The following is a 115,343-nucleotide window of genomic DNA, read 5'->3' as shown; positions in this document are numbered from 1 at the left end:
GCTTATGTTTTAGGAGCTACTTTAGGGAGTGCATTGGTTTATGTTTTATACGCTTTTCTCTTTAAAAAATGGGAAAATAGGATTTCATTTTTTACAAAAAATGTCAATTTTATTATCGCTACAGTTACTGGAATGATTGCTATTTTTACATTATATAAATGGTAGTAATAGTAACTAAAACCTCTCATGAAAATTTCTTTGAACGAGTTTATGAAATAGCACGGCAAATACCTTATGGTAGAGTAACGTCGTATGGAGCTATAGCCAAAGCTCTTGGAGCTAGTAGGTCTGCTAGAATGGTAGGTTGGGCAATGAACGCTTGTCATGGCATGAATGATGTACCAGCACATCGAGTAGTAAACAGAAACGGAGTCTTAACAGGTAAACATCATTTTGATGGGTCTAACGTAATGCAGCAATTGTTAGAAAACGAAGGAGTTGAAGTAGTAGATAACCAAATCCTTGATTTCAAAAAATATTTTTGGGATCCTCAATTAAGTTCTCATTCCATCTAAATTTATTCAAACGCATTCCCTCATTGTTTTCATTTATCATAACATAAAAACTTTTAAACCTCTAAAGTTTCAAACTCCTAAACTTCTCATTATCTTTGCAATCTAAAGTCAGTTTAAATAAAGATAAAGAGGTTAGATAGACTGTTAATAGTTATTAAAATGAAACTAGATAGAAGAGAAATATTAAAAGCGCTTGAGAACATATCTATTGCAGGTGAAGGCAAAAATATGATTGAAAGTGGTGCTGTTACCAATGTATTGACTTTTGGAGATGAAGTCATAGTAGATCTTACTTTAGCAACCCCTGCTATGCACATTAAAAAACGAGCAGAAGATGATATTCGTAAATTAATCCATGAAACATTCTCTCCAGAAATTACGGTAAAAGTAAACATAAAAGTAGAAGTGCCAGAAAAGAATGAAATAAAAGGAAAAACAATTCCTGGAATTTCTAATATTATTGCAGTTGCTTCTGGTAAAGGAGGTGTTGGTAAGTCAACAGTTACAGCAAATTTGGCAGTTACTTTAGGAAAAATGGGATTTAAAGTAGGGGTTTTAGACGCTGATATTTACGGTCCTTCAATGCCTATCATGTTTGATGTTGAAAACGCAAAACCAATATCCGTAGAAATAGAGGGCAAATCAAAAATGAAACCAATAGAAAGCTATGAAATTAAATTACTTTCTATTGGATTTTTTACAGCACCTAGTCAGGCGGTAATATGGCGCGGTCCCATGGCAGCAAAAGCCTTAAATCAAATGGTTTTTGATGCAGCTTGGGGTGAGTTAGATTTTTTGCTTATAGATCTGCCCCCAGGAACAGGAGATATTCATTTATCCATCATGCAGTCCTTGCCTATCACAGGAGCAGTCGTAGTAAGTACCCCACAAGCTGTAGCACTAGCAGATGCTAAAAAAGGAGTGTCTATGTTTTTGTCCGAAAGTATAAATGTACCCGTATTAGGAATTATTGAAAATATGGCATACTTTACACCAGAAGAATTACCAAATAATAAATACCATATTTTTGGTAAAGAAGGAGCTAAAAACTTAGCTGAAGATTTACAAGTTCCTTTCTTAGGAGAAGTGCCAATCGTACAAAGTATTCGCGAAGCAGGAGATTATGGTAGACCCGCAGCTTTACAAACAGGTTCGCCTCTAGAAAAAGTATTTGAAGAAATTGCTCGAAAGGTTGTAGAAGAAACCGTTAAAAGAAATGAAGATCTTCCTCCTACAGAAGCTATTAAGATAACAACAATGGCTGGCTGTTCAGCCATAAAAAAATAGTTTTCAGAAATTATTAGCCACAATAATCCAATATTGTGGCTGTAAGCTGTAAATGCAAATCAAAAAAAAGATGACAAATCAAGAATTAGAACAAAACGTTATAAAGGCTTTAGACGAAATACGTCCTTTTCTTAAGTCCGATGGAGGGGATATTACACTCATTAGTATTGAAGAAAATAAGCTAGTTAAAGTTCGTTTAGAAGGAGCTTGTACAAATTGTAATTTAAATATTAGTACACTAAAAGCAGGCGTAGAGACAACCATTAAAAAATATGCTCCACAAATTGAAAGTGTAATCAATGTTAGTTAACAAGACTAAACAATCGTTAGGAAAATTCTCATTGATAAATATCATGATTTTTATCTGATATTTAGTAGAACTTTAAAATCTTAAATTCCGTTTTAAAATTTAAATGAAATGATAGAAACAGATATACTTATTATAGGTGCAGGACCTACAGGGCTTTTTGCTGTTTTTGAAGCCGGTTTATTAAAACTAAAATGTCACTTAATAGATGGTTTGCCTCAACCAGGAGGTCAATTAACCGAGTTATATCCTAAAAAACCTATTTTTGATATTCCAGGTTTCCCCTCTGTAAATGCAGGTGATTTAGTGGATAACCTAATGGAACAAATCAAACAATTTCAACCTGGTTTTACACTCAATGAAGTAGCTGAAAAAATTCAAAAGCTAGAAGATGGTACCTTTATAGTAACGACTAATAAAGGAACAGAACATCGTGCTAAAGCAGTAGCTATTGCAGGGGGATTAGGTATTTTTGAGCCTAGAAAACCAGTTTTAAAAGATTTAGAATTTTATGAACAAGAAGATAAAGGAGTTGAGTACTTTGTAAAAGATCCTGAAAAATTCCGTAATAAAAAAATTGTAATTTCAGGAGGAGGTGATTCAGCTCTTGACTGGACTGTTTTCTTGTCAAATGTAGCTTCTGAAGTAACATTAGTACATCGTCGTAACGAATTTCGCGGGGCTTTAGACTCTGTTGAAAAAGTACAAGAACTAAAACAACAAGGAAAAATTAAATTAATTACAGAAGCAGAAGTATGCGGTTTCAAAGGTTCTGAACGAATTGAATCCGTAGATATTCAAGTAGGGACAGCAAGAATGAACGTGGTTTGTGATTATTTTATTCCTCTTTTTGGTTTAACACCTAAGTTAGGACCTATTGCTAATTGGGGACTTGAAATTGAAAAAAATGCAATTAAAGTAAATAATGCACTGGATTACCAAACTAATATAGAGGGTATTTACGCTATAGGTGATGTAAATACATATCCAGGTAAATTAAAACTTATTTTATGCGGCTTTCACGAGGCAACTCTTATGTGTCAGAGTGTTTACAACAAATTAAATCCAGGTAAAAAATACGTTTTAAAATATACAACAGTTTCAGGAATTGATGGTTTTGACGGATCCAGAAAAGAAGCTGAAAAAGCAGTTGTAAAAGCAATTCAGTGAAAATATAATATAAATAAAAAAGCTGTCTCAAAAGTAGCCTAATTTGCTGCTTATTTCATTCAGCCGTTTTCTTCTAATCCATCCAAGAAAAATCTAATGACTGAATCAAATAGGTAGGTGGTAACCATATAAGATTAATTATAAAAGAGCCTCCTTGCTTTTGGTATAATAAATTCAAATACTGATTTTTGACTTTTGAGACACCTTTATTTTTTACTCGCCAAATACACGCCACTTAATATAATTCCCGCACCAACTAATTGCATGACATTTAAAGTTTCACCGTCCAATAATCCCCAACTTAAGGCTATAATTGGTATAAAGTATGTAACAGATGAAGCAAATAAAGGAGACGAAATCTGTATAAGTTGATAATATAAGATATTAGCAATACCCGTTCCTACGATCCCTAGGATTAATACAAAAAGAGTTGATCGTATCGTTTTAGTTTGTGTAATAATTTCTCCATATCCATTATAAAATAAAAGGAAAAGAGCAGGAATTAACATTATAGCAAAGTTTCCAGTAGAAATACTCAGCGGGCTAACATCAGGTAAATAATTTTTTATCAAATTTACATTTAAAGCATAACAAACAGTGGCAATAACTACTAATAATGCGTGAAAATAATGTGTTTCTCCATTAGTTTCTTTTCCAAAATAAACTAAAAACAGACACCCTACAAGGCCTAGTACTATACCCATAACCTGATTTCTAACAAAACTCAACCCAAAAGCTAACGCACCAATTAATAACGTGTAAAGAGGAGTTAGTGAATTAAGAACTCCACTTACAGAACTTTTCATTCCAGTTTGTGCATAAGCAAATAGAAAAACAGGCAATCCATTTCCAAATAAAGAAGTTAAAGCAACATATTTCCATTTGTATGAAGGGATTTTAAATAACGATTTAAAACCAATAATTATTAAAAAACTAAAACCAAAAATTAATCGTAACGAACCTAATTGAAAAGGAGTAAGACCAACTAATCCTCTCTTCATCAAAATAAATGAACTACCCCAAATCAGAGACAGTAAAAACAAAAGAAACCATTTGTTGTTTTTGCTCAGCATAATGTATGTTTTTAAAGCCAAAATTCTATTAATTTTTTTTAATTACACTATCGAAATATATATTTTTGTTGTTAATAAATTTAAAATATTGATTATGAATAAATTAATTTGTGCGATAACTATAATAGTTATGATGGTCAGTTGTAAAAATGAGAATGAATCAGTTGATTCAAACATTAAAAAAGAACGGGCTAAAATGGAAAAAATGACAGTAAAAATTAAAGGAATGACTTGTGCTATTGGATGTGCTAAAACAATTGAAAATAAGTTAAATGAGTTAGAAGGAGTTCAAAAAGCAAAAGTTGATTTCAATTCAAAATTAGCTACTATTGAATATGATGGATCTATACATTCGAAAGAATCATTAGTTAAATTTATTCAAGGGATTGCTGATGGTAAAACGTATAAGGTTGAGTAAAATAATAAATAAGTATCTTAAAAAGAAATAAAAGAAAAACATATTTATAATTGATTTTTTTTTATTTCTTTTTGTTTATTTTTGTTAAATTCACTTGTTTTTAGCTTTGTAATTTGTTATTTTATTGTTTTTTGATAGATTTGCAAAAATAATAATAAAATGAAGAGAAAATTACTAAGCTTTAGTTTCTTAGCATTTTCATTTTTTAGTTTTGCCCAAGATGGTAATTTTATAACCGTTAATGGTAATAGAGTAAATTCGACCGATGATTTTAAAAGTTTAAAGTCAATTTATTCAAAAGAAAGAATGATTTCTGCAAAGAAAAAAAGCACAGAAGACCCAATTCTGATCGTACAATTTAAAAAACCTTTGAGTCAAAAGGATCAAAAAAAATTATCTCAAAAAGGAATTAATTTACTAAGTTATTTTTCGGATAACGCCTACTATGCTAGATTAACACCTGGTTTTTATGAGAAGAATGCTAACAATTCTGATATTAAAACAGTTTTTGTGCTCAAACCAGAACACAAAATCGCATCTGAAATTGTTAAAAATAATATTCCAACTTACGCTAAAGAAGGCGAATTAATTGATGTAGTAGTTACTTACCATAAAGGCACTGCAAAAGACCGTCTTGAAGAAGACTTACGGAATGTGGGCGTTAAAACCTTTAGAATAAGTGAAGACTTTAATCAAGTTTTTTGTAAAATATCAAAAGAAAAAATTTTAGAACTAGTAGAGCTAGAAGTTGTTCAAAATGTTGAATTAGCTCCTGCACCTGTAGTTTTAGAAAATAACCCAGGAAGAACTTCCCATAAGGTAAATGTGTTATCATCTAACTTGAGCGAATTAGGATACGGATTAACTGGGAATGGTGTGAAAATTGGTATTTGGGATGGCAATGTTGAGCCCCATAAAGATGCAACCAATAGACTTTTTACCAGAGAATATGAATCTCCAAGTACGCACGGTAGTCACGTTTTTGGTACTATGGCAGGTGCCGGAATTATGGATCCTCTTGCAAAAGGAATGGCACCTAAAGCCACCGTATACGCTTGGAATTTTAATGTTCAATCGAATGGGCTAAAAGTTTATGAAGAACGATTGTTATCCGCTAATAATGATGGAATTGAGCTAACACAAAACTCTTATGGTACTCTTCTTGAAAAAGGGTATAGTACTACTAGATATGATGCTTCTGATAGAGGAGATGACGAGGTAATGGTTAAGAAAAATTATTTATTAACCATGTATTCAAACGGAAATGCGCAAGCTGCAAACCTTGCAGATGGTGGGTTTTATACCTCTACTAAAAATTCTAAAAACGCATTACACGTAGGAGCAAATGATCCGAATGAAACTATGAGTGATTATAGTAGTTTTGGTCCTACAGCTGATGGGCGTTTAGTTCCTCAAATTTCAGGTATAGGTTCAGATGTGTATTCTATGAGTTATAATAATTCATACGAAGTAATGAGTGGTACTTCTATGGCAACCCCAGGAGTTACAGGAACTGTAGCATTATTGTATGAACGTTACAAAAATAAGTTCGGACAAAGACCTTTAGGATCTTTAATGAAAGCCATTGTGTGTAACACAGCAGATGAGTTAGGTAATGTAGGTCCAGATTATAAATATGGATACGGAAAAATCAATGGATTACGGGCTGTTCAAACAATTGATGAAAATAGATTTTATACAGAATCCATCACTAATGGAGTTGATAATCAAAAAGTAATTACGGTTCCAGCGGGTACAAAACAATTAAAAGTAATGCTTTGTTACTCTGATTTACCAGGTGTACCCGGGATAAATACAGTATTAGTCAATGACTTAGATCTTAAAGTATTACGTAATGGTCAGATCTATCTTCCTTGGGTATTAAATCCTATAAAAGCGAATGCTCCAGCAACTAAGGGTATTGATGACCTAAATAACATAGAGCAAGTTACAATTGATAATCCTGAACCAGGGGATTATACAATTGTTGTTAATGGTAAAAATATTCCATTAAATTCGCAAGAATTTTCAGTAGCGTATGATTATATAAAACCTGAGTTTAAATTAACGTATCCTATAGGAAATGAAAAATTAATTCCAGGAACAAAAGAATTTATTCGTTGGGACTATGTAGGAGAGGCAAAGCCTTTTGTTTTAGAATATTCAAATGATGGAGGAAATAGCTATAAACAAATAGCAGAATTGCCTGCAGAAGCAAGAACTTATCTCTGGACAGTACCCAATGAAGTTGGAACTAATTTTAAGATAAGAATTTTAAACGCATTCAAAACAGCTACTTCAAAACAAGTATTTACGTTGATGCCTAGACCCGTAAATTTGAAATCAGAAACAGTTGAAGCTTGTGGTGTTACTAATTTTAAATTAATTTGGGATGCCATTCCTAATGCAAAATATGAAGTTTTAAAATTGAGTGCCAATGGTGAAGATTTTGAAGTTATAGCAGAAACACCTACAAATGAATATACTATAAATACTACAAATAAGAATGTTTATACAGTAAGAGCAATCAGTTTAACAACTAATGCTGTTTCTGAAAGGGCAATTGCAATAATATTAAATCCTTTAAACTCAAAAGACTTAACAGTTAATAGTTTACCATACAAAGAAGACTTTGAAACATTAAGTGCTGCTAACATTGTCTTAACAAGTAATCCAACAGCCAAAGCGTCTATTACTTATTCAACGCCAAAAGACAGAAATGCAGTTGTGTTTTTAAGTAATGGGATAGCAGGAACAACACCATGGGTTGCATCTTCTGTATCAGGATTTGGTAGTACATCAACTACAAATGCTTTTAAAGATAATCCAACGTATATCAAAAAAGCTACATTTTGTGAATTTGATGCCACTGCTCTTGCAGGAAAAAAAGTACGCTTAAAATATGATGTACGTTACGAAAACCCTAATTTCTTGTTAGATAAAATTTTCTTAAGAGTTCTTGTTAATGGTACAGAATTAGTAAGTGACCAAGGATATAAATTTATTACTGGAATATCTGGTTCTGGAACGCCTATTTATGATTTAAGTGCTTATGCAGGGGGTAAGATAAATCTTGTTTTTGAAACGGTTATGGATGACAAGGATCTCAAGATTACATCCTCAAATAAAAGACTGACCAATGTATTAAGTATAGATAACGTAATGTTATATGAGGCAACAGATGATCTAGGGATTAATTTTGCTTCTACTAGTGATTCAAAACTTTCAAGTACTTCAACAGCTGTAAAGGTTTCTGTTAGTTTGCTTAATTATAGTGCTAATGAAATTTCGAATATACCAGTATCTTATACAATAAATGGAGGAGCGCCTATTAATGAAGTTATACCAGGGCCTATTGCCCCTATGGCACGTTTCAGCTACGATTTTACAAAAACTCAAGATATGAGTACATTAGGAAGATATACTGTAGTAGTAAAAGCTAATATGATTGGAGACACGAATCCAGCAAATAACACATATAGTTTTAATCGTACCAATAATGGTTCAGATATTACAATCAGTTCTCCTACAATTGTACATACTAAATGTGATGTTGTTTTTACTGATGATGGAGGACGTTTTGCCAATTACGGAAGTATACCAAGTCCAACAGCAGCAAAAATAGCTACTTTTAGATCCTCAGTTGCTGGTAAAAAAGTAAGAGTAGATTTTACAAGTTTTGATTTAGAAGACCGTTGGGATTATCTAAATATATACAATGGTCCAGATAACAAATCGCCATTAATTGCGTCTTATACAGGAAGCACTATTCCAGCCTCTATAACTTCATCAGCTACTAATGGAGAATTAACATTTGAATTTGTACCCGATGATGCAGTAGCAAAAAGTGGGTGGGTAGCAAACATTACATGTGTTGACTATGTACCTTTTGTAGATGCGGGAATAATATCTATAACAAAACCTGAAACATTAGGAAAAAAAACTACAGAAACAGCTGTAACAGTTGTAGTTAAAAATTACTCTTCTGATGCCAGATCTAATTTACCTGTATTTTATCAGATTAATGGAGGACCAAAAGTAGAGGAAGTAATTGCTTCTATTAATGGTTTAGAACAAAAAGAATATACGTTTACTACAAAAGTAGATTTGACGACTAATCCTGATGAAAATTTTGCATATATAGTTAATGCTGGTATCAATGAAGTTGATACGAACCTAACTAATAATACGAAAGAGAAAAAAGTATACAATAAATATAAATTACCAGAAAATGTTAATACAGACGGATATGCAATTACTAACTTAAATTGGAATACATTCTCTAATGCAAGTGGAGTAACAGGGTATTCAAATTTTAAAAATCTATCTATCCCAGTATTTAAAACAAAAGTTTATTCGCCTAATATTGTTATTTCTAAGAGTGATTTGCCTTTAACTAGATCTTTAACACTAAGTACAGGAGTGTTTACCATTATGGTTATAGATCTAAATAATGATGGTAATTTTAGTGATGAATATTATGAGGGTAAATATTGGGTAAATACAGAAGCAAACGAAGCGAGTTTTGCATCTACTCGAAATACACACTATTTTAAAAATGTTCAAAACAATACAGTAGGAGTTTCTATTCCTTCTGATGTACCAACAGGAAATCATGCAGTTCGTTTTATACACATGTTTAGAGATCAAGCAGAATCTTTTAATGTAGTGTTAGGTCCAACAAAGGACGGATTAACAACTTCAAGAAATGATTTTGAAATTGAAGAATACACCTTAAATGTTCAAGAACCTCCAGTTGCAGATGTTGAAATGGTTGAAATCCTTGATTTACGTCCAAGACTTAACAATACAAGTGTTGTAACTGTTAAAATTAAAAATAATTCATTAGTTCCTTTAAAGAACTTTGATATTGCTTATAAAATAAATAGCGGTGCAGAAGTTAAACAAACAGTAACAACAGATGTTAATCCTGCAAGCGAAGCTATTGTTTCGTTTACAACAGAAGCCGATTTAAGAGCGATTCAAGAATATACAATAGAAGCATATACCCAATTAGTTGGTGATGAAAATATTAGTAATAACAAGAAAGTTCTAACAATTAAGCACGTAGCACAAAATATACCAAACAAAGTAGCTAATTTTGATGGTAATGATGATCTATTGATTACTAAAACAAATCAGTTGTTTGAATTAACCAATGGATTTACTTTCGAAACATGGATTAATCAAAAAGCGCCAGCTCCTGTTTTTGGTAGATTTTTTGATAAAGGAAATATCACTGCATTTATAAATAATAATGAAGGACATTCACTATATAAAGAAAATAGTTTAATTATAAGTGTAACTAAAAATTCCGAAACATTTGCTTTAAATACAGCAGCAAATACCATAAGGTTAAATGAATGGACGCACATTGCGGTAACAGTAAGTAAAACCAATCAATATAAAGTGTACATCAACGGCGTTGAAGTCCCTACAAGATTGGTTTCTGGAACAGTTGGGGCTGTAAAAGCTAATAATACTTCTCCCTTACTAATCGGTAATAATGCAACTCTAACCAGAGGATTTAATGGGTATATTGACGAAATCAGAGTTTGGAATACTGAAAGATCAGCAGTAGATATTGCTAATAATCAGAATACTAAATTTTTAGGAAATGAAGAAAATTTACTGTTTTATCTTCCAATAGCTGAAGCAGAAGAAGTTTTTGTATATGATAAGTCTGCTTTAGACAATACTGCCAAGGCTACTAATACAGGCGTAAATTTCCTTCAAACGCCTAAGTTATTAAATAGTTTAGATATGATAGGGCAGTCAGAAAAAGTTTATGATGAAGCTACTAAGACCTATACGTTTTATGTGCCTGATACATTTGACTTAACAAAAACTATTTTTAATTTTACTACTAATATAGTTTCTAGTGCAACGATTAATAATGTTGTACAACTTTCAGGTGTAACAGAAAACAACGTTCCAACAGACTTTGGATTTACAATTCTCGGGTCAGGATTGAATTTAAATGTGTTTGAACACTATATCATAAGAATTAAAAAAGGGTTAAATACAGAATCAAAATTAATTAGCTATAAGTTTTTGAGTGCAGATAATAACGCTTTAGGTAAAAATATAGAAACCGTTATTAATGGAGTAAATGTGGTTGGAAATGCAGGAAATGCCAATCTCTCTAATTTAATTGCAACTTTTGAAACCTCTCCAAATGCTACTGTTTTTGTAGATGGAGTAAAACAATTAAATAATAAAACAGTTGCATTAAACTATGATGGACAGCCCGTTATTATTTGTGTAGTGGCAGAAAATACACTATCAAAAACCTATTATGAAGTAAATTTAGAATCCGCTCTTTCTAATGATAGTTTTGAAAATGAAATAATTTCTGTTTATCCGAATCCAGTAGAGGAAGGACAAACGATATTATTAAACAAAGAAGGAGAAGTAGTTATATACGATTTAGTAGGGAAAAAAGTTTTAGAATCTAAAGAGAAAATTAGAACAGTTGATTTATCAGGATTAAAACCAAGTACTTATTTGTTAGAGCTAACTACCGAGAATAAAAATAAAATTCGTAAAAAAATTGTTATTAAGTAATATTTTCCTAATTTTTTATTAAAAAGACCGTCATTAGACGGTCTTTTTTGTTATAAATGATTCGCCCTTTTAATATACTTTTTATCTTTGTTCCGATGAAGCAGAATTACCCTACCTATGAAAAGTTAAAAAGCAGAACACTGATTGACTATTTGTTTACAAATGGAAAATCCGTTTCAAAATATCCTTTGCGTCTAGTTTTTGCTGAGGTATCGGAGTTAAAAAACACCAATACAAACCTACAAATAGGAGTATCCGTTTCTAAAAAATACTTTAAGAAGGCGGTAGATAGAAACTATTACAAACGTGTATTAAGAGAGGTATATCGTTTGAATAAGGAAGGTTTTACGGAGTCTATTTTAGAAAAAAAATATATAATGATGCTAATGTATCAAACAAAAGACCGTTTAGATTTTCATGAAATTAATGATAAAATAAAAAGTTTATTAATCAAGTTTAATGAACAATTAAGCAAACAGGAGTTTAAATAACTCCTGCCTTTTTTGCTGCTCTTACGATATCTTCGTCACTTCCGATTTCAATGTCTAAGAATTTCTTAATATTTGCTTTTCTTTTTTCAATAGAGCTCATAGAAAGATTTAGATAATTCGGAATATTTTTGGTTTTTATCCCTTTAGAAAGTAAAGAAATGATCTGACGATTCGTTTCATCCAAATAAGCCTTATTAGATAATAATTCTTTTACATTATGATCCACTGTAAGACTTCGGTAATTTTGTCCTTTCACGATTTTGTCGAAAGCTATTAATAATTCATCTGCGGTAAAATCACTTTTTACTAATATCCCATCTGGATTTACACGTTTTATCATATCTAATAAAATAATAGATTCAGAATGAGACGTAAGAAAAACAATTTTTGTGTTAGGTCTGTTTTTCCTCATTATTTTAGCTAGATCAATGCCATTTTCTATACTGCCCTCTTTGTATGGAGGTAAGTTATGATCTAAAAAAGCCACATCAAAATGAGCGTTTGATTCTATCAGTTTTAAAGCACTTTCACAATTATAAGCAACCGTAGTATCGATGTTGTATCCAAAATCGTTGTATGAAAGAATTACTTTATAACCTTCAATCATAGAAGGGTGATCATCTACTATAAGTATTCTAATGTCCATGGTATATTTAAAGTTAATTTTGTTAGTATGGCAATGATAAATTTATATGAGTCCCTTTGTTAATAGTTGAGTAAAATTTTACCTCTCCATTCATAGACTTAGCTCTTGAATTTATATTCTTGATACCTATTCCTTCTTTTACTTTATTTATATCAAAACCAACTCCGTTGTCTTCTATGTCTATAATTAAACGATCAAGTACTCTTTTTATTGATAAAATTACTAATGTTGCATGAGAGTATTTATACGTATTTTGAAGGGATTCTTGTAAAATTCTATAGATGTCTATTTTTGTTGAAGTTTCAATAGCTTCCCAAATAATATTCGGATCCATTTCTAGTATGTATTCTATATTAATTGCGTTGCAATAGTCTTCAAATAGATTTTGAATGATCAACTTAAAGCTTTCTTTTTCTAAGAAAGTGTCTTGATTCAAATCATGCGAAATGTTACGTAATTCTTTTTCTATATTTTGAATATTTTCTATATGTTTTAAACACTTCTGAATGGTTTCTGGGTCTTGTCTTTTTGATAATATAAACAAATTCAATCGAGTACTGGTTAGTTTGCTCATAACTCCGTCATGTAACTCTTGAGATATCCTCTTTTTTTCTTGTTGTCTGGTATCATTTATCAAATGTTGTTGTTGGAGCATTAATTTATAAATTTGCTCATTACTTTCTTGTTGTTCTCTTTCAAACTGAAGTTGTTTGTTTTTACTACTTTGACTTTTATTGTTATATAATAAGATTAATAGGATAATCATTCCAGAACTTCCAAATAAAATAAGCCACCTTTGCGAAGAAATCTCATCTTTTTCCTCTTGGATGATCTTTTTTTCGGTTAGAATTTCATCTGTTTCATACTCAATTCTAGCAAAACTATTGCGCTTGTTAAATTCAACGGTTTGTATACTATCGCTTAAATTAATGTATTCTTCGTATAAATTATATTGATTCTTTTTATCTATTTTTGATAATAATCTTAATGCTCTTAATTCATCTTCAAGAATTTTATTCTTAGATGCAATTTGTTTAGCATTTCTTAGAAAATAGATGGCTTTTGTAGTGTTTTTTTTATACAAATAAAGTTCGCCTAAATAAATATTTGACAGAACAATGCCAGGTATGTTGTTTTCTTTTTTCCTAATTTCCAATGACTCATAAAGCTTTTCTTCTGCTATTTCTAAATTATCTAACTGCATTTCGGCATAAGCCTTATTACTAATGAGTGATGAGTAGGTGTAAGAACCAATTTTTTCAGGACTGGTAAAGAATAGACCTTCCTCATATTGGGCAATTGCTTCATGATAGGCTTTTTTCTTTGTATAAGCTTTTCCTAAAAAATTATAAATTTGTGCTTTTAGTGCTTCATACTGCGGATCTTTTATTAATAAACTTACAATAGATAAGGCTTTGTTATAATATATAATAGCTTCGTCAGGACTATTTAAACCTACAAGCACATTACCAAGATTTAAATAACAATCATATATAAGTCTTGTGTCATTAAGGATTTTTGCAATTTTTAAAACTTTTATGAATTCAACCTCTGCACCCGAAAAATCTTTTTCATATAATAAAATCTCTGCTTTAGAAAACTTTACACGAGTTAATTCTTCGGTTTTTTTTAAAGACTCGTAGTTTTTTTCAGATTTAGTATAGTAATAGTAGGCGCTATCGTTTTTGAAGTTTAAATAATAATAATCTCCAATATAATGATAGCCTCTTGCTATATTTGCAGAATCTTTAGCTTTTTTTGAAAGTTGAAAGGCTAATCTTGAAACGCGAAGATAATTTTCTGAATCACCTAGATTATAATACTTTCCAGCCAGTTTGAAATAATTTTCTCTAAGGCTGGAAGTATTATGTATGCTTTTTTGTAACTCATTTTCAATTATATGAATATCTTTTTCTTTATCTTTTTTTGACGAATTTGGGGTGTTAGAGCTGTCTAAATATTTTTTAATTTTTAGATCATGATCCATCTCTGCCTCGTTTTTACAAGAAAACAGAAAAAGGGTTAAAAAGAGTATTAGTAAGTATTTGTATTTATTCAAGTTTTTTTTACCAAATTTAATAAAAACTTTATTGATATGTTTTTTAAATGAAGGCAAAACTCTTGATGTATTACTATTAATAAAAAGATTCTAAATTGTGATAAACTAATTCAAATGAGTTTTGTGGTGGTTGTTTAGATTTGTAGAAAGATAATTCAATTTTGTATGATACTATTCTGGTTTCTTAGGTCTAAGAATAGGTTCTCCATCTGTGTCGTACTCTAAGGAGTAATTGGATTGATTTAGAAGAGAATTTTGTTCTTCAGACATTCTAGCAGTAGGGTCTATAGAATAAGATCCATCTCCGTTTTCTGTACAAGTTATAGGAGAAATAAATAGTAAAAACATACCCGAAAATAAATAGATTTTTTTCATAATTTGTTGATTTTTATTTGTGTTATAAAATTGATTTTTAAAGTCTATAAATGTTTTATATTTATAAAATGGTAATTAAATTTTTATAGAATAGACTATTCAGGTTTTTTAGGTCTAATTATTGGTTCTCCATCTGCGGTGTACTCTAAGGTATAATTGGATTCATTCAGAAGAGTTTTTTGCTCTTCAGACATCCTAACAGTAGGGTCTATAGAATAAGATCCACCTCCGTTTTCAGTACAAGTTATAGGAGAAATAAACAGTAAAAACATACCTGAAAATAAATAGATTTCCTTCATAATTTATTGATTTTAAATCAGTTACTTAGGATGTGAAATTAATTGTTTTTTTTTTGAATACGTTACGGTTTTTCCGTACATTTTGTTAAATATTTTTAACATTTATGGCAGTTTATATAATAGGAGACATTCATGGGGCATACAAAGGACTGCTACAAGTAATCCGTTTAACTCCTTTGAAACTAGGAGATACACTTATTTTTTTAGGAGACTATGTAGATGGTTGGAGCGAAAGTCCTCTGGTTTTAGATTTTTTAATAGATTTAAAAAAGTATTACAATTGTATTTATATAAGAGGAAATCATGATGAGTTACTTTTAGATTGGCTAAAAAATCAGAATGAAAACCTGTTGTGGTATAACAGTGGGGGAAGATCAACGATTGAAGCTTATGAAAATATAAGCATAGAAATTAGAAATAAGCATATTCATTTTTTATCTAGTTTAAAAGATTATTACTTAGATAATAAAAATAGACTTTTTGTGCATGCAGGATTTACTAACTTAAAGGGAGTAGAATACGAATATTATCCAAGATTGCTTTATTGGGACAGAACACTATGGGAAATGGCATTGTGTTTAGATCCTGATATAAGTTCTGAAAGTGCATTTTTTCCTAAACGCTTACAAGTATATAAAGAAATTTTTATAGGCCATACTCCCGTTACAAATTTAGATATTACAACTCCTTTAAAAAAAGCTAATGTTTGGAACCTAGATACAGGAGCTGCCTTTAAAGGGTGTATTACAATCTTAAATCTTGAAAAAAAAGAATTTTGGCAAAGTGATCCTATCTATACACTCTACCCAAATGAAAAAGGTAGAAATTAAATACAAGTTTATATATTTGCTAAAAAAAATAGTTATGAAAAAAGTTTTTATTTTAGTAGCAACTCTAATAGGATTCATGTCACAGGCTCAAGAAGCTTATAAGGGTAAAGGAGATACAAAGTTTCATGTAGGTGCTAATTTGCAATCAGGAGGAACGGGTCTAAATGTAGGAACAGATTTTGGATTGGGAGAAAATATTTCGGTAGGAGTTGTAGCAAATTACTTATTAGGTGTTAAATCAATTGAAGGGGATGATTATGACTTTTTAGACAGAGCAGATCTTAAAGCTCGATTTAATGCCAATATTGGTAAAGTTTTAACATTGCCAGAGCAGATAGATGTGTATCCAGGTTTAGATTTAGGATTAAGAAACTTTGGAGGACATTTAGGAGCTCGTTATTTCTTTTCAGAAGGATTTGGCTTACAAGTAGAAACAGGAGTGCCTTTTGCCAAATACAAAAAAGACCCAGTTGGATTTGATCGTTTAAATAATCAGTTTTATGTTAATCTAAGTGCTGTTTTTAATCTGTAATGAGTGTTGTTGAAAAAAAGTTAAAGGATCGTAGTAATTCAAAATGCGAACTTTGCGGAACTGAACACGATTTACAAGTTTATACAGTAGCTCCCAAAACAACTGAAAGTTTAGAAGATTCTATATTGGCCTGTAAAACCTGTGTAGATCAAATTAACAATCCAGAATTAACAGACGCGAATCATTGGCATTGTTTGTCTGATTCTATGTGGAATGAACATTTACCAGTACAAATAGTGTCTTGGCGTATGCTTACCCGACTAAACAAAACGGATTTAGTTGATATGATGTACTTAGACGATGAATCATTGGAATGGGCAAAAGCAACTGGAGAAGGGGTACAGGAGGATACAATTGTACACAAAGATTCCAACGGAAATGTGCTTCAGGATGGTGATTCTGTTGTTTTAATTAAAGACCTTGATGTAAAAGGAGCTAATTTTACAGCTAAAAGAGGAGCGGCTGTACATAACATAAAGTTGGTTTGGGATAATCCTGAACAAATTGAAGGAAGAGTTGAAGGACAATACATTGTTATTTTAACTCAATATGTAAAAAAAACAAAATAAGACTGTTTAAAAGTTTATGATTTTGTCATCCTTAACGAGTGAACCTGATCGTTTTATTTAAATACTAAAATTAATTAATCCTATTAGGTGCAATAGTAAGACTAGTTCTTGTGTTGGGATGCTAAAATAGACATTTATTTTAAAAAGTTTAAAAATTTATTTTGTTGTATTTTTTTGATTGCTAGTCATTTGAAAAATAAAGTATATTTTTTTTAAAAATAAAGTCATTTAAGATTTGGAAATATAAAGAAAATCTGCTTATATTTGCACCAGCAATGCGGAAGTAGCTCAGTTGGTAGAGCTCCAGCCTTCCAAGCTGGTTGTCGCGAGTTCGAGCCTCGTCTTCCGCTCAAAGCCTTGAAGAAATTCAAGGCTTTTTTATTTTCCGGTTTAATAGTCAAAAATAGTTGGTAAAAACGGATCAAGAACAAAAGTGGGGATTATGCAAAAAGATTGGATAATCTGAATAAGAAGAAATCTATCTTTCTTACCCCCCTAAAGTGACTTCTAAAGGCTTTTATTTTAGCATTAAAAGATTCAGCAGCTGCATTAGTACTTCTATTATCAAAGTAGTTTAGTATTGATTGATAATTGAGTGTTATTGTATTTAGAACAATGTTGAAGTTTTTAAATCCTGATTCTTTTACTGTTCTATATCAATGGGCTAATTTTAACATTGCAACATTTTTATCGTTATTGGTGTTGTAGATATTTCTTAATTGTTGAGATAAATGGTATGCTGTTTTTATCTCTGGATATAGTTCAAATAGAATTTCAGCTCTTTCTTGTTGGTTTATCGTCCATTTTTGGCGAGATTTATAGAGTAAATACCTGTGTCTAGCTAATAATTGCTTTGGGGAATCACCATTGGGTAAAATTTGTGGAATATGTGTTTTGTTTTCTGATTTTGCTTTTATTATGGCTTGATTTTCCATATCTATAGCTTTTCATCGGTATTTGATTCTGATTTCTTGTAAGGCTTCTAAGGCTCGTTTTTGGACATGGAATCTATCGGTTACTTGTATTGCTTTTGGAAAACATTTTTTAGCTATCAATTTCATAGTATTGGCCATATCTAATGTTGTTTCTTTGACACAATTTCTTTTTTCAGGATCAATTTTACGGATATGTTCTATGACTTGATCATCCTTTGTTTCAGCAATAATAGCTACTAAGGAACTTTTTTTACCTTTGAATTTTTTGTTGGTTACAATAGTGTAAAGTTCCCCCTGATACAAAGCTACTTCATCAATTGATAGATGTGTCCCCATATTTTGGGGATAAATAATCCATTGATGCGCGTGTTCTCTTGGTTCCCAAGAACTAAAGGAGCTTAGATGCTTTTTATACTGTCTTTGTAGTTTTTTACCCTTAACTCCAAAGAAACTACCAATAGTTTGAGATTCTATAGCTGTGTTATCGATTGATTTCTTTTAAAAAAGATGCAAATTCTTGCGTCATACGTGTTTCTTTAGCTACTAAATTCCAATCTCTTTTAACTATCTCACCTGTGTTTTTATTAGTCCAACGACGACGTTTTATGTGTAAATACACAAACTTTCCTCTTAGTGGGAAATCTTGAATTGTTATTTCGTCTGTCAAGCCTTTGGAGGCTAACTCTATGTTGTCAAACTCTTTTCGAGGTTTTGCTTTTTCTTCAAAATAAAGATGTAGGTTTTCTTCTGAATTATCAACTGAAATTATTTCAAAATAATCAACTAGAAAATCAGGAAGCATCAATTTTAAAAGAGTTATAGGGTCCATAATAGTGTTTAGATTTGATAAAGATCTCCTTTTTTAATTAAATTCTCCCCAACTTTTGTTCTTGATCCGATTTATCTTTACCTTTCTTTTATAAATATAATATTTGAGAACAACTAAAAACATACTTGTAGCCCCCCTTAATTGGGGTTTAGGTCACGCCACGCGTTGTATTCCTATTATAAGAGCCCTCTTAGATCATGGCATGAATCCTATCATAGCCTCAGATGGTGAGGCTCTTGAATTATTAAAATTTGAATTTCCTTCTTTAACTTTTATCTCAATTCCTTCGTATAAAATAAAATATGCAAAAAAGGGTCGTTTTTTTAAATGGAAATTAATGCAAAATAGTCATACGGTTTTAAGAGCCATTTTTTTAGAACGATTAGCAACAAAAAAGATTATTGCGGTTTATAATATACAAGGTATTATTTCTGACAATCGGTTGGGTATTTATTCAAAAAAAATACCTTGTGTTTATATTACTCATCAATTAAATGTTTTAACTGGTAATACGACTTTGATTACTTCTTGGTTACACCAACTAGTGATTAAACAATACACATCTTGTTGGGTACCTGATTTTGAAGGAGATAGAAATTTAACAGGTGATTTAGGTCATCTAAAAAAGCCTTTAACAAATGTTCTTTATTTAGGTCCTATCAGTCGTTTTAAAAACCAAAAATTAAATATTCAGTATGATCTTATGGTTGTTTTATCAGGTCCTGAACCACAAAGAAGTCTTCTTGAAAAAAAATTAATATTAGAACTAAAAGACTATAACGGGTCTGTTTTATTTGTAAAAGGAAACATTGATAAAGAGCAAAAAATCAGCAATGAGGGCGTTTTTACTTTTTATAATTTTATGAATTCTGAACAATTAGAAATCGCTTTTAACACGAGTGAATACATCATTTGTCGTTCTGGTTATACCACCGTTATGGACTTAGCTTATCTAGGTAAAAAAGCTTTTTTTATTCCTACTCCTGGACAATACGAACAGATATATTTAGCACATAAACTAAGTCATGAACAAATAATACCGTATTGTCTACAAGATGAATTTAGTCTTAAAAAATTGGAACAAATAGTTAATTTTAAAGGATTTATTCCATTTCAGAATAAAATTAACTGGAAAAAATATTTCGAAGTTTTTAATTTAGAAGACAAATAGTGATTTTTAAACGTACTCTACTTGTCTTCTTTTAAGGTAAGATATTAATATTTATAGTGAGACTGTCCAAAAAGTTCGCAATCTTTCATTTAGACCAAAGGGAGAAATCACACAATGTTGACTATGAGACTCCTCATTCGGAGTGACAAACTGCATGTTGATTTATTACTTTTTGGACCGCCTCATTTATTTCAAACAGTTATCATTTTTTAAAGTTAACTAAACGATTATCATTATAGTTTACTTGAGCTATGACCCCGTTTTCTTTAAAAATCCAAGTTCCTACTTTTTGTCCCGATTCATATTGTCCTGTAGCTAACTCGTTTCCTTCTTTCGTATAGGAAACCCATTTCCCATGAACTTTCCCGTCTTTATAAAAACCTTCTTGCATTATTTTACCATTGTCATAATAGTAAGTGGCTTTTATTAAATTATTTTGAATCTCATATTTAGGCTCTATTAACTGAGCAAAACTGGCTACTGTAAATAATAAAGTAATGATTGATATACGTTTTTTCATAATTCAAAATTTTATGGGTTCTACAAATAGTCTCCATCAAATTTAAAAAAAACTTACATAATTAACAATTAAAAAACATTTACTTTACAATTTATTAACATTAAAAATAACAAAACAATGTTTTAAGCAGTAAATTGATTAGCACTCTGGAGTGTAAATAAAAATTCAGAACCTTTATTAAATGTACTTTTTACATATATTTTTTCATGATGGGCTTCAATAATATGTTTTACTATAGACAACCCTAAACCAGAGCCTCCTTCCATACGGGATCCGCTTTTATCTACTCTAAAAAAACGTTCAAATAATCTAGGAATATGTTTTCGTTCAATTCCTTCACCATTATCCATAACGCGTACTAATACCTTGTTATTTTCTAATTCATCTATACAAATTTCGGTTGATCCTTTTTCTTTACCATACTTAATAGAATTCACAACCAAGTTAATCAAGACTTGCTGAATCTTTTCTTTATCGGCTATTACGTGAATAGGTTTAACATATTTTTCATCAAAACTTAAGGTAATTTCTTTTGTATTAGCTTTAATTTCTAATAAATCCATTACTTCTTGTGCTAATGCAACAATATCAAATGATTGAATATTTAGCGTTTCATCTCCTAATTCTAATTTAGCTATCATATCTAAATCATTAACGATATAAACCAATCTTTCGACTCCTTTTTCGGCACGTTCTAGATATTTTTTTCGGAGTATTTTATCTTTATGCGCGCCCTCTAATAAAGTAGAAATATAACCTTGAACCGTAAAAAGAGGTGTTTTAAGTTCATGTGAAACATTTCCTAGAAATTCTCTTCTATATTCTTCACGATCTTTGAGCATTTCAATTTCTAACTTTTTATCCGTTGCAAATTTTTTAACCTGTTTGGTCAATGTAGCCATATCGGTAGTTATAGCTTGGTTTTTAAAATCTACAGCATCTAAAAAAGAAATTTCATCATAAATTTTCTTTACTCGTTTGTAAATAAATTTTTCTACTCGATATTGCAAGACGAAAAATGAAAAAGACATGGTTAAGAAAGCAAAAACACTTATAAATAACCAATTAATCAAAAAGAATAAATAGGTTAATAAAAGCACTAACCCTGTTGAAAACAGGGTAATATATGTAGAAGATCGAAACGCAAACGTATATGATTTCTTAAGCATTAACCCCATTAGTATTCAAACTTATACCCAACTCCTTTTATTGTTTTAAATAGTTCTTCCCCAATTTTTTCTCTTAATTTTCGGATATGAACATCTATGGTTCTTCCTCCTACTACCACTTCGTTCCCCCAAACTTTATCTAAAATTTCCTCTCTCTTAAATACTTTTCCTGGCTTAGATGCTAGTAAATAAAAAAGTTCAAATTCTTTTCTTGGAAGAATAATTTCCTTATTGTCTTTGTATATTTTGTATTCTTCACGGTTTATTTCAATACCTCCCAAATTTAGTTTTTCAGCGGACACTTCTACCTCTTTAAACCTTCTTAATAAAGCTTTTACTTTACTAACTAATACTTTAGGTTTAATGGGTTTTGCTATATAATCATCAGCGCCAGCATCAAAACCTGCAACTTGCGAATAATCTTCGTTTCTAGCGGTTAAAAATGCAATAATCGTATTTTGTAATTCTGGCGTATTACGAATAATTTCACATGCTTCCATTCCATCCATTTCAGGCATCATAACATCCATTAAGATTAAATGAGGTAAATACTTTTTTGCTTTTTCTACCGCTTTTTTACCATTTTCAGCGGTAAAAATTTGATACCCTTCTTGTGAAAGATTATAGCCAACAATTTCTAAAATATCAATTTCGTCGTCTACTAAAAGAATTCTAATATCCTTCTTTTTCATCACTATGTTTTGTGTTTGTTCGAGTGTAAAATTAGCTATTATTCGAAACAAAAACTTAACCTTACACAAATTTAATATGTTAACGATTAGGTAACGTTTATTAAACCTATTTATAATATCCAAATAACCTCCTTTTTACATAGCCCAAATTACTTTGCATTCGAATTAAACACACAACAAAATGAAATTTAAATTTTCTCTATTGTTCCTTTTTTTTACAATGATTACATTGGCTCAAAAAGCAACTATTACTGGAACAGTATCAGATAAAGATCTTAACAATGAAGCCTTACCCTTTGCTAATGTTCTTCTAAAAGGCACATCTACAGGAACCACTACTGATCTACAAGGGAGGTACAACTTAATTGTTCCTTCCGGTATGCACACGTTAGTCTTTAGTTTTTTAGGATATGAAACTAAAGAAGTTAAAATTACTGTTAATACTGGAGAAGTAAAAGAAATTAATCAGATTCTTGGTTCTGGTAGTGTAACCATGGAAGACGTCGTAGTAAAAGCAACTGTAAGTCGGGAAAAAGAAACTGCTTTATTATTAGAACAGAAGAATGCCGTTGAAATGAAGCAAATAATTGGTGCTCAAGAAATGGGTAGAAAGGGAATAAGTGATGCACAGGCTGCTGTTACTAAAATTGCAGGGATTTCTAAACAGGAAGGAGTAAAAAATGTTTTCGTAAGAGGTTTAGGAGACCGCTATAATTCAACTACATTAAATGGCTTTCCAATTCCTTCCGAAGATCCTGAATACAAAAATATTTCCTTGGATTTTTTTGGCACAGATATTATCAAAAATATTTCTGTTAATAAGGTTTTTAATTCCACTAAAATTAGTGATGTAGGCGGAGCTAATATAGACATTTCATCCAAAGAGCTAAACACATCATCTGTTGTATCCCTAGACCTTTCAACAGGTAGTAATACAAGAGTATTCAATACTGATTTCAAACAACAATCAGGAGTAGATTACTGGGGGATATCTAACATCACTAACCCTGGATTAACTAGTCAAAAATACAATTTTCCTAATAAGCTTAATCCTACTACAAATCATTTGCCTTATAACCATTCTTTGGGACTAACAATAGGTAAAAAGATTAGATTTGGCGAAAATAGCTTTTCTGCATTTTTAGTAGGATCACATGCAACGGATTTTAGTTACACCAAACAATTTGTAAAAAACACAACTACCACAGGAGTAATCTTCAGAGATCAAGTAGGCGACAAGTTTAATCGCGGCATTAATCAATTAGGACTATTGAATTTATCTCTAAAACTAAATAAGTTCCGATTTGATTATAACGGTATGGCAATTCACAATAATAATCAATATTATTCTAAATTTTACGGTTTAGACAATGATAAATTTCAGGGAGGTTTTGATGATAAAGGACTAATGATTAGACAACAAAATAATGATAATTTATTAATTGTAAATCAATTATTAGCTCAATTTCAATTAAACAAAAACACAAACTTCAATGCTGGTGTATCATATAATATTACTTCTGGCAAAGAGCCTGATAGAAGAGTAAACAATCTCACTCAAAGAAACGAAAAAGATTTTATTTTTACAGGGGGAGATGGTAGGCAAACAAGAACTTTCTTGAATTTAGATGAAACTGATTTGAATACGAAACTAGAAGTTTCACACAAACTAAATAATCAAAACGCAAATGATAAAACGTCTTTTATCAAGTTTGGCTACAATGGAAGACAAGTTGAAGATAAATTTTCAGCTACACTATACAATTTTAGAGCCTTTTCGGGAATATATAATGAAAATATAAACTTAGACGATTCTTATAACAAACAAAATTTTATTGATGGAAAAGTAACATTTGATGCCAATAAAGATCAATACAATGCACAAAAAAACATACATTCTGGATACGGTGATCTAACCTATTTAGTTACCCCTAAACTAACCATAAATATGGGAGCAAGCATAGACTACGTAAATCTGGCTGTGCAATACAATGTAAACGAAGGTAGTACTATTGGAAAATCAACTATTAAAAATACATTCGTATTACCCAACGCTAGTTTAAAATGGGACGCATCAGAAAAAAACTCGTTCCGTTTAGCCAGTAGCAAAACCTATACCCTTCCTCAAGCTAAAGAAATTTCACCATATATTTACATAGACGTAAATTTTAATAGTCAAGGAAATAAAGACCTAAAGTATTCTGAAAATTACAACCTAGATGCTAAATGGGATTTTTATATAAGCAAATCAGAACTATTTTCATTAACGGGTTTTTATAAACACATTCAAAATCCAATAGCTCGTGTAGAAGAAGGAGGATCAGGAGGTTATTTAACATATAAAAACATAGCTAATGTAGCTAAAGTCTTAGGAGCAGAAGTTGAACTAAGAAAAAACATTCTAGAATCACAATTTCATTCTTATGATGCTAAATTAGCATTAGGACTTAATGCTTCTTATATCTACTCTAAATTAACATTAGATGTTTTGAACACACCTAAAAAAGAAACTCAACTAGAAGGTTCTTCCCCTTTCTTAGTTAATTTTGACCTATCCAGTACTTTATCTAAAGATGACAAAAACTTTACCAATACTTTCGTATTAAACTATTTTAGTGATCGTATTTATACTATTGGAACCCTAACTTACGAAGATATTATAGAAAAAGGAGTACTAGGATTGGATTTTATTTCTACTTCTAAAATCAACAAACATCTCGCTATCAAAATAAAAACTAGAAACTTATTAGATCCTACTTATTCACTAAGCAGAAGAGGCATTAATGGAGGCGAAAATATTGTCCTTAAATCATTCCAAAAAGGAATCCATTTTAGCCTAGGTTTAACGTATGATTTTTAAAATTATATAATTGCTAATTAAAACAACTAACCAAAATGAAAAAATCAGTTTTAAGTTTATTAACATTGCTAACCGTTTCTGGAACAGCTATAATATCTTGTACAAAAACAACAGATGATGAAGCAATTGCAACTATCAGTGCGCCAGCAGGAACAGAAAACCTATCAGGCACTATTACAAACAATATAACTCTTGATCCTTCTAAAACATACTATTTGAACAGCTCTCTAATTATAGATAATGGAGGAACTCTAAACATTCCCGCAGGTACCATAATCAAATCTAAAAAAGGGTTTAGTAATTACATTTTAGCCTTACAAGGAGGTAAAATAAACATAAACGGTACGGCTGATAAACCTGTAATCATGCAAGCTGACATAGAAACAACAGAATCAGGATACTGGGGCGGTTTAATCATTAATGGCAAAGCTAAATTATCGGATGCTACCCCAACCGGTTCAACCGAAATTAACTCAGCTTATACTTATGGTGGTAATGACGACACTGATAACTCAGGCATTATTCGTTATTTGATACTCAATAATACAGGAGCTAAATCCTCTGCCAATATTGAACACAACGGTCTAACCCTAAATGGTGTTGGAAATAGTACCATTATTGAAAATATACTTGTAAAAAATTGCGCTGATGATGGTGTTGAACTCTTTGGTGGAACTGTCAACCTAAAAAATATCTTATGTATTAACACAGATGACGATATGTTTGACTATACACAAGGATGGAGAGGCACTTTAGACAATGCTTATGGAATTTGGGAAAAAGGTTTTACAAGTACAGAAGCCGACCCAAGAGGTCTAGAAGGAGATGGTAATTTAGATGGTAACACTCCTACTTGTAACTTACAATCTGATAACACCATCAAGAATTTAACTATTGACCTTAAAATAGACCCTGTAACCACTAATGACATAACAAAACAAATGATGGATGTCTTTATGGTTCGTCGTGGTGCAAAATCTACAATAACAAATGCTGTCGTAAAGGGAACAGGATACGCAGTAACCTTAATTAACATGAACGATAAAAAAGGAGCTGGCAATCCTACCACAACAATTAGTGTTAACCTTAAAGATTTAACAACATCTCCAGCTAAAGAAATCAATGGAGCAGGGCTATTAAACAAAAACGAAACCAATACAGGAGCTGACAAAACTGCTTTTAATTGGACAAAATACGCTTTTTAATTTTTTAGTATTTTTTAACAAAACAAAAGCCTCTATTTTTGAGGCTTTTGTTTTATCTATATATATTTTTTTTAACTTTGTAGAAATCCGTATTGAATGAAGAAAAACTACTTGTACAGTATCCTTATTTCCACATTATTTACGTTGGTCTTTCAAGCTCAGGAGGCTAGAGACTCCTATAGTGGAAAATATCAAGAACAGCCTTTGGACAACCTTACAATATATCCTAACCCCGCCAGTAGTGGAAGAATCTACATTACATCTAGATCAACCTCTTCAAAAGAGATTGAAATCTATGATGTCCTTGGAAAATTAGTACTTCAAACATTATTAACAGCAAAGGAGTTAAACATAACCAGCCTAAACGAAGGCGTTTACATAATAAAAATTAAAGAAGGAGAACAAAGAATAACTAGAAAACTTATTGTAAAGTAACCTGCCCAAAACATTTCCCCCTTAAATCTACCTTTCATTTTTTAAAATATTAAAGAATGGAAATCTGTTATGAAAACTTACCCCTTTTCTCATCAAAACATACAAATAATAGATCTTTTTCAAACCAATTTTAAGAGCACCCTCTTTTGCCTAACATCAGTACCTGAATCCCCTCACAAAAATAAACATCTTTCAACTCAATCAATCAATCATAGATTATTCTTACAAAATAATCAAAAAAACAATCAAAAAAATAAATTTAATATATTTTTTATTAAATTTAAAACCAAATTACACACAACAACACATGAAAAAAATTTACGTATTAGGAACATTCTTGTTAGCAAATTTAGGGTTTTGCCAAGTTCCAATTTCAGCATTAAACACACCCTACAATCAGGATTTCAACTCAATGACTACTGGAACAACAGCCCCTGCTCTACCCGCCAATTGGTTTATGGCAAGACTTTCAGGTACATCTACTACAGCTCTAACACTAACAAATAATGACGGGTCTACCAACAGCGGAGGAGTTTACGCAGCAGGAACTAACTCAACTAATGAAAGATGCCTTGCGGTACTAGCCTCTTCAGGCACAATTCCTGGAATAGGTCTAAACCTTATCAATAATCTGACACAAAACATTACCCAAATACAGATTAGTGGAAAAACCGAACAATGGAGATTAGCCACCAGTTCTATGATTGAAAAAATAGCATTTGCCTATAGTTATGATGCTACCTCTTTATCAACAGGTACTTGGACAACAGTAACTAACTGCGATTTAGTAGAACAAAACGCTACTACCAGTACAACTACTCCTACAACAGCTAACATAGATGGCAACGCTTTAGGAAACAATAGTAATTTTACTTTTACCTTTGGATTAACAGGAAATGGCTGGCCGGCCAATGGGGGAACACTCTGGATCAGATGGACTGACACAAACGACCTAGGAAATGACGCTATGATAGGTTTAGATGACTTTAGCATTCAAGCAACATCAACAGATCCACAATTTTTATCTAATGAAAAATTAGATGAAATTTCTGGACTACAAATATTCCCCAATCCAACCAAATCAATTCTAAACATAACATCAAACAAGTATTCAGAAAAACAAATTGAAGTATATGACTCTTTAGGAAAAATAATTTTATCCACTAGAACAACCAATGAAAATATAAACATTACTTCTTTAACCAAGGGAGTTTACACAGCTAAAATCACCGAAGAAGGCAAAATAGCCATCAGAAAAATCGTAATTGAGTAAACTCTATTTGAATAAAAAAAGCTATCCTCTCTAAGCAAACACCCAAAGAGGTTTTTTTATACTTTTGCAAACAAAACAAAACAAAACTATTAAAATGAAAAAAAAATCATTATTTTCCCTATTCAGCTTATTCCTTTTTATTTCAAACAGCTTTGCACAGACCACATTAACCTCTTGGAGTTTTGATGGACAAACAACCAATCCAAACCTAGGAACAGGAACATTAAGTCTAATTGGAGGGGTCAACCCAAACACTTACCAAAGCGGCAATGGTGCAGGGTTTGCACATAGTATAAAAAATTTTCCACTTCAAGGAACGGCTTCTGGAACAGCTGGCTATCAATTTATGGTAAGTACTAATGGCTACTCAGGAATTATCATAAAATTTGACCCAAGAGGACAGGATGCTTCTTCTAAATGGCAACAATACGAATATACTATTGATGGCGGAAATTCTTGGGAAATCTTAGCTAATAACAATGGAGATCTGACAAATGGTTTTACAGCTTCTCCAATGAAATCTTTATTAATCAATGATCCCAGATGCAATAACAATCCTAATTTTGGTTTCCGAATTGTCTCTATTGTTAATCCAAACAACAATACCTACGAACCTATTTTAGGAGTTTACGACCCTGCTGCTAATTGGAGAATAGACAATGTAAAAATTGAAGCTAGTTCTGTTTTAAACAATGAAAAAAACAATGAAATAGAAGGCTTATCAGTCCATCCAAATCCTGCAAATTCAGTTTTAAATATTACTTCTAGTAATTTTGAAGAAAAACAAATTGAAGTATATGATACTTTAGGACAAAAAACTTTATCATCTAAAGTAACTGATCAAATTGTTAATATCTCATCTTTAACTAAAGGAATTTATTTTGCTAAAATCACCGAAAAAGGTAAAACAGCAACTAGAAAAATTATAATCGAATAAGGCTCAATCTAATTCAAAAACACAAAAGGCTGCAGTGCAAAATAGTTTAAGGCAGCCTTTTTTATAATAAAGATATTCAGACTTCTTTAAACCCAAATATGCGTTAGCCTTTCGGATCAAGATGAAAAATACAAAGAAGTTAAGAATAAACAGCTTTTTTACCAAAACGGTAGTTTTATTACATTGAGGACAAAAAAGGGAGTACTTTTTAGATTCAAAGTCCTTTTTATCTGTAATACATTTCTAATACGCAATCTGGATTAAAACCCACTTTTTTATATGTTATCATCTAAGAAGTAAAGTCTTTTTTAGATTCTCATATTTAAAAAACACAAAAAATGATTAAATTCAAATCTTATTCATTCAGTATTCTTATTTTTACCTCCAAAATATTAAAATTCAAAAACGATATGTTTAAAATTAGAAAAAACATTGCTCTAACAGCTTCGTTTATTATAACTATCAGTGCTTTTGCACAAGATAATTTGGTCAATTCACTAAAAATAAATGCAAGTGAAAAAAGTAAAGAATCTTTCAAATTTACTGACGTTATAAATATTGAAAATACTCCTATAAAGAACCAAGGCTCTTCAGGGACTTGTTGGAGTTATTCTGCTAATTCATTTTTAGAATCAGAAATGATACGCATGGGTAAAAAACCAGTAGAATTAGCACAAATTTATTCTGCTCGTAATGCGTATATCGAAAAAGGAAGAAACTATGTCCGTATGCATGGTTCAGTTGCTCTAGGCGATGGCGGAGCTTTTCATGATGTGATTAATATGTATCGCAAATATGGAACCGTTCCTCAATCTGTTTATACAGGCTTGAATTATGGAACTGATAAAAATAAATTTGCTGAAATGAGTTCTCTAATTGAAGCTTTCTTAAAGGCTGTTGTTACCAATCCTAATGGAGAACTAACTCCTAATTGGGAAAAAGCCTATACTGCAATGATTGATAGTTATCTTGGACAAGTACCTAAAACTTTTCAATTTGAAGGTAAAACCTATACCCCTGAAACCTTTGCTAAAGAAGTAGTAGGCGTTAATGCCGATGATTATGTAGAAATTTCTTCCTTACAAGAACATCCCTACTATACTAAATTCGTATTAATGGTTCCAGATAATTGGAATTTTGATCAAGTATATAATGTAAAAATGAATGAATTAACTGATATTATTGACAACGCAATTAAAAATGGTTATTCAGTAGCTTGGGCTGGGGATGTTAGCGAAAAAAGTTTTTCTTGGAAAAACGGTGTAGCTTATGTCCCTGAGAAAAAATTTGAGGAGATGACTGCTGATGAAAAATCAGATATGTTTAATGGCCCTAAAAAAGAAATGACAGTAACTGAGGAAATGCGTCAAAAGGCATTTGATAATTACACAACTACTGATGATCACGGTATGCATATTGTTGGAATTTCTAAAGATCAAAACGGTAAAGAATATTATATCGTTAAAAACTCTTGGGGTACGACAAATGACTACAAAGGATATTTGTATATGACGAAAGAATTTGCAAAATATAAAGCAACCGCCATTATGTTGCATAAAAAAGCGGTACCTACAGGCATTGCATCTAAATTAAAACTATAAAAAACCTCTATATAAAACAACAAACCCGAATTAAAATTTTTCGGGTTTGTTGTTTTATATTTAATCGTAAAAAACGATTAATCAAAGTAGAAAACAAAAATTATCTTCGATATAAGTTTTAAAATAATGGGCAGCAAAATTAAAACTCTAAGAAATTCAAGAATACATTAAATATTACAATAACGAAAAATCAAGTCTAATCTAAACAAAAATGAGTCCGATAAAATATCGAACTCATTATTATCAAAATTAAGTTTAAATTTGTCTAAACTTTTGGGTGCAGTACAAATTTTTTATTTAATTTTTAGGCTCTTTCATTTTGAAAGTTTCCATAAACTTAGTTGTATAATTTCCTGCCACATAATCAGGCTCGTCCATTAACTGTCTATGGAAAGGAATAGTTGTTTTTATTCCTTCTATTACGAATTCATCTAAAGCACGTTTCATTTTAGCAATTGCTTCTTCACGAGTTTGTGCCGTAGTAATTAACTTAGCAATCATTGAGTCGTAATTAGGCGGTATTGTATACCCAGCGTACACATGTGTATCTAAACGCACTCCATGACCTCCTGGCGCATGTAAAACAGTGATTTTACCCGGAGAAGGACGAAAATCATTATAAGGATCCTCTGCATTAATACGACATTCTATAGAATGTAACTGCGGTAAGTAATTTTTACCCGAAATAGGCACACCTGCTGCTACTAAAATTTGCTCACGAATTAAATCATAGTCAATAACTTGCTCTGTAATTGGATGTTCTACCTGAATACGAGTATTCATTTCCATAAAGTAGAAATTACGGTGTTTATCTACTAGAAACTCTACTGTTCCTGCTCCTTCGTAACTAATATACTCAGCAGCTTTCACAGCAGCCTCTCCCATTTTATGGCGTAATTCATCCGTCATAAATGGAGAAGGTGTCTCTTCGGTTAGTTTTTGATGGCGACGTTGTACAGAACAATCTCTTTCTGATAAATGACAAGCTTTACCAAAAGAATCACCTACAATTTGGATTTCGATATGACGAGGCTCCTCAATAAGTTTCTCCATATACATGCCATCATTACCGAAAGCAGCAGCAGCTTCCATACGAGCCCCTTCCCAAGCTTTATCAAGCTCTTCTTCTTTCCAAATAGCACGCATCCCTTTACCGCCACCACCAGCTGTAGCTTTCATCATTACTGGATAACCAATTTCTTTGGCCACTTTTTTAGCTTCTTCTAATGACTCTAAAATTCCATCAGAACCAGGAACACAAGGCACTCCTGCTTCTTTCATAGTGGCTTTGGCCGTTGCTTTATCTCCCATTTTCTCAATCATTTCAGGAGAAGCTCCAATAAATTTGATTCCGTGTTCTTGACAAATTTTGGAGAATTTAGCATTCTCTGAAAGGAATCCATATCCTGGGTGAATTGCATCAGCATTGGTAATTTCAGCAGCTGCAATAATATTGGACATTTTTAAATAAGACTGATTGCTAGGAGCAGGTCCTATACATACAGCCTCATCAGCAAATTTCACATGTAAACTATCTGCATCAACTGTAGAATAAACGGCAACTGTTTTAATTCCCATTTCACGACAAGTTCTAATTACACGAAGTGCAATTTCTCCCCTGTTAGCGATTAGTATTTTTTTAAACATTTTAATGAAATTTTAAATGTTGAATGATAAATTTTAAATTATTTGAATGATAAACGACTGACATTCATCATTCAAAATTTAGCATTTAAAATAACTTATGATGGATCTACTAAGAATAATGGTTGATCAAACTCAACAGGTGAAGCATCATCTACTAGAATTTTAACAATTTTACCAGATACTTCACTTTCAATTTCATTAAACAACTTCATTGCTTCAATAACACATAAAGTATCCCCTTTAGAAATTAAAGAACCCACTTCTACAAACATTGGTTTATCCGGAGCTGGTTTACGGTAAAATGTACCAATGATAGGCGATTTTACAGTAACATATTTAGAAGTCTCTTCAGCAACTGATTCTGTTACAACTGGCGTAGCTGGGACAGCAGCAACTGGTGCTGGAGCAGCAGCAACTGGTACTTGCGGAATAGCTGTCTGCATTGGTACCTGTTGTACAAACGTAGCGGTTTCAGTACCTTCAGGTGTAGTTTTGATAGTGATTTTAAAATCGTCCATCTCTAGTTTTACCTCGGTAGCACCTGATTTAGCTACAAACTTAATTAGGTTTTGAATTTCTCTAATATCCATGATATTTCGATTTTGGTTTATTATGTTTTTATGAATTATATGCCCATTTTAAATAAATAGCTCCCCATGTGAAGCCTCCACCAAATGCAGCAAAAACGATATTATCTCCTTTTTTTAATTGTTTTTCAAAGTCACACAATACAAGTGGCAAAGTAGCCGATGTGGTATTTCCATAACGATGAATATTGATCAAAACTTTCGATTCATCAAGTCCCATACGTTCAGCGGTAGCATCTATTATACGTTTATTAGCTTGGTGAGCCACTAACCAATTCACATCATCATGTGATAATTTATTTCGTTGCATTATTTTTTCACTCACATCAGCCATACCAGAAACAGCATACTTAAACACTGTTTTTCCATCTTGGAAAACTGTATGCATTCCTTTTTCGACCGTTTCTTTAGAGGCAGGCAGAATAGATCCCCCTGCATCTATTTTAAGATATTCTCTACCAATTCCATCACTTCTTAACACTTCGTCTTGCAATCCTAACCCTTCTTCATTAGGTTCAAAAAGAACAGCACCTGCACCATCTCCAAAGATAATACAGGTAGCTCTATCTGTGTAATCTATAATTGAAGACATTTTATCTGCTCCAATTAGTAATACTTTTTTATATCTTCCCGATTGTATATAGGCCGCAGCAGTAGACATTCCGTATAAAAAGCTAGAACAAGCAGCCTGAAGGTCATAAGCAAACGCATTAACAGCCCCTATTTGCGATGCAACATATACACCTGTAGATGCAACAGGCATATCAGGAGTGGCTGTTGCCAGAATAATCATATCAATATCCTTGGGATCAATTCCTGATTTTTCAATTAGGTTTTTAGCAGCTTGAATAGCCAAATAGGAAGTACCTGCTCCTTTTTCTTTTAAGATTCTTCGTTCTTTGATCCCCGTACGTGTGGTGATCCATTCATCTGTGGTATCGATCATTGTTTCCAAAACCTGATTAGATAAAACAAAGTCTGGAACATAAGAACCTATAGCAGTAATTGCGGCAGTAATCTTATTCATAAAGTCTTATTTTGAACCTTTAAAAGGTCAATTCTAAAAGTTGATGAAATTACAAAATTTCTATAAAAAAGACACAAAAATGGTTCATTTTTTTCAAAAATGAATCATTTTCAACAAAAAAACTCTCACAATGTGAGAGTTATTCATGTGTCTTTAAAAAAACATATTAAGCAACAGCTACTGATTTATCAATAACTACTTGACCTCTATAATACATTTTTCCTTCGTGCCAGTAAGCTCTGTGGTACAAATGTGCTTCACCCGTTACTGGGCAAGTAGCAATTTGAGCAACAGTTGCTTTATAATGAGTTCTTCTCTTGTCTCTTCTTGTCGACGATTGTCTTCTCTTAGGATGTGCCATTTTACAAAATTATTTATCCGTTAATAGTTTCTTTAATGCTGCCCAACGTGGGTCAATTTCTTCTTCTTTTATATGTTGCTCTTCTGCAATTTCTGTTTCTTCAAAGGCTTCCTCTTCTTCTAAAGCTTGAGGACTTACTCTTTTAAAAGGTATTGAAAGAACAATCATCTCATATATATACTGTGCTACGTCTACTTGATGTTCACCAAACGGAAGAATTAACAATTCTTCATTTTCGTCATTATACGCTTCTCCAAAACGTACAATCAACCGTAAATCCCCTTTAATTGGTAAATCAAAAGGTTCTCCTGTTACATCACATAACACATTTACAGTTCCATTATGCTTAAAGTTCAGTTCAAGCATACTACTTTGTTTTTCTAATACCAAACTTACTTTTATATTAGCCGAATCAAATTCGTCATATTCAAAGCAATCAAAGAACGCCTTACTAATTAGGTATTCAAACTGGTGTTTTCCTATCTTCAATCCCACATAGGGGATTAAATATTCATTCGTAACTTTCATCAGATAAATCTACATTTTTAATAGGTTCAGACGGAACGTTATTCTTTAAAACCTCTTAATCAAAGACTTAAACCCAATTCCGTTTCATTCTGACAACAACTTGCTCCTTAATTAGGGTGTGCAAAGATATAAATTATTTATAAAATCAAAAGGGTTATGAACATTTTTTTGTTTATAACTCATTTTATTTTGTTTTTAATGGATTTGTAGCTATTTCTTCATAAATATTTCTGGCTTTAAAAATATCTAAAGCGGCATAAATAGCCTCTGTAAAGGAAACTGGATTTGCAATTCCTTTTCCTGCAATATCAAAACCAGTTCCATGATCTGGGGAGGTACGAATTTTATTTAATCCCGCAGTATAATTAACTCCTTTACCAAAAGATAACGTTTTAAAAGGAATTAATCCTTGATCATGATAAGCAGCCACTACTGCATCATATTTTTCGTACTGTCCACTTCCAAAAAAGCCATCAGCTGAAAAAGGACCGAAAACCATTACACCTTCTTCAAATAACTTTTTTAATGTTGGCTTTAAAATCAACTCTTCCTCTTGTCCGATGACACCGTGATCTCCTGAATGAGGGTTCAAACCTAATACTGCTATTCTAGGTCTATTAATCTGAAAATCTTGGATTAAAGAATGATTAATTGTTTTTATTTTTTTTAATATCAACTCTTCGGTAAGATGAGATGCTACTTCATTAATAGGCACATGATCCGTCAACAAACCTACCCTTAATGAATCTTGAATCATCAACATTAAGGCATCTCCGTCTAATTCTTGGTTTAAATAATTTGTATGCCCTGGAAAAGAAAAATCTTCGCTTTGAATATTAACCTTGCTAATAGGAGCTGTAACCAACACATCTATCTTGCCTTCTTTCAGAGCTTGTGTGGCTGCCACAAAAGACTTTACAGCGTATTTTCCTACGTGTTGTTCTTCTACTCCCCATTCTAAATTCACTCCTTCTCTCCAAACATTCAGAACATTTACCTTGCCTACTACAACTTGATCAATCTTGTCAATACCATGTAAATTAACATTTAAATTAAGTTGTTTTTTTAAATACGAAACAATCTTAACATTAGCAAAAATAATAGGCGTACACAATTCAAGCATACGAGTATCTTCGAATGATTTCAACACAACCTCACTACCAATACCATTTAGATCTCCTATTGAAATACCGACCATTATATTTTCAGGCTTTTTTGTCATCGCTTTAATATTTGTACTAATTTTGAGTACAAATTTACTAAAATTAATCAGTTAATGTTTACAGGAATTATAGAAACTCTAGGTAAGATTGTTGCTCTTGAAAAAGAGGGCGAAAACATTCATGTTTCAGTACAATCTTCTATAACAAAAGAACTCAAAATAGATCAAAGCGTAGCTCATAACGGAATATGCCTTACAGTCGTTGATATTAATGAGGATGTATATACTGTTACCGCAATAAAAGAAACGATTGACAAAACAAATCTAAGTAAGTGGAAAACAGGAGATCTCATTAATTTGGAGCGTGCTATGAAATTAGGAGACAGACTGGATGGTCATATCGTACAAGGACACGTAGATCAAACAGCCGTTTGTAAATATATAGAAGAAGCAAATGGCAGCTGGTACTTTACATTTGAATACGATAAGGTTCTTAAAAACATTACAATAGAAAAAGGTTCCGTAACAGTTAATGGAACCAGTTTGACTGTAGTCAATTCAAAGCTCAATGAATTTAGTGTAGCAATTATTCCTTACACTTATGAACACACGAATTTTCATGCTTTTGAAGTAGGTAGTACAGTAAATCTTGAATTTGATGTATTAGGCAAATATGTTGCTAGATTAAAATCTTTAAATCTTTAAAAAGAAAAAAAGTCCCACTAATCAGAGTGGGACTTTTTTATATGAATAATTAGATGATATTATCCATTTAAGGCTTCAGCTCCACCTACTATTTCTAGGATTTCTCCTGTAATTGCAGCTTGACGTGCCTTATTATAGGTTAATTTCAACTGATTTCTTAATTCTGTAGCATTATCAGTTGCTTTGTGCATTGCTGTCATACGTGCTCCATGCTCAGCAGCAAATGAATCACGAATGGCTTTATACAATTGTGTTTTTAATGACTTAGGAATTAAAGTCATAATAATTTCTTCTTTAGAGGGCTCAAAAATATAATCACCTGACACAGCATTCCCTTTAGCAATAGGAGCTAGAGGCAAGAACTGTTCTGATTTTACTACTTGAGTAGCAGCATTTTTAAACTGATTGTATACTAATTCAATTGTATCGTATTCACCAGCGATAAACTTATCAGTCAATTTAGAAGCGATAGTGGCAGCATTATCAAAAGTTAAATTATCAAAAATTGTACTTTCGTTAGCAATTACATTATGTGTTTTACGCAATGTATCGTTTCCTTTTTTACCAATAGCCAACACATCAAGTTGAGCACCTTGATATTTATCCGTAAGGATTTTTACTTCCTTAACCACGTTAGAGTTAAAAGCTCCACACAAACCACGATTAGAAGTAATAACTACTAAAAGTACTTTCTTTACTTCACGTTGCGTCGTATAAGCTCCACCTACTTCACCTTCAAGAGTAGCCGATAGATTTTGCAATAACTCCGTTAATTTTTCAGCGTAAGGACGCATAGCTGTAATGGCATCTTGCGCCTTTTTTAGCTTTGCTGCCGAAACCATTTTCATTGCGGATGTAATTTGCATCGTTGATGAAACGGATGTAATTCTATTACGGATTTCCTTTAAATTCGCCATTTTTTTATAGTAATTAGTGACTAGCAAATAGTGATTAGCTAATTACTAATCACTACTCACTATTTACTTTATTAGTTATACTTTGCAGATACTTCTTTTGCTACTTTCTCTAAAACATCAGTGATGTTGTCATCAAACTTACCTGCTTTAAGAGCATCTAGAGTATCTCTGTGTTTGTTGTTTAAGAATTCTAAATAATCTTTTTCGAATTCTTTTACTTTAGCTACTGGTACGTTTCTTAATAAGTTTTTAGTACCCGCATAGATAATTGCAACTTGGTCTTCTACCGTAAAAGGAGAATTTAAACCTTGCTTTAAGATTTCTACGTTACGTTTACCTTTTTCAATTACATTTAATGTAGCTGCATCTAAGTCAGAACCGAATTTAGCGAATGCTTCTAATTCGCGGAACTGAGCTTGGTCCAATTTTAAAGTACCAGATACTTTTTTCATAGACTTGATTTGGGCATTACCTCCTACACGAGATACAGAGATCCCTACGTTAATTGCTGGACGTACCCCAGAGTTGAATAAATCAGACTCTAAGAATATCTGTCCGTCAGTAATCGAGATTACGTTCGTTGGGATATACGCAGAAACGTCACCCGCTTGTGTTTCGATAATAGGCAAAGCCGTTAATGACCCTCCCCCTTTAACGATTGGTTTTAGTGAGTCAGGTAAGTCATTCATATTTTTAGCGATATCGTCATCAGCGATAACTTTCGCAGCTCTTTCTAATAAACGAGAGTGTAAGTAGAATACGTCTCCAGGGTAAGCCTCACGTCCTGGTGGTCTTCTTAACAATAAAGACACCTCACGGTAAGCAACAGCTTGTTTCGACAAATCATCATAAACAATTAAAGCTGGACGGCCTGTATCACGGAAATACTCACCAATAGCAGCACCTGCCATAGGAGCATACACTTGCATTGGAGCTGGGTCAGAAGCATTAGCAGCAACGATAACTGTATAAGCCATAGCTCCTTTTTCTTCTAACGTTTTAGCAATTGAAGCTACTGTAGAGGCTTTTTGGCCAATTGCTACATAGATACAGAAAACGGGTTTACCTGCATCAAAAAACTCTTTTTGGTTGATAATCGTATCCAAACAAACTGTTGATTTACCCGTTTGACGGTCACCAATTACTAACTCACGCTGACCACGACCTACTGGAATCATAGCATCTACCGCTTTGATACCTGTTTGCATTGGTTCAGTTACTGGTTGACGGAAAATTACCCCTGGTGCTTTACGCTCTAAAGGCATTTCGTATAAGTCACCACCAATAGGACCTTTACCATCAATAGGTTGACCTAAAGTGTTTACTACACGACCTACCATTTGCTCACCAACTTTTAAAGAAGCAATACGTTGTGTTCTTTTAGCAGTTGACCCTTCTTTGATACCTGTAGATGGTCCTAATAAAACCACCCCTACGTTATCTTCTTCAAGGTTCAATACGATACCTTCCATACCGTTTTCAAAAACCACTAACTCACCATATTGTACATTAGAAAGCCCATAAATACGAGCAATACCGTCACCTACTTGAAGTACAGTACCTACTTCTTCTAAAGTAGCACCAGATTCAAAACCTGATAATTGTTGCTTTAATATTGCTGAAATTTCAGCTGGTTTGATTTCCGCCATTGTTTTATAATTTTTACACTTTCGTGTTATAATTAATTACTCAATTCTCTTTTTAATGTTAATAAACTATTAGCTACTGAAGCATTATACTGCTTATCACCAATTTTCAGTACAAATCCTCCTATAATAGTTGGATCTACAATATTTTTTAAAGTAACTTTTTTAGTTGTTAAAGTACCTGCTTTAACTAATACTTTTGCTTCTAACTCAGGAGTCATAGCAAAAGCGGTAGTTACCGTTGCTAATTGCACTCCATTAGCCTCATCATATAGTTTTGTATACTGTGTAGCTACTTTTTCTAAAAGTTCAAAACGTTTGTTTGCTAATAACAACTGGAATAAAGACTTCGTTACAGCCGTAGCCTCTTTAAAAACTTCCAATAAAGCATTATATTTTATTTGAAGTTTCAAAGTTGGATTCGTTATAAACAAGGCTAATTCAGCATTATTTTGAATAGTTTTAGCAATTAAAGTCATATCATTATTTACTTCAAGAGCGGAACTCTTAGAAGTAGCAACATCTAAAATTGCTTTTGCATATCGTACTGCGGCTCTGTTACCTGACATATACTTCTATTATTAGTTTAATTTTACTTCATCTAACATTTTCTCAACTAACTTAACTTGAGAATCATTGCTTGATAATTGGTCTTTTAAGATTTTTTCTGCAATTTGTAAAGATAAAGTAGATACTTGCATTTTTAATTCTGCCATTGCAGCATTTTTCTCACTTTCTATAGACGCCTTAGCTTGTTCGATTAAGCGAGATCCTTGTGCTTGAGCATCTTCTTTAGCATCTGCAATCATTTTTTCTCTAATTTCACGTGCCTCTTTTATCATAGTATCACGCTCTGCACGTGCTTCGTTTAGGATACGCTCGTTGTTAGCTTGTAATTCTTGCATTTCTTTTTTAGCATTTTCAGCGGCTTGTAATGCACTACGAATACCTTCTTCACGAGTTTCTATAGACTCCATGATGGGTTTCCAAGCAAATTTAGCTAATAAAACAATTAGAATCGTTAAAATTACAATTAGCCAAAAGAATAGTCCGTATCCAAAATCATTAAATATTTTTTCCATTATTGCTGTTTCTGTTTAATTAATAAAAATAGGTTAAATAAAACTACACTTTGCAACCAACCGTTGCAAAGCGTAATTTAAACTGATTAAGCACCTAAGATTAAGGCACCGAATGCTAAACCTTCTAATAAGGCACCGATGATGATCATCGCTGTTTGGATTTTACCAGCAGCTTCAGGTTGACGAGCAATAGCATCCATTGCAGATCCACCAATTTTACCTAAACCTAAACCAGCTCCGATTACGATTAAACCAGCACCTACTAAATTTGGAATTGTCATAATAAAAGATTTATATAATAATTAAACAATTTTTTAAAAAAATTCTACTTTTTTATTCTATTAATGATGGTCATCATGATGGTGGTCTTGAACCGCCATACCAATGAACAATGATGATAACATAGTAAAGATGAATGCTTGTAAGAATGCTACTAACAATTCAATTACTGAGATGAATAAGGTTAATGCTAACGATACGCCCACAGCTCCACCAGCGGTTAACTGTTGTTTGAATAAGAATATAATCGCGATTAATCCCATTACTACTGAGTGACCTGCTGTGATGTTTGCAAACAAACGAATCATTAACGAGAAAGGCTTTGTGAAGATCCCTAAAACTTCAATAGGTGCTAAAACTATTTTCATAGGCACGGGTACACCTGGCATCCAGAAAATGTGTTTCCAGTAATCGGCATTAGCACTTACGTTTGTAATCACTAAAGTACATAAAGCTAAACATAAAGTTACGGCAATATTACCTGTTACGTTAATTCCTAACGGGGTTAAACCAATTAAGTTCAAGGTCCAGATTAAGAAGAATACCGTTAATAAATACGGCATGAATTTTTTGTATTTTTTCTCACCGATGTTTGGACGAGCAATTTCATCACGTACATAGATTACTAGTGGTTCTAACACACGACCAAAACCTGTTGGTAGTGCATTTCCTTTTTTATAGGTTTTTGCTAACGATGTGAAAGCAAAGAAAATTAAGATTGCCGTTACCAATAACGAAAATACGTTTTTAGTGATTGAAAAATCTAAAGGTTTTGCATTTGTTGGATGACCGTGCGGATCATTTGTAATTGTCCCTTCGACATCTGATTTATAGATTACCCCATGAACCATTTTATAGAAGTTACCATCTACTTCTGCCAATTCTTTCTCATTGTGAAAAGCTGACGACATGAACACATGAAGACCATTATCAACTAAAATAACGGGTAATGGAAAACCTACATGGTGTCCCGTTTCTCCATCGACATACAAGTTGAAATCATGCGAATCCAACAAGTGATGCTTGATAAATGCTTGAACTTCTGGTTTCTCATCAACAGGACCGCCGTGACTAGCTTCATGAGCAGCCGTTGCGTGTGCACCTTCAGCATGAGCCGTGTCGTGTACCACAGCATGCGCCTCATGAGCTGGCTTTGAAGTTCCGTGAGTTGAATCCGTCATTGGGTTAGCCATTGCTACCCAAGAGAATAAGCCTATAAAGGCTGACATTAGTAATGATACAGGTTTTCTTGTAATCATCATAGGAAATAAAATTTCTATGTTCGTAAATTTCGGTGCAAAGGTACATTTTTTATTTATATGAAAAACGATTGCTGAAAAAAAAATATATGAATCTGTATTCAAATTCAAACACAACAATTGTACAAACCTATTAAGTCCCTTTAAACACAGCCAATCAAATAGTTAAAATTTAATCTGATTTAATTTTTTACCTACTAAAAAAGTCATTGCAATTAAATATCCAATAAATAAAATAAAGAAATTCCATTTAGAAAACATTAAATTCTTTTGCAACAACCATCTATTAAGAATGTATGTGAAAATAAAAATATTTGTAATAACGACTAAAAAGCCTACTCCTACCAAATCTTTTTTATTTTCTAATAGGAATGCCATAATCATAGTTCCTAATAGATAAAAAAACAAAAAGAAACCATGTATTAGATAAAAAACTGGTGGAATTAGCTGATCGGATAAAATTAAATATCCAAAATTAAGTACACAAAAAGCCATCCCTATTAGGAATAGCTTTTTTAAAAATTCTTTAATAAGCATTATTTATTAATTTCATTTACTTGTTTGATAACATTATATAAAGCTATGAAGACTCCGAACAATGTTAAGATTTTATTATAATAGAAATAAGAACTGGGATATGTTATATCTATCCATTCTCCCAATTTATAAAACAAATAAATAGTAACTCCCATTTGTGACGGAATGGTAACAAGGGAGAGCCATTTGTTTCCATTAAACCTACCTTTTTCTTCCTTATTATTGCTCTCCATTTACAACATTCAATGAAGGAGCAATTGTTTTCATCACACAGGTTGCTGTGAATTTAGCACCAGGTTCGACAGCTAATTTACCACAACTTACATCTCCATTTATAGTAGCTGTAGCTTTTACATTTAGGATTTCTTCTACAATTATTTTTCCTTCGGCTTTCCCTTCTATATCCACATTTTGGGCATTTATATCTCCTAAAACACTTCCTGCAGGCCCCACTACTAATTTAGCTTTCGAGTTAAAATTTCCGATCAAGTGACCATCTAATCTAAAATCTGCAATTGATTCGATGTCCCCTTTGATTGTAGTTCCTTCAACAATACGATTTGTTTTTCCTAGTAGGTCTGTGTAATTTTTGGGCTTTTTGTCAAACATAAATTAAAGTTTTAGTTGTAGATATTCATTTAAATTTTTCTTCATTTGAATAACAGAATAATTTTGACTTGAAATAACAATGGCGTTTTCCTTTACTTCGTAACCTTTTGTTTTAGCTAGTAATTCTACTAGAAAACGTGCGTATTCACGAGAAGATATGCCATGAATTACGACAAAATTATCGGTTTGGTTATAAATATCGTAAGATACAAAAAACTTATAATATTGTTTCTCTTTTATATATTTTTCTAACTTATCTATTAAAATTTTAGTGTTTTTATCCTCTTTTGCACCTACTTTATACAACACTTTCCATTTAACAGAGGTTGTATCTGCCGACAGAACCATTTGTTCCATTTTTGGAATATCTATACGTAAAATTTCTTCTGCTTTTGTAGCTTCATCGGTATCAGGATATGTATTAATTACTTTTTGAACGCCTTCACGATAGGCATTCAAACCAAGTATTTTCCCATTCAATAAAGCTTTTAATAATTCAAACTTAGGCAATAAGGGGTCTCCAGAAAACAATGTCATGGACTTATCTATCTTATCTAATGCGACTTTATATTCTTGGTTTTCAAACATAACATGGCAGTTTTGATACACTTGAAGCGGAGCTTCTGGATCCTTATTTTCAGATATTTGTCCGTTCACTAATTGAGCATATCGGGTATTCGGATAATTTGCTATGATGTCTGCCTTTAACTTTTGTGCTTTTTCTGAATCAGAAATTTCATACAAGCGAAATAAGTTATATTTGGCTGGAAGTATAAAGCGTTCTTCTGGCTTATTTGCCAATAATTGTTCAAAACGTTCTTCAGCTACTTTATTTTCAAAGAATTTTTCTTTGTAGATCACCCCCAAGTTGTAGTACGCATTATTTCTTTCTTTTGTTAAACTATCAATTACTGTTTTTGATGTGGGTAGCTTAACTAAATAAAACTCTGGGGTATATTTTTCGTTAATAGTTACTGTTTCTGATTGATTTTTACTAACTTCTAAATTAACTGGATTTACCTCTTCATTTTTTTGATTTTGAATTTCCGCTGACCATTTCCAATTATCAACTAAAGCGCGTTTACCCCATTTTTTTGTAAATTCTACTTTTCCATAAGCTACCGTTGAGGGGTTATAAAAATAAAATGAATTTTTGGATTCATCCAATCCTAATGGTGTAATACCTCTTTTTCCACCTGGAGTTGGTACAATATTGGGATCAAAAAATACATTATCATTTTGTTGGTTATTTTGCTCACGATTTTGTTCTATAACTTGTTTTTTTTGATCTAATGCGACTTGTAATGAATCTTTTTTCTTTAATTCTTTTATAAATTTTTGAAAATAAAAAATACGTTCTTGATCTGACATCGTAATCAGATTTATAATGCTATCGTTATGTTTGGCTATTTTTTCGTACTTTATGACTTCGTCTAAATTTTTTCTTTTCTTTTCGATTATAAAGTATTCTCTATTCTTTTTAGTAAATTTGGTTAGAGTGCTATCGTAGTATTTACCCGCTATTTCGTATTTTGTTTGATCAAAATAAATTTTAGCTAAATTTCTATAATTAGAAGCCATTAAATAGCTGTCACTTGAGGTAGATTTTAGTGATTTCTTATAATAATTTTTAGCTTTTTCTTGTAATTTGAGTTGATCATAAAAAAGTGCTACTTGATGATTTAAGACATCTAGATATGAACGATTTTCTCTATCTTTCAATAATTTAGCATATTTTTTTGTAAAGATTAGTGTGTCTTTTGTAACGTCTATTAAACCTGCTTGTTTGGCATGTGCTTGAATAACATATATACGGGGCGATTGTCTTTTCATATTTATGACTTCTTGAAAAGCTATAGAAGCACTATCCTTATATTTTAATTGTTCGTATAGTTGCCCTAAAATAAATCTATAGCGGGCTTTTTCTTCTTTATTAGAAGTATATTCAATAGATTTCTTTATGGAATTTACGGCCTTTTGTTTTTCTTCAAGATTGATATATGCTTGTGTTAAAAGCGCATTGCCATCTGCTTTTATATGAGGTGGTAAATCGTGTCTTTTTAAAAGTAACGTTAGATTCTTAACTGCTAGTGCATCATTTTCTAATCGTACATTTGTCTTTTCTCTCCAAACTTTAGCTTCATAAATTTTGTCTGAATTAGAATATTTGTATAAGATATAATTGAACGCTTCTAATGCGGGTACAAACCTTTTATCATAATAACGGGCTTTTCCTAATAGTAGATGGGCTTCATCCATTTGTGAATTTCGCTCTCTCCCCTCAATATTCATAGAGTGCTTTTGAATCGCTTTTATGGCTTTATCTTCTGCACGGCTAAAATTAACATTTTTCCCTTTTTGCCCTGGTAAAAAGGATTCTTCTTCAATTTGCATACGTTCAACGGGCAATATTTCCCAAAAATCATCAACATAAGCATTTTTTAGTCCGTCTATACCTGATTGCAAAGCGACCTCACCATTGTATACCGTGTTATACTTAGAGTTTAAAGCATGCCAATTTCTAGAAATTAATGTATCCTTTTTAGTTGAACAGGCAATGACAAATGCGCATAGTCCAAAAGATGCTATATATATTAGGTAATTTTTCAAACGATTGTAATTTTTAAATATAAACTCTAAAAATATTTTTTTAGTATTTTGACTGGTAAAAGTACACTTCTTTTAAAAAGTAATGAAGTAAAAATAAAAAAAATCCCAAAAGCGGAATAACTTTTGGGACTTTTAAGATTATAATTTTTCTACTCAATAGCAAGTTTACTTTTCGAATTATTACTATCTAAAATATATGTACCTTTGGTTAACATATCAGTATCAATAGTTATTGAATTATCTTTGCTTTTTTTATTGAAAACCTTTTTCCCTGTTAAATCAAAAATTTGAACCTCATTATCTTCTAATTTTTCAAAATTTATAGTTAATTGTTCACCTTTTTTTATTGGATTTTTAAAACTAAATTTAACATTTTTATTTACAGATCTTACCTTAGTATTTACTAAATCTCCATGAGCAATAAATTCTGATATATGAACACCTTGGTTTACGGAATTAAAACTCATATCTACCTTGAAATATCTAGCTTGAACTGGTTTATCAAAGGTAAATGTATTTCCAGCTTTTGTAGCATTAGAAGTATCAGATTTGTCAGCTACCTGAGTCCAACTTACTCCATCAATAGATGAAAAAACAGTATATTTATAATATCTAGTATCTTTAAAATAGTTAACTACAGTTATATCATTAACATTATAGTTAGCACCTAAATCCACTTTCCACCACTGTGGATAAGCTGTATTCCCCCAATAAGTATCAATATTTCCATCATTCGCTTTCGGACCATCTGTTGATGGTATATCTGAACCACTAACTGTTGTTGTTTTGTTTAATGCAATATTATTAGTGGCGGCATATGGATTCCCACCTAAATCTGAGCTAAGATTTACTAATTGTGCATGAATATCTGCTACATCTCTTATACTTTCTGTTAAGAACCATTTCTCATAATTTGTTCCAAAGTGTCTATTAGGTCTATATCCTTTGGCTACAATTCCAGATATCATCGCTCCAAATGTAGACACTTTCTTTATAATTTCAGCATTTGAAAGTAAAGGGATGTCTAAATTTGATAATTGATAGTCTGTGTGTAATTTCGAATTAAAACCAGTTATACCATCCATAGCTTCTAGTGCTAAAACTGACGTAATATAATGATCCGCATGATCACCAGGATTAATTGTCATATCTACATCTGTAGAATAAACATTTGATGTGGTACTCTTTTCTGTATTAAAAATAGCTTTTATTGTCTCTTTTAATTCTGACCAAGTATAAGTTGCTGTACCCGTAACATTTGTGATAGTCGATATACTTCCTTTTTTTAATTTTTCAATACTTTGATAATTATTTGCAGAATAACCATTCATATTCAAACTACAACAATCTCCGTTTGGTAAATCCAGAAAATACATAGTAATATTATTTCCATAAGTCCATTTGCGTACTTTTTTACCAGCCATTAACACTTCTGTAGTCGTTTCATTGAAATTTAAAGGCAAGTTTCCATTCGTATAACAATATTCTAAGGCTTTTTTGTAACCGTTATCACGAGCTTCATAAAAAGGTGTTTTAATACCTACCCCAGCATCAGGGGTATAAACACCATCATGTGCTCCTTGATCTGAAGCACTCGTTACAATTGCAACTGTCTTAACACCTGAGCTTACTTTATCAAATAGTGGTACACCACAAAAATAAACCGCATCATCTTGATGGGCATGTACAAAAAAGGTTGTTTCTTGTGCCTTTATTGATAAGCTTGTAAAAAAAGCAGCACATAATAAGTAAATTTTTTTCATAGATATTTATTTTTTTCAAATATAAAACAAAAATCCTTTTTAAATTTTATTCTAAAAGTCCAAAAAAAAGAGCAAAAAGGACTTTTAAAGTAATATTATTAAATTATTACATTTATAAATTACAATTTATAAAAGTTAATATTTTTTTACCTTTGTAGTATAAAACAAAACTTATGTCAATATTCTATAAACTATCTATAAAAGAAGTAAAAAGAGAAACTCCTAATGCTATTTCAATAGCTTTTAATGTTCCTTTAGAATTTAAAGATTTTTATCAATTTAAAGCAGGACAATACGTTACAATTAAATTAACTTTAGACGGTCATGAAATAAGAAGGGCATATTCTTTATGTACCGCTCCTTCTTCTGGAGAATTTTGTGTAACAATTAAAGCTATAAAAAACGGAACCTTTTCAAAATTTGCAAATGAACAATTAAAAGAAGGACACATACTAGATGTTGGTTTGCCTGAAGGACGTTTTTGTTTTGAACCACAAGTGGATCGTCAACGAAACTACATGGGGTTTGCGGCTGGTAGTGGTATCACTCCTGTAATGTCTATTTTGCAAACCGTTTTATTAGAAGAACCTAAAAGTTCTTTCGTGTTAGTTTATGGAAATAAGACATCTAATGAAACCATTTTTCACAATCAATTAGCTGAATTGCAAAAACAATTTCTTGGCAGGTTAACGGTACACTATGTGTACAGTCAAGAAGAAATAGAAGGACAATTAGCAGGTAGAATTAATAAATCAGTCGTTCATACAATTCATGAAAAACATATTGGTCAAGAGTTTGATAAATATTTTTTATGTGGTCCAGAGGAAATGATCAATGATGTTAATAGTACTCTAAAAGAAAAAGGTATAGCAGAAAAAAATATAAAATTTGAATTATTTTCAACTTCACCAACAATTGAAAATAATTCATCTTCTTCTGACACTTTTGAACACACAAAGATTACAGTAACACTAGATGGTGATGAAGAATCTTTTGAAATGTCTACAAAACAAACATTGTTAGAAGCTATCTTAAAACAAGGTATGGACGCTCCTTATTCATGTCAAGGTGGTGTTTGTAGTAGTTGTATCGCGCGAGTTACCTCAGGAAGCGCTATTATGAAGAAAAATTCTATCCTAAGTGATAAAGAGATTTCAGATGGTTTAATTTTAACTTGCCAAGCGCACCCAACATCTGCTGAAATCAGTATTGATTTTGATGATGTATAAAAAATAATTTTGAAAAAGGATTTGGGTTGTTTATAAATCTAAATCCTTTTTAATTTTATTAATTATTATTTCTGGTTCTATAGTACGCATTACGTCTTCATACCCCTCTACTTCTTTATTGCCATAAACGGAAGTTGGCAACATTGGATATTTTTCTCTATCAGCTGTGAGACAATTTTCTAAAGGTTGATTAAAAGGACTAAAGCCTGAATAAGGATGAGTTGCTCCCCAAAGTGTTATAACATTAACTCCCAACATAGAGGCGATATGTCCATTCCCTGAATCCATAGAAAGCATCAAATCTAAATTAGAAATTAAATTTAATTCTTCTTGAAGCTTAATTTTACCTGCAACTACCTGAACGTTGGGATAATCTCTCTTAAGTTGATATAATTTTTCTATTTCTTTTTTTCCTCCTCCAAATAGGAATATTTTAATCGTTTCTTTTGCTAAGCCGTCTACAACTTTTTGCATCAAATCTAATGGATATATTTTAGACTCATACTGAGCAAATGGTGCTATTCCTATCCATTTATTCATTTTATTTCCTGTTATACCAAGAATTTGATCCGATAATAAGGCTTTATCTGGAAACTGAGGATTTAATAGATCAAAAGAAAATCCTAAACGAACAAGCGTATCTTTATGTCTTTCAAACATGGATTTTACAGGAGCAAAAACTTTATTTTTAGGTCGAGTTAATGCCTTGTTATCCTTACGTTCTTTATCTGTAAATGCTACTTTTTTTCCATTGACTGCAAATAAACCTCTAATAACTTTTGAACGAAGTACATTATGAAAATCAGCAACAGCATCAATATTTAATTTTTTCAAATCATTGTATAATCGGACAAGTCCAATCATTCCTTTATGTTTTTTATTCAGATCTACTGGAAAAAAACTAACATTTTCTAAACCGTTGAAAAAAGGCTGAAAGAAGGGACGTGAAACTACTGTAATTTTCAACTCGGGATGTTTTAAGGATAAAGCCCTTAAAACAGGAACTGTCATAGCAACATCTCCCATAGCTGATAAACGAATAATCAATAGATGCTTCATAATATTTTTTTAAAACCCAAAAACATTGATAATGTAAAGAACTTATCTTATCAATGTTTTTCTGAAATTAAATTAGAATCATTATTTATTTTGATACAAAACAGGGTTTAATTCTTCATCGTTGTACATCTTCATTTGTTTATAAACCTTCATGTACTTATCTCCTTTTTCAATATCTTCGATCAATTGACTTATTGAAATAAACATATCTTTCTTTTGCTCTAAAAGAATACTTAATTTTTCTTGACATTTTGCCCTATGCTCTTTTGTAGCTGTTAATCGAGTAGCCTCTTCATTCATGTGATAAATCTTAAGAGCCAAAATAGATAATCTATCAATAGCCCAAGCTGGACTTTCTGTATTAATACGGGCATCTGCTTTTACCTGAACAGTCTCATATTTTTTAAGAAAATAACTATCTATGTATTCTACCATATCTGTACGCACTTGATTTGAAGCATCAATTTTACGTTTTAAATCTAAAGCTGCTATGGGATCAATTTGAGGATCACGAATAATATCCTCATAATGCCATTGAACGGTGTCCACCCAATTTTTTGCATACAACAAATGTTCTATAGAACCTTTCTCATAAGGATTTGTAATTTCTTGATAAACATCGTCTTTTATATGATACTCTTGAATACTTCTTTCGAATATAGGAAAAGTAAATTCTGCGAACATAGGTACGTTATTAAAATGTTCCACAAAATTATGTATTTTTACGAAATTAATTCATCTTATATGAACCTTAATTTTTTATTTAATAGTGGAAAAAATCCTAAATGGAAATACTACCTAGACAATATTCTTTTAAATATCGTGCCAAAATTTATATTTAGGAGTCAATATCCAAAATTAATTATAGATTTTAATACAAGACCAGACAAAGATTATATACTTGAAAGGGTAAATTATTACAACAAATTAAATAAAAACAACAGCTTACCTCCAAACGCTAAGCGACTAAAAGATAACAAAATAGAAAAAGCTGGATCTGTATACTATTACGATACAGAATTTATAACAAGATATTTCAATCCTAGTCTTAAGTTTTTTAGTTGTTATGGAGATATAACTCACATCCCTAATGAACCTTCTATATTAAAAAGTAGACCTATTTTGGGAAATAATCAAAATAGTATATTATTAAATCTTGATAAGGTAAGACATTTTATTTTTTTAAAAGATGGTAAGACATTTGATAAAAAAATCAATAAAATAATATTTAGAGGCAAAATAATAGGTAAGCAACAAAGAATAGATTTTATGAACAAATTCTTTGGAAATCCTTTGTTTGATCTTGGAGATGTTTCAAAAAGCGTAACAAAGAAAGAATGGAAAGTTCCTAAAAAAACATTATGGGAACATCTAGACTACAAATTTATTATGGCATTAGAAGGCAATGATGTGGCTAGTAATTTAAAATGGGTTATGTCATCTAATTCAATTGCTGTAATGCCCAAACCTACATACGAAACATGGTTTATGGAAGGAAAATTAATTCCTGATTTTCACTATATAGAAGTTAATGCTGATTTTTCTAATTTGGAAGAAAAAATAAATTATTATATAGAAAATCCTTCGGAAGCAAATCAAATTATTAAAAATGCAAACACATACTGCAAGCAATTCTATGATTCAAAAAGAGAAAAAATAATAGGCTTACTTGTCATGAAAAAATATTTTGAAAAAACCAATCAAATTTAATCTATGAAAATACATCATATCTCTGAACAAAATAGCGTTTTAAATCATTTCTTAGCCGAAATAAGAGATACAAACATACAAAAGGATCGTATGCGTTTTAGAAGAAACATAGAACGCATTGGTGAAATCATGTCCTACGAAATAAGTAAAACATTCCATTATGAAAACATTGAGGTAAAAACACCCCTTGGAATAAAACATACTACAAAATTAGCTAACGCTATCGTTTTATGCTCTATCTTGCGTGCAGGACTTGCCCTACATCAAGGTTTTATGAACTACTTTGATGAGGCTGAAAACGGCTTTATATCCGCTTATAGGCATCATTATAATCATGATGACCACTTTGAAATATTAGTAGAATACCAAGCGACTCCTTCTTTTGAAGGCAAAAGCCTTATTCTTATAGATCCCATGTTAGCAACAGGACAATCTATAGTTGCGGTGCTGAACAAATTATATTCAGAACACCAACCTAAAGAAATTCATATAGCAGTAGTCATTGCAGCTCCAGAAGGTATAGAGTACTTAGAAAAAAACTTACCTAAAAACACGCATTTATGGATTGCCTCTATAGATGAAAAATTAAACGAAAAAAACTATATAGTTCCAGGCCTTGGCGATGCTGGCGATTTAGCATACGGTGAAAAACTATAATATTTGTAACAAATAAGTCACCAAACTAGCTAATGCTAACAAAAGGACTATTCCCTCTTTTAACCAAATTTTCTTGATTTTTTCTAGATAATTGGTCAACATGATAGCTACGGGTACAAAAGTATATATCAAGTAGCTATTATGTTTTTCAGGCATTACAAAATAAATTGCTAACCCTATTATAAAAGCAAATATAACTTTACGGTAAGAAGATATTAGATGAGACATCTTACTCTGTAAAATGAACAACATACTTACAAAGGCAATTAAAGAAGCTACTACATAAATTGCTACCGCTATATTTTGAAAAACATTGGTTAAATCTTTTACGGTAAAATCAACATAAATCTGTTGAGGGTATAATGTTAAAAATTCAGGATAAAAGGCTAAAGAAAACATCAATCCAATAACTAAAACAGTAAAAAAAGCTATAAAAGGAATAAGCCAATTACGATAATCTCTTGACACATGGAGTATAATAGAGGAAAAAACGAGTAACAAAAACAATATACACCAAAAATTAATTAATGAAGCCAAAAAAACCCACAAGGAAGCGTCAAAAATCTTCTCTTTAGGTGTAATCATAGAATGCATAGAAATTAACCTTCGTAAAGCCAATAGTATAAAAGCATTGGAGAGAATTAATTTAAGATCCGATAATGTATCTGGAAATAAAATTAAAAAAATAAAAAACAATAAAAAGGTATAACTGTTATCTTTACTTAATCCGTTTTTCTTTGTAATGAAATTAGTAATTAACAAAGACCCCACCAATAATACTAATAATACCAATTTTTGTCCAATCTGTATTGCTGTTAGATCTGACGTACTGATATTGAATTGGTAAAACAAAAAACTAACTACCAATAAAATTATAACTATTACATAATTTATTGGTCGAGATTTACTAAAAACACTTGTAATCATAAGTATATTTTATATTTTTGCTGTGTAAATATAATACATTCGTCATGATGAAATCAATTTTTGAAGCAATTCAATGGTTATTTGAAGCTATTTTACTTGCTCCACACGACTTAATGCGCTCCGCGGAGTTAGAAAACTGGTGGGTTGCAAACCTTATTAACTGGGTATTATGGGCTATTATTTGTTATTATATTTGGTATTGGATTAAACAATTAAAAATATTCAAAGATAGTAACGAAGACCAACAAGATACGACCGCTCATTCGTTCTTAAAATAATAAAAAATGCCACGATCTGATTGTGGCATTTTTTATTATATTCAGCTATACAAAACTGTCGATTTTTGTATTTATTATAGTGTATTTAGATCCTTTCCTATATCTTTTCGAAAATACATTTTTTCAAAAGAAATCTTGGCAATACTATCGTATGACTTGGTCAAAGCTTCGGTAAAAGTTGTCCCGTAAGAAGAAATTGCCAGTACGCGTCCTCCAGTTGTTACTACAGTTTTTTGTTCTTTTTTAGTTCCTGCGTGAAAAACAATAGAATCCGTTACATTTTCGATTCCGGATATTACTTTTCCTTTTTCATACTCTTCTGGATACCCTCCTGAAGCTAGAATTACGGTAGTTGCTGCTCTTTCATCTGTTTCTAAAATAACTGAATCCAACTCTTCTTTTGCTATTCCTTGAAATAATTCTACTAAATCTGATTTAATACGAAGCATTACTACTTCTGTTTCTGGATCTCCCATACGTACGTTATACTCTATAACCATAGGCTCTCCTTTTACATTGATTAATCCAATGAAAATAAATCCTTTGTAATCAATCCCTTCTCTTTGCAAACCTTCAACCGTTGGTTTCACAATACGGGTTTCTACCTTTTCCATAAAAACGGCATCAGCAAATGGCACTGGCGAAACGGCTCCCATACCTCCAGTATTTAGACCTTTATCTCCTTCGCCTATGCGTTTGTAGTCCTTAGCTGTGGGTAAAATTTTATATGATTTTCCATCGGTTAAAACGAAACAGCTTAACTCGATACCGTCTAAAAATTCTTCAACCACTACTTTTGAAGAAGCGTCTCCAAATTTAGCATCAACTAACATATTTCGTAATTCTTGTTGTGCCTCTACCAAATCATTCAGTATTAAAACTCCTTTGCCTGCTGCTAAACCATCGGCTTTCAATACATAAGGCGCTTCTAAAGTGGTTAAGAATTTACATCCTTGTTCAACCGTATCTTTAGTAAAACTTTCGTAACGAGCCGTTGGGATATTATTTTTTACTAAAAATTGTTTTGCAAATTCTTTACTCCCTTCTAATTGAGCCCCTATTTTTGAGGGGCCTATAACAGGAATATTTTGTAATTCTAAATCGTTTTTAAAATAATCATAAATACCATTTACTAATGGGTCTTCTGGACCTACTACGATCATTTCAACTTTGTTTTCAATTACAAAATTCTTTACCTCATTAAAATCCAATGGATTAACAGAAATATTGGTTGCTATTTGCGCCGTTCCAGCATTTCCTGGTGCCACAAATAATTTTGTACATTTTGAACTTTGGAGCATTTTCCAAGCCAAAGCGTGCTCTCTTCCGCCTGAACCTAAAAGTAAAATTATCATCGTGTTGTGTTGTTGTTTTAAGTTGTAAAAATAGTCCGTTTAAAATTATTATGAAAACACTTGTTTTCTTATTTTTGGAAAAAAAGAAATATGTTTCGTTTTTTCGATTGGAGTTTAAAATTGAATGGTTTTCCTATAAAAGAAGCACAAGCGGAATTTGACGCTATCCTTGCTCTTTCTAAAAAATCACCTGTTGAATTTATCGAAAAAAGAAAAAAAGAAATTCTAGAATATCACTTACGTAATAATAGTTATTACAAAAACTTCATAGGCAATACACATATTGAGCATTGGGAAGATATTCCTCTAATGACCAAAAAAGATCTACAAAAACCGCTAAAAGAAAGACTCTCTAAAGGTTTTACTGAGAAAAATGTTTTCAAAAATAAAACTTCTGGTTCTAGTGGAGATCCTTTTGTTTTTGCAAAGGACAAATACGCTCATGCTCTTACTTGGGCATCTATAATTTACCGATTTAGCTGGCATGGGATTAATTTTAATACAAGTTATCAAGCGCGATTTTATGGCATTCCTTTAGATTTTTCAGGATATGTTAAGGAGCGAATCAAAGATTTTTTAAGCAATCGGTATCGATTCCCAATTTTTGATTTATCAGATGCTGTATTAGAAAATATTTTACAAAAATTTAAAAAAAAGAAATTTGATTATATCAATGGTTATACGAGTTCAATAGTTCTTTTTGGTAAATTTTTACAACGAAAAAATATAATTTTAAAAGAGGTATGTCCTACTTTAACTGTTTGTATTGTAACTTCAGAAATGCTATTTGATGAGGATAAAAATTTAATAGAAAAACAATTTGGTATTCCTGTAATTAATGAATATGGTGCTTCGGAATTAGATTTAATTGCTTTTCAGGACACAAATAACACTTGGCAACTTAATAATGAGACATTATTTGTAGAAATAGTAAATGAAAAGGGGCAAACATTACCTTTTGGTCAAGAAGGACGTATCGTCATTACCTCTCTCTATAACAAAGCACATCCTTTTATACGGTATGATATAGGAGATATAGGGATTATTGATGAAAAAAGTTCTCCTACAAGACCTTTACTAAAAAAATTAGTAGGACGAACTAATGATATAGCCATTTTACCTAGTGGTAAAAAATCACCTGGTCTTACTTTTTATTATGTCACAAAAAGCATCATAGAAGATGACGGAAATGTAAAAGAATTTATTATTAAACAAACCAAACTCAATACGTTTGAAATTGATTACGTAAGTGAAAAAGAATTAAGTTTAGAACAAATTCACAAAATAAATCAGGCGATCAATTTATATTTAGAACCTGATTTAAATTTTATTTATAATCGAAAAAGTGTATTGTTAAGAAATAAGAGAGGGAAATTAAAACAATTTCAAAGTCAACTTTAATTTCTATATTTTAAAAAACCTCTAATAGTCCATTGAATCATATAATAAGCAGATTCTAAAAAAGATAATCTTTCAACCTCTCTATAAAATTGCCATTGATATTTTACCAGTGCTTTTTTATTTCGAGATAGAGAATTTTGTCTGATTCTATAAATTGCTTGTGGTTCTTGAATACCATAAGCATAGGGTATTTCTTTTAAATATTTCAACCACAATCCCATATCTTGTCTTTTCAAAATATTAGGCATTTGTTTTACGCCTAATACTTTTACATTTAAGAAAGCAGTCAAACAACTGATTGAATTTGTTTTTAATATATCTGTATAAGTAACTTTTTGTGGAACTATAAAATCAGAATAAACAAATTCTAAATTTTCATTTGCTCTCTTGTATGACGAAAAAACAAAATTAATCCCAGTTTCTTGTATTGTTTTAACACTTGTTTCAATAAAAGAAGAAAACCAAATATCATCTGCATCCAAAAAGGTCATATAATCTCCTTTTACCAATTTGATTACTTCATTCCTTGCTTTTGATGCACCTGAATTTTTAGCTAATCTGGTTAAACTAATACGATTATCTTTATCCATAAAATTAAGAATGGTTTCGACTGTTTTATCCGAAGAACCATCATCTACAATCAACATTTCCCAATTTGTGTAAGTTTGAGATTGAACCGATCGTATGGTTTCTGCTATATATCGTTCAGAATTATACGTTGGCGTTATAATAGAAACTAATTTATCCATTTAGTACGCTTTTTCATCTCCTAAAATGAATTTTTTAAGAGTCACTAAAATAATTTTTATATCTAGTAAAAGGGTCCAGTTTTCAATATAAAACAAATCAAATTTTAATCGGTCTTCTACGTCTTGATCCGTAAGAATTTCCCCTCGACATCCTTTAATTTGAGCAAGGCCTGTAACTCCTGGTTTGATATAATGGCGCTCCATAAATTTATCAAAACGCTTAGCATAATCCTCATTAACACTCAACATTTGAGGGCGAGGACCAACCACTGACATATCTCCTAATAAGACATTAATAAACTGAGGCATTTCATCTATACTTGATTTTCTTAAAAATTTACCGAGTGGGGTAACACGCTCATCTCCCTTAGATGCTAATTGTATATTTGCCAATTTATTAATTTTCATTGAACGAAATTTAAAACAATAAAAACTCTCATTATTAATTCCGTGTCTTTCTTGTTTAAAAAAAACAGGTCCTTTAGAATCTAATTTAATTAAAAGTGCAATCAAAGGAATAAGCCAAGAAAGCACGAAAAGGATAACTAAAAATGAAAAAAGGATATCAAACAAACGCTTTATCCAATGATTAAACCATAATTCCAAAGGTGTTTTTCTAATTGAAATCAAAGGAATATATCCATAATAATCTAAAGACATATTATGAGAAAGTGCGGAATTATCGGGTATTAATTTTATGGTCTTAAAGTGGTTGTGCGCATAGGCAATGACATCATCTGAATACTCTTTTGAAATACTATTCAAATCGCAATAAATTTCATCTATTGACTGTTCTTTAATTATTTTTTTTAGTTCTAAAAAAGAAGTGTTCTCAGAAATCATTGAGTATAATCTATACCCCAAGTCTTTATTTTCTTTAAAAAAATCAGCTAATTCTATTGCTTTTTCTTTTTTACCTATAATAATTACTCTTCTGTAATTACCTCCTAAAAGCTGACGATATTTCCTTAAAGAATAATATATCCCGAATTTAAAAAAAGTAACAAAAAGGGTTAAACAAAAAAGGTATTTAAAAACTAATTGATGAGTAACTCCTTTTTCTAAAATAAAAATAAGTGTAATAAATACGAAAGAAAATATTGATAAATGTCTAATAATCTTAAAAAATATTTTAACAGGAGCTGTAAAACGAAATACTTCGTAAAACTCTGTAAAATTAGATGTAATCGTCCAAACAACAAGTAAAGAGATGATTTCTTTTAGATTAAATGTAAGAACAGGAAATAACAACAGCAGCCAAACAATCAAAAGAAAGTCGACTAAATAAGAAATAGGTCTAATATATTTTGAATATCTACCTACTGCCATTGATTAACGGATATACTCTTTAAAATCTTTATGTTCTTCTTTTAACAATTCTTCTTTAGGAAGTGATTTAAAATATTCATACGTCAATTTCATACCTTGACTACGAGATACCTTAGCTTCCCATCCTAAAATTTCTTTTGCTTTCGTTGTATCGGGCTGACGTTGTAAAGGATCATTTTCTGGAAGCGGTTGGTATACGATTTTCTGATCTGTTCCTGTCAGCTTAATAATTTCTTCTGCAAAATCTTTAATTGTAATTTCATCAGAATTACCAATATTTACAGGATAAGGATAGTCTGACAGCAATAAACGGTAAATTCCTTCTATTTGATCATCTACGTAGCAAAAAGAACGTGTTTGACTACCATCTCCAAAAATAGTTAAATCCTCACCTCTCAACGCTTGACCAATAAAAGCGGGAATTACACGACCATCATTTAAACGCATTCTAGGTCCATAGGTATTAAAAATTCGTACAATCCGGGTTTCTAATCCATGAAAACGATGATATGCCATGGTAATAGATTCTTGAAAACGTTTCGCTTCATCATACACCCCTCGAGGTCCTATGGTGTTTACATTCCCAAAATAATCTTCCGTTTGAGGATGAACCAACGGATCGCCATATACCTCGGAAGTGGAAGCAATCAAGATACGTGCCTTTTTTACTCGAGCTAATCCTAATAAATTATGAGTTCCTAAAGAACCTACTTTTAAGGTTTGAATAGGAATTTTTAAATAATCAATTGGCGATGCTGGAGAGGCAAAATGAAGAATGTAATCTAATTCTCCTGGAACATGTACAAACTTTGAAACGTCGTGATGGTAAAAGTCAAAATTTTCAAGTTTAAATAAATGCTGGATGTTTTTTAAATCTCCTGTAATCAGATTATCCATACCAATAACATAGTAACCTTCTTTGATAAAACGATCACATAAATGAGATCCTAAAAATCCTGCAGCTCCGGTTATAAGAATTCTTTTCATTGTAATTTTGTTTGCGATAATGCTTCTTTCCAATCTTTAATACTAATTTTAAAATTAGTATTAATTTTTGTTTTATCCAACACACTATATTTAGGCCTTTTAGCGGGCGTTGGGTAAGCTTCTGTTGGTATTGGATTTACTTTTATAGATATTGAATTTTGTTTAAAAATTTCTACTGCAAAATCAAACCAAGAACAGACCCCTTCATTACTAAAATTATAGATACCAAATGAATTATGGGTGGTCGATTGTTGTTCTAAAATTTTTAGAATTGCATCCGCTAAATCCACAGCATTCGTTGGTGTTCCTATTTGATCTGCCACTACATTTAGTTCCTCACGACCTTGAGCCAATCGAAGCATTGTTTTCATAAAATTATTTCCGAACTGAGAATATACCCAAGAAGTTCTAATAATAAAATACTTAGTACAATTAACTATTACCTCTTTTTCTCCTTCTAACTTGGTTTGTCCGTACACTCCTAAGGGATTGGTCTGATCTGTTTCAAAATAAGGTTCTTTATTTGAACCATTAAAAACAAAGTCAGTTGACACGTGAACTAATGTTGCATTTACTTTTTCACAAGCAATTGCTAGGTTTTTAGGACCAATGACATTAACTAAATATGCTTTTTCTTGATCTGATTCTGCTTTATCTACAGCTGTATAAGCAGCTGTGTTTATACAGAAATCTATTTTATTATTATCAAAAAAAGTATCTACTTGATCTTGATTTGTAATATCTAAATCTTGTGAGCTAGCAAAAATAAATTGCATCTCAGCGTACTGAGATGCAATAAATTGTAATGACTGGCCTAGTTGTCCTGAAGCTCCTGTTACTAAAACTACCATACTTTTCGAGCATTTTCTAGAGTTGGTAATATTTTATCTTTTCCAGATATAATCAACTCTGATTCAGGTATACCCCAATCAATTGCTACAGTTGGATCGTTATAAATGAGTCCTCCTTCACTTTCTTTGTTATAAAAATTATCACATTTATAAAAAAAGGAGGCCTTATTACTCAATACAATAAACCCGTGAGCAAATCCTCTTGGAATATAAAACTGTTTTTTATTTTCAGCCGTTAATAAGATACTATAAGATTGACCATACGTATCGGAATCGGGACGTAAATCTACAGCTACATCTAATACTTCACCTTCTAGTACTCGTACTAATTTAGCTTGAGCATATTCGCCACATTGGTAATGTAAACCTCTCAAAACTCCTTTTGAAGAATATGATTGATTGTCTTGTACAAATTTTACTTCTTTCCCTATTCCTTCATTAAAAGTGTTTTGATTAAAACTTTCCATGAAATAACCTCGTTCATCATGAATAACTTTAGGTTCTAATACAAAACAACCTCTTAGTTTGGTCTCTATAAAATTCATTATTAGAATATCTTTATTGTTTTATTTTCGTTAATTTTTAATATAAGAATTCCTTCTTTACCAGCTACGTCTATAACTAATTCATTTGCATTCATATTGGATTTAGAAAATATTAATTTACCATTAATAGTATATAATTCCACATTTCGCATATCTTTTGATTCGATCTTTAATTTTCCTTCTGATCTAACAATATTAGTATTCTCTTCTGAAGAGAAACCATTATTTAATCTTGCTGTTATAGGACCTGGACTTGAATAAGCGTATTCAAATGTTTTACCACTTTCATTTGTTTTTATGATTTGAATATTATTATCAAACAAAGATCTTGAATTTTTAGTAATAGACAATTTTATATTTTGGAAAGTTGCGTTTTCACCGTATGGATTTGAAACATAAAATTTACCAGCATTATTATTGATTATTATCATACATGGATTATCTACTTTAACAACTAATCCACCTGACAAATTTAAGGTATATGGTTTAAAAAAAGCAATATAATATTGAGAAGTAGCAGAATCATATACGGCATGACAAGATTCATTTTGAGATTCAATTTTTAAATTGTTTTTTGCTTTTGCTGCTTCACTTACAATATTAGAATCAGTTACATTCGGCATTAATAAATACGCATAGTTTATTTTACTAGGATTAACACCATGATTTATATACATTTTAAAAAGATCATTTTCAGTAGAAACGGTATATCTATTACTATCAAAAGGTACGTAACCAATACCAGAAGATAAGACAAATGTATTGGCATTATTTGTCATGTTAGCATTAGCATTTAGCTGAAAACGAGTACCATTTTGAAAATATGACAATTTAGAAGCGTCTAAATTTGTTTGGTTAAGCGTTGTATACACATCCGAAGTTCCATTCGTTTGAGATATTTCTGAACCTAATGCAAGTACTAGATTTCCTATAAAAAACCATGATTTATTAGCGGTTATGCCTTGTTTATCATAGATCATAGCTGATGCTCCATTTTTCCCATCAGATACTCCTCCTGCAAAATCATTGTTGTTTTTACCCTCTTTTCCCCAATTAGGTACAGGTAATGTTATTGTGTTTTGTTCAACAGTTGTTCCTGGAAATTGTCTTGGATTAAATTTAGAAAAATATGTTCCATTGTATTCATTTCCTGTATGAATTGTGTAATTCACTCCTGCCCCTGCATAATAGTTATAATTCCCTGAATTATTACCTGCTTCAGCACCTACTGTTCTAGTTGAAGTCATTCGAACTGTAGATAAGAAATTTGATCTTTTATGTGCCATATAATCTCCTCTCCAAAACATTTTATTTCCTTCTAAATCCTTTTTTTGTCCTGACATTCTATCATGGGCATCTTGTAATGCGGATTTATTAGCTGTATTTAAGGCAACCATTTTAGTTACAATATTTTTTAGATCATCCATGTACTCGAAAGTATTATTATATCTTCCTGTTGGGTTAGGATCGTAATTTCCTGCATGAAAAAGGTATTGAACATGATCAATTACCATTTTTTCTAAATTAACTAACGTTTGAACATTGTATTGTGTTCCTTTTGTAAATACGAAGTAATCAAGTACTGACTTTAAATATTCTTTTCCATATCCAAAAGTGTATATCTGTCTACCGTTACCACTGTGGCTATAAAATCCATAATCTTTTTCAATACCTTCTCCTCCTTCTTGAATAGATGTTAATCTCTTCATCAAATCACTAAATTGTTTTAGTAAATTTGCATCTTTTTCTGCTACTGCTGCAACAAATGCCCCTATGGTTTTATCTGCACCATTAGCTCCTTCCATGTGGTCTTGTTGTAAATAAGCCCATTCTTGATAATCAATAATTTTTCTATAAAGAGTTGGATTTTTGGTTTTGATTTCTTCAATTACAAAAACAAGTCCTTTATTCATCTCTTTAGGATATGCAATATGTCTATACCACCAGTTTGAAGGTGTATGATTTGTGGTAATCCAAAATTCTATAGATTTAACATAATCGTTATAAACGGATTGATCTTGATAATATGTATTACTTGAATTTGAATACGCTTGGGCTAAACGAGATATTCTACTAAGATGACTTCTTAAATCTTTGTCTTTTTTTGTATAATCAATATCACTAAAAGAACCATCCGTCTTTAAAAGTATCCTAAAAGCATCAATATTCTTTTTAGTTGGATTTTGAGTGTATTCGCTTTTAATATTGTCTAGCATTTTATCAAAATCATTGTTCTGTGCATTAATTCCTAATGCAAACAGAAAAAATAGAAAAATTGTTTGTCTCATAATTTTTGTGAATTACAAAAACAGCCCTATATAAGTGCTTGTTTTTAATTTATTATTATTTGATTTATTTGTGTACTACAATATGTACAATAAGGAATACATATTGTAGTACTTTTATTTTTTTAAAGTTTTTTAACGGAAATCATTCATTTAAAATAAGAGATCATTTTAAATTTTTATGAATGATTTTTGATTCCATTAATCATTGTTTAGTATACAGTTTAAGTAAAAGCAAAGGTGTATTTTAACTGAATATTTGCTCTAAGATTTTTATTGTAATTAAATAGGTGGGTTTTACACCTGTGGTTCCTAATCCTCCTGAAGCCAGTGTGCTTCCTGTTTCTAACGGATTATCTGATGCGTAGTACGCATAACGTACTTTTACATCAGGATTGATGCTTTTACGTATTTTGGAAGCTGATTGAATAGCTTTTTGATAATACGCTCCTTCCATTTCTAAACCTATGGCTGCCCAAGTAGATTCATGGAAAAATTTAAGCAAATCTCTATTTTGTAAAGAAGTTCCTAAAACGGTTATCATAGGACCTTCGTAAACTGGGATATCGTTTCCTTCAAATAGTTCTTTTGTTAGTTCATTTTCAAAAGGATAATTATCTGCTGTACCTTCATTAACGTGCGAGTTAGGAATCATAATATCACCTTTACCTCCTTCAAGAATCCCCGCTTTACCCATAATAGAAACAGATTCTACGTTCAGAAATATTTTTCCTTTTTCTGTTTTATAAGGTTTTAATAATTCATCAATTGTTTCAAAGGCTTGTTCTCCAAAAGCATAATCCATTACAATTAGAACAGGAGCTTGAGCCGTGCTATTTGTTAGAGGGAAAGCTGTTTTTTTCCAATCAAACTTAGCTGTATCAAAAATCTGAACATCAATATTAGTTCCTGAGGTATCGGGTATTGAAATCATACCATTTTGCAAAGCAAAGTCTTCTACTTTTTTACGCAGTTCTTTATTACCAGATGCCGATAAGTCTTCATAAATTTGGTATTCTCCTTTTCCTTTGTATTTAGAAGCTAAAACATAAGGTGCAAATACCGAATTCATTACGCTGTGCATATTAGCACTAATAATATGAATAGGTCTTTCTAATAATGTATTATCTGCTAAGGTTTTTTTGATATTAGTTGCCCATATATCTCCATAAATATGGTGTCCTAAACGTTCTCTTAAAATTGGACTGAAAGTAATTGTACGTTTGTTATTATCAACTACTTCTTCTATTGCTAATTTTCCTAACCAATAAATTACATGTAAGAAACGATCTGGTTGTGATGCGTTTCCAAAAGAATCATAAATGCTATTTACTTCAGCAAAAGTTCTTCCTAACACATTAGCTGCGTGCGAAATAGCTTTTTCACGTTCTATTAATGTTAATTTTTTTGTTTGTAATGCCGCTTGTTCTAATTTTTGCCAATCCCTTGAAACTCTTCCTTCATCATCAATTAATACACGATCTTTAATTTTGTGTGATTCGATAAAAATAAAAGTCAAGTGTGTTAAAATATCATAGATATCCGAACGTCCTCTTGTAATTTCTACATTCATTTGTTCATCGTCTATTCGATAGCAATTTCTACGACGTTTAGGAGGAACAATTGGTTGAAAATGCGAATTAGAATACCCTTCATCGGAAGTTAGGTTGATATAACGACATTCTTCAATTCCTACTGGCAAACGTTCAATTACATACAACAAGCCGTTTAATTCTACTTTTTCTTCTGCAATGGAACCATAAATTTCTGGACGAAGTTCTAATAAAGCTTCGCGTAAAGTATCCCCTGAAACGCCCATTGGTTTGTAAAAACCTCTGTTAAACAAATGTCTCATGGTAATGTACAGTCGTTCGATAGCCGCCGACGACTCTTGCGCTCTAGAGCGCGAAATGTTCTTGATTTCTATCATCATTTATATTTTTCTAACCTGCGAATGTACGATTTTATTTGGGCAATTTATAATAAAAATAAATAAGAATCAAAGTACTTCCCAATATTGTATTTATTTTAACACTTTGAGAAAATAAAAAAACCCTTGAATAACATAATAATTACTTCAAGGGCTTATGATATTATTCAAATGGTTTAAACTACCAAATTTTTATTCTATTTTCAGGTTTAACAAAGAGTTTGTCTCCTTCTTTAATATTAAAAGCTTGGTAAAAAGCGTCTACGTTTGTAAGTGGTATATAAGCGCGATACATTCCTGGAGAGTGAGGATCTGTTTTTACTTGATTTTTAATTGCTTCATCTCTCATTTTAGAACGCCATATAGTTGCCCATGAAATAAAGAAACGTTGTTCTGGCGTAAAACCATCAATTGTAGCAGGTCTACCTTTTTTACTTAAGAATAATTGCAATCCATCATAAGCAGCATTAACCCCTCCTAGATCGCCAATGTTTTCACCTAGAGTAAATTTTCCATCAACAAAAATACCTGGTAGTGGTTGTAAAGCGCTGTATTGCGATGCTAAGGCATTTCCTAAGCCTGTAAATTGTTTTAAATCTTCATCTGTCCACCAGTTTTTTAAATTTCCATCAGCGTCATAACGAGAACCTGAATCGTCAAAACCATGTGAAATTTCATGTCCTATTACGGCTCCAATTCCACCGTAATTTACTGCTTCATCTGCTTTATAGTCATAAAATGGCGGTTGTAAGATAGCCGCTGGAAATACAATTTCATTATAGGTAGGGTTAAAATACGCATTAACTGTTTGCGGAGACATACCCCATTCTGTTTTATCAACAGGTTTATTTAATTTTTCTATATCCTCTTGATAGGCCCATTTTGCAACATTTTTCATGTTTTCAAAATAATTTCCACCAGCTTCCTTGGCTACAATTTCTAGTTTAGAATAATCTTTCCACTTATCAGGGTATCCAATTTTAATGGTTGACTTACGTAATTTATCAATCGCTCCTTTACGTGTTTCTGGAGTCATCCAAGGAAGTTTATTTATACGATTTTCAAAAGCTAGAAATACATTTTCAATCATTGCTTTTGCTTTTGCTTTTGCTTCTGCTGGGAATTTTTTTTCAACATATAATTTTCCCAATGCCTCACCTACAGTGGCATTTACAACTTGTAAAGCTCTTTCTTCACGGGGTCTTTGTTTTAAAGCACCTTGTAAGGTTTTGCTGTAAAAATCCCAGTTTGCTTTTTCTATTTCAGTAGTTAATTCGTTTGATGATTCATCTAATAAAATCCAACGTAAATAGGCCTTCCAATCTTCTATTTTATTAGCTTTAAAAATAGTTTCTAAAGCTTCCATGTATTTAGGTTGTGAAACAATAACTTGTTCTATTTTACCAAGTCCTATTCCTTGTAAATAAGCATCCCAATTTACTGATGGTGTTAATTTTTGTAAATCAGCAACGCTCATTGGGTTGTATGTATTCCTTCTATCACGACGTTGTACTCTATCTAGTCTAGGTCTAGCCATTTCTATTTCTAGAGCTAAAATTTTCTCTGCGTTTTGTTTTGCTAATTCTGGTTTTTCACCTAAAAATTGCAACATACGTGTTACGTGTAAAACATATTTTTCGCGTTTTTCTTTAGAATCTTTATCATCTGAAATATAATAATCACGATCTGGCAAACCTAAACTACCTAAACTAATGTAAACTACGTTTTTATTAGAATCCTTAGCATCAGGACCAATACCTGCACTATAAAATCCTATACCTCCTTCTGGTGTTAGTTCGGTAATTAATTTATTGAGATCTTGTACATTTCTAATAGCATTAATTTTTGCTAAGTAAGGCTGTAAAGGTTTGATTCCTCTTTTGTTTCTTGTAATGGTATCCATATAGGTTTTATAGACATTTACTGCCTTTCCTTGATCTGATTTTGCCTCTAGATTTTTAGATACCGCTTCCTTAAGGATTGCTAAAACGTCTTTATCTGTGTTAAAACGTAACTCATCAAAACTTCCCCAACGTGTTTTATCTGCGGGAATTTCTGTTTTATCATACCAAGCTCCGTTTACATAACGAAAGAAATCATCTCCTGGTTTTACATTCTTATCCATGTAATTCAGGTTAATCCCCGGTTTTTCTTGCGCGATAGCACTTACCGAAGTCAACGATAATAGTGTCATAACGCTCCATACAGTTCTTCTCATATTTCTGGTTTCTTCTATATTATTTAATAATGATTAGTATACTTTGTAGAAAAAAGTTACAAAGTATACTCAAAAATATCACTTGATTGTGTTCTAAAAAACTAATTTAAGAACAAATTAGTATTTGCTCCTTAATTAGGATTTATACCTTTGTATAAAGTTAAGTTATGATTGATAGAATAAAAAAGTACCGTATTTTTTTAATTACATTAGGTGTAATTTCTGTATTATGTATTTCCCTTTTTTATATGGTTTTAAAACCTAAGAAAACATTGCCTATTTATACCCCCTCAATGGTTAATCCTGAACTAGTAGATACAACAGTACAACACATTGCTAATAAGCATTTAATTCCCCCTTTTTCTTTTACCAATCAAGATGGAAAAACGGTAACTCAAAAAGATTATGAAGGCAAAATTTATGTAGCAGATTTCTTCTTTACGAGTTGTCAAACTATCTGTCCTTTAATGACTAATAATATGTCTTGGTTACAAGATAAAATTAAAAACAACCCAAAAGTTATGTTACTTTCTCATTCTGTAACACCTGATATAGATAGTGTTCCTGTTTTAAAAAAATACGCATTGGAAAAAGGTGCAATTAGCGGCAAATGGAATTTGGTAACAGGTAATAAAAAAGATATTTATTATATCGCTAGAAAATCCTATTTAGCAGTTAAAACAGGTAAACCAGAAGAGCTTTATGATATGGTACACACAGAAAACTTTGTTTTAATAGATCAAAAAAAACGAGTACGAGGTTTTTATGATGGCACCAAAAGAGAAGAAGTAGAAAAATTATTAATAGATATAGAATTTTTATGTACTGAAGAAAAAAAATAGTAATTTAAACAGCCCCCAAATTATAAACTATGACCAAAACATTACATGGAGTAATAAGCTTACTCCTACTTTTTAGCTTTTTAACAAAAGCACAAAGTAATCAACGTGTAGAAAATGATTTATTTTGTGAAAACCCTGCTACTGTTAAAATATTAGATTTATCTAATAAACAAATGACCAAAATCCCACCCGAAATTGGCAATTTCGTGAATGTAGAAAAATTATATTTAAAAAACAATACCATTGTTTCTCTACCAATTGAAATAGCCAATTTAACTAAATTAAAAGAGCTTTATCTAACCAATAACCTTATTCAACGTTTTCCTATTGAAATATGCAAATTAACTTGTTTGGAAAAGCTAGAATTGAATAAAAATAAAATGGAATATATTTCACCATCCGTTGCTAAGCTAAGCAAGCTAAAAAAATTAGATATTAGTTGTAATAAAATTTCTGATTTACCTGCAGAAATGGCAGGTATGATTAATCTTACAGAATTAAATTTTTCTAATAATACTGTTAAAACTTTTTTCCCAGGCATTGAAAATTTGAGAAATTTAAAAATCCTAAACGCAGAAAAAAATAAAATAGAAGTATGTCCCGTGGAAATAGGTCTGCTTATGAACCTCACAACACTCAATCTAAATCAAAACAAAATAACTGTATTACCTGAAGAAATAGGCAACCTATCTAAATTAAGTTATTTGAATTTAGAAAAAAATATGATAAAAAAAATACCCACTTCAATGGGTAAATGTCTTATGATATCCTATTTAGATTTAGATGAAAATCAATTACGTACGCTGCCTGAAGAATTAAATCAATTATCCTTATTAAAGGAACTTTATTTAGGCACTAATCCGTGGTTTTCTTTTCCTGAATCATTAAAACCTTTACTAGAAAAAATGCTTTATGGACAATCCGATGAAGTAAAAAAAATAGTAACTCAAAAAAAACCTACAGCCGACTAAATATCGTCTATTTTTATAGAAATTAGTATATTTACCCTTCAAAAACATATATAATGGACTTTTTATACCAAGATCCGTATCCTATTTTAAAGGATGATACGCAATATAAAAAACTGACTTCTGATTACGTAAAAGTAGAACAATTAGGAGATCGTGAAATCCTTAGTATAGATCCTAAAGGTCTAGAATTATTAGCTGAAGAAGCAATGAAAGATGTTTCCTTTATGTTACGTTCTTCTCATTTAGAAAAACTTCGTAGAATAATTGACGATCCTGAAGCAACAGACAATGATCGTTTTGTTGCTTACAATTTATTACAAAACGCTGTTGTTGCAGTGGAGGGTGAATTACCTTCTTGCCAAGATACAGGAACTGCTATTATAATGGCTAAAAAAGGGGAAAATATCTTTACAGGTGCTGATGATGCTAAATGGTTATCAAAAGGTATTTTTAACACTTACCAAAATAAAAATTTACGTTATTCACAAATTGTGCCCATATCAATGTTTGAGGAAAAAAACTCAGGTTCTAACCTGCCCGCTCAAATCGATATTTATGCCAAAAAAGGAAACTCGTATGAGTTTTTATTTTTAGCTAAAGGTGGTGGTTCCGCAAACAAAACCTTCCTATACCAAAAAACAAAATCGCTCTTAAATGAAAAATCAATGGATGAGTTCATTCGAGAAAAAATAATGGATTTAGGAACAGCTGCTTGTCCTCCCTATCATCTAGCCATTGTAATTGGAGGAACTTCGGCAGAAGCTAATTTAGCAGCTGTTAAAAAGGCATCAGCAGGTTATTATGACAACTTACCTACTTCGGGTAATATGTCAGGTCAAGCTTTTCGCGACTTAGAATGGGAAGCAAAGATTCTTAAAATTTGTCAGGAAAGCGCTATTGGTGCACAATTTGGGGGGAAATATCTAGCACATGATGTGCGCGTAATTCGTTTGCCTCGTCACGCAGCTTCTTGTCCTGTTGGTATGGGCGTTTCTTGTTCGGCTGATCGAAACATTAAAGGAAAAATAACAAAAGAAGGGATTTTCTTAGAACAATTAGAAACCAATCCAAAACGCTTCTTGCCCGAAACAGCTCCTCATTTAGAAGACCCTATAACAATAGATTTAAATCGCCCAATGAAAGAAGTTTTGGCCGAATTATCTAAATACCCTATAAAAACTCGTCTAAAATTAAATGGTACTCTAATTGTAGCGCGCGATATTGCACATGCTAAGATCAAAGAATTATTAGATGCAGGCAAACCAATGCCTGAATATTTCAAAAACCATCCGATATATTATGCAGGCCCTGCTAAAACTCCACAAGGAATGCCTTCTGGTAGTTTTGGTCCTACTACTGCAGGTCGTATGGATGTATATGTAGATGAATTTCAAGCAGCAGGCGGTAGTATGATTATGTTAGCTAAAGGTAATCGTAGCAAAGATGTAATGAATGCTTGTCATAAATATGGAGGCTTTTATTTAGGTTCAATAGGTGGTCCTGCTGCTATTTTAGCCAAAGAAAATATCCTTTCTGTAGAAATAGTTGATTTTGAAGAATTAGGAATGGAAGCTGTTAGAAAAATTGAAATAAAAGATTTCCCAGCTTTTATTATTACAGATGATAAAGGAAATGATTTTTTTACAAATTTGTAAGAAATAAGCTTTATTAGCGTTTTTATCATTTATATTTAGCGGACTAATTTTTGCCTAAATTTGTCCGCTAAACCTTTAATAAATGAAAAAAGCAACCTACTTGTTTTTACTATTATCTGCTCTAGGTTTTTCTCAAAATTATGAGGAACATAAAACAGAACAAATAGCTGCATCTGAAATGAAAGCAGCAACAAAAAAAATGAATCTAAAGATAAATCCTAATACTCAAAATTATGATTTAATCTATGGAAAATTGGAGTTTAATATTAATCCTAGTATTTATAATATTACCGGTAAAGTTACTTTAACATTTAAAGCGTTAGAGAACCTTAATACTGTTACTTTAGAACTTTCTAAACCTTTGGTTGTATCCTCTGTAAAAAAAGGAAATACTGATTTGCCATTTATTCATAACATAAATGGTGAACTCATAATTACACTTCCCTCAATTATTACTATTGGAAATGACGAAACAATTGAAATAAATTATTCGGGCCTTCCTTCTTCTCAAAACAATGCTTTTACAGCGTCTACACACAATGGCGTCCCTATTATATATACGCTTTCGGAACCTTACGGATCAGCTGATTGGTGGCCATGCAAACAGGATTTAAATGATAAATTAGAACGTATTGATGTATACATAACAGCACCATTACAATATACTAGTGTTTCAAACGGCATTCAAATATCTAGAACCATTAACGGTCCAAATGCTACCACTCATTTCCATCATAATTACCCTATTGCTGCTTATTTAGTTGCCCTTGCGGTAACCAATTATTCTATTAAAAATACAGGAACAGCAGGAGGTAATAACATTCCTCCTACCCCTACTTTTCCAATAATAGATTACATATATCCTGAATTTGATAATATAAATACAACTCATTCATTAGCAAACACAATACCTATTATAAATTTCCTGGAAACAAAGTTAGGAGCCTATCCCTTTCATACTGAAAAATATGGTCACGCACAATTTAGTTGGGCAGGAGGAATGGAACATACGACTGTTTCATTCATGGGGAATTTTGACAGAAATTTAATCGCTCACGAAATGGCACATCAATGGTTTGGTGACAAAGTAACCTGTGGCTCTTGGAAAGATATATGGTTAAATGAAGGACTAACCGAATATATGTCAGGTTGTGTAGTAGAAAATTTAGATGGTACCGCAAATTTCGATGCCTGGAAATCTTCAAAAATTAATAGCATCACTTCCAATACAAAAGGTAATTTATATTTATACGACTACCAATTAAGTGATGTAAACAGAATATTTAGCTACCAAATTACCTATAACAAAGGTTCTATGGTTTCTCATATGCTGCGTTATATAATGGGAGACACGAATTTCTTTCAAGCATTACGTAATTATTTAAATGATCCTATATTAGCTTATAAATATGCACTCACCCCTCAATTCCAAGCTCATTTAGAAGCAATTCACGGTAGTAGTTTACAAGAATTTTTTGATGATTGGGTATATAAGGAAGGGTATCCTATTTACACCATAGAAGCTTATAATTCAGGAACAAATCAAGCTACAATAAAAATTAATCAAATACAATCTATCACTAATATTTCTCAAATTGGGTATGTTTCTTATTTTGAAATGCCTGTACCCATAAGATTAATACTAAATAATGGTACGCATTTAGATTTAAAATTAAACAATATTTTCAATGGTCAGTTCTATACCGTAGATTTGCCAATAGGAACTTCTGTAACCAACATAATTTTTGATCCAAATAATGATATTATTTCCAAAGGGAGCACTGCTACTTTATCAAATGAAAATTTTGAATTATCCACAAGCATAAATTTATTTCCAAATCCAAGTTATGATCAAGTACAAATTGAAATACCCAATACAATTCAATTGCAAAAAATTAGATTTTTAAATCATTTAGGACAAGAAGTACTTAAAACACAAGAAAAAGAAATTAATATTCATCATCTAAACAACGGAGTTTACCAAGTGTTAATAGAAACAACAGAAGGTAGAGCTCATAAAAAATTCTTAAAAAAATAATACTCAATTAGATATTTTTAAAAAAGTAAGACGAAAGTCTTACTTTTGCTTTTATAGAAACACTAAAAAGTAAAAATGGATACACTTATTCAAATCGCACAAATTCTATTTATTCTTTCCGTTCTCGTTATTTTACATGAGTTTGGACATTATCTACCTGCTAAATTATTTAAAATACGAGTTGAAAAATTCTATCTATTTATGGATCCTTGGTTCTCCTTATTAAAAAAGAAAATAGGTGATACTGAATGGGGAATTGGATGGTTGCCAATTGGAGGCTATGTAAAACTTGCTGGAATGATGGACGAAAGTATGGATAAAGAACAAATGGCTCAACCCGCTCAACCTTGGGAATTTCGTTCAAAACCCGCTTGGCAACGCTTAATTGTTATGCTTGGAGGAGTAACTGTTAATGTCGTATTAGCTTGGTTCATTTATATCATGCTCTTTACCAATTATGGTCAAAAATATATTGCAACAAATAAAATACAACAAAGTGGATTGGCATTTAGCGAAGTTGGTAAACAAATTGGTTTCAAAAATGGTGATAAAATCATAGCTATTGATGGAGAACCAGTAAATGAAAACCTTAGAAAAGCAGGTATTGATGTATTATTTGCAAATAAAGTAACAGTAGAAAGAGCTAATACCAAATTAGATTTACCTATAAATGATACACATAGAAGAGAAATCATTTCTTCAGAAGGTAAAAACTTTATTTCTCCTAGATTAGAATCCGTTGTCGTAGATTCTATCATTCCTGGATTACCAGCAGAAAAAGCCAAATTGCAAAAAGCAGACCAAATTGTATCTATTAATAACCATACAATTAAATATTTTGATGAGTTAAAAGATGCTTTACAAAGTTATAAAAATCAAAAAATACAGTTAGGTATACTACGTAGTGGCAATATCCTTACTTTAGAAGCTCAAGTTAGTCTGGAAGGAAATTTAGGTTTTACTAATAAAATGCCATCAGAAGAAGAAATGAAAGCAAAATACTTAGTAACAAATCAGGTTAATTTTTTACAGGCTATTCCAGAAGCAATCAAAGAATCATATAGCCAGATTAAATATAAAATAAAAGAATTCAAGTTATTATTATCTCCTAAAACAGGTGCTTACAAAAAAGTAAAAAGTCCAATTGGCATTACTAAAATGCTGCCAACTGTATGGGATTGGGAATTTATATGGAATTTTACCGCTATGTTTTCAATTGGGTTAGCTTTTATGAACTTGCTTCCTATACCAGGTCTAGATGGGGGACATGCCCTTTTTACCTTAGCAGAAATGATTACTGGAAAAAAACTAAATGATAAAGCCGCAGAAGTTGTTCAAACCATCGGAATGGTTATATTATTGAGTTTGATGGCATTAACATTTGGAAAGGATATCTTTGAAATAATTGCTCAAAAATTTTTCTAATTTTTTTTCAAAAAGTGCTTGTATAATCAAAAATCTGTCTTATATTTGCACTCGCTAAACGGTAACAATCTTCCTCCTTAGCTCAGTTGGTTAGAGCATCTGACTGTTAATCAGAGGGTCCTTGGTTCGAGCCCAAGAGGGGGAGCAAGTTTTAGCGAAAAATACATAACCCATGAGGTGATTCCTCCTTAGCTCAGTTGGTTAGAGCATCTGACTGTTAATCAGAGGGTCCTTGGTTCGAGCCCAAGAGGGGGAGCAAAAGTCGGTACAAAAGTATCGACTTTTTCATTTATACCTATCACAAATTAAAACAAAATCGGATCAAGAACAAAAGTTGGATCAAGTCTAAAACCTGTGGATTTGATAAATTAGGCATATAAATTTGTAAGTCTAAAAAGAAAGAATTCTATGTTTCTTACGCCTCTAAATTTACTTCTAAAAGCCTTTATTTTTGCATTAAAAGATTCGGCTGAAGCATTGGTACTTCTGTTGTCAAAGTAATTTAGTATTGTTTTATAATGATTTGTTATTGTTCTTGATATTGTATTAAATGTTTTGAATCCAGATTGATTTACTTTTTCATGCCATTTAGCCAATTTGGTATAACCATAAATTTTATCTTTTGTTTCTTTAAAGATATCTGATAATTCCATTGATAGTTGGTAAGCTGTTTTTAAATCCGGATAGTTTTTAAATAAAACTTTAGCTCTTTCTTTTTGATTTTCTGTCCATTTATTTTCCCTTTTATACAACAAGTATCTACTTCTGGCTAGAAGTTGTTTTTTAGTTTCACCATTTTCAAGAATTATGGGGTTGAATTTTTTCTTATTTCGTTTGGCTTTTTCAATGGCTTCGTTTTCATCATCTATTGCTTGCCATCGATGTTTAATTCTAATTTCCTGTAAGGCTTCAATGGCTAATTTTTGCACGTGGAATCTATCAGTTACCAGAGTAGCGTTAGGGAAAGATTTTTTCACAATTAGTTCCATATTGGGAGCCATATCCAAAGTCATCTCTTTAACTTTATTTCTTATTTTTAAGGGTATTTTATTTAATACTTCAATAACATTATCTGCTTTAGTCCCTTTGATGATAGCTACAATGCTTCCAGCTTTGCCTTTAGCTTTCTTGTTAGTGATTATGGTGTAAAGTTCATCATAAGAAAGAGCTGTTTCATCAATAGATAAATTCTGCCCTATGTTTTGAGGATATAATAACCATTCTTTAGCATGAGCTTTTTGATTCCAGTTAGAATAATCGCTTAAAAAATCTTTATACTGATTTTGAAGTATTTTGCCTTTAACACCATAAAATTTGGCAATACTTTTAGTATCATGAGCATTAGTATCTATTGACTTCTTTTAAAAAAGAGGCGAACTCTTGTGTTAAGCGAGTGCCTTTTGCTACTATATTCCAATCTCTAAAAACAACTTTATCGGTAGACAAATTAAGCCATCTTCTTCTTTTTATATGTAAATAAACTACGTGACCTCTTATTGGAAAATCTTGAACGGTAATAGATTCAAAAAAACCTTTTGATTGTAATTTATCTTTTGAATATTCTATAGGAATTTCATTTAATTCTTCTAAATATAAATGTAAAACTTCTTCTTCTTTATCAATTGAAGTTAGTTCAAAATAATGGGTTAGATATTCAGGTAATAAAAGTGTTATTAACGTATTAAAAGAACAGTCCTTTTCTATAATTTAATCAATACAAAGTAAACTATTTTAAAATTTCTCCACAACTTTTTGACTTGAGCCCAAAAGTTGGGGATTATGCAAAAAGATTGGATAATCTGAATAAGAAGAAATCTATCTTTCTTACCCCTCTAAAGTGACTTCTAAAGGCTTTTATTTTAGCATTAAAAGATTCCAGCAGCTGCATTAGTACTTCTATTATCAAAGTAGTTTAGTATTGATTGATAATTAAGTGTTATTGTATTTAGAACAATGTTGAAGTTTTTAAATCCTGATTCTTCTACTGTTCTATACCAATGGGCTAATTTTAACATTGCAACATTTTTATCGTTATTGGTGTTGTAGATATTTCTTAATTGTTGAGATAAATGGTATGCTGTTTTTATCTCTGGATATAGTTCAAATAGAATTTCAGCTCTTTCTTGTTGATTAGCTATCCACTTAGAGCCTTTATTTATAAAACAACAAAATTATGAATAAAACAAAACAATAACAATCAGCAATTTACATTTTCCAGGTTTAGTTTTTTTAAAAAAATATCTTTTTTTGCTTGCAGATCTAAAAAACAGTCGTATATTTGCACTCACAAAACAGAAACACTGTTACTGTTACAAAAGGTTTGGTAGTTCAGTTGGTTAGAATACATGCCTGTCACGCATGGGGTCGCGGGTTCGAGTCCCGTCCAGACCGCAAAAGCCCTTCTTTAGAAGGGCTTTTCTTTTTTTAAATACTTTACACTACTCATTTAGTGGATCAAGTCAAAAACTTGTGGGATTAAGCAAATTAATTCCCGTTGATTATCCCCCTTGCCGCCTGAATCCTTCTTATCAGAATAATTATTTGAATACAAAATTTATGATTCTTTAGAATAAAAACAACTAACATGAGTAAAACTTTTTTATTATTACTACTTACACCCTATTTATATTTAGCTCAAGCAAGAGAAAATACCGAAATCAATACTTTTCTAAACAATTGGCATAAAGCTGCCTCAGAAGCAAAATTTGACCTCTATTTCAAGGATCTGTCAGACCAATCCGTTTTTATTGGTACTGATGCCACAGAAAATTGGAATAAAAAAGCTTTTATGAATTTTGCTAAACCTTATTTTGACAAAGGAAAAGCATGGAGTTTTTCAACCTTAAAAAGAACCATTTATTTGTCTTCCGATAAAAAAACAGCTTGGTTTGACGAACTACTAGAAACTCAAATGAAAATTTGCAGAGGTAGCGGTGTCCTTATTAAAGAGGGTAAAAATTGGAAAATCAAACACTATGTATTATCTATGACAATACCAAATGATAATACTTCTGAAGTAATCAAAATTAAAGCGCCTATAGAAGACGCTTTAATTGAAAAGTTAAAAAAATAATTACCAAAAACTATTTGTAAATATTTTCTTTTAATTGTTTGATCATTTCAACTGTCATTGATTCTAAATCGAAATCATTTTGCCAATTCCAATCTTTTCTTGCGCAAGAATCATCAATACTCGCAGGCCAGCTATCTGCTATTTGTTGACGAAAATCAGGAGCATAATCAATCGTAAAATCAGGATAGTGCTTTTTTATTTCCTCTGCTATTTCTGCTGGGGTAAAACTCATAGCGGCTAAATTATAAGACGATCTGATTTTTATATCTTCAGCAGGTGCTTCCATAATACCTATAGTAGCTTTTATAGCATCATCCATATACATCATAGGTAACCCTGAATTTTCAGATAAAAACGAGGTAAATTTACCTTCTGTAATTGCCTTATGATAAATATCTACTGCATAGTCAGTAGTTCCTCCTCCTGGAGGTGTACTCCACGAAATGAGTCCTGGATAACGCAAACTACGTACATCAACTCCGTATTGTTTGTGGTAATACTCACACCATCTTTCTCCTGTTTGCTTACTAATTCCGTAAACTGTTGAAGGCTCCATAATGGTGTATTGAGGAGTGTTTTCTCTTGGAGTTGTAGGACCAAAGACTGCTATACTGGATGGCCAGTATATTTTTTTAATTTTTCCAGCCTTAGCTAAATTTAAAACATGAAAAAGAGAATTCATATTCAAATCCCAAGCAAAAGCAGGATTTTTTTCAGCAGTAGCTGAAAGTAATGCAGCCATCAGATAAACATCTGTAATTTTGTATTTTTCAACTAAAAATTCTATTTGGTTGTAATCCAGTGCATTTACAACTTCAAAAATTCCATTATTTACTACATCGATATCTAATTTTCTAATGTCAGAAGCAATTACATTTTCTACGCCATACACTTGACGTAATTTTTGTGTCAGTTCGGTGCCTATTTGTCCACAAGCTCCAATAATCAAGATTTTCGTGTCCATTTATAAATAGTTAGTCGGCAAATATAAGCATTTATTAGGTATGCCTTTTCAAGATCTGTGATACATTTAGTTTCCATTAGACAAAAATTGTACTTTTGTAATCTATAAATTTAAAAAATGAAATCTTTTTTTCTCTATAATTTAGGATTGATCTTATTGCTTCTTTCTTGTAAAAATGAAGAACAAGACAACTCTATTGAAATTCAAAAATCAATTAAACAAAAAGAATTGGTTTTTAATTCTTTAGATAAAGCATGGTTTTTTTCTGAAAGAAAATTAACCCCAGAATCAGAATTTATCGCTTTAAACTGGAATGAATGGCGTTTGTTTATCAACGAATTAAAACAAAAGCCTAAAAGTTCTATTAGTGCTTTTAAACTAAAAACTAAAAATTTAGTACAAAAAGTAGATCTTTTGCCTAATACAATTCCTATAAAACTTCAAAAGCCTCAAATTAATGTAAGGCTCTCGGCCATCATTACAAAAGTTAAGGCTCTAAATATGTTCTTAAATATTGATCGAATTCCTGAAAAACGGGTAATAAAACTGGTTTCAGACCTGAATTTAGAAGTAAATGCTTTTAATGATCAAATCGAAGAAATTGTACGTCGTAATCACATCCAAATGGAAGAAGGTGAAGAAGATATGATTAAACACGTTGGTGGAAAAAAATTAGAGCCGTTAGTTAAACCTGACATTCAAAATCCACAAGTAGAAGAAGTTCCATCATTTGAAGAAATAAAGTAATTATTTTGAGTACCGATTATATAAAACAGCTATTTTCCAATCAATCTAAGATCAATCAAATATCCGCTTTACTAAGTGGCGACAACAAGATTCATCTTAAAGGTTTGTTAGGCTCATCCCTATCATTTATTATAGAAGCCTTATTTGAAAAAGCAGATAAAACTTTTTTATTATTAGCTAATGAAAAAGAAGAAGCTGCTTATTTATTAAACGATTTAGAACAATTAATTGGCGCAAAAGATGTGCTATTTTATCCCAGCTCATACAGAAGACCTTATCAAATTGAAGAAACTGATAATGCAAATGTATTGCTTCGATCAGAAGTGTTAAACCGAATTAATTCTAGGAAAAAACCTTGTGTCATCGTTTCCTACCCTGAAGCTATTTTTGAGAAAGTGGTTACCAAAAAAGAGTTGGATAAAAACACTTTAAAAATTGCAACAGGCGATAAGGTTTCAATTGATTTTATTAACGAAGTACTCTTTGAATACGATTTTAAACGCGTTGATTTCATTACAGAACCTGGTGAATTTTCGGTTCGTGGAGGTATTTTAGATGTATTTTCTTTTTCCAATGATAATCCGTATCGAATTGAATTTTTTGGCAACGAAGTAGACAGCATAAGAACCTTTGATGTAAGTACACAATTATCTATTGAAACTAAAACTAAAATTACAATAATTCCTAATTTTGAAAATAAATTATTAGAAGAAAAACGCGAAAGCTTTTTAGAATACATTAATCCTAAAACTTCTATTTTTATACAAAATACGGATTTATTATTAAACAATTTGGATAAACTTTTTGCAAAAGCAGAAGAAAGTTTTGAAAAATTATCTAAAGATCTTAAACACGCTACTCCTAATGAATTGTTTGTAAATCAAGAAACATTTATCAAACAAGCATTACACTTTTCAGTAGTAGAAATATCCACTAAAGCTACTTTTAAAATTCAAAATACTTTTGAATTTTATATAAAACCACAACCTTCTTTTAATAAACAATTTGATTTATTGATGGAGGATTTAAAAAATAATCGCCAAAATAATTTAAAAAATTATCTATTTTGTGCTAATGAACAACAAGCGAAACGTTTCCACGATATTTTTGAGTCGATGGATGAAGAACAACATGAGCATTTTGTAAAAGATTATGAAACCATTGTGCTCCCTTTATACCAAGGGTTTATTGATGAAGAAAATCAAATAGCCTGTTATACTGACCATCAAATTTTTGAGCGTTACCATAAATTTTCTATTAAGAATGGCTATGCTAAAAAACAAAATATTACATTAAAAGAATTAAATTCTTTAACGGTAGGTGACTATGTAACACACATAGATCATGGTATCGGAAAATTTGGTGGTTTACAAAAAATTCAGGTTGAAGGCAAAACACAAGAAGCTATTAAGCTAATTTATGCTGATAATGATATTGTATATGTAAGCATTCATTCATTACATAAAATATCTAAATACAATGGCAAAGATGGTACTCCACCCAAAATATATAAATTAGGTTCAGGTGCTTGGAAAGCTTTAAAACAAAAAACAAAAGCCCGTGTTAAACACATTGCATTTAACTTAATTCAACTATATGCTAAACGCCGTTTAGATAAAGGATATGCTTTTGCGCCTGATAGTTATTTACAACACGAACTAGAAAGTTCTTTCATTTATGAAGATACACCCGACCAACTAAAAGCAACTCAAGATGTAAAAGCGGATATGGAAAACGAACGTCCAATGGATCGTTTAGTTTGTGGCGATGTGGGATTTGGTAAAACTGAAGTTGCTATTCGTGCCGCTTTTAAAGCAGTAGATAATAGTAAACAAGTAGCTATTTTAGTTCCAACTACAATCTTGGCATATCAACACTTTAGAACATTTAAATCTCGTTTGAAAGACTTACCTGTAAATATTAGTTATCTAAATCGTTTTAGAACAGCTAAACAAAAATCTGAAATTCTAAAAGATTTAGAATCTGGTAAACTGGATATTATAATTGGAACTCATCAATTAGTAAACAAAAATGTTAAGTTTAAAGATTTAGGTTTGCTCATCATTGATGAGGAACAAAAGTTTGGTGTAAACGTAAAAGATAGGTTAAAAACGATTGCTACCAATGTAGATACATTAACACTAACAGCAACACCTATTCCTAGAACATTACAGTTTTCATTAATGGCGGCAAGGGATTTATCAGTAATTAACACCCCACCTCCCAATCGATATCCTATTGAAACACAGGTAATAGGATTTAATGAAGAAATCATTCGAGATGCTATTTCGTACGAAATTGAAAGAGGAGGTCAAATATACTTTATCAACAATCGTCTCGAAAATATCAAGGAAATTGCTGGAATGATCCAACGTTTAGTACCTAATGCCAAGGTTGGTATTGGTCATGGACAAATGGAAGGAAAACAATTAGAAGAAATTATGCTTTCATTTATGGAAGGCGAATTTGATGTTTTAGTTGCTACCACCATAATTGAAAGTGGTCTAGATGTACCAAATGCGAACACAATTTTCATCAACAATGCCAATAACTTTGGGTTATCTGATCTACATCAAATGCGTGGGCGTGTAGGACGAAGTAACAAAAAAGCCTTCTGTTATTTTATAACACCTCCTTATTCCGTAATGACTGAAGAAGCTCGTAAACGCATTCAGGCATTGACACAGTTTAGCGAATTAGGCAGTGGTTTTAATATTGCAATGAAAGACTTAGAAATTCGAGGTGCTGGCGATTTATTAGGTGGTGAACAAAGCGGTTTCATCAATGAAATTGGTTTTGAAACCTATCAAAAAATCATGCAAGAAGCCATAGAGGAATTAAAAGAAAACGAATTTAAAGATTTATATCCCGAAGAAAGCAATATTGAAACGAAAGAATATGTAAAAGATCTTCAAATTGATACTGATTTTGAGTTACTTTTTCCAGATGAATACATAAACAGCGTAACTGAGCGTTTAAGCTTGTATAATGAATTGGCTATTATTAAAACCGAAGAAAAACTACAAGAATACCAAAAACAACTGGAAGACCGTTTTGGCAAATTACCTAAATCCGGTTTAGCCTTATTAGATAGCTTACGTTTAAAATGGAAAGCAACGCATTTAGGAATTGAAAAATTAGTATTAAAACAAGGTAAACTGGTTTGTTATTTTGTAGGTGACCAACAAAGTGATTACTACCAATCTTCTCGTTTTCACAAGGTATTACAATTTGTACAGCAAAACGCAAATCTTTGCAAGATGAAAGAGAAAGAAACTAAAAATGGACTTCGTTTGCTATTGACTTTTGAACATGTAAAATCAATTAAAAAAGCATTGGAATTAATTGAAATGATTTAAAAACCACACTATCCCACAAAGTGTTTAAGTTAAAAAAAACTCATCAAGAAAATTAATTTTCTTGATGAGTTTGGATAAAATCACTTACTTAGTTGAAAAAAATTCTATTTTGTTAACTTTAAGTCCTTAATTATTTTAAAAGCTTTATCCACCACATTATCATCTACTAATACCGTGAATTCGTTAGAGGTAGAAATTACTTCATATATCACAATACCTTCCCAAGCAAGACGCTGGAAAATAAAATAATAAATACCTGGAGTAACCGTATTTTCCTTAGGAAGTTTAACAGTTATAGAAGAAAGATTTTCTAATTTTTGAGTTAACCTTTCATCCTTGAAATACTTATCTATAAGCTCACTTACAGAATCACTAACAACTATGTTCGTTTCATTAACACCTCTCGAGGAAGTAAAAAACACATCTTGACGTTTATTTAGCTCAGTTATCAATTCGGCTTGTTTCTGAAAAATGGTATCAGAAACTAAATACGTATAATCATTCAAAGAAGATCGAACTGTTATTTCACCGATTTCCCTTAAAACCTTCGTGATTTTATGGTTTACCTGAAAGCTTAAATCTTCCGACAGTCTCTTGAGAGCCATAATAATAGCGCCTTGTTTTACATCTTTTCCTAATTCAGCTTCGAGCTCTTCAGTGATTAATCTTGCTAACGAAGTAAGATTGATGATACCTTGCGATAACGCATTTAATAAAAATGGCTTGGACTTGATGTAGTTTTCTACTACAGAAGAAATTGTTTTCATCTCTGGGGAATTTAAATTTTAATTTTCACTCATTGTTAGTTCGTTTTTTAGAATGTGTAATATAAAATAAATAACCTCACGGCTTGCAAATATATTTATAATTGACTAAATAAATATATTTTTTTGTTAAATATAATTTATTGTTTTATTTATTTGTATTTTATTAAAAATAATAAAACGCATCAACTAAGTGTTCTATTGTGTGAATTTCATTTTTTTTTATTATTGCTATAATATCAAAACGAATTTCAAGGTCCAAATCTGTTTCTTGAACGTACTCATCTATAGCTTTTACTAATAATTTTATTTTCTTTTTATCAACAAAATCTTCAGGGTTACCGTAGTCAACGGAAGTTCTTGTTTTTACTTCTACTACAATTAACCAATTATCTTTTCGAGCAATGATATCTATTTCAGCTTTTCTAGCTTGATAATTTTGCTGTAGAATTTCATACCCGTTTTTTAATAAATAGTCTACCGCTATTTGTTCTCCTTGCTTTCCTATTTCGTTATGTTCTGCCATACCTGCTCTTGTTTTTTATTAACGATAATTCTTTTTGAACCATTGCAATCTATATTCAACTCCTTTTTTATCGTTCAAAAACAACCTTAGAACATTCTGTATTTACATCTAACACAATTTGAGCTCCTAAAGTTAAAGCTCTATTATCCCTAATGTGTCCAGCTGGAAACTCAAAAACAATGGGAATATTGTATTTTTTAGTTACATCGTCTACAATTTGAAGTGCATCTTTACCCCAAGGAATTTCATTATCCTTCATTTTAGTCATTCCTCCCACTAAAATTCCCTTAATGCTTTCTAAACATCCATTTCGCTTCAGATTCATCATCATTCTATCAATATGATATAAATATTCGTCTAAATCTTCTATAAACAAAATTTTATCCGTACAGTCAATAGCAGATGATGAACCAAACAAACTATACAAAATAGACAAATTTCCTCCTACTAATTCGCCTTTTGCTGTTCCTAAACGATTCATAAAATGTGGTAAAATAGTGTACTCCAATTGTTCATCGTTAAATAATGCTATTCGCATAGATTCTTTTGCCTCTTTAGTGGCTTTAGCTACCGTTACAGGCATAATACCATGAATGGTTTTGTACCCCATTGTATTCAAATGGCTATGTAAAACGGTTACATCACTAAAACCGACAATCCATTTTGGATTTTGTTTAAACTTCGTAAAATCTAATAAGTCAATCATTCGTACAGTTCCATAACCTCCACGTACACACCAAATCATTTTAATATTAGGATTATCTAGTTGCTCTTGAAAATCTTTTGCACGCTGTTCATCAGTTCCTGCTAACTGATTTAAATCTAAACCAATCGTACTACCTATTTTCACTTCCAATCCCCAACTTTTTAGTAAATCTATTGCTGGTTTTAAATTATCATCTAGGTTTTTACGAGCTGTAGCCACAATAGCTACAGTATCTCCTTTTTTTAAATACGGTGGTGTAATCATTTTTTTTTGTGAGTAAGAATAACTAAAGATTAAACTAAATAAAAGGTAAAATTTCATATTTTTTGAAAAAACACTTACATATCACAAAACTAAATAATAAACCAAAACAAATACGTATGAAAAGATATTTACTTACACTAATATTTCTAATTTGATTAATTTTTTGTTTTAAAGAAACCATAGAATTACAGCTATTTCTAAATTTAAGTTCTTCTAAATAGGTTCGAAAACCATTGAAAACCAAAATGAAATAGAACTTATCTTATGGCTCAATAAATCAACCAATTTCTTCTTTGTATAGAATGAATTAAGGAGGAATTCTTTTATAAATAGTTCTACTCTAAATGAAATAAGTAATAAACACACAGAAATCGCCTGTGCTTTGTAGTATGAGTTAAACTCTGCAAGGTATGTCTCTACAAAAATTTTAGTTTAAAATTTTGGGTAGAAAATAATCTTTTAATTTGGTACTTTTTACACCTTTTCATGTTTAATTTTTAGTTTTTTTTTTTTATCTCATGCTTTTTTTATCTCAATACAAAATAGAATAGTATTTTTGCAACCTTAAACTTATACTTGTTTCAGATCGTTTTTAAAAAATTGATTTACTATGATAACGAATCCTAAAAGATATACAATTACAGCAGCTTTACCTTATACTAACGGACCCATTCATATTGGTCATTTAGCTGGGGTATATGTACCATCTGATATCTATGCTCGCTACTTACGCTTACAAGGTAGAGATGTGGCTTTCATTTGTGGAAGTGATGAACACGGTGTAGCTATTTCTATGAAAGCTAAAAAAGAAGGTATTACACCGCAAGAGGTAATTGATAAATACGACGGAATCATTCGTAAATCATTTGAAGACTTTGGCATTTCTTTTGATAATTATTCAAGAACTTCAGCAAAGATACATCATGAAACGGCTTCTGCTTTTTTTAAAAAAATGTATGAAGAGGATCAATTTATTGAGGAAACTACAGATCAATTATTTGATGAGCAAGCACAACAATTTTTGGCAGACCGATTTGTAATGGGAACTTGTCCTAAATGTGCTAATGAAGAAGCTTATGGGGATCAGTGCGAAAAATGTGGAACTTCTTTAAATGCAACGGATTTAATTAATCCTAAATCAACCATAACAGGAACAACACCTATTCTAAAATCAACAAAACACTGGTTTTTACCTTTAGATCAATACGATGCTTTCTTGAAAGAATGGATTATTGAAGGTCATAAAAACGATTGGAAATCAAACGTATACGGCCAAGTAAGTTCATGGTTAAATGACGGGTTAAAACCTCGCGCAGTAACACGCGACCTAGACTGGGGGATTGATGTCCCTGTAAAAGGTGCCGAAGGTAAAAAACTATACGTTTGGTTTGATGCCCCTATTGGCTATATTTCTTCTACTAAAGAATGGGCAAAAAAGGAAGGTAAAGATTGGGAACCTTATTGGAAAGATCAAGATACCAAATTGGTTCACTTTATCGGAAAAGACAATATTGTTTTCCATTGCGTAATTTTTCCTGCCATGCTAAAAGCACATGGAGATTATATTTTACCCGATAATGTACCCGCTAATGAGTTCTTAAATTTAGAAGGAAATAAATTATCTACTTCTAAAAACTGGGCGGTATGGCTGCATGAGTATTTATCTGACTTTCCAGAAAAACAAGATGTATTGCGTTATGCTCTAACAGCTAATGCTCCAGAAACAAAGGATAATGATTTTACTTGGAAAGATTTTCAAGCAAGAAACAATAATGAGTTGGCAGCCATCTTTGGGAATTTTATCAATCGAGTAGTTGTATTAACTAACAAATACTACCACGGAATTGTTCCCACTCCAAATACTTTTACAGAAGTTGATGAACAAACATTAACAGAGTTAAAAGCCTATCCAGCAGTAATCGCTTCTTCTATTGAGCGTTATAGATTCAGAGAAGCATTAGGTGAAATGATGAATGTAGCTCGTTTAGGCAACAAATATTTAGCTGATGAGGAGCCTTGGAAAATGGTCAAAACAGATCCAGAACGTGTAAAAACACAAATGTATGTAGCTCTACAAATAACAGCTGCTTTACGTGTATTAACGGAACCCTTTTTACCTTTTACAGCTAATAAATTAGCCAAAATATTAAATCTAGAGCAACTAGATTGGAACAAAGTGGCTGAAATATCGGATTTATTACCCGCAGGGCACCTCATCTTAACTGAAAAAACAGATGTTTTATTTGCCCAAATCGAAGATGCTGAAATACAAAAACAAATTGATAAATTAGAAGCAACCAAAACGGCTAATGCTGCTCAAAAAGCTTCAACAAAAAATACTATTATGCCTCAAAAAGAAACTGCAACATTTGATGATTTTTCAAAAATAGATTTACGTGTAGGAACCATTATCGAAGCTGAAAAAATGCCAAAAGCTGATAAGTTGTTGGTTTTAAAAGTAGATACAGGAATTGATGTTCGTACGATTGTTTCAGGAATTGCAGAACATTTTACTCCAGAAGAAGTGGTTGGTAAGCGTGTAACCGTTTTAGTAAATCTAGCGCCACGCGCTTTACGCGGCGTAGAAAGCCAAGGAATGCTTTTGCTAACTCAAAATACCGAAGGCAAATTAGTTTTTGTAAATCCTGAAAATGAAGGCGTTGAAAATGGAGCTACTATAGCTTAATACATATTTTTTTTAAAACATTATAGAGGGTTTCCAAAAAGTATAATTAAACTATTCCGTTTGGTCTTAAATAATAAGAAAAATGACGTTATCAAGACTGTGTCGTTTTTTATTGTCATCAAACATCTTATAGTTATAATCTTTTGGGATACCCTCTTTTAGAAAAACACATTTACCCTTAATTACGCATTAGAAATTTATTACAGATAAAACAACTTTGAATCTAAAAAAAGCACTTCTTTTTTATCCTAAATGAAGCAAAACCCATTCTACCATAAGAAATTCCTAGGCCTTTTTGTCTTCTTTGCCTTTTCATCTTCATCACAAAGTCTAACACATAATCTGGATTTAACGGGTAATGTATAAACATCCAATAGGATTCAATAACACTAAACTACACAAGTAATTTATTACTTTACAATCCTTTCTTCCTTCAAAATACTCCGTCATCTAAAGGAAATAATTAAGTAACCTACCAATAAAACCACATTTTTTCATACCTTTGCCAAGTAAACAAACCTATTTTTATGTTACAAAAAAATATTGAAGACGCGTTAAACAAACAAATTAGAATAGAGGCTGAATCCTCACAGGTATATTTATCTATGGCTTGTTGGGCAGAGATACATGGTTTTGAAGGAATTGCCCGTTTTATGTATTTACAATCTGATGAAGAGCGTATGCACATGCTTAAATTAGTAAAATACGTAAATGAGCGAGGAGGGCATGCCTTAATAACCGATTTAAAAATGCCAAAAACATCTTTCAGTACTTTTCAAGAAATGTTTGAAGAATTATACAAACATGAATTATTTGTATCCGATTCAATCAATGAATTAGTTCACATTACTTTTGAAGGAAAAGATTATGCTACACATAATTTCTTACAATGGTATGTAGCAGAACAAATAGAGGAAGAAGCTCAAGCTAAATCTATTCTAGATAAAATAAATATGATCGGTGATGATAAAGGTGGATTGTATTTATTTGATAGGGATATACTTCAGATAACAAATAAAAATAATGAAGCAAAATAACGCTTGTTTTGAGCAAAAAAGAAAAAAATAAAAGCAAAGATAGTCACGAAAAAGCTTTAGAAAGATTGCACAAAAAAGCTGAAAAGTGTAAATCAAAATGCTGCGAAAAATACAAAAAAAAAGAATCAAAAAGGTGCAAAAGATGCCCTATGTTTGATTTGATTGAAAAAATAAAGACTCCCTCAAAATGAGGGAGTCTTTTTATTTTAAATAACCTATTTTTGAAAAAAATACTTAAACTCATTAAACATGACTTCCAAAATAATCGCTTTTGATGCAGATGATACTTTATGGCACAATGAACCTTACTTTGACGAAGCCCAAGAAAAATTTTGTACCTTATTTCATAGCTATGCCTCACATCAGGAAATTTTACAATTAATACTAAACAATCAAATTAAAAATTTGTCTCTATATGGTTTTGGAATTAAGGGGTTCACTCTTTCTATGATTGAGTCAGCCTTACAATTAACTCAAAATCAAATTTCTGGAAATATTATAAATAAAATCCTACAGATAGGGAAAGATTTATTACTAAAGCCTGTAGAATTGCTTCCAGAAGTAGAAGAGGTACTAAAACAATTAAAAGATAAATACAAATTAATTGTAGCCACAAAAGGTGATTTAAAAGACCAACATCGCAAACTACATGATTCAGGATTAGGTCATTATTTTCATCATATTGAAGTAATGACAGATAAAACAGAGATTGACTATACTAAAATGCTAGGCAGATTGGATATACAAGCTCAAAATTTTATGATGATAGGTAATTCTTTAAAATCTGATATACTACCTGTATTAAACATAGGAGGTCATGGTATACATATCCCTTATCACACTACTTGGGCTTATGAACGAATTGACTTTGAAATTAAGCATAAAAACTTTAGCGCTGTTGAATCTATTAAAGACATATTGCTCCTACTTCAATAAAATATTTTGATAGATAAAGACACAACTTATTCCTCCTTAGAATTAGTAAATTTGAAACCTTATAATCTGTAAGCAACTGTCCTTTAGCTATTCCCGTACATTAAAATACACAAATTTATTGTGCCCTCACTCATTGCGTATACAACTAAACAATAGTATTCCTTATATTAAAAAAGAAAAGTTTTTTATGTATCTAAAAAAACAATACATATAGTTTAATCTTCGTCGATACATTCGTGTTATTAATCTTTTTATGATAACCAATCAACTAATAAGATTCCACAACCTTCATCAAATCATTATTTTTGAATGTTTACTACAATAATTTTTATTAAATAAATTTTTGGGAATGAAAAAATTACTAAACATTCTTCTTTTAGAAGATGATAAAATTGAGGTTATGAAATTCAACAGGGTAATTAACTCATTAAATCTAGTCCATAAAGTTATTGAAGCAAATAATGGTGTCGAAGCCCTAGATATTTTAAAAAACAAAGACATTTTACCCGATATAATCGTGTTAGATTTAAACATGCCAAAATTAAATGGGATTGAATTTCTAAAAATCTTGAAAGAAGACGAAAGGTTAAAATATATACCATCTATAATCCTTTCTACCTCTAGTAACCACAAAGATTTATTAGAATGTTACAAAATAGGAATAGCAGGCTATATTATTAAGCCTCTAAAATATGATGAATATGTTGAAAAAGTTCAATCTCTTTTTGAGTATTGGAGTCGTAATGAATTAATTTCACATTGATTTTTATGTATGGAATTGTAAATAAAGCTATTCAGGACTTAATTATATCCAATTTTGGAGAACAAAAATGGAATGAAATCCGAAATAAGAGCGGTATAAATCATGACTATTTTATAAGTGGACAGTCTTATGATGACGATGTAACATACAAATTAGCAAATACAACCGCTCAAGAGTTAAACCTCACAGTTGATGATGTTCTCACGACTTTTGGAGAGTGGTGGATTTTAAAAACAACTCAGGAAAAGTATCAGGGTTTAATGGAGTCAGGAGGTACTTCTTTAAAAGATTTTTTGATTAGTCTTCCTTTATTTCACAATAGAGTTATGCTTATTTATCCCAATTTAACTCCTCCTGAATTTAAAGTCTCTGATATTTCCGAAAAAAGTCTTAACTTACACTACTTCTCCATAAGAGAAGGTTTACAGGCTTTTGTAAAAGGGCTGATTCAAGGTTTAAGTATTTTATTTAAAACCCCTGTTGAAATCAAAATCATCAAAAGCCGTAATAAAGGGGATACTCACGAGATTTTTAATATAAGTTGGTAGAATTATGAATAATATTCAATTCAATTTTAACGTAGATGAGTTTAATTCTATTTTTCCTTTTCATATTTTAATTGATGACCAATTAAAAATCATAAGTTTAGGAAAAACATTAAATAAATTATTGCCTGAAATTGAGTTAAACACATATTTTATAAAATCATTTAATTTTCAAAGGCCCCATTTTGAAAATATTGATTTGAATAATTTTACTCAAACATTAGACCAATTAGTCATAATACACACCTATACGAAAAAAGTAATTCTTAGAGGTCAAATAAACCAACATGGAAAATTTTATCTTTTTACAGGATCTCCTTGGTTTAATTCTGTAAAAGAAGTCGTAGAAAACAATTTAACCCTTCAGGATTTTGCCTTCAATGACCCATTGATTGATCTATTACATGTCTTAAAAAATCAAGAAATTCAAAATCAAGAGTTAAATGAATTGGTTCTTAAAATCAATCAACAACAAAAAATACTTGAAAAAGATAAAGAAGAACTTCAAGTCTTATCCTCTATTGCAAGAGTAAACCTAAATGCTGTTATTATTTGCGATAAAGAAGGTAAAATTGAGTGGGTGAATGAAAGTTTTGAAAAAGTAACGGGTTATAACAATCAAGAAGTAATAGGGAAAAAACCAGGTTCATTTCTTCAAGGCGAAGAAACCAGCAAGGAAACTATAGCCTATCTAAAAAAACAACTCTCACAGGGTGAACCTTTTAATTGCGAAATATTAAATTATACTAAAGATAAAACCAAATACTGGGTTAGAATTCATGGACAAGCATTAAAAAATAACGATGGGCAAATTATTAAATTTTTTGCAATAGAAGAAGATATTAGCAACGAAAAATCATATCAAGAAGCCCTAAAATATGAAAAAGAAAAGTATAGCAGTATCATTGCAAATATGAACCTAGGACTACTTGAAGTAGATAATGACGATGTTATTCTTTTTTCCAATCAGTCATTTCTAGAGATGAGTGGTTATTCTATAAATGAAATAATAGGTAAAAACGCCACCGAATTACTAGCAAATGATACAAGCAAAATGCTATTAGCAGATCAAAATAAAGCAAGAAAAAACGGAGTATCTGATTCTTATGAAGTTTTAGCCAAAACGAAAAATGGAGACGATCGTTATTGGGTAATTAGCGGCGGTCCTAATTACGATGCAAAAGGGAATATAATTGGTTCAATAGGTATTCATTTAGATATTACACAACAAAAAAATCTTGAACTACAAAAAGAACGATTGTTACTCAGGCTCAAAAAACAAAACCAACAACTCAATGACTATGCCCAAATCGTTTCACATGATCTAAAATCGCCTCTTAGAAGTATTCATTCGTTAATTTCTTGGATCAAGGAAGACAATCTAAAAGAATTTAGTGAGCAAACATTGAGTTATCTTGAAATGATTGAAAGCAAAGTTGAAAAAATGGATCATTTGATTCAAGGAATTTTAACCTATTCTAAAATCGATACATTAGAAAGTGTTTACGAAGAAGTTGATACAAACGAAATCGTTCAAAACACAATTCAAATAATTCATATTCCAGAAAATGTTGAAGTTACCGTGGCTACTATTTTACCAATTATTACAGCTGATCGGTATAGGATGCAACAATTATTTCAAAATCTAATTAGTAATGCTGTAACCTATATAGACAAACCTCAAGGAAAAGTAATCGTAGATTATAAAGATACTAATGACAGTCATTTGTTCAGCATAAAAGATAATGGTCCTGGCATAGCCCCTGAAAATCAAGATAAAATTTTTACCATATTTCAATCCTTTACCAAACATGAAAAATCTACAGGAATAGGACTTTCTATAGTAAAAAAAATTATTGAAAACTATAAAGGAGAAATATGGCTTGAAAGTCAAGAAAATATAGGAACCACTTTTTTTATTAAAATACCAAAATCAATACAATGAAAATAGTACAAGCATTTCTAGAAAAAAATCTTGAATGGAACTATGCGTTTTCTAAGCAAGAATTAAAAAATCCTTTCGTTTTGGTTTTTGGTAACAGACAACTATTAGAAGACCCTAGCATTATAGAAAAAATTAGAAAAGAATTTCCTTACGAACATTTCGTTTTTGGGTCTACCTCTGGAGAAATTATTGATACGAACGTAATAAATGACACAGTTCATGTTACCGCCATAGAATTTGAAAAATCTACCTTTGTTATCAAAAATGGCAATATAAAAGATTATCATTTAGATGCTTCCTTATTGGGGGAAAAATTATCTCGGGATATACCTAAAGAAGGTCTAAAACATTTAATCGTAATTTCCGAAGGCAGCTTTGTCAATGGTAGTTCATTAATAGCGGGGATTGAATCAGTAATGTTTAATAACGTGCCTATTTCAGGTGGAATCTGTGGAGATGATGATAAATTTGAAAAAACACTAGCTTCCTATAAAGAAAATCCAAAAGCAGGAGAGGTTATTTTGATTGGGTTATATGGTGAAACACTAGAAATATCAGTAGCTAGTCATGGTGGGTGGCTCACATTTGGTCCTGAACGATTAATTACAAAATCAGAAGCCAATATTTTATACGAAATAGACGATAAACCCGCTCTAGAACTTTATAGAAAATACCTTGGTGAGAAAGCAAACGAACTACCCAAAGCAGCATTATTATATCCATTACATGTAAAAGCTGAAAATAAAGTAAGAGCTGTTGTAAGAACCGTACTAAGTATAGATGAAAATAATAATTCCATGACGCTCGCAGGTGATGTTCCAATCAATTCGAAAGTACAATTAATGATGGCATCGGTAGATGGACTTACAGAAGGTGCTCTAAAAGCAGCTCAAGAAGCAATGCAAAATAGAATAAACAAGCCTGAATTTGCGTTATTAGTTAGTTGTATCGGTAGAAAATTAATAATGGATCAAAGAGTAGAGGAAGAAATTGAAGAAGTAAAAAAAACAATTGGTAATCAAGCAATCATTAGTGGCTTTTATTCCTATGGAGAAATAGCTCCTTTTGGTGGAAAATCTAGCTGTGAGCTACACAATCAAACAATGACTTTAACTTTAATAAGTGAATAATGAATTCTCTACTAAGTAGACAAATAGATAAATATTTAAAGAAAGAAGGTGCCGATTTATTACTAAATCAGGATTTTATTAATGCTATTAATGATTCATACAATAATTATGACGAGCAATTAAAAATGTCTCAAAGAGCTATGAAAATAAGTTCTGATGAACTCTATGAAGCAAATGATAAATTAAGGCTTGAAACAATTAATTTAAAAGAAATCAATAAAAATCTTGAGGAAATTATTAATTCAATGGCTATCAAGTCTACACTAAATGAAATAGAAAATGAGAAAGATCTTGTAGAAAAATTAAAAAAACAAACTATAGAAATTATTTCTATAAACAAACAAAGAGAAACCTTATTAAAAGATTTAGAAGAACAAAATCAAGAGTTAAACGAGTATGCTCATGTAGTTTCACATGACCTAAAAGCCCCTCTACGAAACATACATACATTAGTCAGTTGGTTCATTGAAGACAATAAAGGCAGAATAGGAGATGATTGTTTAAACTCGCTAAATTCAGTATTGCTGAATGTAGAAAAAATGGATCTGTTAATCAAAGGAATTTTAGAATATTCTACTATTGATAAACTAGAAACCAGCGACAGATTAGTCGATTTTAATATACTCTGTGAAGAAGTACTAAAAAGTTTTCATATCCCTTTGAACACTAAAGTGTATATCCCCTCAAATCTTCCTAAAATTTATGGAAATACGATTAGATTTAAGCAAATTTTTCAAAACCTAATAGATAATGCCTTAAATTCAATGGACAAAGAAAAAGGGGTTATTGAAATAGGTTACAAAGATCAAGAAGAAGATTATCTTTTTTACATAAGAGATAATGGAAAAGGAATAAGTTCGAAATATTTTGATAAGATTTTTAATGTCTTTACAAAATTAGAAAATAATAACAATTCATCGGGTATAGGTTTATCTATTGTAAAAAAAATCATACTTTTTTATAGCGGAAAAATTTGGGTAGAAAGCAAAGAAAATGAAGGATCAACATTTTATTTCACTTTATCAAAACAACATGGAACAACCTAACGAAAACTATATCAAACAATTATCAGGAGATAATATTGTATTTAGAGCAAAAATAATTTCTATAATAAAACAAGAATTACCAGAAGAAATCAATAATTATAAAGAAAACATAACCGCTAAAAAATTCCAACAAACAGCTTCTTCTGTACATAAGCTTAAACATAAAATTTCTGTTTTAGGAATGGAAAAAAGTTATTATATTGCTGAAGAGTTTGAAATAAATTTACTGAAACAATCAACGGATTTACAGCTAGAATTTGAGGCTATTTTAGATGCTATGCAACAATTTGTTGATCAATTGACCTAATGAATGAATTGTATTATTGTAGATGATGAAACTTTAGCAAGAACCATAATTTACCAAATGGTTTCTAATTATTCGGAAATGAATGTCGTTGAAGAGTTTTCTAATGCAATTCAAGCTATGAAATATTTAAATCAAAATTCTGTGGATCTAATATTTCTTGATATTCACATGCCTGATTTTACAGGTTTTGATTTTACAGGTTTTGATTTTATACAAACCGTTAAAAATCCTCCTAAAATCATTCTAATTACATCTGACAAAAATTATGCAATAGAAGCTTTTGAATATGACTGTATAGTAGATTATATTGTAAAACCTATTACTCAGGCACGTTTTGATAAAGCCATCCAAAAATTTAAGTCCTCTTTAGTAAGTCACGATAATCAAATATCGCCTATAGAAAATACTAACAAAATTCAAGATCAATCTAATGATTTTTATATAAACATTGATAGACGACTTATAAAAATTAATTTTCAATCTATTAACTTAATAGAAGCAAAAGGAGACTATATTGTTATTAAAACAGAAAGTAAAAATTATACCGTTCACTCAACACTCAAAAAAATTGAAGATAAACTGCCTAATCATTTATTCTTAAAAGTACATCGTTCTTACATAATAAATGTAAAAAAAATTATAGATATTGAGGATAATAGCGTCCTTATAGGAAAAGAAGTAATACCTGTTAGCCGATCCAACAGACCCGAATTAATGAATAGACTTAATCTACTCTAATACTATTATATTCATCTATAGATAATTACATTTTGTCTATACTTTAAATTCAACGATCAAAAATCCAATCAAAACATTAAAAAACTATATAACTTTACTATCAGATTAAAATAGTAAGGTCATGAAAAATAGTGTTTTATCATCAGTAAAATATGGATTAGCAATTATTTTAAACCTTGCTAATCTATCTTCATTTAGTCAAAATCAGCCTTTTAATTGTAATTATAACGCTTATTTGTTTCAAATGAATGACTTATATGCAATAAATCTATCATCAGGAACAGCCACCTTAATAGCAACCGATATTACTCCAGGTACAATTAATGCCGCAGGGTATAACCCTACTGATGGCTATATGTGGGGGTCCTTAAGTACTCCTGCAAATACTATTGTACGGATAGGAGCTGATTTTCAAACCACTTCGTATTATATACCTCAATTACCCACAGGGAGTAGATTTGTTGGAGATATTCGTTCCGATGGCGTGTATTTCTTAAAAATAGGTAGTTTCATTTATCAAATAGATGTTAACCCAAATTCTGCAACCTACGGACAGTATATTACTTCTTATCCACTCAGTACTTCTATAAATGTTTACGATTGGGCCTTTAACGCGGTTGATGGAAACTTATACACTGTAGAAAAAAGTACAAATATTTTATACAGAATTACTCCCTCCACTGGAAGTGTACAAAGTTTAGGAGAAGTACCTATTATAGCAGGGTTAAATTATACCTATGGAGCTGTCTATTTTGATGTAGATGGTAATTTTTATGTTTCATCAAATGATACAGGAACTATTTATATTATTAGAAATGTTCAGAATTTAACAGGTTCAAACATAATCAATTCTAACCTATTTGCTTTTGGACCATCCAGTTCAAGTAACGATGGTGCCCGTTGTCCTACTGCTCCTGTACCGCAAGAAGATTGTTCAAACGGAATTGATGATGATGGTGACGGACTGGTTGATTGTGATGATCCTTCTTGTTCTGGAACGGGATCTTGTGCTGTTGTAGATGAAACTTCAGGAGGTAATAATGGGGGATTAGAAAGTAATAATAGATTGGGAGATGCTATAAATAAACGTAACTATAACCGAGTTAAAACCAATTATACTTTTGATCGTAACAAAGCTTCTAGAATAGAAAAAAACGCACGTTATGCAAGTAGAAATACTCGATTTACTCTTCAATCTTTTATTCCACTACAAGTACTTAACGAAGATTCGGTTATTGAATCTACCCCTTTTGATTTAACTCAAATTACGAACGCAACTGATGTTTATTCTGTAGATTACATCAAAAACAATAAAACTATTGGTAGTATGATTGCCATCAAAACAAACAATGGGGTGTATGAACATACCAAATACATTTGTGACCGATTGTTAGGTGCCGAAATCTTGTCTGTTTCTACCATACAATTAAATGAGCAGAATTTTATACGTTCTATCATAAAAAATACTGATGGAACTATTGAGTACTCAATGAGTTTAGCCGCTAGATTGACTAATAATGAAAATAATTTTTCTATAGATAGCCACTGGAATTTAGATAAATACCAACAAAACACAACGTATTATAATTTTCAAATTTGGACCAATTCATTAGATAATTTATACAAACTAGGTGCTGAGTTAATTTCATTAATAAATAATCAAAAAACCATTACAGAATATAATGTTTCCAATCCGCCAACGGTATTTGTTAAAAAAGGTAAATATTCTAATGGAAAACTATACTTAGATATCATTAATCCGTCTGGCATACCAACTGTAGATTTTGACGGTGGTAAAAGACTTTCCGAAACCTCAACTTTTGAAAACTTTACCACAAGTATTAATTTAGATAAAAAATTTCTAGTACAACATGATTACCCTATTGGTTCTATATTTGACGTGGGTATGAGAATTGGCAAAAACACAACAGTCCCTGATGACTTGTTTTTATCTGATGGTCCTTGGGGATTAGACAGTTCAGCAAAAGGGACAACTGTTTTGAATTACAAAATTCAACCTAATAACTATAAAGCCTTAACTAATGAATTTCCTGTAGAAAGAAATGTAAGTTTAAGTGCAAAAGTATCTAATTACATAAGTGTTTATCGTGCTTTAACGCCAAGATTTCAGGCAGTTAATTTATCTGATTACAACAGTTTTAAATTTAGAGCGAAAGGTAGTGGCAATTTAGAAATCCGTTTCATAAAATCAAGTATATCCAATTGGGAAAATCAACCTTATACAACAGTTAAATTAACAAATAGTTGGAGGGAGTTTAATCTATCTATTTCTTCCTTAATTAATAATTCGGAAACAGTAAAATTAGATGATGTTAAAACAATCGTTTTTATTATGACTACAAACGGCCAAGAGGTTATAAAAGAATTAGCACTAGAAAATATCCGTTTTTCAGAAAATAGAGTTTTAGTTAGCGATGAACCCTTAGACGTAGCCGTTTATCCTAATCCAGTAAATAACGAAGCCACTATTGAATTTATAGCAAATGAAGCTAGTACTATGAAAGTACAAGTTGTAAATCAATTAGGAAAAATTGTAATGCAATTTGACGTGGATACCAACGCAGGATTCAACTCAATCACTTTATCAAAAAGAGAACTGCCAAAAGGAATATACTTTTGTAAAATTGTAGATTCTAACGATCCGTATAAAACGACCAAACTGTTTATTAATTAGTTCTAAAGACCATAAATAATTAAGGGTTGCTCGCTATTTGAGCAACCTTTTTTGATTTAAAGATTTTGCAAATATCCATTTAAATCCCAAACCTATTTCAGTATAAGTAAATCCAGCAGCAGTACTGGAAGCAATATTGCTTTTTAAGCCGTACAAATGTAAGTTTAAACGAGAACTGAATTTATAACCTAGTTTACCTTGTAATCTATACGTAAGTTGATTTTTATTATCTTCTATAAATTGTGTGCCTCCAGCGGCAATGAAATGATAAAAGGTTCCTTTTGATTCTATTGTTTTATTGTCTCTAATTATATCTGCAAAGATTTCATACGCATTAAATTTGGATGGACTAAAATAAAACAACGGTTTTTGATGGCTAAAATCTATGAATTGGTAATTAACCCCTGTTTTAATTATTGGTTTTGATAGTAGAGTATAATATACTGATGTAAATAAAAGATTTCGGTTATTGTCATCGCTTTGTTGAGTCCTAAAATACTGTATAAAACCACCTAAATTAAAATTAGTTGCAATATTATAATTAATATATAAATGGTTATTTATAATTTTTCTATTGAGCAATTCCGTATTAAAATTTTGAATTTCACGCAAATAACCGCCTTCCACTTCTTGAAGTTTAAACGGTTTAGCTTTTACCGAAACTTGTGCTAAAAATTGATTGTAATCTTCTGAAAATGAATTTACAGTTGTTAATCCTCCTAAAAACGTTAAAGTTAATTTAGAAAATAATTCATAATTAACACCTGCAATAAAATCATTAGATTTAGCCAATTGATCACTAATCGTATTTCTAGTTTTTCTATACGTATATTTACCTATCAAAGAAGTTTTTAAATTAATAGGATAAGTAACGGTCGTAGAAGAAGAAACGGCACTATTTTTATTATTATCAAACGAATAACTAATCTTTTCTTCAATAAATGGGCTGAATTTTTCATTTAATTTGTTTAACAAACCATTAGCATCCTTTTGTCCTTCAAAAATAGTTAATGTCTTATTTACAGCGTTGTATGCGTCTTTAATTTGATCATTTGCATAATACGCATTTGCAATTCCTAAATTCCCATCAAAAGAAATCGAATCTTTTGCTAAAAGATTTTTGTATTCTGTAATTGCTTCCAAAAAATCATTTTTATAAATGTTTAACATTGCCTGAAGAGCTATACTCTGTGAACTATTTCGTGTTTTTATATTAAAGTCCTTAATTTCATTTTGGGCTTTTGTAAATTTCTTGTTCCAAATTAATGTTTGAATATATCTTTCTGTAGTTTGATTAACGATCGTCTTGTCCAATGATTGGTTTAATTTTACTTTAGCCATCAAAGCATAACGTAACCCTTTTTTTTCCTTATCATCTAAATGATTTGCTAAGGCTAACCCATTAAGAGATACTATTGAATCATTGAGTGTTTTATTTAATTTAGAATAGGTTCTTTTTGCATTAGTATAATCTTTCTTTATCAATAATAAATTGGCTTTATTAAGAATTGTTTCTGTGTCATCAGGAGTATCTATTAAATTCTCATCTAATAATTTCAAAGCCTCCTCTATTAAATTTTTTTTTGACAATTGGTCTGCATATCCTAATCGTATGTATTTTCTAGAAATAAGTGCATTGGGGTTGTTTTTTGATAGTTCTAATGCTTGATTTACATAGGATAGTGCTTTTTCATATTCACGCAAATTAGAAAGACAATTTGCATATCCTAAAACCGCTGGAAAACTTTTTGAATCTAAAGCTATTAAATTTTCGTAGTATGTTTTTCCCTCTATGAATTGATTATTCCAGAGCATTGATTCAGCATAATTTAACTTAATTTCAAAATCATTAGGGTAGTCATCAAGTAATTTTTTAAACAAAACAATGGCTTCTTCTGGTTTTTTATTCAACCCTATAGCCCTTGCATAACATAAGCGAGCCGTTTTATTTTGAGGATAATCTTGAAGTATGTTTTTAAAAAAGAGTGCTGCTTTTTCAAATTCTCCCGTTTCAAGATAATTAAAACCCGATACCATTTCTTGAGAAAAACAATTACAGGTAAAAATTAAAATACTGATATACTTTATAACATTTAGCATGGATAGAATGTATTATATGACTAAGTTAATCATAATTCATCGTATTTTAAACTAAAGGAAAACGTTATTCGTCGAAAAAGAGTTCTTTTATTTTTTTCTATTTAGAAATTTGTATGAGAACCAGAGTATTAACTTTAAAACCATTAGTTATGTCACTTAAAATAACTTGTAATTCAGAAATTTATGAAATAAATGGAAATATGGGAGCACAAAATATAAACTCTGTCGTTAATTATTTCCATTCATTAATAAATACCCATCCTAAAAGAATTCAAATTTTATTTGAAAAAGATCAAGAAATTGATCGAATATGTGTAAGGGCTTTGTATTTATTATACAAAAAGGCTGTTTCGGAACATGTTGTTTTTCAGATATTTTCGAAAAGTAAAAAAATCGAAAAAATGTTTAAAGATGAAAAAATTAATCATATTTTAAGAAAAGTAAACCTGTGAAATCATACATAATGAGGGTATTATCCTTAAATAAATCCATTTTCTCATCACTCACATTAAGTAAGGACAGGTACTTTATGTTTGTGATGCTGATTGTAAATTTAGGAAACTACTTATACAACTTGGTTTTGGGAAGAATTTTGGGGCCTCAAATTTTTGCTGATACAGCCATTTTAATTACGCTTTTATTAGTTCTATCATTTTTAGGTATGACTTTTCAAATAGCTACAACTAAGTTTACGGTTACCTTACAAGAAGACGAACGCAAAACGTTGATTGTATTTTTTAATAAAATTGCAATTGCTTTAGGACTTATAATAGGTTCTGTGTTTTTCCTTTTTTCAGAAAATTTTCAGAAAATATTTCAGACTCAAACCAATACAATGTTTGCAATCTTTGGTTGTGCCATTCCATTTTATTTTTTAATGAGTATAAAGCGCGGAATAGAACAAGGTAAAAGTTATTTTTATAATCTATCGAAATCCTATTTGTATGAAATGTTAAGTAGGTTAATCGTTACTTATGTATTGCTATTTGTATTTCCAAAATCAGCTGTATCCAACATGGTGGCATCAGGTATTTTCATATCCATAATTTGTGGTTTATTTCCTTACAAAAAAATTGAATTACAAAATTATTTTCACAACACTAAAACCTCCAATTGGATTAAGGAAGTAAGGTTGTTTTTTTTAATAACCGCTTTTTATGAATTTACTCAAATTATTATTAATAATAGTGACATTATTTTGGTTAAACATTATTTCCCAAATTATGAAGCTGGTTTATATTCATCTATTGCTCTAATAGGAAGAGTCATTTATTTTGTTTCTTGGATGTTTATAATGTTATTATTACCCAAGGTTATATTATTAAAAAAACAAGGAGAAGAAACAAAGAGCATATTGTTTAATTATGTTTTTTATATCGTTGTATTATCATTTGTTATAATCGTTTTTTCGGCTCTTTTTTCAAAAGAAATTTTATTAATAATGTTTGGTCAAAAATATTTAGTAATCGCTTCCATTCTGTGGAAATATGCTTTAGCAACTACAATTTTTGTTATTGCCAACCTTTTAACCTATTACTATCTATCTATCAATAATTATACACCTGTTTTTATTTCAGCCCTTTTTGGATGTATTCAAGTAGTATTAATTACCCTTTACCATGAATCTTTAAATCAGGTTGTTCATGTTCAGATTCTTACCATGCTTTTTTTACTTTTGTTTCAGGTAATTTATTCCTTAGTTCATGTTAGATTTAAAACCATTAAAATAAGTAATCTGTAGATATACCCAAACAACTATAAACTAAAGTAAAACAAACTATGAAACTAGCAGTTATAACATCATTTCCTCCTAGCAAGGTTACGCTTAACGAATATGGATATCATCTAGTAAAAAATTTTGTTCAAAAAGATGAAGTTTCTGAACTAATTTTAATGTGTGACAAAACACCAGAGAACAAACAACTTGATTTTGAAAATAGTCAAAAAATTCAAGTAAATGAATGTTGGTCCTTTAATAGTTACAAAATTATTTTTACTATTTGTAAAGCTGTCATAAACACTAAACCTGATGCTGTTTTGTTTAACTTGCAATTTGTAAAGTTTGGCGATAAAAAAATACCCGCTGCATTAGGCCTTTTATTACCCTTTATTTTACGGTTATTAGGATTTAAAACCATGGTTCTAATGCACAATATACTTGAACAAGTTGACTTAAATACTGCTGGTTTCACAAAAAATAAATTAATGCAAAATATTTATAATGGCATAGGAACTAGTCTAACTTATTTTATCTTAAAAGCCAATAAAGTTTCTGTTACCATAAGTAAATATGTTGAAATTTTAAAATTAAAATATAAAGTAAACAACGTGGTTTTAATTCCCCATGGTTCTTTTGAAACAGTTTCTCAACCCAATTTTGATTTACCTGCGGGTCCCAAAAAAGTAATGGCATTTGGAAAATTTGGAACGTATAAAAAAGTAGAAATTTTAATTGACGCGGTACAAGAAATTAGAAAACAATATACGGATCCTATAGAAATAGTGATTGCTGGTACTGATAGTCCAAATACTCTAGGATATCTAGAAGGTGTTCAAAAAAAATATACGAACGTAGACGGATTATTTTTTACGGGATATGTTGAAGAAAAAGATGTAGAAAAAATTTTTACAGAAAGTACTGTAGTGGTCTTTCCATATACCTCTACTACTGGTAGTTCTGGAGTACTTCATCAAGCAGGAAGTTATGGAAAAGCGGTTGTAATGCCTAATCTAGGCGATTTGGCTCTACTTGTAGAAGAAGAAGGATATAAAGGAGAGTTTTTTGATTCAGAATCTGTTGAATCTTTAGCCGCAGCCATTCATAAAATTTTACAAAATGATAATTATAGAAGAGAATTAGCATATAATAATTATACAGTAGCTAGTGCTTTAACAATGAATAAAATAGCTGATCAATATCTATATGAAATTAATCAATTAATACATGGTAATAACGCTTTAATATAAGGTTTTTAGAACTCATTATGTACCCCAGATTACGCATTAAATTTAGTACAGATAAAAATGACTTCGAATCTAAAAAGGATCCCTTTTTTTGTTCTCAAAGATAGATAGGAAAACTACAACTGTGGTAAAAAATTTCTGTTCCTTTTTAACTTCTTTGCCCTTTTTCATCTTCATCACAAAGGCTAACGCATAATCTGGGTTTAATCAGGTATTATCCCAAATGCTAAAATAAGATAGAAGTTTTTATATCTATTATTTGAGAGATTCGGAAATTTTAATTTAAATAAATATGAGCGAAAATAAACTGACAAAACAAATCCACCTAGCTTTATTTTTAATAAATTTCAAAAAATATTAATGTGATATAAATAAAAAAGCTGGTTTCTTATTTCCATTCTTATCAAGAAAACCAAAGTTTTTTTGTTTGTTTTTTATCCAAAATTTATTTCCAAAAATGTTGTCTGGCACAGTAGGAAAATCATAAAGAGTCCAAGAGACGAATGAAATATCATGATTTTTAAAATATTCTTGCATTACTTTATGATATACTGCTTGATTTTTTTTAGAATTTCCAAACCAGTTCCAGAAGTTTTTATTTGAAGATAACCCAAATTCCCCCACTATCACGGGTTTTTTGGTTGTTTTTACTAGTTCATTATAAACTTTTAAAAAGTCATTAGTTTCTTCATAATAATGAAAAGAAATAAAATCTACTTTATCTTTAAGTATTTCTGCTGATTCTTTATTAGAATAGCCAATTGTTATCAAATGTTTTCGATCTATCTCTTTGATATAATCAATCATATTTTCGAGCCAAGGAATGACATTTTGTTTTTTTCTTCTTTCAAAATCCAAATTAGGCTCATTCTTTATATCCCAAGCTAAGATATTATCTAATTCACTACAAGCAGTTATTATTTTTTCGGCATGACGGTGTGTTAGTGTCCAACTTTCAATAGAATAATCACTATAAAAATCAAATAAAGTAACAATAACAAATAAATTGTTGTCCTTGGCAATTTTTATAGTTTGAATTAATTTTTGTAGTCTATCTTTTTTAATTTCTGCTTTTCCAAAATCTTCATACGGAACAAAAATTCTGATTGTATTTAAGTTCGCTTTTTTAATAATTTTAAAATCTTTTTTGATCACTGTAGAATCATATTTTTTTCCGTACACATCCCACGGTGAATCTTTAGGATAATAATTTATCCCTTTTATTTTAAAAGGAATTCCTGATTTGTGAATTTTTTGATTTTGAATAGTAAAAATTCCTGGTTCTTTTAGGCTTTTCTTTTCTGGTTCTTTTGTCATTTTCACAATATGTCGTACGCGCCAATAGCCATCCTCTAATAGTAAAATTACCTTATATAAGGAGGTGTCTTTAACAGAAGCAATAAATTTTTTGTTTTGGTAAACATTTTGAAACTCCACAACATTTTTATCTGTTATGACAACTTGCTGCCCATCTTCACTATAGAATTCTAATTTTAAAGTATGTTTTAAAGTAGTGTTATCTACGGTAATTTTTTGTTTTTTATTCTGATTTACTACTTTAAGTAATTGATTATAGCTATTTTGAGTAAAATAATCTGCTAAACCTGAGTATCTGTTTTTATTTAGCGCATTATTTCTAATATACCATGAAAATAAATACTGTTTTTCTATGGTTTTTAATGTTTGAGGTTCTATTTCTCTACCCTCATTTTTGCTTTTTTCCCATTCAATTTTTGGAAGATACGTGTTTATAGGTTCTTTATCTAAATGTAGTATCGTAGCTCTATCTGCGCCAGAATTCATAAAAGCAATGATAGAACTTAGTCCGTATACCAGTAATAAATTGATCAAAATAAAAGAGCTTATTAAAATGAAACGATAACTGTTTTTGTTATTTATTATTGTCATATAAGATTTTTTGTGTTTTTATAGTCTTTCCCAAAACTGATATTTCAAATGAATACTCACTTGCTTTAAATTCTTCTTCTGGAAAATTGAAATGCGCAATACCTTTAAAGGTATTTTCTTTAATTTCTGCAATACATTTATTCTTTTTATACACTTTAGTAACAACCGCTATTCCATCTGGTACTATTTGGTTCATATAACTTTTTATAGGTCCTATTTTTAAATACCTATTATTCATAAAATGATATGGAATTTTAGTCGTAACCTCTTTATAATTTATACTTATAACATTGCTCTCTGCCATACCATTTACAAATGCTTTTATTGTATATTTTTCTTTATGATCAGGATGCAAAATTTGTGCATTGGCTACACCTTCTAAAGTAGTACCTTGGGTAGTTAACTGACTTCCTTTTGAATTTGTTATTAAAAAATTAACTTGGGTTGCGTCACTTATAATATTTCCAAACTTATCTTTTATCGTATTAGTAAATAACTTAGTTATCTGATTTCCATCGGCAAATAAATGTGGTCTGGTATAATCAATACTAAAATTAGTTGGAATATTTGGATAAATTAAAGCCTCAAATTCTTTTGTAGCGGAAGTCTTAACTACAGCAGATAAAAATATTTTACCTGATTTTGTTGGTGCAAATATATTTTTCCAAGTAATCAAATTTTTTGTCAAAATTATATTACTCTGAATGTTATCAAAAAAATGCTCTTTGTAATCTACAATTGTATTAGTGGGCATAGGGTTATCATAAATATCTGAAGGTATCGTAACAAACATTACAAAATGAGGCGGTCCAGCCAAAGTACTTGGAGGGCCCAAATAAGCTTCTAAAGGTTTTCGGGAAATGAAAGTAGGACAAATTTCTGTGCTTCCTTTTAGTACAATTGTTTCTTTGTGTATAAGAAACCATGAAATAGTTCCCGTTTTTTTTGTATAAATTGGAGGTATTTCAAAAGTAAGTAAATGGCCTTTTCTTTTTCCTGACACAATTGTTTTACCGTATGAATGGTTAATAAAAAGTAAACTGTTATCAGGTGCTATAAATTGAAACGAAATATTCTTTCCTGCTTCACTTTTAAATATCCGATTCAGTAGTTTATAATTTTTAGACGTATTGTAATTGTACAGACTCGTAAACCCACAAAACAGGATAAAACCAATTGTAATAAGTATGAATGCTTTTTGTTTCATAACCTTGGATTACCAATAAAATTATTAAAATTTATTTTAATAAATGAAAATCCCTTTCCTTCTATTTCTTGTAATTGATTTAATTCGTTTCCGTTATTTTTTTCAAAAACAGATCGGGCGATTGACTCATTTGAAATACCATTTATAAAGCAATTTTTAATACTTGAATTAATAATTTTTAAATTATTCAAATCCAATAATGTATAATCAAAATCTTGTTTTCTTTGAATTCGTATCCCTTCATTTATAAAATAATGATCTACATAAATCAATTCTTTTTTAGTATTATAATAGGATACAATTAATTCAGATATTGTTACTTCTTGTGTTCCAAAATTAAAAAGGCTTCCTTTTAATTTACCTTCTTTAAAATTTAATTCATTTAAAGATACAGAATTGTATAAATCAGTCGTTACTACATTCCCTTCTCCATGTAAGTTAAAACGAACTGGTTTTGATTTAAAAAATTTCGGTGAAAACTCATCAGGATTAAAATTCGTAGGTTTTATATCACTATTTTTTAACCAAGCAATCTCTTCAAATTCTATCTTAAAAGGAGTTGTTTCTTTGGGATTTAATTTATGTTTTATCGTGTATTTCGAATTAAAAGAGGCTACCATTGTATTATCACGATCATACAAATCTGCTTTTAAAATAACATCGGCTGGAACGTTATCAATGTTTTGAAGTGTTCCAATAATTTCAAATCTATTATTCTTTTCTACAAGTGAAGCTGAAATAATTTCTAAATCAGGTTGTCTCAATACATCTTCGTGATATGTTTGTTGGGTTGTAATTCTTCTTCTTCCTTGTTTATAAAATTCCGTTTGGTTATTACTTAAGAGTTCATCAGGAGGAATATCTATATCTTTTTTTTCAGGTATTATATACCATTTCCCATTTTTTTTGTTTACAAAATGTGTAAATGTCTTATAGATCATTTTTAATGGAGTAACCCATTTTGTATCTGCAATAACTTTTGCATTTTTAGATCCAATGAATACTATTTTAACAGCAATAGAATCCAGTTTTGCATACGAATTTATGATTCCGTCTCTTACAGAAATTTCAAGCATAAATTGCGAAAAAGGATACTCTTTTATAGGAAGTGTTAATTTATAGGCTCCTCTAAAGTCTTTATGATCTAAATCATTATAGTAAGATTTCACTACATTTTCAGGGGTAAGCTGTTTATCTACATCTCTATAAAATAAATATAAGCTAACTATAACAATACAAAAAAGTAAAATTCCCCAATAATGTAGTACTTTAATTAGTTTTTGATTAAATGTATTATAAGATAATCCATGTTCTTTAAAATTTGTAAGGTTTTTATTATTGGTTTTTAATGCTTGTACCCAAATCATCTGTATGTTAAGTACAAAGGCAATAATAATAGTAAAAAGGGGAATAATACCCCACATTAATTTTAAATAATTTGGGATATCGTCCTTGGGTAAAATTTTTGACAAAGGCTTTACACTAATTTTTTCCCAAACCATAATACCGTTTTCTAACAAACCTATCCTATGCCAACCACAGTAATAAAGGATAGGATCATAGAATTTGTCATTTGAAAAAATGTATTTCAAATTATATTTTTCTGGAACCGTAAGAAATTGTTGTAAAGAGCCTATCCCCTCCAACCCTCTGAATTTACAATTTTCTAGGCGTTCCACGGCTCTAGAAGTTAGTTCTGGAAGTCGTCTTGCTGAATGATAATTCCCATCTACTGTCATAGCTTTTGTTAGAGTAGATAAATAAGCCATTTGATCACCAAAACCTAAGGGTAAAAAACGCCATTGGTCGTGTTGATCCTGATTTAAAAAATTAACAATGGGCTGCATGTCAATCTTTTTGGGTTGTAAGGGTCTACAATAAGTTAACGTAATGGTAAAAATGGCTAAGAATATCATTCCTCCAGCATATAATCCTATTATAAATTTATGATATATACTCCCGTATTTGTTTTGTATGGCTTTTTTTAAATCCCCTTCAATTAATCTGTACACAAATTCACCAAACATAGGTAAAGACATAATACTTGCCCAAAATGTAAAACGGTCTAATGTTAAAATATTAAACGCATTAGAACCTAAAATTTTAATTGGCAATGGAGTAGTGCCTCCTGTTCCTAATAAAGTTAGCATAGCTAAGGATAAACCGAAGAAAATATAACGCTTTGAATAAAATCTATAAAAAACATAAGGCAATACAAATAGTAATATCCCCCAAGGAATTACAAAAAACACTAATCCTGATGAAGTTACTTCAATAAAATTATCCCTACTCCCGTGAGGAATTGGAACTTGAGTTATAGGATTTTTTTTAGAATTGATCCAATAAGGTAAAATACAAACAACAATTAGAACAATAACACTAAAACCAAATACAATAATTCTTTTTAAAAGTTTAACTAATGTTTTAAGAAAAAGCTGAATTTTAACTTCTTCGAACGAATGGGTTGATTCACGTGCTTTATCAATAATAGCCATACCTATTAAAGGGGCAATAAAAAAAACCATTCCAAATATAGGAGTGACATGATGAGAACAAACCGTTACAGCAAGCAATGATAAAGCATTAAAATAATGCTTGATATATCCTTTTCTGATAAATAAATAAATTTCAGGTAAGGAATGCATTAAAATTGAAATGCCAATTATGCTGGGTAGTTGACCAAAAATATGCAGAGCTTCTACAAACGAAGAAGAAACTACTGTAATTATTGACGCATATCCAGCTACCAACCTATCATTAGAAAGAAGTAAAGAAAATCTATAAATACCTGTAAGAAATAATATTACTCCTATAATAGCAATTAAGAATAAACTAAATTTTACCCCTGCTACATAAGAAAGTAACCCTATACACTGGTGTACCAATGGAGGATAACTCATTACGTTAAAACCTGTATACCAACTGTAATCCCAAGGTTCAAACCAATTTTGAGCATAATGATTACCAAAAAAAAGATGAATTAGTGCATCATACGTATTTTCTAAGGTAAAAAATATCGCGCTACCATGAAAAATGACCCCAATTAATAGAGCTGAAATAAGATATTTATTTGACGGTTCTCTCACATTGTTAGTAATAAAACTTATATTGTAAATGTAATTGCAAAAATTATTTTTTAGAAATATTGCATCGTTATAAATTAACCATTCGTCGAAACAAATATTTGTGTTTGTCTAAAATACTAAAAAGGAAGATTGATTGAACTTAATTTAGTACTATAATAAACTAAAAACGTAAAAATGAAAAAAATATTAACTATTGATGATCAACAACTCGTATTATTGTCTTTAGAAATGTATTTAACAGATTTAGGATTTGAGGTTCATACTTGTAACAACGTACACGATGCTATTCAATTATACGATCAAATTGAACCCGATTTAGTTATAGTTGATATGAATATGCCTGTATTACCTTCTTCTATCTCTAATACATCTAAAGAAGATATTGATAATAATGCGCATGGTCTTAAAATAGTTAAGTATATAAAAATTGGAAGAAAAAAAAACACACCTGTTATCGTTTTGTCTGGCAATACACAAGAAAATGTCATATTAGAAGGTTTTGATTTAGGTGCTGATGATTATCTAAAAAAACCATTGAGTCTGAACGAAATAGGTGCACGTGTAAAAAAAATACTGGGAACTCCTAAAGTAGTAGAAAATGTAGATCATAACAATCAATTTTTACAAGAAAAAACCGTAGGTGTTGTTATTCCTTGCTATAATGAAGAAAAAAGATTACTTAGTACTGATTTTAAAAACTTTATCAAAACAAATTTAGGCTATCATCTCTGTTTTGTAAATGATGGAAGTACGGATAGTACCCTAAAAGTTTTAAACGAATTATGCGAAGGTAGTCAAAATAATATGAGCGTTTATAACTGCGAGAAAAATGGAGGCAAAGCAGAAGCCGTTCGTTTAGGAATATTACACCTAACATCACTCAACCAATTTGATTACATAGGTTTTTTAGATGCTGATTTATCTACAGATTTTGCAGATTTTCAAAAATTAGTTGATACTATAAAAGGATCAGAATATAAAATTGTTAGTGGTTCTAGAATAGATAGAATGGGAGCAGAAATTACGAAAGAATCTGCTAGAAAAATTATTTCAATGACTATAAATTTTATTATCAGAAAAACACTCGGAATGGATTTTAGAGATACCCAATGCGGAGCAAAAGTGATGAATCAAGAAATAATTGAGAAAACATTTCAAAAAAAATTCATTACCAAATGGCTGTTTGACGTAGAAATATTCATGAGAATGAGAAAAATTTATGGAGCTGAAAATGCTAAAAAAGTCATTTGTGAAGTCCCCTTAAAAAGATGGATTCATGTAGATGGGTCAAAATTATCTTTTAAGGATTCTTTTAAAATAGTTTTTCAATTAGGCAAAATAGCCTTTTATTATAGATTATTCCCCAATAATTATAGTGAAATTTAAAAATTGAATGTTAGATTGATTTTGAATGTTTTTAGAAATTTGTTTGTTTACTGTTATGTAAGTTTTTGTCTTGTCCTAAAAATAGATTTATGTTTTCATATAAATCTATTAGGACGAGACAAATCTTTAATTTACTTCATTTTTTATTCTATCTATCAAACAAATAGCAAGTTTTATATTATTCCACATATAACACTAGACCTTTTAAATAGTGTCCTTCAGGATGATAAATATTAGTTGGATGATCCGGTCCTTGCTCTAATTTGTGCAAAACTCGAATGGTTCTGCCGGATTCTATAGCAGCAGCAGCTATAGTGTTATAAAACAACACGTCATCTATCACTTGCGAACATGAAAACGTAAAAAGAATTCCTTTAGGAGCTAGCGCTTTTAATCCTGCTATATTCAAACGTTTATAAGCTTGAGTTGCGGTATGTTTGCTTTTTATACTTTTTGCAAAAGCAGGAGGATCTAATACAATTAGATCATATACTTGATGATTTTCTTTCATAAAGTTAAACACATCATCTGCCACAGCTTGGTGATTAGCGTTAGGAAAATTTAATTCCATATTTTTGGCTGCTAAATCAACTGCTTTTTGTGAAATATCAACCGATGTTACTAACTCAGCACCTGCTTTCATAGCATAAATTGAAAAACCTCCTGTATAACAAAACGTATTTAATACTTTTTTTCCTTTTGAAAATTCAGCTAATAATTTTCTATTATCCCGTTGATCTAAAAAGAAACCTGTTTTTTGTCCTTCAACCCAGTTGACTGAAAAAAGAATATGGTTTTCTTTTGCTATTGTTTCTGCTGTATTACCATATAAAAAATAGTCTGTTCCTGTATTGGGAAGCGTTCCAGTACTTTTACAATAAATTGTTTCACAATGCGCTGAAAAAGCGGATTGAATAGCTTGTGCTATTTTTTCTATTTGATAATAAATACCTGATGAATGAGCTTGTAAAACCCAATGATTATTATAAAAATCAATGACTAAACCAGGTATACCATCTCCTTCTCCATGAATAACACGAAAAGCGTTGGTAGCTTCTAAATCTAACAATCGCGTCCTTAAATTCCAAGCAGAAATAAGTTTTTGAGTCCAAAAATCATTAGTAAATTTTTCTTGAGCAAACGTAAGTAAACGGACAACTATACTACCTCTGTCACTAAAATAGCCCGTACCAAGAGGTTGATTTTTAGCATCTACCACTTCTACCATTTCACCATCTTTTATTTCTTGTGACACTCCGTAGACAGCTCCACTAAATATCCATGGATGACGACGCAAAATAGATTTTTCTTTTCCTTGTTTTAAAATTACTTTTGGAAAATTCATGATTCGTTTTTTTTGCAAATGTAACTATAAAAAAAGAGACCGAACAAATTCGGTCTCTCAATATAATTCTTAACGAATGCTTATTTTTTAGCAAACTTTTTTGCTAATGTTTTTTGTCCGTCATTGATTTCAATCACATACATACCTGCTGCTAAATCGGAAACATTAATTTCTTGATTTAATGTACCTGATTTCAAAGGTTGTCCCATTAGATTATAAATCTGATATGAAACCGTTCTATCATCTAATGTTCTTATATTTAATAATCCATTTGATGGATTTGGATAAATTTCCATATTATAGTTATTTGCTTCATCTGAAATTTCTGTACCAAAAGTAATACCTGCAATTGCCGCAGCTCCTACATTTACTGTATAATCTTCAACCTCTCCATAAGAAAATGTTTCACAAGCGGTAGAAGCAGATCCGTATTTCATCTGAACTCTCATTCTGGTTTGCCCAGCTAAAGCTGTTGTAGGAACAGTAAAAGTACCTGTTAAATTTCCTGAACTAGAAGAAGAACCTGTTGCCACTTTTTCTGTTGATTCAAATGTGCCATTTTTATTATAATCAATCCATACTGACCAATATTCAGTATATGAATTACCTGCAAAACCAGCACTAAAAGTAATAGTATTTGATCCGTAAGGTAGAGGTGCTATTTTAGAGGTAAAGTTTCCATACCCTGCATCAGCAGTTGTTGTATTAGTCATACCATTTAATGCTACATAATCAATCCATTCATCTGCTTGACTAGATCCTTTAGATGCACAATAAGTAATAGAAGAACCCGCAGAAGTAGTTACTAAAACTGCATTACTTGCTACTGATAAATTACCTGCTGCGTCTTTTGCTTTTACAGTAAAATTATAAGTAGTAGAAGCCGTTAGTCCTGATACTGTAGCACTAGTAGTAGAAGAAGATGCTAAAAGAGTTGTTCCGTTATAAATATTGTATCCTGTAACTCCTACATTATCGGTAGAAGCTGTCCATGATAAAGTAGTCGAGGTAGAGGTTGTACCCGAAGCTACTAAATTAGTTGGAGTCGTTGGAGCAGTCGTATCAGAAGTACCTCCTGAATAAGCAGCACCTATTCCTACAGCATACCAAGCGTTAGTAGTAGCAATAACTTCTGGAGATCCTGCACCATATAAATCAGTAGCTGCTTGAATAGCACCTGTTCTTGCATTTGCATAAGTAGAATTAGCTGATAGATACACGCTTTCTGTACGGAAAGCAATTTTTTCTGCTTTAGTAATTGTTATGCCTGTTATATTAAAAGCATTCCCTATATCATTAGTACCTGATCCACCAACAGATAGTAAGTAAAACCAATAATTTAATACTCCTGAGTTAGTATGTACCCCTCCAGAATCACCTGTTCCAGAATACCAATTAGTTCCTTTATAAGTATCAGGCTGTCCTTCTGCATTAGGGTTACTCATAGATCGTAAAGCAAGATGACCTGCTCTTCTTTCAATATCTTCACCAATTAACCAAATTTGTTTGTTTGCTTGTGCATAATTTTCAATACATGCGCCCCAAATATCAGAAAATCCTTCATTCATAGCACCTGATTCGTTTTGATATACAAGATTTGCGGTTTTTGTACAAATAGCGTGGCCAATTTCGTGAGCACATACATCTAACGACGTTAGAGCATCAAAATAAGTACCACTACCATCGCCATAAGTCATTCTAGTACCATCCCAATACGCATTATCATAATTATTACTATAGTGTACATAACTATTTATTTTTGCCCCTGCATTATCAAAACTATTTCTGTTATGAATATTTTTCCAATAATCATACGTTTTTTCTGCTCCCCAATGAGCATCTAAAGCCGCATTATCTTTATTTGTGTTATTATATTCTGCAGCTGTCCAATTATTATCAGCATCGGTAAAATTTACAGCTGAGGCATAAGAAGTCCCTTTTTTCATGTTATAGGTTTGAATCCCGTTTCCTCTTCCTGTTTCAGATAATATATAGGATGATCCGCTTAAGGATGTTTCAATCGTTTGAGAACCGCTATAACGAGTTGCAGCATTAGCTGCTACAAAAGCCATAGAATTTGTTTTAAACATATCTATATAAGTTCCTTCTGAGGATTTTTTCCCATGAGCGTGTGCTCCTAAATGCTTGATAGTAGCATTATATAATAATATTTGACCATTTTGTGCATCTACATATACATCTCCTCTGCTTAAAGGTTTAGTAGCGTAAATATCAAACTTATACGCTAATTTAATAGTGTTATCAAGAGGTAATAAAACTAACTCTCCTTGAGGTTTGGAATATTTATTAGCATTTGCTTCTGCAAAATCATCCCATAAGAATTCTTGTGCTCCCAAATGAGATATGGCTCTTTGTAATGCTGCATCTGCTTTTATCGACGGATTTACATCTATATCTCCAATATTATAATATTCACCATTCATAGAGTTTACCCTACCGTTTTTAGAATGTACGGAATAGGTTGCAAATTCAACTTTTATTCCTTTGTGGTATAATTGGTATTTCTCATGTGAAAAACCTAAGTTATCTGAATCTGATTTCATTTTAGCAAAATCTTGATTAGGTTTTAATCCAAGTTGTTCTTTAAATAAAGTTTTAACATCTGATGTTTTATAAACTGATGATTCTTTAAATGAAACAAATGACGGTGTTTTATTGTCATTGGTTTCTTTCAGTTTTACGTACTTATTGCTTTCTTGGGCAACAGTTGATAACGTAATCAATGATAAGGCCATCATAGATGCTACGCTGTGTAGTTGTTTTTTCATAGTTAATAGTTTGTTTTGTTGATAAAATATTAATTATAATAATTTCAACAATAATATATTATTTTTTTTAAAATAAAAAATTTAATACACTTTTTTTTATTTTTTATCAATAAAATAACTAAAAAATAACATAAAAAAAGCGATAGGTTATCTATCGCTTTAATAATAAAATTTCATTTTTATCAAAATTTCATTTCAGGTATATCTCCTTCTATAATTAATTCTGCTTCGGTAGACTTAATGATTTCTTGAACCGTTACACCTGGTGCACGTTCTAATAACTTAAATCCTTTAGATGTGATTTCTAATACAGCTAGTTCCGTTACGACTTTCTTTACACATCCTACACCTGTTAAAGGTAAGGTACATTTTTTAAGGATTTTAGATTCACCTGCTTTGTTT

At 31.0% G+C, this 115,343-nt stretch carries 99 protein-coding genes, 4 tRNA genes and 1 pseudogene (2 of these 104 running past the window's edge); 51 read left to right on the top strand and 53 right to left on the bottom strand.

What is annotated here, in order from left to right; genetic code table 11:
- From HUE53_RS08235 to HUE53_RS08215, 5 genes are all read left to right on the top strand, one after another.
- A protein-coding gene (locus tag HUE53_RS08235; protein WP_014165681.1) for a LysE family transporter crosses the window boundary here: on the top strand, window positions 1-165 show its final stretch. Its footprint begins 462 nt before the window's first position; the window shows 165 of its 627 coding nt (coding positions 463-627); its start codon lies off the left edge, out of view; its stop codon occupies window positions 163-165.
- Window positions 159-515 carry an MGMT family protein gene (locus HUE53_RS08230; RefSeq protein ID WP_014165682.1) on the top strand — a complete coding sequence of 119 codons (357 nt, stop codon included), beginning with the start codon at window positions 159-161 and terminating at the stop codon, window positions 513-515. The genes HUE53_RS08235 and HUE53_RS08230 overlap by 7 nt, the downstream gene beginning before the upstream one ends.
- Window positions 516-674: 159 nt before the next feature.
- Complete coding sequence (locus HUE53_RS08225) at window positions 675-1,802, top strand: Mrp/NBP35 family ATP-binding protein (protein WP_014165683.1); 1,128 nt, start codon at window positions 675-677, stop codon at window positions 1,800-1,802.
- Between the two features lie 70 nt (window positions 1,803-1,872).
- Window positions 1,873-2,112 (top strand): NifU family protein, encoded by a 240-nt coding sequence (locus HUE53_RS08220; protein ID WP_014165684.1) that lies wholly within the window; start codon window positions 1,873-1,875, stop codon window positions 2,110-2,112.
- A 108-nt stretch (window positions 2,113-2,220) separates the two neighbouring features.
- A complete protein-coding gene (locus tag HUE53_RS08215) occupies window positions 2,221-3,279 on the top strand; it encodes an NAD(P)/FAD-dependent oxidoreductase (RefSeq protein WP_014165685.1) in 1,059 nt (352 codons plus the stop codon).
- Window positions 3,280-3,485: 206 nt separating this feature from the next.
- On the opposite strand, the gene HUE53_RS08210 is transcribed toward HUE53_RS08215, so the two are convergent.
- Window positions 3,486-4,352: a DMT family transporter gene (locus HUE53_RS08210; RefSeq protein WP_138425350.1), complete on the bottom strand. Its 867-nt coding sequence runs from the start codon at window positions 4,350-4,352 to the stop codon at window positions 3,486-3,488.
- Between the two features lie 205 nt (window positions 4,353-4,557).
- On the opposite strand from HUE53_RS08210, the gene HUE53_RS08205 reads away from it, so the two are divergent.
- From HUE53_RS08205 to rnpA, 3 genes are all read left to right on the top strand, one after another.
- Complete coding sequence (locus tag HUE53_RS08205; RefSeq protein ID WP_225556128.1) at window positions 4,558-4,770, top strand: heavy-metal-associated domain-containing protein; 213 nt, start codon at window positions 4,558-4,560, stop codon at window positions 4,768-4,770.
- 159 nt (window positions 4,771-4,929) lie between these two features.
- Window positions 4,930-11,337 carry a S8 family serine peptidase gene (locus HUE53_RS08200; protein WP_192188408.1) on the top strand — a complete coding sequence of 2,136 codons (6,408 nt, stop codon included), beginning with the start codon at window positions 4,930-4,932 and terminating at the stop codon, window positions 11,335-11,337.
- 95 nt (window positions 11,338-11,432) lie between these two features.
- Window positions 11,433-11,828 (top strand): ribonuclease P protein component, encoded by a 396-nt coding sequence (rnpA, locus tag HUE53_RS08195; protein WP_014165689.1) that lies wholly within the window; start codon window positions 11,433-11,435, stop codon window positions 11,826-11,828.
- Here rnpA and HUE53_RS08190 read toward each other — a convergent pair.
- The 4 genes from HUE53_RS08190 to HUE53_RS08175 all read right to left on the bottom strand — a co-directional run bounded on the left by HUE53_RS08190 (window position 11,821) and on the right by HUE53_RS08175 (window position 15,207).
- Complete coding sequence (locus HUE53_RS08190; RefSeq protein WP_014165690.1) at window positions 11,821-12,474, bottom strand: response regulator; 654 nt, start codon at window positions 12,472-12,474, stop codon at window positions 11,821-11,823. The two genes, rnpA and HUE53_RS08190, sit on opposite strands and share 8 nt — an antisense overlap.
- Before the next feature lie 22 nt (window positions 12,475-12,496).
- Entirely contained in the window at window positions 12,497-14,461 is a 1,965-nt protein-coding gene (locus HUE53_RS08185; RefSeq protein WP_123907289.1) for a tetratricopeptide repeat-containing sensor histidine kinase, read from the bottom strand.
- Window positions 14,462-14,704: 243 nt separating this feature from the next.
- Window positions 14,705-14,908: a hypothetical protein gene (locus HUE53_RS08180; RefSeq protein WP_014165692.1), complete on the bottom strand. Its 204-nt coding sequence runs from the start codon at window positions 14,906-14,908 to the stop codon at window positions 14,705-14,707.
- 95 nt (window positions 14,909-15,003) lie between these two features.
- A complete protein-coding gene (locus HUE53_RS08175; protein ID WP_077225515.1) occupies window positions 15,004-15,207 on the bottom strand; it encodes a hypothetical protein in 204 nt (67 codons plus the stop codon).
- A 104-nt stretch (window positions 15,208-15,311) separates the two neighbouring features.
- Here HUE53_RS08175 and HUE53_RS08170 point away from each other — a divergent pair, with 104 nt between their 5' ends.
- The 4 genes from HUE53_RS08170 to HUE53_RS08155 all read left to right on the top strand — a co-directional run bounded on the left by HUE53_RS08170 (window position 15,312) and on the right by HUE53_RS08155 (window position 17,488).
- Window positions 15,312-16,037, top strand: a complete 726-nt coding sequence (locus tag HUE53_RS08170) for a metallophosphoesterase family protein (RefSeq protein WP_014165694.1) — start codon at window positions 15,312-15,314, stop codon at window positions 16,035-16,037.
- 34 nt (window positions 16,038-16,071) lie between these two features.
- Entirely contained in the window at window positions 16,072-16,569 is a 498-nt protein-coding gene (locus tag HUE53_RS08165) for a DUF6646 family protein (RefSeq protein WP_041253433.1), read from the top strand.
- Window positions 16,569-17,138 (top strand): PhnA domain-containing protein, encoded by a 570-nt coding sequence (locus tag HUE53_RS08160; RefSeq protein WP_014165696.1) that lies wholly within the window; start codon window positions 16,569-16,571, stop codon window positions 17,136-17,138. Before HUE53_RS08165 ends, HUE53_RS08160 begins: the two co-directional genes overlap by 1 nt.
- A 277-nt stretch (window positions 17,139-17,415) precedes the next feature.
- Window positions 17,416-17,488: transfer RNA gene (locus HUE53_RS08155), tRNA-Gly, on the top strand.
- A 90-nt stretch (window positions 17,489-17,578) separates the two neighbouring features.
- Here the strand turns inward: HUE53_RS08155 and HUE53_RS08150 are convergent.
- Window positions 17,579-18,409, bottom strand: a pseudogene (locus tag HUE53_RS08150) (ISAon1 family transposase).
- 145 nt (window positions 18,410-18,554) lie between these two features.
- On the bottom strand, window positions 18,555-18,902 hold the full coding sequence (locus HUE53_RS08145; protein ID WP_102135408.1) for an ISAon1 family transposase N-terminal region protein: 348 nt from the start codon (window positions 18,900-18,902) through the stop codon (window positions 18,555-18,557).
- Between the two features lie 103 nt (window positions 18,903-19,005).
- Between HUE53_RS08145 and HUE53_RS08140 the strand changes: the two genes are divergently transcribed.
- Window positions 19,006-20,073, top strand: a complete 1,068-nt coding sequence (locus tag HUE53_RS08140; RefSeq protein ID WP_065213860.1) for a glycosyltransferase — start codon at window positions 19,006-19,008, stop codon at window positions 20,071-20,073.
- A gap of 202 nt (window positions 20,074-20,275) precedes the next feature.
- On the opposite strand, the gene HUE53_RS08135 is transcribed toward HUE53_RS08140, so the two are convergent.
- The 3 genes from HUE53_RS08135 to HUE53_RS08125 form a co-directional block, all read right to left on the bottom strand.
- Complete coding sequence (locus tag HUE53_RS08135) at window positions 20,276-20,593, bottom strand: toxin-antitoxin system YwqK family antitoxin (RefSeq protein WP_060381367.1); 318 nt, start codon at window positions 20,591-20,593, stop codon at window positions 20,276-20,278.
- A gap of 122 nt (window positions 20,594-20,715) precedes the next feature.
- Window positions 20,716-21,771 (bottom strand): sensor histidine kinase, encoded by a 1,056-nt coding sequence (locus tag HUE53_RS08130; protein WP_014165701.1) that lies wholly within the window; start codon window positions 21,769-21,771, stop codon window positions 20,716-20,718.
- A complete protein-coding gene (locus HUE53_RS08125; RefSeq protein WP_014165702.1) occupies window positions 21,771-22,454 on the bottom strand; it encodes a response regulator transcription factor in 684 nt (227 codons plus the stop codon). Before HUE53_RS08125 ends, HUE53_RS08130 begins: the two co-directional genes overlap by 1 nt.
- 181 nt (window positions 22,455-22,635) lie before the next feature.
- Here HUE53_RS08125 and HUE53_RS08120 point away from each other — a divergent pair, with 181 nt between their 5' ends.
- The 6 genes from HUE53_RS08120 (at window position 22,636) to HUE53_RS08095 (ending at window position 30,765) form a co-directional block, all read left to right on the top strand.
- The gene (locus tag HUE53_RS08120; RefSeq protein ID WP_065213861.1) at window positions 22,636-25,314 is read left to right on the top strand and encodes a TonB-dependent receptor; all 2,679 of its coding nucleotides are present in this window, start codon (window positions 22,636-22,638) and stop codon (window positions 25,312-25,314) included.
- A gap of 35 nt (window positions 25,315-25,349) precedes the next feature.
- Window positions 25,350-26,519, top strand: coding sequence for a hypothetical protein (locus tag HUE53_RS08115; protein ID WP_192188407.1), 1,170 nt, complete (start codon window positions 25,350-25,352; stop codon window positions 26,517-26,519).
- Window positions 26,520-26,615: 96 nt separating this feature from the next.
- Complete coding sequence (locus tag HUE53_RS08110) at window positions 26,616-26,954, top strand: T9SS type A sorting domain-containing protein (protein WP_014165705.1); 339 nt, start codon at window positions 26,616-26,618, stop codon at window positions 26,952-26,954.
- A 307-nt stretch (window positions 26,955-27,261) separates the two neighbouring features.
- Window positions 27,262-28,227, top strand: a complete 966-nt coding sequence (locus HUE53_RS08105) for a T9SS type A sorting domain-containing protein (RefSeq protein ID WP_077225520.1) — start codon at window positions 27,262-27,264, stop codon at window positions 28,225-28,227.
- A gap of 94 nt (window positions 28,228-28,321) precedes the next feature.
- Window positions 28,322-29,164: a T9SS type A sorting domain-containing protein gene (locus tag HUE53_RS08100; protein WP_014165707.1), complete on the top strand. Its 843-nt coding sequence runs from the start codon at window positions 28,322-28,324 to the stop codon at window positions 29,162-29,164.
- A gap of 410 nt (window positions 29,165-29,574) precedes the next feature.
- Window positions 29,575-30,765 carry a C1 family peptidase gene (locus HUE53_RS08095; RefSeq protein ID WP_192188844.1) on the top strand — a complete coding sequence of 397 codons (1,191 nt, stop codon included), beginning with the start codon at window positions 29,575-29,577 and terminating at the stop codon, window positions 30,763-30,765.
- A gap of 297 nt (window positions 30,766-31,062) precedes the next feature.
- On the opposite strand, the gene accC is transcribed toward HUE53_RS08095, so the two are convergent.
- The 6 genes from accC to pdxA form a co-directional block, all read right to left on the bottom strand.
- The gene (gene accC, locus HUE53_RS08090; protein ID WP_014165709.1) at window positions 31,063-32,412 is read right to left on the bottom strand and encodes an acetyl-CoA carboxylase biotin carboxylase subunit; all 1,350 of its coding nucleotides are present in this window, start codon (window positions 32,410-32,412) and stop codon (window positions 31,063-31,065) included.
- Between the two features lie 95 nt (window positions 32,413-32,507).
- The gene (gene accB / locus HUE53_RS08085) at window positions 32,508-33,002 is read right to left on the bottom strand and encodes an acetyl-CoA carboxylase biotin carboxyl carrier protein (protein ID WP_014165710.1); all 495 of its coding nucleotides are present in this window, start codon (window positions 33,000-33,002) and stop codon (window positions 32,508-32,510) included.
- A 28-nt stretch (window positions 33,003-33,030) separates the two neighbouring features.
- On the bottom strand, window positions 33,031-34,026 hold the full coding sequence (locus HUE53_RS08080; RefSeq protein ID WP_014165711.1) for a beta-ketoacyl-ACP synthase III: 996 nt from the start codon (window positions 34,024-34,026) through the stop codon (window positions 33,031-33,033).
- A gap of 166 nt (window positions 34,027-34,192) precedes the next feature.
- Window positions 34,193-34,387: a 50S ribosomal protein L32 gene (gene rpmF, locus HUE53_RS08075; protein ID WP_014165712.1), complete on the bottom strand. Its 195-nt coding sequence runs from the start codon at window positions 34,385-34,387 to the stop codon at window positions 34,193-34,195.
- A gap of 9 nt (window positions 34,388-34,396) precedes the next feature.
- A complete protein-coding gene (locus HUE53_RS08070) occupies window positions 34,397-34,915 on the bottom strand; it encodes a YceD family protein (protein ID WP_014165713.1) in 519 nt (172 codons plus the stop codon).
- 184 nt (window positions 34,916-35,099) lie between these two features.
- The gene (pdxA, locus tag HUE53_RS08065; protein WP_014165714.1) at window positions 35,100-36,137 is read right to left on the bottom strand and encodes a 4-hydroxythreonine-4-phosphate dehydrogenase PdxA; all 1,038 of its coding nucleotides are present in this window, start codon (window positions 36,135-36,137) and stop codon (window positions 35,100-35,102) included.
- A gap of 54 nt (window positions 36,138-36,191) precedes the next feature.
- Between pdxA and HUE53_RS08060 the strand changes: the two genes are divergently transcribed.
- Complete coding sequence (locus HUE53_RS08060; protein WP_014165715.1) at window positions 36,192-36,782, top strand: riboflavin synthase; 591 nt, start codon at window positions 36,192-36,194, stop codon at window positions 36,780-36,782.
- Window positions 36,783-36,841: 59 nt separating this feature from the next.
- Here the strand turns inward: HUE53_RS08060 and atpG are convergent, their stop codons facing one another.
- The 11 genes from atpG to HUE53_RS08005 all read right to left on the bottom strand — a co-directional run bounded on the left by atpG (window position 36,842) and on the right by HUE53_RS08005 (window position 47,484).
- Window positions 36,842-37,699, bottom strand: a complete 858-nt coding sequence (atpG, locus tag HUE53_RS08055; protein WP_014165716.1) for an ATP synthase F1 subunit gamma — start codon at window positions 37,697-37,699, stop codon at window positions 36,842-36,844.
- A 71-nt stretch (window positions 37,700-37,770) separates the two neighbouring features.
- Window positions 37,771-39,348, bottom strand: a complete 1,578-nt coding sequence (gene atpA / locus HUE53_RS08050) for a F0F1 ATP synthase subunit alpha (RefSeq protein WP_014165717.1) — start codon at window positions 39,346-39,348, stop codon at window positions 37,771-37,773.
- Window positions 39,349-39,380: 32 nt separating this feature from the next.
- Window positions 39,381-39,914 (bottom strand): ATP synthase F1 subunit delta, encoded by a 534-nt coding sequence (gene atpH / locus HUE53_RS08045; RefSeq protein WP_065213865.1) that lies wholly within the window; start codon window positions 39,912-39,914, stop codon window positions 39,381-39,383.
- A 12-nt stretch (window positions 39,915-39,926) separates the two neighbouring features.
- Window positions 39,927-40,427 carry a F0F1 ATP synthase subunit B gene (locus HUE53_RS08040; protein WP_014165719.1) on the bottom strand — a complete coding sequence of 167 codons (501 nt, stop codon included), beginning with the start codon at window positions 40,425-40,427 and terminating at the stop codon, window positions 39,927-39,929.
- 86 nt (window positions 40,428-40,513) lie between these two features.
- Window positions 40,514-40,708, bottom strand: a complete 195-nt coding sequence (locus HUE53_RS08035; RefSeq protein WP_014165720.1) for an ATP synthase F0 subunit C — start codon at window positions 40,706-40,708, stop codon at window positions 40,514-40,516.
- A 60-nt stretch (window positions 40,709-40,768) separates the two neighbouring features.
- Window positions 40,769-41,968: a F0F1 ATP synthase subunit A gene (gene atpB / locus HUE53_RS08030; protein ID WP_041253437.1), complete on the bottom strand. Its 1,200-nt coding sequence runs from the start codon at window positions 41,966-41,968 to the stop codon at window positions 40,769-40,771.
- A gap of 162 nt (window positions 41,969-42,130) precedes the next feature.
- Window positions 42,131-42,502 carry a hypothetical protein gene (locus tag HUE53_RS08025; protein ID WP_014165722.1) on the bottom strand — a complete coding sequence of 124 codons (372 nt, stop codon included), beginning with the start codon at window positions 42,500-42,502 and terminating at the stop codon, window positions 42,131-42,133.
- Window positions 42,502-42,735 (bottom strand): AtpZ/AtpI family protein, encoded by a 234-nt coding sequence (locus HUE53_RS08020; protein WP_014165723.1) that lies wholly within the window; start codon window positions 42,733-42,735, stop codon window positions 42,502-42,504. Before HUE53_RS08020 ends, HUE53_RS08025 begins: the two co-directional genes overlap by 1 nt.
- On the bottom strand, window positions 42,722-43,111 hold the full coding sequence (locus HUE53_RS08015) for a bactofilin family protein (RefSeq protein WP_014165724.1): 390 nt from the start codon (window positions 43,109-43,111) through the stop codon (window positions 42,722-42,724). Before HUE53_RS08015 ends, HUE53_RS08020 begins: the two co-directional genes overlap by 14 nt.
- A 3-nt stretch (window positions 43,112-43,114) precedes the next feature.
- Complete coding sequence (porW, locus tag HUE53_RS08010) at window positions 43,115-45,721, bottom strand: type IX secretion system periplasmic lipoprotein PorW/SprE (RefSeq protein WP_065213866.1); 2,607 nt, start codon at window positions 45,719-45,721, stop codon at window positions 43,115-43,117.
- Window positions 45,722-45,870: 149 nt separating this feature from the next.
- Window positions 45,871-47,484 (bottom strand): galactose-binding domain-containing protein, encoded by a 1,614-nt coding sequence (locus HUE53_RS08005; RefSeq protein WP_014165726.1) that lies wholly within the window; start codon window positions 47,482-47,484, stop codon window positions 45,871-45,873.
- 173 nt (window positions 47,485-47,657) lie between these two features.
- On the opposite strand from HUE53_RS08005, the gene HUE53_RS08000 reads away from it, so the two are divergent.
- The gene (locus tag HUE53_RS08000; RefSeq protein ID WP_065213867.1) at window positions 47,658-48,713 is read left to right on the top strand and encodes a ferredoxin--NADP reductase; all 1,056 of its coding nucleotides are present in this window, start codon (window positions 47,658-47,660) and stop codon (window positions 48,711-48,713) included.
- Window positions 48,714-48,743: 30 nt separating this feature from the next.
- Here HUE53_RS08000 and HUE53_RS07995 read toward each other — a convergent pair whose 3' ends face one another.
- Window positions 48,744-49,772 (bottom strand): glycosyltransferase family 9 protein, encoded by a 1,029-nt coding sequence (locus tag HUE53_RS07995; protein WP_060381341.1) that lies wholly within the window; start codon window positions 49,770-49,772, stop codon window positions 48,744-48,746.
- Window positions 49,773-49,853: 81 nt separating this feature from the next.
- Window positions 49,854-50,456 (bottom strand): DUF4254 domain-containing protein, encoded by a 603-nt coding sequence (locus HUE53_RS07990; RefSeq protein WP_192188843.1) that lies wholly within the window; start codon window positions 50,454-50,456, stop codon window positions 49,854-49,856.
- A 30-nt stretch (window positions 50,457-50,486) separates the two neighbouring features.
- On the opposite strand from HUE53_RS07990, the gene HUE53_RS07985 reads away from it, so the two are divergent.
- On the top strand, window positions 50,487-51,482 hold the full coding sequence (locus tag HUE53_RS07985) for a glycosyltransferase (RefSeq protein WP_225556127.1): 996 nt from the start codon (window positions 50,487-50,489) through the stop codon (window positions 51,480-51,482).
- 3 nt (window positions 51,483-51,485) lie between these two features.
- Entirely contained in the window at window positions 51,486-52,139 is a 654-nt protein-coding gene (gene upp / locus HUE53_RS07980) for a uracil phosphoribosyltransferase (protein WP_192188406.1), read from the top strand.
- Here upp and HUE53_RS07975 read toward each other — a convergent pair.
- Window positions 52,134-53,066 (bottom strand): DUF6427 family protein, encoded by a 933-nt coding sequence (locus HUE53_RS07975; protein ID WP_014165732.1) that lies wholly within the window; start codon window positions 53,064-53,066, stop codon window positions 52,134-52,136. The genes upp and HUE53_RS07975 overlap by 6 nt on opposite strands.
- A 47-nt stretch (window positions 53,067-53,113) precedes the next feature.
- On the opposite strand from HUE53_RS07975, the gene HUE53_RS07970 reads away from it, so the two are divergent.
- Window positions 53,114-53,344 (top strand): DUF6341 family protein, encoded by a 231-nt coding sequence (locus tag HUE53_RS07970; protein WP_014165733.1) that lies wholly within the window; start codon window positions 53,114-53,116, stop codon window positions 53,342-53,344.
- 74 nt (window positions 53,345-53,418) lie between these two features.
- On the opposite strand, the gene purD is transcribed toward HUE53_RS07970, so the two are convergent.
- Window positions 53,419-54,699: a phosphoribosylamine--glycine ligase gene (gene purD, locus HUE53_RS07965; RefSeq protein ID WP_077225525.1), complete on the bottom strand. Its 1,281-nt coding sequence runs from the start codon at window positions 54,697-54,699 to the stop codon at window positions 53,419-53,421.
- A gap of 90 nt (window positions 54,700-54,789) precedes the next feature.
- Between purD and HUE53_RS07960 the strand changes: the two genes are divergently transcribed.
- A complete protein-coding gene (locus HUE53_RS07960) occupies window positions 54,790-56,100 on the top strand; it encodes a phenylacetate--CoA ligase family protein (protein WP_138425370.1) in 1,311 nt (436 codons plus the stop codon).
- On the opposite strand, the gene HUE53_RS07955 is transcribed toward HUE53_RS07960, so the two are convergent.
- The 8 genes from HUE53_RS07955 to HUE53_RS07920 all read right to left on the bottom strand — a co-directional run bounded on the left by HUE53_RS07955 (window position 56,097) and on the right by HUE53_RS07920 (window position 66,970).
- Window positions 56,097-56,849 (bottom strand): glycosyltransferase family 2 protein, encoded by a 753-nt coding sequence (locus tag HUE53_RS07955; RefSeq protein WP_014165736.1) that lies wholly within the window; start codon window positions 56,847-56,849, stop codon window positions 56,097-56,099. The two genes, HUE53_RS07960 and HUE53_RS07955, sit on opposite strands and share 4 nt — an antisense overlap.
- Entirely contained in the window at window positions 56,850-58,178 is a 1,329-nt protein-coding gene (locus HUE53_RS07950; protein WP_014165737.1) for an exopolysaccharide biosynthesis polyprenyl glycosylphosphotransferase, read from the bottom strand. It abuts the gene before it with no gap.
- 3 nt (window positions 58,179-58,181) lie between these two features.
- On the bottom strand, window positions 58,182-59,165 hold the full coding sequence (locus HUE53_RS07945) for a UDP-glucuronic acid decarboxylase family protein (protein WP_014165738.1): 984 nt from the start codon (window positions 59,163-59,165) through the stop codon (window positions 58,182-58,184).
- On the bottom strand, window positions 59,162-60,016 hold the full coding sequence (gene rfbD / locus HUE53_RS07940; RefSeq protein ID WP_014165739.1) for a dTDP-4-dehydrorhamnose reductase: 855 nt from the start codon (window positions 60,014-60,016) through the stop codon (window positions 59,162-59,164). Before rfbD ends, HUE53_RS07945 begins: the two co-directional genes overlap by 4 nt.
- Window positions 60,010-60,561: a dTDP-4-dehydrorhamnose 3,5-epimerase gene (gene rfbC, locus HUE53_RS07935; protein ID WP_014165740.1), complete on the bottom strand. Its 552-nt coding sequence runs from the start codon at window positions 60,559-60,561 to the stop codon at window positions 60,010-60,012. Before rfbC ends, rfbD begins: the two co-directional genes overlap by 7 nt.
- Before the next feature lie 2 nt (window positions 60,562-60,563).
- Window positions 60,564-62,849, bottom strand: coding sequence for a polysaccharide lyase family 8 super-sandwich domain-containing protein (locus tag HUE53_RS07930; protein ID WP_065213871.1), 2,286 nt, complete (start codon window positions 62,847-62,849; stop codon window positions 60,564-60,566).
- Window positions 62,850-63,093: 244 nt separating this feature from the next.
- Window positions 63,094-64,776 (bottom strand): DUF6909 family protein, encoded by a 1,683-nt coding sequence (locus HUE53_RS07925; RefSeq protein WP_041253232.1) that lies wholly within the window; start codon window positions 64,774-64,776, stop codon window positions 63,094-63,096.
- A 181-nt stretch (window positions 64,777-64,957) separates the two neighbouring features.
- The gene (locus HUE53_RS07920; protein WP_014165743.1) at window positions 64,958-66,970 is read right to left on the bottom strand and encodes a M13 family metallopeptidase; all 2,013 of its coding nucleotides are present in this window, start codon (window positions 66,968-66,970) and stop codon (window positions 64,958-64,960) included.
- Window positions 66,971-67,161: 191 nt separating this feature from the next.
- Between HUE53_RS07920 and HUE53_RS07915 the strand changes: the two genes are divergently transcribed.
- The 7 genes from HUE53_RS07915 to HUE53_RS07885 all read left to right on the top strand — a co-directional run bounded on the left by HUE53_RS07915 (window position 67,162) and on the right by HUE53_RS07885 (window position 74,181).
- Window positions 67,162-67,836: an SCO family protein gene (locus HUE53_RS07915; protein WP_014165744.1), complete on the top strand. Its 675-nt coding sequence runs from the start codon at window positions 67,162-67,164 to the stop codon at window positions 67,834-67,836.
- 29 nt (window positions 67,837-67,865) lie between these two features.
- A complete protein-coding gene (locus HUE53_RS07910; protein WP_014165745.1) occupies window positions 67,866-68,807 on the top strand; it encodes a leucine-rich repeat domain-containing protein in 942 nt (313 codons plus the stop codon).
- A gap of 53 nt (window positions 68,808-68,860) precedes the next feature.
- Complete coding sequence (locus HUE53_RS07905; protein ID WP_014165746.1) at window positions 68,861-70,462, top strand: fumarate hydratase; 1,602 nt, start codon at window positions 68,861-68,863, stop codon at window positions 70,460-70,462.
- Window positions 70,463-70,544: 82 nt separating this feature from the next.
- A complete protein-coding gene (locus tag HUE53_RS07900) occupies window positions 70,545-72,500 on the top strand; it encodes a M1 family aminopeptidase (RefSeq protein WP_014165747.1) in 1,956 nt (651 codons plus the stop codon).
- Between the two features lie 75 nt (window positions 72,501-72,575).
- Window positions 72,576-73,925, top strand: a complete 1,350-nt coding sequence (gene rseP, locus HUE53_RS07895) for an RIP metalloprotease RseP (protein ID WP_077225527.1) — start codon at window positions 72,576-72,578, stop codon at window positions 73,923-73,925.
- A gap of 71 nt (window positions 73,926-73,996) precedes the next feature.
- Window positions 73,997-74,070 (top strand) — tRNA-Asn (locus HUE53_RS07890).
- 37 nt (window positions 74,071-74,107) lie between these two features.
- Window positions 74,108-74,181, top strand: a tRNA-Asn gene (locus HUE53_RS07885).
- Window positions 74,182-74,293: 112 nt separating this feature from the next.
- Here the strand turns inward: HUE53_RS07885 and HUE53_RS07880 are convergent.
- From HUE53_RS07880 to HUE53_RS07875, 3 genes are all read right to left on the bottom strand, one after another.
- A complete protein-coding gene (locus tag HUE53_RS07880; RefSeq protein WP_421498117.1) occupies window positions 74,294-75,217 on the bottom strand; it encodes an ISAon1 family transposase in 924 nt (307 codons plus the stop codon).
- 49 nt (window positions 75,218-75,266) lie between these two features.
- Complete coding sequence (locus HUE53_RS14570) at window positions 75,267-75,548, bottom strand: ISAon1 family transposase N-terminal region protein (protein WP_421498119.1); 282 nt, start codon at window positions 75,546-75,548, stop codon at window positions 75,267-75,269.
- Window positions 75,549-75,790: 242 nt separating this feature from the next.
- Window positions 75,791-76,036, bottom strand: coding sequence for a transposase (locus HUE53_RS07875; RefSeq protein WP_240601662.1), 246 nt, complete (start codon window positions 76,034-76,036; stop codon window positions 75,791-75,793).
- A gap of 206 nt (window positions 76,037-76,242) precedes the next feature.
- Between HUE53_RS07875 and HUE53_RS07870 the strand changes: the two genes are divergently transcribed.
- Both HUE53_RS07870 and HUE53_RS07865 read left to right on the top strand, forming a co-directional pair.
- Window positions 76,243-76,316, top strand: a tRNA-Asp gene (locus HUE53_RS07870).
- Between the two features lie 193 nt (window positions 76,317-76,509).
- On the top strand, window positions 76,510-76,998 hold the full coding sequence (locus HUE53_RS07865; RefSeq protein ID WP_077225529.1) for a nuclear transport factor 2 family protein: 489 nt from the start codon (window positions 76,510-76,512) through the stop codon (window positions 76,996-76,998).
- A 10-nt stretch (window positions 76,999-77,008) separates the two neighbouring features.
- Here HUE53_RS07865 and HUE53_RS07860 read toward each other — a convergent pair whose 3' ends face one another.
- On the bottom strand, window positions 77,009-77,962 hold the full coding sequence (locus HUE53_RS07860; RefSeq protein WP_014165751.1) for an L-threonine 3-dehydrogenase: 954 nt from the start codon (window positions 77,960-77,962) through the stop codon (window positions 77,009-77,011).
- Between the two features lie 117 nt (window positions 77,963-78,079).
- On the opposite strand from HUE53_RS07860, the gene HUE53_RS07855 reads away from it, so the two are divergent.
- Complete coding sequence (locus HUE53_RS07855; RefSeq protein ID WP_065213875.1) at window positions 78,080-78,709, top strand: hypothetical protein; 630 nt, start codon at window positions 78,080-78,082, stop codon at window positions 78,707-78,709.
- Window positions 78,710-78,714: 5 nt separating this feature from the next.
- The gene (mfd, locus tag HUE53_RS07850) at window positions 78,715-82,068 is read left to right on the top strand and encodes a transcription-repair coupling factor (protein WP_014165753.1); all 3,354 of its coding nucleotides are present in this window, start codon (window positions 78,715-78,717) and stop codon (window positions 82,066-82,068) included.
- A gap of 104 nt (window positions 82,069-82,172) precedes the next feature.
- Here mfd and HUE53_RS07845 read toward each other — a convergent pair whose 3' ends face one another.
- From HUE53_RS07845 to HUE53_RS07835, 3 genes are all read right to left on the bottom strand, one after another.
- Window positions 82,173-82,835, bottom strand: a complete 663-nt coding sequence (locus HUE53_RS07845; protein ID WP_014165754.1) for a hypothetical protein — start codon at window positions 82,833-82,835, stop codon at window positions 82,173-82,175.
- A gap of 163 nt (window positions 82,836-82,998) precedes the next feature.
- Window positions 82,999-83,358, bottom strand: coding sequence for a YraN family protein (locus tag HUE53_RS07840; RefSeq protein WP_014165755.1), 360 nt, complete (start codon window positions 83,356-83,358; stop codon window positions 82,999-83,001).
- 67 nt (window positions 83,359-83,425) lie between these two features.
- Window positions 83,426-84,385: a S66 peptidase family protein gene (locus HUE53_RS07835; protein ID WP_014165756.1), complete on the bottom strand. Its 960-nt coding sequence runs from the start codon at window positions 84,383-84,385 to the stop codon at window positions 83,426-83,428.
- 553 nt (window positions 84,386-84,938) lie between these two features.
- Between HUE53_RS07835 and metG the strand changes: the two genes are divergently transcribed.
- The 11 genes from metG (at window position 84,939) to HUE53_RS07780 (ending at window position 98,156) form a co-directional block, all read left to right on the top strand.
- A complete protein-coding gene (gene metG, locus HUE53_RS07830; RefSeq protein WP_192188405.1) occupies window positions 84,939-87,014 on the top strand; it encodes a methionine--tRNA ligase in 2,076 nt (691 codons plus the stop codon).
- Between the two features lie 527 nt (window positions 87,015-87,541).
- The gene (locus HUE53_RS07825) at window positions 87,542-88,051 is read left to right on the top strand and encodes a ferritin (RefSeq protein ID WP_014165758.1); all 510 of its coding nucleotides are present in this window, start codon (window positions 87,542-87,544) and stop codon (window positions 88,049-88,051) included.
- Window positions 88,052-88,300: 249 nt separating this feature from the next.
- Window positions 88,301-88,987: an HAD family hydrolase gene (locus HUE53_RS07820; protein WP_014165760.1), complete on the top strand. Its 687-nt coding sequence runs from the start codon at window positions 88,301-88,303 to the stop codon at window positions 88,985-88,987.
- 349 nt (window positions 88,988-89,336) lie between these two features.
- Window positions 89,337-89,750 carry a response regulator gene (locus HUE53_RS07815; protein ID WP_014165761.1) on the top strand — a complete coding sequence of 138 codons (414 nt, stop codon included), beginning with the start codon at window positions 89,337-89,339 and terminating at the stop codon, window positions 89,748-89,750.
- A gap of 5 nt (window positions 89,751-89,755) precedes the next feature.
- Window positions 89,756-90,298 carry a heme NO-binding domain-containing protein gene (locus tag HUE53_RS07810; protein WP_014165762.1) on the top strand — a complete coding sequence of 181 codons (543 nt, stop codon included), beginning with the start codon at window positions 89,756-89,758 and terminating at the stop codon, window positions 90,296-90,298.
- Window positions 90,299-90,302: 4 nt separating this feature from the next.
- Window positions 90,303-92,240, top strand: coding sequence for a PAS domain S-box protein (locus HUE53_RS07805; protein WP_077225532.1), 1,938 nt, complete (start codon window positions 90,303-90,305; stop codon window positions 92,238-92,240).
- Complete coding sequence (locus HUE53_RS07800) at window positions 92,237-93,370, top strand: FIST signal transduction protein (protein ID WP_014165764.1); 1,134 nt, start codon at window positions 92,237-92,239, stop codon at window positions 93,368-93,370. The genes HUE53_RS07805 and HUE53_RS07800 overlap by 4 nt, the downstream gene beginning before the upstream one ends.
- A complete protein-coding gene (locus tag HUE53_RS07795; protein ID WP_014165765.1) occupies window positions 93,370-94,416 on the top strand; it encodes a sensor histidine kinase in 1,047 nt (348 codons plus the stop codon). The genes HUE53_RS07800 and HUE53_RS07795 overlap by 1 nt, the downstream gene beginning before the upstream one ends.
- Window positions 94,403-94,723, top strand: coding sequence for an Hpt domain-containing protein (locus tag HUE53_RS07790; protein ID WP_192188404.1), 321 nt, complete (start codon window positions 94,403-94,405; stop codon window positions 94,721-94,723). The genes HUE53_RS07795 and HUE53_RS07790 overlap by 14 nt, the downstream gene beginning before the upstream one ends.
- A gap of 3 nt (window positions 94,724-94,726) precedes the next feature.
- Window positions 94,727-95,461 (top strand): LytR/AlgR family response regulator transcription factor, encoded by a 735-nt coding sequence (locus HUE53_RS07785; protein WP_192188403.1) that lies wholly within the window; start codon window positions 94,727-94,729, stop codon window positions 95,459-95,461.
- 121 nt (window positions 95,462-95,582) lie between these two features.
- A complete protein-coding gene (locus tag HUE53_RS07780; RefSeq protein ID WP_192188402.1) occupies window positions 95,583-98,156 on the top strand; it encodes a T9SS type A sorting domain-containing protein in 2,574 nt (857 codons plus the stop codon).
- A 33-nt stretch (window positions 98,157-98,189) separates the two neighbouring features.
- Here HUE53_RS07780 and HUE53_RS07775 read toward each other — a convergent pair whose 3' ends face one another.
- Window positions 98,190-100,193 (bottom strand): tetratricopeptide repeat protein, encoded by a 2,004-nt coding sequence (locus HUE53_RS07775; protein ID WP_192188401.1) that lies wholly within the window; start codon window positions 100,191-100,193, stop codon window positions 98,190-98,192.
- 212 nt (window positions 100,194-100,405) lie between these two features.
- Between HUE53_RS07775 and HUE53_RS07770 the strand changes: the two genes are divergently transcribed.
- From HUE53_RS07770 to HUE53_RS07760, 3 genes are all read left to right on the top strand, one after another.
- Complete coding sequence (locus HUE53_RS07770; RefSeq protein ID WP_123906712.1) at window positions 100,406-100,708, top strand: hypothetical protein; 303 nt, start codon at window positions 100,406-100,408, stop codon at window positions 100,706-100,708.
- 128 nt (window positions 100,709-100,836) lie between these two features.
- Window positions 100,837-101,997 carry an MATE family efflux transporter gene (locus HUE53_RS07765; RefSeq protein ID WP_307725305.1) on the top strand — a complete coding sequence of 387 codons (1,161 nt, stop codon included), beginning with the start codon at window positions 100,837-100,839 and terminating at the stop codon, window positions 101,995-101,997.
- A gap of 38 nt (window positions 101,998-102,035) precedes the next feature.
- A complete protein-coding gene (locus HUE53_RS07760) occupies window positions 102,036-103,223 on the top strand; it encodes a glycosyltransferase (RefSeq protein ID WP_065213881.1) in 1,188 nt (395 codons plus the stop codon).
- Between the two features lie 354 nt (window positions 103,224-103,577).
- Here the strand turns inward: HUE53_RS07760 and HUE53_RS07755 are convergent, their stop codons facing one another.
- The 3 genes from HUE53_RS07755 to HUE53_RS07745 are packed head-to-tail and all read right to left on the bottom strand — an operon-like array spanning window position 103,578 to window position 109,421.
- Window positions 103,578-105,128, bottom strand: a complete 1,551-nt coding sequence (locus tag HUE53_RS07755; protein ID WP_065213882.1) for a glycosyl hydrolase — start codon at window positions 105,126-105,128, stop codon at window positions 103,578-103,580.
- Complete coding sequence (locus tag HUE53_RS07750; protein ID WP_081279032.1) at window positions 105,112-106,335, bottom strand: hypothetical protein; 1,224 nt, start codon at window positions 106,333-106,335, stop codon at window positions 105,112-105,114. The genes HUE53_RS07755 and HUE53_RS07750 overlap by 17 nt, the downstream gene beginning before the upstream one ends.
- On the bottom strand, window positions 106,332-109,421 hold the full coding sequence (locus tag HUE53_RS07745) for a hypothetical protein (RefSeq protein ID WP_065213883.1): 3,090 nt from the start codon (window positions 109,419-109,421) through the stop codon (window positions 106,332-106,334). The genes HUE53_RS07750 and HUE53_RS07745 overlap by 4 nt, the downstream gene beginning before the upstream one ends.
- 174 nt (window positions 109,422-109,595) lie before the next feature.
- Here HUE53_RS07745 and HUE53_RS07740 point away from each other — a divergent pair, with 174 nt between their 5' ends.
- Entirely contained in the window at window positions 109,596-110,807 is a 1,212-nt protein-coding gene (locus HUE53_RS07740) for a glycosyltransferase (protein ID WP_107317426.1), read from the top strand.
- 178 nt (window positions 110,808-110,985) lie between these two features.
- On the opposite strand, the gene HUE53_RS07735 is transcribed toward HUE53_RS07740, so the two are convergent.
- From HUE53_RS07735 to HUE53_RS07725, 3 genes are all read right to left on the bottom strand, one after another.
- Entirely contained in the window at window positions 110,986-112,152 is a 1,167-nt protein-coding gene (locus HUE53_RS07735) for a class I SAM-dependent rRNA methyltransferase (protein ID WP_065213885.1), read from the bottom strand.
- 80 nt (window positions 112,153-112,232) lie between these two features.
- The gene (locus tag HUE53_RS07730) at window positions 112,233-114,941 is read right to left on the bottom strand and encodes a M4 family metallopeptidase (RefSeq protein ID WP_014165778.1); all 2,709 of its coding nucleotides are present in this window, start codon (window positions 114,939-114,941) and stop codon (window positions 112,233-112,235) included.
- 182 nt (window positions 114,942-115,123) lie between these two features.
- Window positions 115,124-115,343 carry the end of a CoA transferase subunit B gene (locus tag HUE53_RS07725; protein ID WP_014165779.1) on the bottom strand. It continues 437 nt past the right edge of the window, so 220 of the gene's 657 nt are visible here — the last part of the coding sequence; its start codon lies off the right edge, out of view — the gene reads right to left on this strand; it ends in the stop codon at window positions 115,124-115,126.

It is taken from the genome of Flavobacterium columnare (assembly GCF_014844295.1).
In the GTDB taxonomy this organism is placed as follows: Bacteria; Bacteroidota; Bacteroidia; order Flavobacteriales; family Flavobacteriaceae; genus Flavobacterium; species Flavobacterium columnare.
This window is presented reverse-complemented; position numbering and strand designations above follow the sequence as displayed.

Coding starts and splice junctions, on each gene's coding strand:
- HUE53_RS08120 (WP_065213861.1), top strand. CDS start 22,636: ATGAAATTTAAATTTTCTCTATTGTTCCTTTTTTTTACAATGATTACA.
- HUE53_RS07760 (WP_065213881.1), top strand. CDS start 102,036: ATGAAACTAGCAGTTATAACATCATTTCCTCCTAGCAAGGTTACGCTT.
- HUE53_RS07975 (WP_014165732.1), bottom strand. CDS start 53,066: ATGATTACAAGTGTTTTTAGTAAATCTCGACCAATAAATTATGTAATA.
- HUE53_RS08225 (WP_014165683.1), top strand. CDS start 675: ATGAAACTAGATAGAAGAGAAATATTAAAAGCGCTTGAGAACATATCT.
- HUE53_RS07905 (WP_014165746.1), top strand. CDS start 68,861: ATGGACTTTTTATACCAAGATCCGTATCCTATTTTAAAGGATGATACG.
- HUE53_RS07970 (WP_014165733.1), top strand. CDS start 53,114: ATGAAATCAATTTTTGAAGCAATTCAATGGTTATTTGAAGCTATTTTA.
- HUE53_RS08040 (WP_014165719.1), bottom strand. CDS start 40,427: ATGGAAAAAATATTTAATGATTTTGGATACGGACTATTCTTTTGGCTA.
- HUE53_RS07955 (WP_014165736.1), bottom strand. CDS start 56,849: ATGGATAAATTAGTTTCTATTATAACGCCAACGTATAATTCTGAACGA.
- HUE53_RS07785 (WP_192188403.1), top strand. CDS start 94,727: ATGAATTGTATTATTGTAGATGATGAAACTTTAGCAAGAACCATAATT.
- rseP (WP_077225527.1), top strand. CDS start 72,576: ATGGATACACTTATTCAAATCGCACAAATTCTATTTATTCTTTCCGTT.
- HUE53_RS08125 (WP_014165702.1), bottom strand. CDS start 22,454: ATGAAAAAGAAGGATATTAGAATTCTTTTAGTAGACGACGAAATTGAT.
- HUE53_RS07960 (WP_138425370.1), top strand. CDS start 54,790: ATGTTTCGTTTTTTCGATTGGAGTTTAAAATTGAATGGTTTTCCTATA.
- upp (WP_192188406.1), top strand. CDS start 51,486: ATGAAAATACATCATATCTCTGAACAAAATAGCGTTTTAAATCATTTC.
- HUE53_RS07945 (WP_014165738.1), bottom strand. CDS start 59,165: ATGAAAAGAATTCTTATAACCGGAGCTGCAGGATTTTTAGGATCTCAT.
- rpmF (WP_014165712.1), bottom strand. CDS start 34,387: ATGGCACATCCTAAGAGAAGACAATCGTCGACAAGAAGAGACAAGAGA.
- HUE53_RS07950 (WP_014165737.1), bottom strand. CDS start 58,178: ATGGCAGTAGGTAGATATTCAAAATATATTAGACCTATTTCTTATTTA.
- HUE53_RS07810 (WP_014165762.1), top strand. CDS start 89,756: ATGTATGGAATTGTAAATAAAGCTATTCAGGACTTAATTATATCCAAT.
- HUE53_RS07790 (WP_192188404.1), top strand. CDS start 94,403: ATGGAACAACCTAACGAAAACTATATCAAACAATTATCAGGAGATAAT.
- atpB (WP_041253437.1), bottom strand. CDS start 41,968: ATGATGATTACAAGAAAACCTGTATCATTACTAATGTCAGCCTTTATA.
- rfbD (WP_014165739.1), bottom strand. CDS start 60,016: ATGGTAGTTTTAGTAACAGGAGCTTCAGGACAACTAGGCCAGTCATTA.
- HUE53_RS07780 (WP_192188402.1), top strand. CDS start 95,583: ATGAAAAATAGTGTTTTATCATCAGTAAAATATGGATTAGCAATTATT.
- rfbC (WP_014165740.1), bottom strand. CDS start 60,561: ATGAATTTTATAGAGACCAAACTAAGAGGTTGTTTTGTATTAGAACCT.
- HUE53_RS08145 (WP_102135408.1), bottom strand. CDS start 18,902: ATGGACCCTATAACTCTTTTAAAATTGATGCTTCCTGATTTTCTAGTT.
- HUE53_RS08200 (WP_192188408.1), top strand. CDS start 4,930: ATGAAGAGAAAATTACTAAGCTTTAGTTTCTTAGCATTTTCATTTTTT.
- HUE53_RS08170 (WP_014165694.1), top strand. CDS start 15,312: ATGGCAGTTTATATAATAGGAGACATTCATGGGGCATACAAAGGACTG.
- HUE53_RS07730 (WP_014165778.1), bottom strand. CDS start 114,941: ATGAAAAAACAACTACACAGCGTAGCATCTATGATGGCCTTATCATTG.
- HUE53_RS07855 (WP_065213875.1), top strand. CDS start 78,080: ATGAAATCTTTTTTTCTCTATAATTTAGGATTGATCTTATTGCTTCTT.
- HUE53_RS07930 (WP_065213871.1), bottom strand. CDS start 62,849: ATGAGACAAACAATTTTTCTATTTTTTCTGTTTGCATTAGGAATTAAT.
- HUE53_RS08020 (WP_014165723.1), bottom strand. CDS start 42,735: ATGGAGAGCAATAATAAGGAAGAAAAAGGTAGGTTTAATGGAAACAAA.
- HUE53_RS08005 (WP_014165726.1), bottom strand. CDS start 47,484: ATGAAAAAAATTTACTTATTATGTGCTGCTTTTTTTACAAGCTTATCA.
- HUE53_RS08190 (WP_014165690.1), bottom strand. CDS start 12,474: ATGGACATTAGAATACTTATAGTAGATGATCACCCTTCTATGATTGAA.
- HUE53_RS07825 (WP_014165758.1), top strand. CDS start 87,542: ATGTTACAAAAAAATATTGAAGACGCGTTAAACAAACAAATTAGAATA.
- rnpA (WP_014165689.1), top strand. CDS start 11,433: ATGAAGCAGAATTACCCTACCTATGAAAAGTTAAAAAGCAGAACACTG.
- atpA (WP_014165717.1), bottom strand. CDS start 39,348: ATGGCGGAAATCAAACCAGCTGAAATTTCAGCAATATTAAAGCAACAA.
- HUE53_RS07740 (WP_107317426.1), top strand. CDS start 109,596: ATGAAAAAAATATTAACTATTGATGATCAACAACTCGTATTATTGTCT.
- HUE53_RS07920 (WP_014165743.1), bottom strand. CDS start 66,970: ATGACACTATTATCGTTGACTTCGGTAAGTGCTATCGCGCAAGAAAAA.
- HUE53_RS07985 (WP_225556127.1), top strand. CDS start 50,487: ATGTATTTTTACGAAATTAATTCATCTTATATGAACCTTAATTTTTTA.
- HUE53_RS08095 (WP_192188844.1), top strand. CDS start 29,575: ATGTTTAAAATTAGAAAAAACATTGCTCTAACAGCTTCGTTTATTATA.
- HUE53_RS07755 (WP_065213882.1), bottom strand. CDS start 105,128: ATGACAATAATAAATAACAAAAACAGTTATCGTTTCATTTTAATAAGC.
- HUE53_RS07845 (WP_014165754.1), bottom strand. CDS start 82,835: ATGAAAACAATTTCTTCTGTAGTAGAAAACTACATCAAGTCCAAGCCA.
- HUE53_RS08015 (WP_014165724.1), bottom strand. CDS start 43,111: ATGTTTGACAAAAAGCCCAAAAATTACACAGACCTACTAGGAAAAACA.
- HUE53_RS07995 (WP_060381341.1), bottom strand. CDS start 49,772: ATGAAGCATCTATTGATTATTCGTTTATCAGCTATGGGAGATGTTGCT.
- HUE53_RS08165 (WP_041253433.1), top strand. CDS start 16,072: ATGAAAAAAGTTTTTATTTTAGTAGCAACTCTAATAGGATTCATGTCA.
- HUE53_RS08205 (WP_225556128.1), top strand. CDS start 4,558: ATGACAGTAAAAATTAAAGGAATGACTTGTGCTATTGGATGTGCTAAA.
- purD (WP_077225525.1), bottom strand. CDS start 54,699: ATGATAATTTTACTTTTAGGTTCAGGCGGAAGAGAGCACGCTTTGGCT.
- HUE53_RS08135 (WP_060381367.1), bottom strand. CDS start 20,593: ATGAAAAAACGTATATCAATCATTACTTTATTATTTACAGTAGCCAGT.
- HUE53_RS08215 (WP_014165685.1), top strand. CDS start 2,221: ATGATAGAAACAGATATACTTATTATAGGTGCAGGACCTACAGGGCTT.
- HUE53_RS08110 (WP_014165705.1), top strand. CDS start 26,616: ATGAAGAAAAACTACTTGTACAGTATCCTTATTTCCACATTATTTACG.
- HUE53_RS07990 (WP_192188843.1), bottom strand. CDS start 50,456: ATGTTCGCAGAATTTACTTTTCCTATATTCGAAAGAAGTATTCAAGAG.
- metG (WP_192188405.1), top strand. CDS start 84,939: ATGATAACGAATCCTAAAAGATATACAATTACAGCAGCTTTACCTTAT.
- HUE53_RS07925 (WP_041253232.1), bottom strand. CDS start 64,776: ATGATAGAAATCAAGAACATTTCGCGCTCTAGAGCGCAAGAGTCGTCG.
- accB (WP_014165710.1), bottom strand. CDS start 33,002: ATGGATATTAGAGAAATTCAAAACCTAATTAAGTTTGTAGCTAAATCA.
- HUE53_RS07775 (WP_192188401.1), bottom strand. CDS start 100,193: ATGGTATCGGGTTTTAATTATCTTGAAACGGGAGAATTTGAAAAAGCA.
- HUE53_RS08160 (WP_014165696.1), top strand. CDS start 16,569: ATGAGTGTTGTTGAAAAAAAGTTAAAGGATCGTAGTAATTCAAAATGC.
- accC (WP_014165709.1), bottom strand. CDS start 32,412: ATGTTTAAAAAAATACTAATCGCTAACAGGGGAGAAATTGCACTTCGT.
- HUE53_RS08100 (WP_014165707.1), top strand. CDS start 28,322: ATGAAAAAAAAATCATTATTTTCCCTATTCAGCTTATTCCTTTTTATT.
- HUE53_RS08115 (WP_192188407.1), top strand. CDS start 25,350: ATGAAAAAATCAGTTTTAAGTTTATTAACATTGCTAACCGTTTCTGGA.
- HUE53_RS07900 (WP_014165747.1), top strand. CDS start 70,545: ATGAAAAAAGCAACCTACTTGTTTTTACTATTATCTGCTCTAGGTTTT.
- HUE53_RS08060 (WP_014165715.1), top strand. CDS start 36,192: ATGTTTACAGGAATTATAGAAACTCTAGGTAAGATTGTTGCTCTTGAA.
- HUE53_RS07910 (WP_014165745.1), top strand. CDS start 67,866: ATGACCAAAACATTACATGGAGTAATAAGCTTACTCCTACTTTTTAGC.
- HUE53_RS07795 (WP_014165765.1), top strand. CDS start 93,370: ATGAATTCTCTACTAAGTAGACAAATAGATAAATATTTAAAGAAAGAA.
- HUE53_RS07770 (WP_123906712.1), top strand. CDS start 100,406: ATGTCACTTAAAATAACTTGTAATTCAGAAATTTATGAAATAAATGGA.
- HUE53_RS07835 (WP_014165756.1), bottom strand. CDS start 84,385: ATGAAATTTTACCTTTTATTTAGTTTAATCTTTAGTTATTCTTACTCA.
- HUE53_RS08210 (WP_138425350.1), bottom strand. CDS start 4,352: ATGCTGAGCAAAAACAACAAATGGTTTCTTTTGTTTTTACTGTCTCTG.
- HUE53_RS07820 (WP_014165760.1), top strand. CDS start 88,301: ATGACTTCCAAAATAATCGCTTTTGATGCAGATGATACTTTATGGCAC.
- HUE53_RS08105 (WP_077225520.1), top strand. CDS start 27,262: ATGAAAAAAATTTACGTATTAGGAACATTCTTGTTAGCAAATTTAGGG.
- HUE53_RS07735 (WP_065213885.1), bottom strand. CDS start 112,152: ATGAATTTTCCAAAAGTAATTTTAAAACAAGGAAAAGAAAAATCTATT.
- HUE53_RS08185 (WP_123907289.1), bottom strand. CDS start 14,461: ATGGATCATGATCTAAAAATTAAAAAATATTTAGACAGCTCTAACACC.
- HUE53_RS07805 (WP_077225532.1), top strand. CDS start 90,303: ATGAATAATATTCAATTCAATTTTAACGTAGATGAGTTTAATTCTATT.
- HUE53_RS07865 (WP_077225529.1), top strand. CDS start 76,510: ATGAGTAAAACTTTTTTATTATTACTACTTACACCCTATTTATATTTA.
- HUE53_RS08130 (WP_014165701.1), bottom strand. CDS start 21,771: ATGGGGTTAATGCTTAAGAAATCATATACGTTTGCGTTTCGATCTTCT.
- HUE53_RS08230 (WP_014165682.1), top strand. CDS start 159: ATGGTAGTAATAGTAACTAAAACCTCTCATGAAAATTTCTTTGAACGA.
- HUE53_RS07915 (WP_014165744.1), top strand. CDS start 67,162: ATGATTGATAGAATAAAAAAGTACCGTATTTTTTTAATTACATTAGGT.
- HUE53_RS07800 (WP_014165764.1), top strand. CDS start 92,237: ATGAAAATAGTACAAGCATTTCTAGAAAAAAATCTTGAATGGAACTAT.
- atpG (WP_014165716.1), bottom strand. CDS start 37,699: ATGGCGAATTTAAAGGAAATCCGTAATAGAATTACATCCGTTTCATCA.
- atpH (WP_065213865.1), bottom strand. CDS start 39,914: ATGTCAGGTAACAGAGCCGCAGTACGATATGCAAAAGCAATTTTAGAT.
- HUE53_RS08080 (WP_014165711.1), bottom strand. CDS start 34,026: ATGAATAAGATTACTGCCGCAATTACTGCTATAGGTTCTTATGTTCCA.
- pdxA (WP_014165714.1), bottom strand. CDS start 36,137: ATGACAAAAAAGCCTGAAAATATAATGGTCGGTATTTCAATAGGAGAT.
- HUE53_RS08070 (WP_014165713.1), bottom strand. CDS start 34,915: ATGAAAGTTACGAATGAATATTTAATCCCCTATGTGGGATTGAAGATA.
- HUE53_RS08035 (WP_014165720.1), bottom strand. CDS start 40,708: ATGACAATTCCAAATTTAGTAGGTGCTGGTTTAATCGTAATCGGAGCT.
- HUE53_RS08025 (WP_014165722.1), bottom strand. CDS start 42,502: ATGCTTATTAAAGAATTTTTAAAAAAGCTATTCCTAATAGGGATGGCT.
- HUE53_RS07840 (WP_014165755.1), bottom strand. CDS start 83,358: ATGGCAGAACATAACGAAATAGGAAAGCAAGGAGAACAAATAGCGGTA.
- HUE53_RS07815 (WP_014165761.1), top strand. CDS start 89,337: ATGAAAAAATTACTAAACATTCTTCTTTTAGAAGATGATAAAATTGAG.
- HUE53_RS08000 (WP_065213867.1), top strand. CDS start 47,658: ATGTCAATATTCTATAAACTATCTATAAAAGAAGTAAAAAGAGAAACT.
- HUE53_RS08220 (WP_014165684.1), top strand. CDS start 1,873: ATGACAAATCAAGAATTAGAACAAAACGTTATAAAGGCTTTAGACGAA.
- HUE53_RS08175 (WP_077225515.1), bottom strand. CDS start 15,207: ATGAAGGAAATCTATTTATTTTCAGGTATGTTTTTACTGTTTATTTCT.
- HUE53_RS07750 (WP_081279032.1), bottom strand. CDS start 106,335: ATGAAACAAAAAGCATTCATACTTATTACAATTGGTTTTATCCTGTTT.
- HUE53_RS08180 (WP_014165692.1), bottom strand. CDS start 14,908: ATGAAAAAAATCTATTTATTTTCGGGTATGTTTTTACTATTTATTTCT.
- HUE53_RS07860 (WP_014165751.1), bottom strand. CDS start 77,962: ATGGACACGAAAATCTTGATTATTGGAGCTTGTGGACAAATAGGCACC.